Raw genomic sequence first — 115,343 nt, 5'->3', positions numbered from 1 at the left:
AAGAAGGTTAATCTCACCATAAACACTTTTTTTGAATCACTGGCAGAAGATATGAATGAAAAATCCATAGGAATCATACTATCAGGTACAGGAAGTGATGGTACACGGGGTTGCAGGGCAATAAAGGAGGCTGGAGGCATTGTAATAGCACAAGATGTGAAGACTGCAAAATTCAATGGAATGCCTAAAAGTGTGATTGCAACGAATATCTGCGACTTTATTTTATCTCCCTCCAGCATGCCTGAAAAATTATTGAAATATATAAATCAATCTTGGTTGATGAATGTAATAGAAGACGAAGAGCAAAAATCTGATGAAGCAACTGATATCTTGTCGCAAATTTATAATCTAATTAAAAATCTATACGCCACTGATTTCAGTCTTTATAAGCAGAGCACTGTCCTGCGATGTCTTAATAGAAGGATAAGAATATGTCAAATACAGACACTAGAGGAGTATCTTTCATACTTAAAGGAAACTCCAGAAGAGATAGAGTGTTTATACAATAGTTTATTGATAGGAGTAACAAGATTCTTTAGGGATTCCAATGCTTTTGACGTGATGAAAAATAAAGTTATTCCTGAAATTATTGATAGAAAGACAGACAATGCTGTCGTCAGGGTTTGGGTGGCTGGATGTTCGACTGGGGAGGAAGCATATTCAATAGCAATATTATTTAAAGAGCATATGGATTATACTCAAAGAAATATAACCGTAAAGGTTTTTGCTACAGATATTGACATTAAGTCAATAGAATATGCCAGCAAGGGAGTTTATCCCGATAGTATCGCCGAAGATGTATCCCTTGAACGTTTGAACCGTTATTTCATTAAAAAAAGGGATGGTTACCATGTTTCAAAATTTATTCGTGAAATGGTTATTTTTTCAAGTCACAACGTAATAAACAATCCGCCTTTTTATAAAATTGATCTTTTAACTTGTAGAAATCTATTGATTTATTTCCAACCTAGTCTTCAAAAAAGGATTATCTCAACTTTTCAGTTTGCTCTTGAAACAAATGGATTTATGTTTTTAGGGACCAGTGAAACTACCGGAGAAATGGACAAATATTTTTCTACATTTGATGCCAAGTGGAAGATCTATAAAAGAAATAATATAAAGAAGCGGCCACCTGTAGAGGATTTTTCCGGTATATCGACAGATATCAAGGTAATTCAGTCAAAACCTGAAGAAGATTATTTTACTGGAGTAGAAAGGAACAAGTGGGAAATGGAAGGTATCCAAACAATTTTGATAGAAGAATGTTTACCACCAAGTGTGCTGCTTGACGAGAATGGTGAACTTGTACAGATTTGTGGTGATGTGGATAAATACTTGAAGGTACCCAGGGGAAGGGTATGCTATGACATACAAAAGATGGTGCCGAAGGAGCTATCAACCGCCCTTGGAACTGCAATCAGCAAGGTTAGAAAAGAGAGGAAAACAGTTGCTTATTCAAATATTAAAGTCAAGTTAGCTCAAGAGGAAAACAACATTAATCTTGTTGTTAAACCACTGTTTACAAAGAAGAGTGGTTTGCTTATTTATGTAATATTTGAAGAAATCCAAAGTAGTGGCAGCCACGAAGATTATGTTGAAAATTTTGATACAGTAGGCGAATTGCATAGCCGTATAGCTGACTTAGAACAAGAGCTTCAGTATACCAAGGAGAGCCTTCAATCCACCATAGAAGAATTAGAGACGTCAAGCGAAGAGTTGCAATCAGCCAATGAGGAATTGTTGGTTTCTAATGAGGAAATGCATAGTACGAATGAAGAACTTCAGTCCGTCAATGAAGAATTGATGGTTGTAAACACACAATACGAGTATAAGATACAAGAATTGGCTGATTTAAATAATGATATGACAAATTTCTTAAACAGTACAGATATAGGTACTTTGTTTTTAGATTCCAACCTATGCGTGAGGAAGTTTACACCAGCGATTGCAAGGGAAATTAATCTTATAGAACAGGATATAGGGCGCCCAATAAGCCATATATCACATAACTTTAAAAATGAGGATTTAATTGAAGTGTGCCGTGATGTGATGGATAACCTAGTTCCAGTTGAAAAGGAAATCAAGAGCCTGAGCAATAAGTGGTATATATTAAAATATTCTCCATTCCGTACAAATGAAAATGCTATAAAGGGTATTGTTACCTCTCTTGTAGATATTACAGCCCGGAAGGAAGCAGAAGAAAATCAACGTAAAAGTAAAGAAGAGTTAAAAGAGGCAATTGCATTAGATGATTTGAAAAATGATTTCTTTAGCAACCTTTCCCATGAACTTCGGACGCCTTTGAATGTCATCATGAGTACCTTACAACTTCTAGAAAGCCAAAGGAAAAGTATAGGGACAAAGGATGGATCTGATAAACGGGAGAAGTATTTTAATATTATAAAACAAAACTGTTATCGGCAGTTAAGACTTGTAAACAACATGATTGATAGTACAAAAATTGATGCAGGTTTTTTTGAAATCCATCAGAAAAATTATAATATTGTAAACATAGTTGAAAATATTGCATTGTCAGTATCAGATTATATAAAAAATAAAGGTATAGGACTGATATTTGATACAGATGTAGAAGAAAAGATCACGGCATGTGATTTAGACAGCATTGAAAGAATTATACTAAACCTTTTATCAAATGCGGTAAAGTTTACTGACCAGGGTGGTAGTATAAATCTAAATATAAAAGATAAGGGAGCAACTATTCTAATTTCTGTAAAGGATTCAGGTATTGGTATATCGAAGGATAAACAAAAAATTATTTTCGAGCGCTTTAGGCAAGTGGATAAATCCCTTGCTAGAAGGCATGAAGGTAGTGGTATAGGACTATCGCTAGTTAAATCCCTAGTGGTTATGCATGCAGGAAAAATTTCTGTTCAAAGTGAATATGGTAAAGGGACAGAGTTTCTTATTGAAATACCGGTAAAAACAGTCCCAGAAGATAGTAATATAATAAAAGCAGAAGTCAAACAACAAAACAATGTAGAAAAAATAAATATAGAGTTTTCAGATATTTATAAACTACAAAAGCAATAAATCCAAATTTCACCACACACAATCCCCAATCGAGATCCCTTTAAGTAATCACAAAGTATTTTCGTAATAATATCAATTTGCTACCCCAAAAGATGTATGCAGAAAGGTTTATTATTAGGGTAGTAAATTCACTTTAAACTTATTGCTAAAAAACTAAAACTACGATACCTTCAACGTGTATCGTAGTTTTAGTTTTGGAAGCAAAGGGACGGAGTTGCTGCTTTCCTAAGCGGCTTTATCTTGAGGTGATAGTATGCCAAAAAGGGCAATAAAAAAATCAAAGTAGGAATATATCATAATAAAAGCAGGAGTTATGAGAAACATAGATCTAGCTATAGCGTTATTTATTAAATATAATAAAGAGAGTAGTAATGAAGTTATAACAAAGAAGCGACAACCCCGTCCCCTTATTTCCCTAGATATGTCCCTGTCTATGGACAAAAAAATTATTTACAAATTTAACAGAGACTGTTATACTAATTTTATTGAGTATTTGAATATATATTCAAATACTCAATAAAATTAGTATATATAAGTTGTAGTAAATATATTACATTCGCTGCGCTACAGGGATAGTTCCTCAGGCACATAAAAACATGTCTGCCAGATGAACCGTCCCCATGACTCCGCTATTGTACACTAAGTTGTAAAAGTTTTATTACAACTTGTATGGTTAGACACTAAGTAGTAAAGAAAAAAATCAGTGTAGAGGAGGATTATGTTATGAAAAAAGACTGTTCTTTTGAACAAAAGTGTTTAGATGGTCATATTTGCACCAGTGACCACAAATGCTCAAGTGAAGAGGCTCTTCAAAAAGTAAAAAGAGAAATGCCTGAAGATGTATTTTTTCTTCGGCTAGAAGAACTCTTTAAAGTCATGGGAAGTCAAACACGGTTAAGAATAATATTTGCATTAATGGAGGCTAATGAGTTGTGTGTTGAGCACTTAGCGGATACGGTAAACATTAGTGTTTCTGCTATCTCTCATCAATTGAAAGGACTACGTCAGTTACGACTGGTGAAGACACGCAAACAAGCACAAAGTGTCTACTACTCCCTAGATGATGAGCATATAGCGTTATTATTTAATACGGCTCGTACCCATTTATCAGAGGAGGATGATTTTTAATGAAGGAATTTTATAAAGAACACCAACAAGATTTTCATATTGCAGTGGTTACAGCTGTCCTTATATTACTTTCTATAACAAAAATATTGCCAAAAATTTTAACCATAGATACTGCTTTAATTGCAGCGATTATCGGAGGTTACCCCATATATATAGGAGCTATTCGTGCTCTTTTTTTGCAACGAAAAACGAAGATTGGTTTATTAGTTACTATCGCTATGGTAGCGGCAATTGCAATAGGTGAATATTTAGCAGCTGCTGAGGTTGCTTTGATTATGATTATAGGAGAACTACTAGAAACATACTCTGTTAGAAAATCAGCTAAAGCCTTAGAGAATTTACTACATATTGTACCGACGGAAGCAAGAAAGGTAGCTTCAATTCAAGATTCTACAGAAACGATTATACCTAGCAAGGAAATAAAAGTTGATGATTTATTGCTGGTGAAACCAGGAGAGCGGATTCCTGCTGATGGGAAAGTGATAGCGGGAACTACTTATGTAGATGAATCACCACTTACCGGTGAATCAAAGTCGATTGAGAAATATATAGGTGAGTCTGTATATGGGGGAAGTTTAAATCAAAGCCAAGCAATATACGTGGAAGTAGATAAGGTGGGGGAGGATTCACTGATAGGACGAGTCTTGCAGTTAGTTAAGAAAGCACAGGAAGAGAAGGCCCCCATTCAGAGGTTGATTGATCGAGTAGCCGGTTGGTTTGTCCCTATGAGTATTACGATAGCAGGGTTAGTATTTTTATTTACTCAAGATATCGTTCGAGCTGTTACGGTATTGATTGTCTTCTGTCCCTGTGGGATGTTATTAAGCACTCCAACTGCTGTTATGACAGGTGTTGGTAGAGGAGCACAATTAGGTGTCTTAATCAAGGGAGCACCGGCACTAGAAGCCATAAGTAAAATTGATACAATTATATTTGATAAAACCGGCACACTTACAAGTGGAAAGGCTGAAATTGTTGACATAGGGTTAATCCATCCAGATTGGGATCGACAAAGTCTATTGAAGTTAGCGGCAAGTCTAGAAGGTTTATCAGAACATCATATTGCAAAAGCAATCACTAGAGCTGCTACCAAGGAAGGTATAAGCTGGGAGTTAGCTAGCGAATGGAAAAGTATAGTAGGTATTGGAATTGAAGGAATGGTTAATGGAAACAAGGCCTATATAGGAAACAAAAGTGTGCTTAAATATTTAAATATGGAAGTAAATGACGTGATTTCTAATAAGCAAAATCACTGGAATGACCAAGGGCACACAACAATTTTTATTGTATATAATCAGACACTGGTTGGGATGATGGCAATTGATGATCCGATTCGACAAAAGGCTATAGCTACTATTAGAGAGCTAAAAAGTAAGCGCATAAAAGATATTAGAATGGCTACGGGGGATAATGAATATGTGGCAAAGAGAATTGCTAGTGAATTAGAGATCGATCATGTCTATGCTTCTTTACTGCCCCATGAAAAATTAGATATTGTAAAGGAACTTCAAAGCGTTGGAAAAAAAGTGCTAATGATTGGGGATGGTATTAATGATGCTCCTGCCCTGATGCAAGCGGATGTTGGCGTAGCAATGGGTAAAACAGGGACGGATGTGGCAATCGAAGCGGCAGATATAGCTCTTCTATCAGATGCTATTGAAAAAATTCCACTAGCTTTACAATTAAGCAAACGTACAGTTACCACTATTAAAACAAACCTATGGTTGGCTAATGGTATTAACGTATTTGCATTAATTGCAGCGGTTTATGGATGGATTGGACCTGTAATGGCAGCTATTATCCATAACTTAGGTGCTATTATCGTTGTATTGAACTCTTTGGGTCTCTATCGCTTTCATCGACAACAAGATTATGACTATAAGAGTGTAGAAAGAGAAATGGAAAAAGCACATAGTTAATAGCCTATAAACCATCGGGTAAATACTATTATATACAATAATAGAATCATTACTACAATAATAATAACGAAAAATAGTTAAGGCTTTTAGGGTATGAAAAATTAGCTACTTTAGGATTTAGATCATTTTCTATGGCTTATAGAAATATACCAAATTATTGTCCCTTTGTTTTATGGAGTGAAAGTAATGGCTGGAAGCCCTTATTAAACAGGAAATATAATAATAGAGAATAGTCTTAATATGTATAGCAACTTATAGTGCTATCTTAGATTAATGAAGGGGGATTCCTTATTTATTCCGCAAAATATTATCATCTGCCTATCAAAGCCCATGTGGAAACCATCGCTAAACTATCTGGGATTTAGAAGGGTCTTAGAGGTCAAACAACTTAAAATTTGTCACCATGCCACCCATTTTCCACTGCTTTTTCTAAATGGGTGGCAAATCATTTGGTGATGCTTTCAAAACGATTCACACTATCCTGTTTTAGTTTGCTGCTAATAAGGGAGTAAGTATCCATCATGGTGGCAAGTCTACTATGCCTTAGACATTTTTGGATCTCCTTAATATTTGCTCCAGCTTCCAGCAACATTGTAGCATGGGTATGTCTTTTATGTAGAACTATACATAATGTCTCAGAGTTTGCAAGTGAAGTAGTTTTCCTCTGTTATTTATAGAGCCTATCAATTAGTAATGCCTCTGGAGGTAGTTTTCTTGCTCCGAAGATTGGTCTAAGGGCAGGGAACTCTGCGGTAGAATATAAAATAATGGATGTCAGGCTCTAGAGAGGTAAGCATCAAAATGTCCACACCTTGATAGATATGGACTTTGACTAAGGCAGAAGATCATCAACTTGATTTGAGTTAGTAATATCTATATTTGGCACTCTTTCAAATAGATACTGGAGATAATGAAAAGGACTTAAGCTGTTTCAACAATACTGTAGATGATGGTATTGGCAGTGGTACTATTTACTTTATCAATGGAAATCAGTTTATAAAACACATGAATGTAAAAGATTATGATTGAGATATGTCTATTGAATCATAAATAGAAACATTTGCCTCATATCAAGTTTGACGGACACAGGATCGTGATTGTATAATCAAATCATGAAAGGATGTTGAAAGTGTCAAGTAATAACAATAGATATGATGAATCGGAAGACATAATAAATAAAATCTTGAATAGGTTAACTTAGAAAAACAGTGGCGTGTAGTAGTGTAGTAACTTGATTGGGGGAGATAACATGTCAAAAGCAACACTTGTGCTAACTAGTATTGCCGTACTTGTTGGTGTATTTATAGTTGGCTCAGTCATAGCAAATTTTCTATTTAAAGGAAATGTAGAACAAGAAGTTAAAACACTTTTTAGTAATGTAGAAAACAAAGGAGAAATTGTGACGGAGGAGGATATAGAGGGACTGCCCCAAAATGTTCAAATATGGCTGGAATATGCCGGAGTTGTTGGAATGGAAAAAATAGCAGCTGTTCGTTTAAAACAAAAAGCAAATATGAGATTGGGAGTGGATAAGCCATGGATGCCAGTAGAAGCAGAACAATATTTTACTTCAGAAGAGCCAAGCTTTATTTGGAAGGCAAAGATCAAAGTGGCTCCGTTAATTCACATTGCAGGAAGAGACAAATACCAGGATGGAAAAGGGAATATGCTTATTAAAGCTCTTTCATTACTTACTGTTGCTGACTCAGAAGGAAAAGAAATCGATCAAGGCACTTTGTTAAGGTATCTTGCTGAGACGATGTGGTTTCCATCTGCAGTTTTAAAGGAGTATATAACATGGGAAGAAATAGATGAAGATAATGCTAAAGCAACCATGACCTACGGAGATATAACGGCATCAGGAATATTCACTTTTAATGATAACGGAGAGGTTATTAAGTTCGAGGCTGAACGATATGGGGAATTTGATGGAGAGTTTAGTCTAGAGACTTGGTCCATTTCATTGAGGGATTATAAAGAATTTGAAGGAGTAAGAGTTCCTTCAAAGGGGGAGGTCACCTGGAAATTAGGTGATGGAGACTTTACCTGGTTTAATTTTGAAGTTACAGAAATCCAATATAATAAACCAATACCATATTAGTTGGAAGCGAAGGGACGGATAAAGTATGCTAAGAAGAGCAAGAAAAAAAGAGCAAAACAGGAATATACCATATAATATTAAGAGGAACGTTTTTGGTAGAATAGAAACCAAGCACAGAGGAAGTTGAAAATCCCTGCAAACTGGCAAGAGTTACTGGTGTACTTACAAGTACTATTTGCTATTTGGAAGTTATAACACAAGAAGCGACACCCCCGTCCCATTGATTCACCATTGATTCCTTATTAAATAAGTTAAGTTTTGCTGGTAATTCTCCATTGAATTGGATTTTAGCAGGGGAAATCTAGAGCTTAAATATAAAGGCAGCAAATATAGCTTTATGGTTGAGAAGGTTACACGAATTTTAAGATACTTGTGATGAGCAACTGGTAAGGAGACTAGTCCAGAGGGTTACAGTTTCTGATGATAAAGTGCTTATTGAGTTGGAGTCAGGAGTTGAGCTTGACGTTGAAATATAAGATATTGAGTTGACTGCCAATCGGGGAATTTATACTTTGGTTGGTGGTTTTGCTTATAGAAATGTATGAATAAATATAAGAAATATTTCTGCTTGACAAAGAAATTTGTTAACTATATAATGAACAAGGAATAAAAACAAAATAACTTGTTAGGAGAGGCTCCTAAATGAACACAGGCTATTGCCCAAAAACGTCCAGAGACGCCAATGGGTAGAACAGGCATGATCGGATTAAGGTCTGCTTAAGATAGCTGATTCAATTACTTGGATCTACGTCATTTAGTGCTAAAACCCACACGAGGAGTTTATAGTGGAAAACCTATGAAAGAAAATCATTTTTAATGATAAGTATTCTCAGAGTGCATCTGAGCAGAAACCTTTATGGTTACTTAGGTATGGAAAAAAATAGGTACCTTTGTTGATGTGTTTACTATACGACTTCTCTTTTGAGAGGTCGTTTTTTATTTTTAGATTAGGAGGTGAGTCCATGGAAAGTGATAGTGATGTCCCCAATTGGGGTAGGCAATGTATAAAGGTAGGTAAAAAGTTTAAAACTACAATCAAGTTGGAGGGATTATCATGGAAAAATTCAAAAGAACGATTTGGACTCATCTGGAAAATAGAGATATGGAGTCATTAAAAAAATTATTAAGTGAAGCAGAAACGATTGAATTATTTGATGTAATGAGGGAATTATCCTCTGAGGAGCAGGCTATTGTTTATCGACTGTTATCTAAAGATAAGGCATTACTAGTATTTGAACAGCTAGATACCCATCTTCAACAAAAACTACTAGCATCCTTTACAGAAGATAAAGTTATAGAAATGATTTCAGAGCTAGCACCAGATGATCGTGTTAGATTATTGGATGAACTACCTGCAAAGGTAACAAAAAAATTAATAGCATCTCTTTCTACTGAAGAGCGTAAAGAAACAGCCCTGCTTATGGGATACGAAGAAGAAACTGCTGGAAGAATCATGACAACAGAATATGTAAGACTTAAAAGAAGTTATACAGCTTCTGAAGCATTAGAAAAGGTAAGAGCTAATGCCCAAGATAAAGAAACCATCTATACTATCTACATTACCGATGAAAGTAGAAAACTAGAAGGGGTACTTTCCTTAAGGGAACTAGTGATGGCATCTCCTAAAATGAAGCTTGAAGATATTATGCATAAAAAGATTATAAAAGTCTCAACCGATACAGATCAAGAGGAGGTAGCTCGTACATTACAAGAACTAGATTTGCTAGCTTTACCTGTTGTAGATAAAGAAAATAGATTAGTAGGAATCATTACAATAGATGATGCAATGGATATTCTTGAAGAAGAAACAACTGAGGATATTTTTGATAAGGCGGGTTTAGCAGACTTAAATAGTAAAGAGTCTGATCGTAGTGAACGATTAGTAAACGGATCTGTTTTTCAGATTTGGAAGGTACGTCTACCTTTCCTAATTATAACTATGATTGGTGGTCTGATGGCTGGAGCGGTTATTGATGCATTTGAAGAAGCACTAGAGGCTATTGCAGCTGTAGCCATCTTTATCCCAGTGATCATGGATATGGGTGGTAATGCAGGAACACAATCCTCAACAATCTTTGCCAGGGGTTTAATCTTAGGACACATCAACACAAAGAAATTCTTTGGACATTTAGGAAAAGAAACACTTGTTGGACTAAGTATGGGTGCCTTGGTAGGTACTGTTACAGGAATCATTGCATCTGTATGGCAAGGGATTCCTGAGTTAGGAATTGCTGTAGGATTAGCTCTAGCAATTACAATGACACTGGCAACAGCATTAGGGTTCTTCATACCATATATACTGCTTAAACTAGATATTGACCAGGCAGCTGGAGCAGATCCAATAATTACAACCATCAAAGACATCTCGGGATTGCTGATATACTTTGTATTAGTAACACAGTTTTTAGGTTATCTTTTATAGAAGCTTTTAAAATTAAATAGAACTTGTTAGGTGAGGCTCCTAAATGAACACAGGCTATTGCCCAAAAATGTCGAGAGACGCCAATGGGTAGAACAGGCAGGATCGGATTAAGGTATGCTTAAGATAGCTGATTCAATAGAATCTACGTCATTTAGTGCTAAAGCTCAAAGGAGGAGTTGATATAGAATTACTTGATGAATAGTATCTTTAACAGCTATCGTATTGTTGCTGTGGATAATGATTCGGTTTATCAAAATTAAACGATTCCTTTGGGGTCGTTTTTCCATATAGAAAACTTTGAGGGGAGTGATGGGTATGCCAGACAGTAGTGATTCGGCCATGAAGCTTAGCAAAAGTTTTTCCAAAATAAAAGTGCTAGACCCTTTAAACAAAATAACTTATTTAGGAGGGATACCCATGACGATCTTCAGAGTAAATTTATTGAAATTTTTGAAGAAAGGTGATATAAAGGCCTTAAAGGAATTAATCAACGGAGTTGATATTATTAAGCTGACTCATGTCTTTAAACAGTTAAAGCCAGAAGAACAAGCAATTGTTTTTAAACACCTAAAAAAAGAAAGGGCTTTACAGGTATTTGAAGGCCTAGGAAGAGAAAGACAATCTATACTACTAAAACATCTTTCACGGGATAAAGTAAGGAGATCAACTGCAAAGGTGCATGCTATAAATAATTCAGAAATAATGCTACAGGATGCCTACGACAGAAGGTTTTATCCTAATGGTCAGTGACATTTTATTGAGTATATATCTACGGTTGTTCATAAACTCCTTAGGATATCTATGTAGAGGGGAGGAGGAAAGATGGTTACTACAAGTTTTATTATACGAATTACAATAGCCTTTGTTTTAGGGGGAGCTATTGGTGTTGAAAGACAGAAAAGGCAACGAATGGCTGGGATAAGAACAAATGCTTTGGTAGCATTAGGTGCTTTCCTATTTGTGACAGTATCTATGATGATTGAAGGGGAGGGAAGCCCTACCAGAATGGCTGCCCAAGTTGTTTCAGGAATTGGTTTTTTAGGAGCTGGAGTAATTATTAGAGATGGACTAAATATTAGAGGACTAAATACTGCTGCCACCCTATGGTGCTCTGCTGCCATAGGGGTATTAACCAGTACGGGATTCGTAGGGGAGGCAATTATTGGTACCATATTTATACTAATAGCAAATATTTATTTAAGACATGTTGTTCATGCCGTTGAAAAGCAACCTGCTTCTAGGGGAGGATTTGAAACAGTCTATAGCTTGAGGATAGTATGCTCAGATAAGGCAGAATTTCATATACGTGCCCTTTTGATTCATATGCTTCAGGGGGAGGATATTATGCTGACGAACCTTGAAAGTGAGGATATAGCAGGAACTGAAACTGTAGAAGTTGTTGCTAGAATAACGAGTTTAATGAAAAACCATGCAACTCTTGAAAAAATCGCCAGCAGGATTGGTTTAGAATCAGGAATCAGCTCGGTGGGTTGGGAAGTAGAAAATTAAGAAGTATTAATTATAATGCCTTTGTCATGTTTAAGCTATGACAAGGCTTTTTATTTTGCTAAAGAAGCACTCCACTAGATGACGCTCTTTATAAGCCCACTAAAGATAAAGTTCCACAATTTCAAAGAAAACTATAGATCTATATTAGCCCCTTGCCTCATGAGGTTAAGTACTAAGAGTACTGAAGTAAGTAAAAAACATAGCACGACATAATTCTACATAATTCTACATAATTCTACATAATTTTACAAAATCTATTGCTATTAGGTAGGTTTTATGCTAAGATTGTATTAACTATAATTCCAATAATTATTACCTGCATTTATAAGTTAAGTGTACAAATACCTATACTAAAGCAAACGTTCATCAGGTAAAAAAAGGGGGGATAAAAACCAAGCTAAAGGAATCAGCTATAAAATTTGTTTTAAAGCACAGGATATGAAAGTGCTACTATGAGAAAAATCGGTAATAAGGTTTATCAGCATATGCACACTATAAAAGCAAGGATAGAGTATTCCCAAATATGACAAAGATATTTAAAGGGTATTATTCTTTTTTTTTTTTTGCACATAACTTGAATTGCTATTTTGGCAAAAAATACGTTTTTGTCCCCCAGCAGGGTGAGGATACATAAGATATTGAGCTTCTTTTAAATGAAAGATCTATTTACGAAGTATGTTTAGAGCTTTTAAGCGTGAAATTGAAATTAGACAGCTTAAGGGTGACGATGTTGGTTTGCTGGTTATGTTATTTTCGTGTTTACTTAAGTGGGAGATTGACTCGTTAATCCTAGTCCACTTCAAACATGCTGAATTATAGTTGGAAAAATGTTTTGAAATATTTCCGCAACAGATAAGGTACAGATAGTATAAAAATATTAAAATAAAATCTAAAACTTTGAAGTAAAAAATATCGACAACTAAGGAGGAACCGTATGAAATACTTAAATACGCTTAAATTTAGAGTGATGATTATCTTACTATGTGTAGCACTTATTCCGCTTGTTAGCCTGGGTCTTTTTCAATATCATCAGTTTAATGTAACCGCCACTAATAATATTCGAATGCAGACGACAGAAATAGCTAATGTAAATGCATATAAGATTGAATCATGGCTCAATAGCAAAACTTCACAGCTTACAGAATCCCTTAAAGCAAACCCTGAGTTCAAAGATATGGATTTGGCATATATACGATCGATAATCAGATATATTGCTCAAAATGATGTGGAAGTCGCATCAACCACTGTTGCAGATAAAGATGGATATGCGGGAGTTATGGCGGCTGACAATAGACCTATTAACATTAGCGAAAGAGAATATTTCATTAAAGCAAGAGATACAAAAAGTATTGCGATTACTGATATAGTTGAAAATATTAATACAGGAAACAAACAAATTCCCATAAGTGTACCGATACTTGATGACAATAATAATTTTCAGGGAGCACTCACCAGTATGGTAAGTGTTGAATCGCTGGAACATTATATTGGGCAAATTAAGGTGGCCGAAACCGGATATGGCTTTTTATTATCCGACTATGGAAATATACTGTTCCATCCGGATCAAGAGAGGGTCGGAAAAAGCTATAAAGAATACTCTGTGAATCCAGATAAGGAAAAAGTTTTTAGTGAGGAAATTTTGTTAGAAAGTGATGGGTTTGTCACCTATCAAGACGATGACGGAGAACAGAAGACTGCGGCCTATGCAACTGTTCCCAGTACAGGATGGAAAGTGGTTGTGACAGTTCCTAACCAAGAAATCTATACAGAATTAGATAAGTCAAAGCTGGTAATAATGGTTTTAATATCTGTTGCTATACTGCTCATTATTCTGATATCTGTGTTTTTAGCAGGTTTTATAGCCTCCCCCATAAAATCGTTGGCTGAGCATATGAACATCCTGGCAAATGCGGATTTTACAAAGGAAGTGGATGAAAAGTTCCTAAAGAGAAAGGACGAGCTTGGATTGCTTGCAAAATCCGTAGATACTATGAGTAAATCAATTCGGTCCGTTCTTAAGGATATTGTCAGTGAAGCTGGTGGAATGAAAGATAAAGTTGAAGCTTCGTCACAAAATTTGTCTGAGTTAGTTTCACAAATAGAAGATGTTTCGGCAACTACAGAAGAGATGTCTGCTGGAATGGAGGAAACCGCTGCATCAACAGAACAAATGAACGCAACATCAACAGAAATAGAAAGTGCAGCGGATTCCATTGCGACAAAAGCTCAAAATAGTTCCATCATTGTTGAAGAAATCAGCGAGCGTGCACAGGAATTAAAAGAGAGTGCTGTCACTTCTCAGAGGATAGCATATGATATACGACAGACGATTGATGAAGATATGCGGACTTCCATCGAGCAATCAAAAGCAGTGGAGAAAATTAATGTGCTGACGGAATCCATCTTGCAAATTACCTCTCAAACAAACCTCCTTGCATTAAATGCCGCAATAGAAGCTGCAAGGGCTGGAGAAGCAGGCAAAGGTTTTGCAGTGGTAGCAGATGAAATACGTAAATTAGCGGAAGACTCGAAAAATACTGTTAATGAAATTCAAGATATTACAAAACTTGTAGTTAGTTCAGTAAAAAACTTGACACAAAGTTCTGAGAAAGCTTTGGATTTCATCGATACAAAAGTAATTAACGACTATAAATCAATGGTAAGTACAGGGGAGCAATACTATAAGGATGCAGAAGCCATTCAAGATATAGTAACAGATTTTAGTGCAACAGCCGAGGAATTGTTAGCCTCTATTCAAAATATGGCCCAAGCTATCAATGAAGTTACAGTTTCCAACAATGAAGGTGCACAAGGCACACAGCGTATAGCAGAAAGAACTTTGGATGTAATGCAGATGGCTACAAAATTTGCAGACTTTATGAAAGAGACTGAACATAATTCCGAAAGCCTAACCAAGTCAGTGGCACAATTTAAAATATAACATTAAATAAGATATAAATAATTCAAGGTTCTATATTCTTTAATATGGAATCTTTTTTTTCATTTGGACAGCGAAGGGACAGCGAAGGGACGGAGTTGCTGCTTTTCCAAGTAACTTTTGTTAAAGTGGTCTTGAGGTGATAAAGTAGGCCAAGAAGGGCAAGGAAAAAGAGCAAAACAGGAATATACCATATAATAGTAAGAGGAATAAATCGATAGAGTATATTTCAAAATGATGAAGATCGAGAAAAACTACTACAGACTTTGATAAGATATAAAGAAAAGTGTAAATATCGTATATATGCATATGGTTTACGGATAATCACATACATGTATTGTTAAGAAAAGGGAAGAGTATCTAGAACAAATAATGAGACGTATAAGTGGAAGTTGTGTATATTGGTATAATAAGAAATGTGAAGGGATTGGAAATTTATTTCAAGATTGCTTTAAAAGTGAATTTGCAGAAAGGGACACATATTTTTTAACAAGTATAAGGTATATTCATCAAAACCCTATAAAAGCAGGGATTGTGAGAAACATAAAAGAATATAAATGGAGTAGCTATAGAGAATACTTAGAAGCTGCCCAAATAATAGATAAGGAAGATGTATTAAAAATATTTGCTAAAGATAATGATCTAGCCATAGAGCTCTTTATTAAATATAATAAAGAGAGTAGTAATGATAAGTACTTAGAAATAGAGGACAAAAAGAAGAAGATATCAGATATTTATAGTAAATAACAGATCGGAAAGGAAAACTATGAGAATCATTATTTCACCTGCAAAAAAGATGAAAATAGATACAGATGCCCTAGGACATCATAATCTTCCGCAATTCATAGAAGATACGAAGATCCTCCTAGAATATTTAAAGAAGTTAAGCTATGAAGAAGTCAAAGCAGTATGGAACTGCAATGATAAAATAGCTACCCTTAATTACGAGAGAATTCAGAAAATGGATTTATATCGCAATTTGACACCTGCTATCCTTGCCTATGAGGGGATTCAATATCAGTATATGGCTCCTGACATATTTAGCACAGAGGAGTTCTTATATCTCGAGAAACACTTGCGTATTATGTCGGGTTTTTATGGCATATTGCGACCCTTTGATGGTGTCGTTCCATACAGATTGGAGATGCAGGCCAAGCTACATGGAAATGATGTTAGCTCACTTTATAGTTTTTGGAATAGCAAGCTGGCGACACATCTCCTTTCAGAAAGCAAGTGCATTGTAAATCTGGCTTCTAAAGAGTACAATAAATGTATCTCAAAATATTTAAATCCTGATATCCACTTTATTACCTGTATCTTTGGAGAGATGACAGAAAAAAGGGTGGTGGAAAAAGGCACTCAAGTAAAAATGGCTAGGGGAGAAATGGTACGCTTTATGACAGAAAAGCAAGTAGAGAGGGCAGAGGAAATAAAGGGATTCGACAGATTAAATTATACCTTTGCAGAGGAGCTGTCAGATGAGAATACCTATGTGTTTATTAAATAGGTTGCCTTTACTTTTTTAAAGCTAAAGTTAGACTCTCCTTTAGTTTCATTAATATAGAGTCATTAAAAACTTTAAAGATTTGAGGGTATGAATATAAAAAAAGAAGGGATAGATTGATATGATAGGTGTAGAAATTGATATGGTTGTATCGGATAGCTTGAAGGCATTGAAATTATACGAAAACATATTTGATATTGAGCCTATAGAGGTGACGTCTTTTCCAGAGGGTGAAAATGAGGTGATATTTTCCCTCTATGGAGTCCATTTTCATATGCTGGATGAAAATCCGGAATTTCAGATGAAGGCACCCACCATGGATGATCCCAAGTCAATTTGGTTCAATATTATGGTGCCTGATATTGAAGAAACATTTTCGAAAGCAATCAAGGCAGGCTGCAAAGTAATACAAGCAATAACGGAAATACCAGATTATGGGGTAGCCAATGCTATATTTTTAGATTCTTTTGGCTATATGTGGATGGTGCATCAAGTATATAAAAAACTGAGCTTTGAGGAGCGTACTCGTCTCTGGGAAGAGAAAAAGGGGAGCATTTAGTAATTTGGGGGGAAGCTATTTATTAGATAGTTCATATATCTATAAGAGCATATGATAGATAGCCAATATCTGCTATCTTTAATTTAAAGTGGAGAAGAGTAATAAGATTTTTTATACTTGATATTCATGATTTTATTTGCTATTTTCTATATAGATTTATTTAGTTAAAAAGCCAGCAGATACAACTATCAAAATTGTCTGCTATAAATACACCAGACATATGGAGGCTGTCGTAAGGATTGAAAGAGAACAATTAGTAAGGGGTGGTGAATCTGGAATAGATATCTACCACCCCGTTTTTTGTATTTCAATGGGTTTAACAAGTCTGTGTAACATTTCATTAGTTAGCTTAAGAAAAGAGATAAAAGACTATTATAGTGATCTAATGATTTCTGAAAGCCTTTTTAATCCAACTGCCAAGTCATCAAGTGAAGCATAGGAGTAGGAAATTCTTAAATACGGGTTCTTAGTAAAGCTGTAAAGATTACCGGGATTAATCAATATATTTTCGTTAATAGCCAATTCAAATAATTTTTCTGTAGATATAGATAAATTAAGTTTAAGCCAAATATAATAACCGCCTTTTGGAACATTCCACGAGGCTAAGTCAGCAAAGTATTGATCTAAAAAGCTTAGAACAAAGTTTCTTCGATTGATTAATTGAGTTCTGAAAGATTTTAGATGCTCCTCATATAAGCCACTTTCAATCCATTCAGTTAACGCCCATTGTGAAAGAGAACTAGCACCGTAATCAGTTTGCATTTTAATATCGCCAAGTCTTTCTACAACAGGTTCCGGCCCTGCAACCCATCCAATCCTTAGGCCAGGAGCAAGGGACTTTGACACACTTCCTAAGTAAAGAACATTTCCAGTGGAGTCATGAGCTTTAAGGGGTACAGGCGGTAACTCATCAAACCATAGTTCTCGGTAAGCATCATCTTCAATTATTGGGAGCTGATTTGATTTGCACCACCTAAGTACTTCTAATCTTCGGTTTAAACTCATAGTTAGTCCTGTAGGATTATGAAAAGTAGGAATCGTATACAGTATTGAAGTGTCATTCTTTATATTTGATTTATTAATCATCCACGGTATTAAACCATTTTCGTCCATGGGAACATCTTTCATTTGCATGCCGGTTGATTCAAACACATGCAATGATTTTACATAAGATGGTTCCTCTATAAAAACTGTGGAATTTGGTCTTAATATACTGATAGAAACCAGTTGTAAAGCTTGTAAAGAACCAGAAACTATGAGGATTTGCGAAGGAGTCACATCCAGTTCGAAACTTTTAAGATAATTGCTAAGGGCTTTTCTTAGTTCAAGAAGTCCAAGTGGTTCAATATAGTTAAGTGAAAAAGCTCTGGATGGAATTTTGCCTAGAACTTTTTTCATCATCTCATGGGGAAACAGGTCAGGTGACATTTCGCCTGTACTTAGTCTGATTATATTTTCTTCAAATTCTAATTTATTTATAGCTTGGATGGTTGGAAAGTTTGCTTTGTGAATGCCGGATTCTATATAACTTTTCCAATTCGGTGTAGCAGCAGAAAAAAGTAGAGACCATGTGTTGTTTGTTATTGTTGTACCCCCACCGAAGTTGCCTTCAATAATACCCAATGAGTTTAACTCTGATAAAGCTTCTATTATAGTGCTGCGATTAACATTTAACGTTTTTGCCAAATCACGCTGTGAAGGAAGCTTTTGGCCAATTAACCAATCGCCTCGAGAGATCCTTTCGGTAATATAATTAACAATTTGCTTTGAAAGTGGCAATTGGTTTTTTCGATCAGGCTTCCAGTCGAAATTGATAACTGTTGAAATTTTATTCCCCATATGTTCATCCTTTCCCTGTATGTTGTATGATTATATATTAAAGTTGGTTGGTTGAAAAGTCAATGAATGGATGGATAATTGCTATGAATTATAAGTTATAATTAAATAAAAAAAGAGAAAGGAATAGGTGAGTAAAATGAAATTGAATGATTTTAAATTGGAGGTATTTTTTGGTAAACATGAATTTACAGCTCCATATTTACTTACTCAGTCTGACTGTGAGTCAATGTCGGTTAGGGAACTATTAGCTTATGAACCGGGAGCTGAAGAATTACTGTTAAATGGTTGGTTGGGATATACAGAAGTTTCCGGCAACCCAGAGTTAAGGGAGATAATATCAAAGCTTTATCAGAGAATTGAAGCTGAAGACATTATCGTTCATGTAGGTGCCCAAGAGGCAATTTTCAATTTTTTAAATGTATGCTTGGATGAAGGCGATCATATGATCAGCCAATTCCCTATTTACCAGTCTCTTTATGAAGTAGCAAACTCTATTGGATGTGAAGTATCCAAATGGACGCTTAAACAAGCAGACAATGGTTGGGTTATGGATTATGATGAGCTTGAAAGATTAATAAAACCAAACACAAAACTAATCTGTATAAATAGTCCCAATAATCCAACAGGCTATACTTTCACCGCAGAGGAAATGGAAAGAATTGCAGATATTGCACACAAAAATGATATCTATGTATTCTGCGACGAGGTATATAAAGGTATTGAACTCGATGGTGTAAAGAGACCTTGGTTCGCAGATATTTATGAAAAAGGCATATCTTTAGGTGTTATGTCTAAAGCATACGGCCTAGCCGGTCTTAGAATTGGCTGGGTTGCTGCAAAAGACAAGGAAATTCTTGAAAAAATGGTTAAAATGAAACATTATACAAGTATTTGTAGCAGCAGTTCAGCCGAGGAATTGGCAATAGTTGCACTAAAACATAGTGATGAAATATTAGAGCGTAACCGCAAAATTATTGAAGCAAATCTTAAAATTGCAGATAAGTTTTTCCAAAGGTATCCGAGACTGTTCAAGTATAATAGACCTACAGCAGGCCCGATAGCATTTCATAAAATGAATATCGAGACCCCTATAGGCCAATTTTGCGACCAACTGGTAGAAGAAAAAGGCGTACTGTTATTGCCCGCAGATATGTATGCATATGACGGACAATATTTTAGGATGGGTTATGGACGGGCAAGCTTTGAGACTAGTCTGAAGGTCTTTGAGGAATATTTAATTGAGAAAGGTCTGGTTTAGGTGAGATTTATGAAAACGCTAATTCTTAATCAGCAGGAAGTTAAGGAACTTCTAAATATGCCTGATGCAATAAAAGCCGTAGAAGAAGCATACAGAGTATATAATTTACATAAAGTAAAGCAACCACTTAGGTTAAACTGAGAAAATTGAAATTTAATCCCGATTCTGCTTCTTTTAACCTAAAGCAACAAGAAGTCCCCTACCTAAAGAGGATGAGGGCCTTCTTGTTGTTTTAGTTTAAATTGTTAACTTATCTCTAAGCGTAAGTCCAAGTGGTGGAAGTATGTCACTAAGGAAATTAAAAAATACTCGCTTTTGGTCGAAATATAAAGAAAAATGCAATATGATTATAATAAAAAAGTTCTATGTTTTTGAAGGAAACTAGAGAAGATGTCTAGAAATAGAAACAAACAAAAAAGTTAAGCAATACTTAAAAAATTTCAAATTAAGGTCGGCACATTGCTATATTTCTAGGTGTAGAACGAATAACTTGAATTCATTGATAGTTACCTGAGATATTATTAAAAGAAATATTTAGAGATGAAGCGTTTACGGTAATTGGAAATTGACAAGTACATTATGAATTCATGACATAGAGCAAAAATAAAAAAATAGGGGGAAGAAAGATGAGGTATATGAAAAAAAGCTACAAAGCTCCATGGAGAGTAGGATTAACGATTTGTATAATTGTAGGGGTGCTGGTATCTAATATGATTTTTAGTTTTGCACAAAATGATAGTTTAAGCAAGAACTCTGTGCAGGTGTTAGTAGATGGAAGTGTGTTAGAAGGTGTGTTAAATGCCAGTGGTCAAACAATGGTTTCAGCTAAAGCCATAGGAAAGGTGCTAGGCAGGGATGTGACTTGGGACGCAGCCAGTAACACTGTAAAGATAGCATCACGACTTGATACTATTATAGAGCGTGGATATATTCGAGTTGGTACTGCTGGGGATTATAAACCTTTTACATATTTAAATCCAGAAACCAATGAATTTGAAGGATACGATATTGATGCAGCAAAAATGTTGGCAGAGGAGTTAGGGGTCAAAGTAGAGTTTATTAAGACTACATGGCCAACTTTAATGGAGGACTTATTGGCAGATAAATTTGATATAGCTATGGGAGGCATTAGCCGAAGAATGTCACGACAAATACAAGCAAATTTCTCGCAACCATATATTGAGTATGGCAAATCTCCTTTGATTAGAATAGAAGATAAGGAAAAGTATAAAAGCTTAGAAGATATCGATCAGTCTCATGTGCATATAGGAGTAAATCCAGGTGGAACCAATGAAGCTTTTGTTAAAGATAATATAAAAAATGCACAAGTTACTGTAGTACAAAACAATTTAGATATTCCTATAAAAGTAGCAGAAGGAGAAGTTGATGTAATGATTACAGATAGTATAGAAGCACTATTTTATGCTAAGTATGATGACCGCTTATATGCAGCTTTAAGTGATAATCCTTTTACAAAAAATCAAATGGGCTATTTATTCCATAGAGGAGATAGCATTTTTGCAGATGCTATTAATTTCTGGATGGATCAAATGAAGCTAACAGGGGAGTTTGAAAAGTTAAGCAAGAAATGGGTTCAGTAAACTCTTTGATATTTTAATAATAAAATAGTAATAAGATATTTGAAAAAGAAGCAGCATGACTATCGTGAGGTTTTAATCTGTAAGTGATAATCGTATTATGCCATCTGGATTGTAAGAGCTTCAAAACGTAGTGTATTTGTAACTGTCAAAGAATCTCCCCTGAGCTTACCAATAAGAAGTTTCACTAAAATAGCAGGTAGCAAAAGGCCTAATGTGGAAAGTTGCAGGAGACCGAAGCATCGCTTAAAAAGGTAGTCTTGGATACATAGAAGTTAATGGACGAGATTCTGGAGGATAATTACTATCGTCCTTTGATATACTTCTATCCTCGAATCTTTGTTTTAACCTATAGTGTTATAATAGATAGAGATATAAATGCTGCAATCAATATCCAAAATGAAGGATGTAGAATTCTTAGCGTATCTTAGTATATAAAAAAACGTTGGACAGACGAGGTTAGTTTGGTAAGTATATCAGTGTTGGCTGGTAAGTCCTTTGAAAAAGATTTAGTAAAACTAAAATTGAAAGATTGTTGCAAGAAGGGGGTTATGAATATGGACTTTATCCCAGCAAAAACAATTATATCTGGATATGCTGCAAATAATTCCTGGTTTGGTATCAACTATAATATGAATATCTACAAAGGATGCTGCCATGGTTGTATTTACTGTGATAGCCGTAGTGAATGTTATAGGATAGAAAAATTTGATAAGGTAAGGGCAAAGGAAAACGCCCTTGCCTTAATCGAGTGTGAGCTTAAATCTAAACGAAAAAAAGGTGTAATCGGTACTGGGGCTATGAGCGATCCATATAATCCCTTTGAAGAAGAACAGAAGCTGACCAGAGGTGCTTTGGAACTGATCAATCGTTATCGGTTTGGCGTATCTATCGCCACAAAAAGTGACTTGATTACTAGAGATATTGATATACTAAAAGAAATATCGGAGCACTCTCCTGTGTTAATAAAGATTACAATTACAGCTGCTGATGATACAATATGTAAAAAAATTGAACCTAATGTAGCTGTATCATCGGAGAGGTTTGCAGCTATTAAAAGGCTAACTGAGAAGGGTATTTTTGCAGGCATATTATTAATGCCAGTGCTACCCTTCATAGAAGATACAGCAGAAAACATCAGCAATATTATTACCCTTGCACATAAAAATGGAGCAAGATTTATATATCCTGCTTTTGGAGTAACCTTGAGACAAAACCAGAGACGATGGTATTATAACAAATTGGATGAGATGTTTCCTTCTCTTAAACAAAAGTACATACAGCAGTATGGAAGTACATATCAGTGCCGCTCCCCAAAGGCTCAAGAACTTTGGCAGTTATTTCAGAAAGAATGTGACAATCGTAGTATACTATATAAAATGGCACATATTATTAAAGGCTATAAACTTAGATATGAACAAAAACAGCTTTCAATATTTGATATAGAAGAATGATAAATAATCCAACGTTTACTGTTAATGTGGTATAATTCAAGTTGAAACATCTATATACCTTACTTTAAGGTATTTTGAGGAGGTACCAGATGAATAAACTTAAAAAGGTGATTATCAGAAAACACTTTTCTCTTGGAGAAGAGCTTGCTCATTCAATTTCCCATGGGATAGGGATATTATTAGGGATAACTGCTTTAGTTCTATTTGTATTAAAAAGTAAAAAAGTTGATAATATCTTATATATGGTTAGTATGATAATTTATTCAACTTCACTTATTATACTTTATACCAATTCTATGTTTTATCATGCATTTCCAGCGGGTAAAGTGAAGAATGTATTTGAACGTATGGATCATTCCTCCGTTTATTTATTAATTGCTGGTACATATACTCCCTTTTGTTTGATTGCGATTGGTGATGTGAAAGGAATTGTAATCTGTAGTATTCTTTGGAGTCTTGCTATACTTGGTGCTGTTTTTAAAATTGTATGGATTGAAAAATTTGTTAAAATACATGTACTCATATACTTAATAATGGGATGGACAATTATTTTTTTTACAGGTGCTATTTTTCAAGCATTAACAAAAACAGGATTTGTACTATTACTTGCAGGGGGCTTATGTTATAGTATTGGTGTTCTATTCTTTGTATTTAATTGGTTTAAATATCATCATTTTATATGGCATCTCTTTGTGCTAGCGGGAAGCATATTACTCTTTTTCTCAATATATATTTATATATAAAAAGCACGGGGACGGGGTTGCTGCTTTGTAGGAAAGCAACTTCTGTTAAAATGATCTTGAGGTGATAAGTATGCCAAGAACAGCAAGAAAAAAGAGTGAGACTGGAATATATCATATAATATTGAGGGGAATAAATAGGCAAAGTATATTTGAGGATAATGAAGATAGAGAGAAGCTATTGCAAACGATGATAAGGTATAAAGAAAAGTGTAGGTATAGCATATATGCATACTGTTTCATGGACAATCACTTTCATCTATTGTTAAAAGAAGGAGAAGAACCTTTAGAACAAATAATGAGACGTATAAGTGGAAGCTATGTGTATTGGTATAACAAAAAATATGAACGAATTGGAAACTTATTTCAGGATCGGTTTAAAAGTGAACCTGTAGAGACAGATTCATATTTTTTGACAGTTATAAGATATATTCATCAAAATCCTATAAAAGCAGGGATTACGAGAAAAATAAAAGACTATAAATGGAGTAGTTACAGTGAATATTTAGAAAGGAAAAAAATAATAGATAGAGAGTATGTACTAAAAAATTTTGCTGAAGATAAAGTTGTCGCCCTTGAATTATTTATGAAATTCAATAATGAGTGCAGCGATGATAAATGTCTAGAAATAGAAGAAAAAAAGAAGAAGATATCAGATGATGAATTAAGGCAGATGATAAAAAGTCAATTTAAGGTGGAAGCATGGACATTACAAAATGAACCCAAAGAAAAGAAGCAAATAATATTAAAAAAAGCGTTGGAGATAGAAGGAATATCAACAAGGCAGCTAGCAAGAGTTACTGGGATATCGGCAAATACTATTTGGAAGTTATGACACAGGAGAAAAGCAACAACCCCGTCCCCGCGCTTCCCCGCGCTTCTCAAAATGATTAGGTACCTAAATATGATATTGACATTTTTTTCAAGAATTATTATAATTGAAATAGTTAGGTACCTAATATAAAAGGAGGGTTTTATATGTGCAATACGATCTCAAATAATTTATACAATGCTCTACAACGCTTAAATAGACAGATGCATAGACATAAACATCGTATGATGCCACCAAGAGAAGGGCTTCATCGAGGGCAAATTCATCTGCTATTTCACATTTCAAAAAACGATGGGGTGATACAGCGAGATTTAGCAGAGTTAATGGATATGCGTCCATCATCTTTAACAGAAATGCTAACGCATTTGGAACAAAATTCGTTAATCGAACGAAGGCAGAATGAAAAAGATCGTAGAGTGATACACGTTTATCTAACCGATGCTGGTAAAACTGCTGTTAGTGGATTTGTTCAGGATAATGATAATTTGGCGGCTTCACTTTTTAATTGTTTGACAACGGAAGAAATGGAAAAAATGTTGGAGATAGTTACTAAGATTAACACTAATCTTGAAGGAATGGATAGTGGTGATATAAAGGAGAGATGTGGGGGTAGAAGGCACCATCATGGTCACAGGGAGCATAAAAAGTGCCACAGGTTTAGCAAATATATAAGTCTGGAATTTTGAAATAAGGAATGAACTCGCTTCAGAAAGCTAAAACACCGGGGCATCGGGTAGATGTCTTAACTCTAAAAGAAAAAATTCACATAAAGAAAGAGATTGATTTTTTACAAAGTATACAAAAGTATAGGTTTAGCGTTGAAAAACTGTGAAACATACGGGGAAGAATGTTGCATACCCAGGGGATTTGGAGGCCCAGGAGGTAATAAATATGAAACTATATAGCAAATACTTTAAAAAATATAAATTTCCATTTATAACAGCAGTCCTTTGTGTTGTATTGGAGACGATTTGTGACTTGCTTGGTCCTACACTTATGGCAAATATCATTAATATAGGGATTGAAGAAGGGTCTCTTTCCAATGTATATTACTGGGGAAGCCGTATGATTATGGTCACTGTCATGGGTGCTTGTTTTGCAGTGACCCGAAATATTTTGGCAAGCAAAGTATCACAACGTATGGGGGCAGATTTACGATATGATTTATTTAAAAAAACTATAAACTTTTCCGAAACAAGTGTTGATCAAATTGAAAGTGGTTCTCTTATTACCCGTATGACCAACGATACCTCACAAGTCATACAGTTTGTAAATGGTATTATGCGTATTTTCTTGAAAGCACCTATTATGTGTATAGGCAGTATTGTCCTTGCAAGTCTGCTAAACTTTCGGCTAAGTCTTATTATTTATGGCATTGTTGCAGTAGTGGCTGTTCTTATCATCCTCAGTATGAAGTTAAGCTACCCCCGTTTCTATCAATTGCAAAAATCGATGGATCAAATGAACTCAGTTGTGCAGGAGTATCTTATAGGTGTACGCTTAGTTAAAGCCTTTGGTACATATGATAAGGAAATTCATAAGTTTCAAGCCGCAAATACGAATTTAATGGATAAGGGCATATCTTCACAGATGGTCATTACTTTTATAGCGCCTTTGATGACTCTTGTTGTTGGAATCGGAACAGCAATCGTAATTTTTATAGGAAGTAGATTATTTTCTTTAAACCTTGCAACACCAGGGGAGATTACAGCATTTACAATTTATATGGCTCAAATTCTTAGCTCTTTAATTATGATCACAAACATATTTAATAGCTTTGTGAGAACGAAGGCTTCTACAGTACGTATCCAAGAAGTACTTGATTGTGAAGAAGATTTTACTCATGATGGTGAAATAAAAGAGTTAAATGGAGATATTAACTTTGAAAATGTTACATTTGCATACCCAGGTGGTAGTGGGATACCTGCCGTAAAAAATTTGACATTTTCTATCAAAGCTGGAGAAAGCTTGGCTATCATTGGTCCAACAGGCAGTGGGAAATCTACCATTGCTGAACTGCTGTTGCGATTCTATGATGTAAGTAAGGGAAAAATTTTCATTAATGGCTATGACATCAAAGAACTTAATATTGATTCACTCCGCAATAATATAGCCATTGTTCCACAAAAACCAATACTTTTTTCAGGCTCTGTAGCTGACAACCTTAGATGGGGAAACAAAGAGGCCACTGATGAAATGATGCAGGAAGCTGTAGCCACTGCACAAGCAGAATTTATTCTACAGATGCCAGGAGGTTATGAAGGTATTCTAGGGAGGGGTGGTGTTAATATTTCAGGGGGTCAAAAACAGCGTATTTCTATAGCCCGGGGAATACTGAGAAATTCCCCTATACTTATATTAGATGACGCAACCAGTGCTCTTGATGCAGTAACGGAAGCAAAGGTACGGGAAAATCTAAAGGCTAAAGCAAGAAACCAGATAGTCATTACCGTTACTCAGCGCTGTGGAACAGCTATGTTTGCAGATCGAATATTGGTAATGGACAATGGGGTGAAGGTGGGATATGGTACCCATGATGCACTTATGGAAAACTGCGAAATTTATCGAGACATTTACAAAACACAAATAGAGGGCAGTAGGGAGGTGTAATCTATGGCACAACAAGTATCTAATCAAGAAGTAAAGGTACCCTCTATTGGTGGCAAACCAGGGGGGCGTGGCGCCAATCGGTTTGCATCAACTGTGAAGGCTAAAAATACAAAAGATACCTTAATACGTGTTCTAAAGATATATATGCGTTGGGGGAAAACAATTTTTTTAGCCATGATACTTACAGTATTTTCATCAGCAATCTCTGTTGCCATTCCTTATTTTATAGGAAGGACCTTCAACACCTTTCAAATCCAGACTAGAACAGTGGGTACAGAAATACTGATAAATTTACTACTAATCATTGGTGCTTTGCATATAGCTAATTGGCTGATCTCATATATTAATGGCATGATTATGCTTCGAGTTTCACAAAAGCTTGTGTATGCGCTGCGCACAGAGTTTTTTCAAAAAATGCAGAGGCTTCCATTGAATTTCTACGATACACGCTCCCATGGTGATACCATGAGCAGAATAACAAATGACATAGACAGTATCAGTTCCACTATTGCACAAACAACTACACAATTAATATCCAGTGTGTTAACCTTAGGGGGCTCTTTGGTTGTTATGATCAAACTAAATATACCTCTGACCCTTGTTATCTTACTATGCGTTCCCCTTGTGGCACTTTTAAGTCGCACCATTGCATCTCAAAGCCGTGCTTATTTTTCGGCACAGCAGCGAAGTCTAGGTTCACTTAATGGTGTGATTGAGGAAAATATATTGGGTCTTAAAATGGTCAAAGCATTTGGAAAGCAAGAGGATGTTCTAAAGGAGTTTGAAAAAATTAATGAAATGCTATATGAAAGCAGTAAAAGGGCGCAGGTATGGTCTGGATATATGATGCCACTTTTAAATGTAATTAACAATTTCGTTTTTGCAGGAATAGCGATTGTTGGGGGAGTATTGACGATAGGATATGGTGTGACCGTTGGGACGGTTGTTAGCTTTATGAGTTATTCTAAACAATTTGCCTTTCCATTAAACGCTATTGCAGGTATGTTTAATACGATTCAGTCTGCCCTGGCAGGAGCAGAACGGGTTTTTGAAATATTGGACTTAAAAGAAGAGCCCACTGATATCGAGGATGCTATTGACATGAAATACCCTAAAGGAGATGTTACTTTTGAAAATGTATGTTTTTCATATGATAAGCACACCCCCGTTTTAAAAAATGTAAGCTTTAGGGCTAAGGCTGGAGAAATAGTTGCATTAGTGGGTGAAACCGGTGCGGGAAAAACAACGATTGTTAATCTACTTACTCGTTTTTATGATGTGGATAGCGGCAAGATTTTAATTGATGGTAAACCCATTACAACATTAAAGCGAAGTAGCCTAAGAAAATGCTTTTCAGTGGTATTGCAAGATACCTGCCTCTTTACGGGCACAATTATGGATAACATTCGATATTCTCAAAAGAATGCTACCGATGAAGAAGTGATAAAGGCTGCCCAGATAGCTCGTGCTCATGATTTTATTAATAAATTACCTAAGGGATACCATACGATGGTGTCTGGGGTTAGCGATAATTTGAGTCAAGGACAACGTCAGCTTATATCCATTGCTAGGGCAGTATTATGTGACAGTCCCATTCTAATTTTAGATGAAGCAACCAGTAGTGTGGACACAAAGACGGAAAAAGATATTCAGCATGCATTACTGGGTTTAATGAAGAATCGCACAAGTTTTTTGGTAGCCCATCGACTATCCACTATTCGAGATGCAGATCATATTATGGTGATTGGTGACGGGCAAATCATAGAAAGTGGAAATCATGAAAGTCTTATGAAAGAGGAGAGGCAGTATTATAGGATGGTGATGAGCCAAATAGGAATGTAGAATGCAAAGGAATGCAAAGGGACGTAAGGAATGCAAAGGGACGGAGTTACTGCTTTTTTAAGCAAACTTTGCTAAAATGATCCTGAGGTGATAAGTTTGCGGACTTTATGAAAGAAACTGAGCACAATTCTGAAAGCCTAATTACGGTAGTAGTACAATTTAAAATATACCATTAAGTAAGATATGAATAACTCAACAAGGTTCTATATTTTTAATATGGAATCTTGTTTTTTTATACTTTTATTGTCTTCATTAGTTCTGTAATCCTTTAAATCTAATTCTTTAACTCCACTTTTCATGAATCACACTTCAGTTTAACACTTTGAATTTTGCTAAAACCACAATATATCTTTTCTTTTAACACTTATGTCGTCTATGAAAAACATGATAAAAGATATGAAATTGTTTTGGAAGAATGAAAGCTATAGCAGTTCTTCATATATATTTTGTTGTTCCTGATAGCAGCAGTTTCAGTGATGGAGGCGCTAACCTAGATTATTACGATGTGTGCTCCATTTTTTTAAATTAATCTTCAATGATAAAAAGTGAGGTGCTTCATCGATAAGATAGGGAACTAATTTAGAGACTTCATCGTCTTAAATATTAAAAAAGCTTTTAATTATTTTATCAGAGGAGGATAAGCGATGAAAATAAGATTTGCAAAAGCTGTATCAGTATGTGGAATGGTAGTAATTGCAGGATTATCTACAGTAGGAGCAACTACGGTATATAATAACGTAAATGCTACTTTGAGGCCAGATATAACGCTGAAGTACAATAATGAAGCAATTGAATTAAAGGATTCCAATGGTGAGGTTATAACTCCGATTAAAATAAACGGAAGAACCTACTTGCCAATAAGGGCGATAGCCAATTTAACTGGATTAAATATTGACTGGGATCATGAAAACCAGACGATTCTTATTGGGAGTGGCGAAGAAGAAGTCGTAGAAAAGGATGAAATCGGTGTTAGGGGTGTAGTTAGTAATCTGGTTAAGGGCAAGGATGGTGTAACCTTTTTAGTAGAAGGAAAGCTGGAGAAGGACACTATGCTGTCTATAGCCTATGTAACAGTCAATATAGAAACCACGGTCATGAAGGATGGGGTGGATATAACAAAGGACTTTGGCTATTCAGAGATTAAGGAAGGAGATATTGTAGAGGCTGTTTTTAAGGGAGCTATCGCAAAATCCTATCCAGCTCAAGCCATGGCAAAGGAAATTAATATAATATCAGAGACCGCAAATGCACCTGTCATAAATAGACGGGTTAAGGAGTCAGACGTTGCAGGAGAAATATTGGAGATTGAAGAAGCAGGGAAACGCATACTGGTGGAGTCTAAAGACACTATCGTAAATGGTCTTATTTGGGTAACCATAAATGAAAAAACCAACTTCTTCGAAAATATTTCAGAAGATATAGCTATCGGATATAGAAATGTCAGCAGAGAGTTTGAGGTAGGGAATCATGTAGAAATAATAATAGCTGGAGGGGTCAAGGAGTCTTATCCAATGCAGGCAACCGCCGATGCAGTGGCAGTAAACGAAAAAAAATAAGTAAAAAGATGGACCGCTCTAGCGATAGTAAGTAGAGACGGTCCTTATTAATTCCACAGCAACGAGAGATTGTTGCTGTGTTTTAAAATTAAAAATGATTATATTGCATAAATTTTATTGCTAGGCAGTAAAGCTATATTCAGTCTAAAAAGCTGGACAGCTTTAATGCCCAGCAATTATAGTTAAATAAGCAAAGTATTATTTATTTTGCTGCTGACCTTGTTGTTGACCTTGCTGTTGCTGACTTTGTTGTTGACCTTGCTGCTGACCTTGCTGTTGTACGTTTTGACCCATACCCATCATTTGAGGCAGTTTATTCACTAGTTGGCTTACTGCTCCACTAGTGGGAGAATTTATTGATATAGTGGATACATTACCTTGATCTACAATCAATATAGCATCTGTTGATATTCTTGCACCTAATCCTAGTGCGTCCATACCTGTATTTGCCGCCCCTTTAGATGTAGATGCCGTATCTTGAGTGAGCTTACCTGAGGAGTTGCCACCGCCGTAACCTATAGAAACTGAAATAACTGGAACTAGCGTCTTGTTTTCCACTGATAGAGGTTTACCAAGGGTACCTTCCTCTTGAGTAAAGCTTTCAATATTTGAAAACAAAGCACTAATATTTTGTTCCATTGTATTATTTACATCCATGTTAATTCCTCCTTGAATTTTAATATATACTGTTTTTAGACCAGTTCCAATAAAAATCGCCCGAGATTTAGTTTTGCAGTAGCATTGATATTTATAAAATCATTGCTAGCTAAAAAGTTGGGTCTTTGGTATAAAGATTCTAATGCAAAAAACTTTGGGATCATGTTGAGTGCGGCAAAAGTTAAGCCTGTGAAACAAGGATCTTTAAATCCATATTGAGCACTTATACGAATATCAGTAGGATTAATCTTACTGAGAAGGTTCTTATTCCTTGTCTTTGTTTTATGACTTATCAGCTGCTTCTTAAAAATTCTTTTACTAAAAATATATATACTTAGAGTGAAAATGTCATTTTCTGTTGAAATCACTGATTTCAGAATAGGATAAAGCCACAACAATGTCACATTCAAATCTGAAGAAGTAGAATCAAAGTGAACTATAATTTTTGAAGCTACGATGAACAAAAGAACCATAAGAATCAAAGCTGAAATTATCACTATATATAGCAAAACCACGGATACTACCTCCATGCTTTATTAAAAATATGTTTCATAAATAGTTTAACCAAACTACGTACTTTTATAGTGGAAGATACTTCTGCATCTAGAATGATATGGAAAATTTTTAGGATGTTGACAACTAGTAGACAAATACACTATTTCATATTTTTTGAGCTTAAAACCACCCAGGAGAGAAAAACTATAACTTATCTAAAAAGAAAAAAGTTATAGTTTTAGCTGAAATAATGCAGCAACTTGAGGGTAGAAAATGCTATTCTCAAAAATAATTAAATCACATATCAAAAATAAGTCCTGATGTTGTTTATCTATAAAGAGAGATTAATTTATGAGTAGAAGAAAAGAACTTAAAGGATTATTGACTAGTTTAAACTCACAAATATCAGTAGAGGCTACAGTGCATGCTTTAGGGACAAAGTTAGTTAATAAATAAATATCTTTATTTATACGATTAAATGCTATAAAATATTCAACAAAAGGAGTTGATAAAATGAATGAAGCAAGTAAAGACATAAGTATTTTACAAAATTATGTAGTAACTCAAGAAAAGGAGGTGGATGAAGCCCTAAAAAAACAACTAAACAAACTAAACAGAAAAATTATAGTTTTAGACGACGATCCAACAGGAATCCAAACCGTAAATGAAGTATCAGTCTATACCGAATGGAGTAAAGAGTCTATTCTAAAGGGTTTTAAAGAAAAGAATAACATGTTTTTTATCCTAACAAACTCTAGGGCTTTAACAGAAGCAGAGACAGCTGCTGTACATAAAGAAATTGCTGAAAATATAGTATGGGTTTCAAGAGAAACAGGAAAGGAATTTATTTTAATCAGTCGTGGAGACTCAACCCTAAGAGGTCACTTTCCTTTAGAAACCAAAACCCTAAGAGAAGAGATTGAAAAGAATTTCGATATTAAGTATTCTGGAGAGATCATCATGCCTTTTTTCAAAGAAGGAGGAAGGTATACCCTGGATAATGTACATTATGTAAAGTATGATTCTAGTTTAGTACCTGCTGGTGAAACAGAATTTTCTAAGGACAAGACTTTTGGATTTTCTTCATCTCACTTGGGCGAGTGGTGTCAAGAAAAAAGCAATGGAAAAAACAAGGTACAGGATATGGTTTATATTACCTTGGAGGACCTTCGGAGTCATAATAAAGATGTTATTATTAAGAAACTCTTAGAAGTCGAGAACTTTGACAAAATAATAGTAAATGCTATAGACTATTATGACGTAAAGATATTTACTAACTGCTTAATTGATTGTATTTTAGAAGGAAAAGAGTTTATCTATAGGACCGCTGCTGCTTTTCCAAAGATAATCGGAGGAGTTAATCATAAGGATTTACTTACTAGAAAAGACATCATTTCCAAAGATAATTCAAACGGCGGAATAATCTTAGTTGGTTCCCATGTAAAGAAGACGACCCTGCAGTTAGAATATATGATGAACAATATCCAAGAAATTGAGTTTATTGAGTTCGATGTTAGTAAGGTGTCTGAAGAAGGAGGCCTAGAAAGTGAGGTAGAAAGAGTTCTAAAGTTACTGGAATCAACAGTTTTAGATGGTAGAACAGTTACTGTATATACTAGTAGAAAACTGTTGCAGGTTGAAACAGAGGATAAAAATAAAATACTCGAAGCATCTGTTAAAATATCAAATTCATTGGTAAATATCATTGGAAAATTAAGTGTAAGGCCCAGTTTTATTATAGCAAAGGGTGGAATTACCTCTAGTGATGTAGGTACTAAGGCCCTTCAGGTTAAAAAGGCAAAGGTAATGGGTCAAGTTAAGCCGGGAATACCAGTTTGGATGACCGGAGATGAAAGTAAATTTCCAGAAATGCCCTATGTAATTTTTCCAGGCAATGTGGGTGAAACCAGCACCTTAGGTGAAATAGCTGAAATGCTTATCGAAAAGGGAGAGGCTAATGATGATCATCAATAGTAAAGAATTGTTAACAGATGCAAGGAAAAATAGAAAATGCATTGCAGCATTTAATGTATACAATCTTGAAACAATACAGGCTGTATTTGATGCCTCGGAAGAAGTAAAATCATCTGTAATATTAGCCTTTGGTGAAAGCTATATTAAAAATACCAGCCTAAATGTAATAAGTGCTATTGTTAAGGAGATATCACAAAAACATTCAGTACCAGTAGTTTTACATCTTGACCATTGTAGAGATATAGACACTATCGTTGCAGCCATGAAGGTAGGATTCACATCTGTTATGTACGATGGCTCTCATCTTCCTTTTGAGGAGAATATAAAAAACACTAAAAGAGTAGTGGATCTTGCAAAAAGTTATGGAGCAAGTGTCGAGGGAGAACTAGGAAGTCTTAATGCAGAGGATGGAGGTAGTAAAGAAGACATAGTGTTTACTGATCCAAATAAAGCCAGAGAATACATAGAATCTACTGGAGTTGACACCTTAGCAGTATCAGTTGGTAATGTTCATGGACTTTACAAAGGAGTTCCAAATCTAGACTTCGATAGACTTAATAATATATATAGTGAAGGTAAGATTCCATTGGTGCTTCATGGTTCTTCTGGACTTTCAATAGATGATTTAAATAGGGCAATAGATATAGCTGTTGCAAAAATAAATATTAATACTGAAATAGCTCTAGCCGGCAGCAAAGCGGTTGAAATAGCTCTTAAAGAAGGCAAAAACGTTAGACTTGAGACCTTGATGGTTAAGGCACGGGAAAATATGAAAGCTACAATGATAAACTACTTAAAGATTTGCAGCAGAAACATTTAGTTAGCTTCATTAATTACACACCTAAATACTAAATTTACTTATTTTTATTAAATAATATATTGACTTTATTTTGTTATAGTGTAGACTAAGTGTATAGGCAAACATCCTACAAAGGATGTTGGACAGGAGGGGGAAGAGTGAAAGTTGGATTGATTTATACAAGTACAACACCTGAGCTAATATCTTACATCGAAGAAGAAATTAAAAAGCAGTTAGGTGAAGAAGTTGACGCCATAAGCTATCAAGATCCATCAATTTTGGCTGAAACAAGGGAAAATAATTATGTCACATCTAAAGCAGCAGCAAGATTGGTAAGTATGTATATGGAAGCAGCACAAAGTGATGTAGATGCAATTATTAATTTGTGTTCATCGGTGGGAGAAGTTGCAGACTCAATTCAAGATTTAGCCAAATACATAGGAATTCCCATAGTAAGAATTGATGAAGACATGTGCAGAGAGGCAGTAAGAAGAGGGAACAAAATAGCTGTGATGGCGACTTTGCCAACAACCTTAGAGCCTACTAAGAATACAATACTAAGGGTAGCTAGGGAATTAGGAAAAAGGGTTGAACTAACAGATGTTCTTGTGGAGGGTGCCTTTGGACTAAATCAAGAAACATTTAAAGAGCTCATGGAAAAAAGTGCATTAAATATCTCAGAGGATATTGAGGTAATCGTTTTTGCCCAAGGTTCTATGGCATATTGTGAAGATCATATTGCTAATAAACTTAAAAAAACAGTTTTATCAAGCCCTAGATTTGGTATTGCAGCTTTAAAAAATGCCCTAATGCTTAAGGGTGTGATTTAAGCCTAAAAGCAACACAGCATTAACAATGCTTTTAAATATTAATAAGGGGGAAAAAAAATGAAAAGAAAAATGATATTTTTATTAGTAATGGTTATTACGGTGACTTTGTTTGTCGCTGGTTGTGGATCAAGTACAAATCAGAGTACTGGAAACAACACAGATAATAACGCTGGCGGGGCTTCAGAAGAAGCAAGTATAACATTAAAACTAGGCTTTTCAACAAACGAGGAAGATCCTCGTGCTATTGCTGCTAAGCAGTTTAAAGAAGAGGTGGAAAGAAATACAAATGGTAGTGTTGAGGTTCAGATATATCCTTCTGGTCAGCTTGGAGGAGACGCTGCTTTGATCGAAGCAATGGCCTTAGATTCTGGAACTGTAGATATTATCATAACAGATGCTAGTAACTTTGCTACATACGAACCTAAAATGGGAATATCTGCCTTGCCTTTCCAGTTTGCTAGCTTCGAGGACGCTTGGAAATTCATGGACAGTGAAATACAGGCTGAAGTGGAAGAATTATTGCTAAACCATAATATGCGAGTTTTGGCCCACTATGACAACGGTTTCAGATGTGTTACAACCTCAAGGATAGCAATTGAATCACCAAGTGATATGAAGAATCTATTAATTAGAACTCCTGAGAATCCTGTGATCATGGAAACAATGAAATCTTTAGGGGCAAATCCTCAGCCTCTTGCCTTCTCAGAATTATATATAGCACTTCAGCAAGGCACCTATGATGCACAAGAAAATCCAATACCAGTTATCTACAATAATAAGCTTTATGAAGTGCAAAGCAATCTATCTATAACAAATCATATTTACTCTGGAATGTGTTTTACAATAAGTGATTCCACATGGAGCAAAATGAGCGATAGCCAAAAGGCAATAGTTCAAGAGGCTGCTACTAAATCTCAAGCCTATAATAGGGAATTGAATAAGCGTCAAACTGAAGAGTTATTAACTAAGCTAAGCGATGCTGGGATGACAATAATAGAGCCGGATTTAACACCATTCGTAGAAGAAACTAAAAGTGTTGGAGAAAACTTAAAATCACTATACGGTGACCTTATCGATAGAGTTGCCGAATGGCAATCAAATAACTAAATTTCATATTGACTCAAATGGAGGTATACCTCCATTTGAGTCAATCACATTAATCAGGTTTCTTATGCTCATAGGGGGGCCAGTTATGGAAAAATTAAAATTAAAAATTGATAAGGCAACTTTATTGATATCTTCTATTATGCTGGCGGTTATGATGATTATTTTGCTAGTAAATATTATACTACGATATCTACCTGGGTTTGGCGGCTTTAGATGGTATATGGAAAGCTCTCAGTATCTAAATGTATGGGCGATGCTCATTGCAGGAATATCTATATCACTGAATCGTAGTCATCTAAACATTAATGTACTTGAAGACAACATTGAGGGTCGGGGAAAAATAATCGTAAAAATAATAGTAGCGATATTTACAATTCTTTTCTATATAGGATTTGCATATGGTACCTATTTATTGGCAAGTAGATCAAAGCAAGTAATTTCTACAATGCCAAATTTTAAAATGGCCTATGTCTATTGGTTAATACCAATTATATCAATTTTGAGTGCAATTTCTACAGGGATAGGTTGTATATCTGATTTTAGAAATACGTATAGGCTTAAGGGGGGCATAGAATAATGATAGCATTTTTATTAATATCTTTTTTCTTTTTATTAATTATTGGCGTGCCTATTGCAATGTCCCTTGGTCTAGCATCTATGGGAGGAATACTCCTATTAAATGGAGGCAGTATGGTCTCAGTAGGTCAACGTATGTTTGAAGGAATGAACTCCTTCGCTTTATTAGCAATTCCATTGTATACTTTTGCTGGATTCACAATGAGTAAAGGTGGAATATCTAAAAGATTGATGGACTTTTCTTATGCTTTAGTAGGAAGATTTACAGGAGGATTAGCCCATGTTAATGTACTGTCCAGTATGATTTTTGCTGGTATTTCAGGCTCTGCTGTTGCTGATACAGCTGGTGTTAGTGGGATGGTAATGCCGGAAATGGTAAAAAAAGGGTATAGTAAAAAGTTTACTGTTGCGGTCACAGCAATTTCTTCTACCATAGGTATTGTAATACCGCCAAGTATTCCTATGGTGGTCATAGCTGGAATTCTTGGCTTATCAACGGGAAAATTATTTTTAGGGGGAATCATACCTGGAATCATGCTTGGAATAGGACAGATAATAGTCAGCTATCATCTTGCCAAAAGGGAGGGAATACAAAGGGAAAGAGAACCTTTTGATATAGGGTTTATCTTAAAATCAGCATATAAATCATTGCCAGCTTTATTGATGCCCTTTATTATTGTAGGAACAATTGTTTCTGGCATTGTGTCACCAACTGAGGCCGGCGTTATTGCTGTGGTTTATGGCTTAATTGTGGGGGGAATTGTTTATAAGGAGTTAAAATGGCGTGATATTTGTTATGCCTTTACCGAAACTGTTAAAACCAGTGGAAGAATTTTCATAGTTATTGGTGCAGCTAAGCTTTATACGATTATGTTAACTACAGCTGGATTTGATAGGTGGGTTTCTAGTACGATGTTAGGGTTGTCTACGAACCCGACTGTTATTTTAATCATGATATTATTAATCTTTTTTATAGTAACAATGTTTATGGAATCTATAGCAACCTTGACTTTGTTCATGCCTGTTATTTATCCTGTAGCTTTGTCAGTGGGAATTGATCCTATTCATTTATCTGTGCTTATTACTATTATGATAGGGGTTGGATTGGCGACGCCACCAGTTGGTATGTGTATATATGTTGCATGTGACCTAATGAATATGAGGGTAGGGCAAGTCATGAAAACTCTGATACCCTACCTGTTAGTAACCTTCATAATTATGGGCATACTTATTGTATTTCCTCAACTAATTCTTTGGCCTGCCAGCTTAATATAGTATAATAGAAAATATAGAAGTTTCATGCTGAAATCATTTTTTTTCAAGAATGAAATCAGAACGGTAAATTAATAAAAATCAGAGGATGAAGTAAATGAAAACAAAAGGAATATTGAACACATCACTTCACAGTAAATCAATAGTGGAAAGCATTGTAGATAACATTACAAATGCTATTATAATGGGTGAATTAAAGCCTGGGGATAAATTGCCAACAGAGATGGAACTAAGCAACTCAATGCAGGTTGGAAGAAACTCCGTAAGGGAAGCAATAAAGAAGCTTGAGGCCTATGGGGTTGTATATATTAAAAGAGCTGAAGGTACATTTGTAACCGACAGCTACAACCAAAAAATGCTGGACCCTATGTTATATGGTATTATTTTACAGGAAAATAAGTGGGATGACTTTGTAAAATTGAGAAGTGTAGTTGAAATAGGAACATTGCATGTTGTTAGTAGATCTCGTACTGAAGATCAAATTATCAACATTAAGGATTCTCTTACCAGCTTAATTAAAGCAATAAATTCACCATCTGCAAGTGTTGAAGATATTATGGAGGCCGATAGCAATTTCCATATGGCTATAACAAAGATTGCAGATAATCAATTAGTAGAGACAATAACCGACTATATAACAAGAATAACTATTCCGTCAAGGACACTAACAACAAAATCTATATTAGAACACAATTTGAGGGATGAGTTTATTGATCTTCATAGAAGATTTGTGGATGTAATTGAGGGATGTAAAATAAATGAAATTGAAGAGACTGTAATGCAGCATTATGTATATTGGAAGGGTTACAAAGATAACATGTTCCAAGATAAATAGAGAATTCTTTTAGATATATTATATACAAAGCTCAAATTATCTAGGAAAGGAAGTTATAAAATGAGAAAAGCCTTAATATCAGTAGCACCTGTATCTGCTTCTTCAACCAACATTGACCCTGCTGAAATAGCCAATGATGTTATTCAGTGTAGTAAAGCTGGGGCAGGTATGGTTCATCTTCATGTAAGAGATAAAAATGGAAAACTTACTTCAGATATGACCGTATTAAATGAGATAATTGGACTAATCCGTAAGGAATGTGACATAATAATACAAGCATCAACTGGTGGGATATCTGACCTTACGATAGAAGAAAGATGTGTACCAGTTATGTCAACCTTGGTTGAATCGAACTCATTAAATGTAGGCTCTGTAAACCTTGGCGATGCTGTATATCTTAATCCAATCAAAGATGTAAGATATTGTGTAGACAAAATAATAAAGAATAATAAGATTCCTGAGATTGAAGTGTTTGAAATTGGCATGATTAAAGCTACTAAGGATCTAACTCAGGAGTTCAACTTTGTAAAACCAATGTTATTTAGTATAGTTCTAGGGCATATTGGTGCATCTCCAGCAACCGTGAGGACCCTTCGATCTTTAATAGATTCTATAGATGAGTTTTTTCCAAACAAAGAGGAGGTATTATGGGGTATAACCCATGCCAATAGAAAATCTTTTGATATAATTGAAACAGCATTGGATTTAGGTGCATCTACTGTTAGAATTGGCTTTGAAGATAGTAATTTCTTGGATGAAGTCCAAACAGCAAAAAATAATTATCTTTTAGTGGAAGAGATAGCAAGAATTATTAAGAATAAGGGGATGCTGCCATATACACCGGATGAGGCTAGAAAACTATTGAGAATAAAGTAAAGCTAAGCAAACAAAACCATCTCTCTCCCCCCGCTTCTACTATTATTTCACTTAATGCTTTTCTAGATAAATACCTATAAAAAAGCTCCTTTCTGAGTTGGTATTAGTTAATATTACTATCAGAAAGGAGCTTTTGTTTTGATTTAAGCACAGATTATTTTGCACTATCTCAAAATACTAGATTTTATTGTCCGGCATTAGAAAAATGGTGTGTTATTAACATATAGTTGTATTGGTTTGCTTATATTAATCTACTTCTGAAAAGAATTTTACTTCTCCTGTTTCAAGGATATATTTAGCACCTAGAATTTTTAAATTGCCAGTGCCTATAAGTTCCTTTACAATAGGACTCTTCTCTATCTCTTCTATGGAATTTAAAATATTTTCATCCGTAGCTTTCTCATATAGCTCATCTCCAGCAACACCCATAGCCTTAACTTTCTCTACAGATGGCTGAATTATTCTTACAATGGAATCTATACTGCCAGGAACTTCTTCTCCCTTAGCTGTTGCGATTACAGCACCACACTTTTCATGGCCCATTACAACGATAAGCGGGCTTTCAAGAACAGCAGCAGCATATTCTATGCTTCCTAGTGCTACAGAATCAACAAGATTCCCTGCTAAACGAACGACAAACAGATCGCCTAGAGCTTGATCAAATACAATTTCGGGTGGAATGCGGGAGTCAGAACAGCTTACAACAATTGCAAATGGATGTTGTCCTTCGGTTAGAGTCTGACGTCTTTCAAGACTAATATCTTTAATACCAGCTTTATCATCTATAAATCTAGCATTTCCTTCTTTAAGAAGCTCAAATGAATTTGATGGAGATATTTCAATAACGGCTACCTCCTTAGATGCCTCCCGGGTCTCAGCATTAGAAACATTGCTATTATTTTGAGGTGCAGTGCAACCTATTAGTATGATTAGAGTAGCTAAAAGAATGATGCAAGTTATGTATTGTTTTGCTTTTTTTGTTCTTAGTATATACATAGTTAAAATCCCCTTTCTAGTAAGTTGGGATAGATATCTCTTAATGTGATTACCTAAATCCCTGATTACAACCAATCCCCTTTGAAATAATTTGTAATTAGGAAGAATCTAGAAAGAATATTTCATAGTAGGGTATATTCAATTTAATCACCACCTTCCCATGTGTTTGATAAAAATTGTACGGACTAGCAAATATACATACGCTTCTCAATATCATGAAAAAATCCAACAAAAAAATCCAATAACTATAAGCTTATAAAAAGCCGATAATTATTGGACTACGCTACGCCTGGTTTTCCAACCCTGCACTTGGTCTTCCTATTTACGTACTTGTATTGCATACGTTCATTAAATTTTGTACTAACACCAAAGTATATATTTATAATATTTATGAATTTCTTAATAAAGGTATCTATGAAGTTAATTACTTGGATAATATTTCCTTTACTTGTTAAAATTATATCATGTATAAATATAAAGTTCAATATTATTTCTAAGTAGTTTTATTAAATTAATTCAAGTACAACATTATATTGAAGAAAATTTTACCGATAAGATTGACTTTAAAAAAGTAGGGATGTGGTATAAAAAACTTCATTAATTTATCCGAAGTTACTGATGAAGTAAGTGATAGTCATAATAATACCAGTAATAGAAAAATGTGAAAATCTACGAAATAGGTTCTTTCTTGAGGAGTATGTATATATTTCTTTTGACGCAACCCCTTTTATCCTATGGGTCCCTACAGGGTTATGCATGATGCAAGTTGGAACTTGCCTCTTGTAATGAAAAATTGTATTATACAGGGAAGAAACCGAAGGAGCTTTATAAGCGAATACCAGGTCAACAACCCATACGAATAGATGATTCCACTGAAATATACGATATGTTTTTGAAAAATGGAAATCTAACCTATGGGAATAAAATGGGCGGAGGAGATAAAACTATTAATTCAAACGAACATGTTAAGAATACCTTCCATACAACCAATAGTAAGAGAATGGAAACTGCAACCTTGCTACATGAAAGGGAGTTGATTTTATGCGTCGAAAAAGAAGTCAAAAGAGAAAGACTAAATACTTTAAAATATTTATTTCAATTTTTATTGCTACATTTTTGTTGATTGGAGCCTATAAAAGCATCAGTCGACTTTTACCATTTATCTTAGACAGACCATCTGAAAAGATTAGGATTCCGTTATCGGATTCACAGCAAAAAAATACAGTGCCTCTAGATGAGCAGGAAGAAATGAATCTAAACCCATTAATGGAAGAACTATATAGCCCCTATTCAATACTGGTTCGCCTGAAGGACCAGAAGGTAGTTTCTGAAGTCAAGAGTGAGGAAAGAATTTATCCAGCTTCTCTTACAAAAATCATGACTGTCATAGTAGCAATTGAAAACATCTCTAATTTGAAAGAGCCTATTATTCTTCCAAAGGAGATCTTTTCCGATTTATATGAAGCTAATGCTTCAATGGCTGGGTTTTTACCAGGTGAGGAAGTGCCTGCAATTGATCTACTGTATGGAACGATGCTGCCTTCTGGTGCTGATGCTTCCATAGGACTAGCTGTTGGAATCTCTGGATCAGAAAAAGAATTTGTAAAACTCATGAACAAAAAGGCAAAGAAACTCAGGATGGATGGTACGCACTTTACAAATGCAACAGGTCTGCACAACGATAATCAATATACTACAGTAAAAGATATTGCTATGTTACTTCAGTATGCGCTAAAGAACGAAACTTTTCGCCAAATTTTCACCGCTGAAGGTCATTCCACCGCCAGCACTAATCTACACTCTAGTGGCATCACCTTTTACAGTACTTTGGCTACGAGAATAGATAGCTATGAATTTGATGGTGGGAGAATTCTCGGAGGTAAAACAGGTTATACCAATAAAGCTGGGCTTTGTTTGGCTAGCTTGGCTGTGAAGAATGGGACTGAATATATTTTGGTTACTGCAGGTGCAGAAGGTAATCCTCATACGGAACAATATCATATTATGGATGCACTTATGGTTTATAAAAATTATCTAATACAAATATGGCCTAGAGGTTTATAAAGATTCAAATAGTACTGAATATACTCGGTGTAGAGAATACTTAGTTATGAAAATAATGAAGAAAAGGCATATATTCTCCTTATGATTTGTGGGGGGATGCTCAGAAAGAAAAATAAAAAAATTGAGTAGAGCAACAGATGGAAAGTGAAATTGATATATAACCTATATATTGGTATAATATGTAATAACATTTTAAATTGTAAACCCAATGTAAAAGGGAAGGTGAATTACTTGGCCTTTATTCATAAGAAGATAAAAGGCAAGCTACATGAGATTATATTTGGAACAGATACCCTAGCGGGAAAAGCCTTTGATGTGATGTTGATTATTACCATTCTTAGTAATAGTATTTTGATTATTGCTGAAAGCGTAGATATTATTAGAAGTATTTATGGTATGTGGATAGCAGTCCTAGGTTGGTTTTTTGTTATTATCTTTACAGTAGAATATATATTAAGAATCTTAGTTGTTAGTAAGAAAAGTGCTTATATATTTAGTTTTTTTGGTATGATAGATTTACTGGCTATTTTACCAGTATTTTTAGGCTTTGGTTTACCCCAAATACGATTTTGGGCTATAATTCGAAGTCTTAGACTGCTAAGATTGTTTAGTATTCTAAAGATGGGGCGCTATATGGATGAATCTGGCCATTTATTACGTGCATTAAAGGCTAGTAGACCCAAAATCACTGTCTTTCTTTTTACAATTCTGTTTATTATTGTGATAGTAGGATCAATGATGTATGTTATTGAGGGACCTCAGCATGGATTTAACAGTATCCCTGAGTCCATGTACTGGGCAATTGTCACGGTTTCCACCGTTGGTTATGGGGATATCTCTCCCCAGACGCCTATAGGTAAGCTGGTCTCTAGTTTACTAATGATCATCGGTTATGGAATTATAGCTGTACCTACAGGAATCATCTCCCACGAGCTAGCACATACCTCCAAAGATCATGAAAAGGGAAAGACATGTCCAAACTGTCATGCAGGAGACTATGTTGAAGATGATCAGTTTTGTTCTAAATGCGGCACTGCACTTAGAGGATGATATAAAAGGAATATAGGTTATAGCTATTTTCCAGTGTATAATGAATGGAGGAGCCCATTGGTTAGGTCTTGAACTTATGAAGAGTGCTGCTGAGATTATCAAAGAATATATGGAGGAAAATATGATAAGAAATTTTGAAATGGATGATTTAACAGAGGTTATGAAAATATGGCTTGAATCAAATATTGAGGCTCATGATTTTATTGACAAAAGTTATTGGCAAGGGAATTATGAAGTAGTTAAGAAGATGTTGCCAAAGGCTACAATATTTATTTATGAAAATAATGAAAAAGTTCAAGGGTTTGTTGGTTTGATGGGCAATTATATTGCAGGAATTTTTGTTGATATAGAGAAACAGTCTAAAGGTATAGGGAAAATTTTACTTAATCATGTTAAAGAAAACTACTCCTCGATATCACTGCAAGTTTATAAAAATAATGATCGTGCAGTTAAATTCTATCTAAGAGAAAATTTTGTTATCACAAAAGAACAGATTGATGAAAATACCAACGAACTGGAGTATGTAATGGATTGGAAAGATCATCAATAGAGAGCCTTTAGACGAAAATTACAAGGATAGCGGTTTATCTGCGATTATCCGGTTACTAGAAGATATGTACTATATAAATATGAAGATATTCTTTAGAAGCATCTACTAAAAGTGATATGCTCCCTTTATTGTAGACAGTTAAAATAATAAAAACTGTTATCATGAGGGGAGTATATCAAAGGTAGGTGCTTTTCTATGCCTTTCATTTGTTACCATAGTAACCACGTACAAAGGATATTGAGCTATATAAATTACATTTATTTCCACAATGAATTTTAAATCTTTTTTTTAGTTATACTCGTTAATATAAGTGTAGGACAATTTACAAATAGAAAGGAGGCGTTCATTATTGAGGACTATCAACTAATATGGCGGATAAAAAAAGGTGATCAACAGGCATTTGATACTTTAGTAAGAAAACATTATCAAAATATTTATAGCTATTGTATCAGAAGAACAGGGAATCAAGTGATGGCCGCCGACTTAACACAGGATATTTTTTTAAAGCTGGTAAAAGCCATATATAATTATCACTTTACAGGAAAATTTACTAACTTCTTATTTACAATAGCTGTTAATACCTGCAACGACTATTGTAGAAAACCTCAGCAAAGGTATGAACATGTTGATAGTCTGCAAAAAAGTGATAACAGACCTGAACCTATAGATAGGGTCATCCAAAATGAGGAAGCAAAGGGGATTAAGCAAAAAATTGATGCACTTCCTGATATGCAAAAAGATGCCATTATTCTTTATTACTACCATGATATGAAGGCAAAGGATATTGCAAAGGTTACGGGGGTAAACTTAGCTACAGTAAAATCACGATTGAAGCAAGGAAAGGATAAGTTGAAAAAAATGTTTAGTGAGGAGGATTACTTTGAAAGATAGAGATGGTTTTAAAGCAATGCTTCATCAATATCACGTACCCCAAGGCAAAGAAGAGGATATTTCTAGAACTATATTGGCAGGACAAAAAGTTATGGAGGGAATAATACCTTCTAAAACAGCATTTCATGTACTACTGAGAGACCAAGTAAGATATATTTCACCTTATCTTTGGATGACGCAGCTTATTGGGCTCATCATGATGATGGTGCTTTCTATTAATCTAATTGATCCTCACTTTGAAATCCAAAGGATATTATTTATCATAACACCTATACTTGCTTTTTTTGCAGTACCAGAACTAATCAAAAGTATGGTTTACGGCATGTCTGAGTTGGAGAATACCTGCAAGAATAGTATCGCCAAGATTTTAGTAGCACGTTTATTTATTATTGGAAGTATCAATCTTGTGGCGTTAACTATAATGATTACTTTTTTATCAGTCCAATACCGCATACCATTTACTCAAGTCCTTATTTATGGCCTAGTACCCTTTAACATCGTAAATGGAATACATTTACTGGTGTTTCATTTTGTAAAGATCCGTTCCTCTGTTACATCTATAAGCATTTCCCTGTGTTTGTTTGCTTTGATGAGGATATTAACAGATCTTAGCTTTTTTGCAGCTATAACCGAAACCCTGTGGATGATGTTATTCATGGTAACAACAGCCTTTTTCCTAGCTGAACTATATTATTTTATGAAGCACATAACAAAAAAGGAGGCATTTATCCAATGGAACTAAAGATTAATAAATTAACAAAACAATATGGAAACAAATTGGCGGTGGATCGTTTTTCTGCCACATTTACCGAAGGAATTAATGGGTTGCTTGGGGCAAATGGTTCAGGTAAAACAACATTAATGCGTATGATGTGCGACATATTACGCCCTACATCAGGGGAAGTATTGTTAGATGGTGTTAATATAACAACATTAGATGAAGCTTATCGTGAATTATTAGGGTATTTACCACAAAACTTCGGATATTATCCTGACTTTTCTGCTTGGGACTTTATGATATATTTTTCATCCCTAAAGGGATTGCCACGGTTGGTGGCTGAGAACAGGTGTAAGGAGTTATTGGATATAGTGGGACTTTATGAAGTAAGGAAGAAAAAAATTAAAACTTATTCCGGTGGTATGCGCCAGAGATTAGGAATTGCTCAAGCTTTAATTAATGATCCTAAAATACTCATCTTAGATGAGCCTACAGTGGGACTTGATCCCAAGGAGCGAGCCAAATTTCGTAATATCATCAGTGACCACTCCACAGGAAAGATTATATTGCTCTCTACCCATATTGTATCTGATGTAGAATACATTGCAGATAGAATTATGATTATGAAGGATGGACAGCTTTCACAGCAGGCTACCACAGATCGCATATGTGATTCTATAAAGGATTTTGTGTGGAGTTTACAGGTTAATCCTAAGGATGTGGATAACTACAATAGTAAGTTTATTGTGAGTAATCTAAAGCATAGCGGTGAGATGGTGGAACTCCGTATTGTATCAGAGGAACGACCTTCAGAAAATGCAGTAAATGTTTTGCCAAGCCTTGAAGATTTGTATCTCTACCATTTCAAGGGAGAAGTATAGATGTTAACGATGATCCGGTTTGAACTCAAAAAAATGCTGATTCAGCCTTTATCTCTTATGCTAATCTTAATGATACTTGCTGTAAATGGCATTGTCCTACTATTAAATAGCGAGGGTAATATTGTAAATCTACAAGATATTGAAATGCAAAGGGTAGAACAATCTCAATATGCAGGTGAAATCAATGAAGGTTGGAGTAATCTAATACAAGAAAAACTGAAGGAAATTAGAGAGAATCCTGATAATCTGATGTCCGAAACAGAGAAGGCTGAGGTGCAGCAGGAGTATTTACAAAGGGGGTATACTCAGGAGTATGTGGATGGAATGAGCAATACGGCTTTCTTAAAACCAGAGATATTAAATGGCTTATCCTATAATATACTTTTAGATGCGGAATCTTCCAGCGAATTTTATGATCATGCCCAACAATTTGCTGACATACAAGGAAGGTTTTATTCCACAGTGATTGAGGGAAGGAAAGGTGAGGCATTAGCTTCTAAGGCTGAAGCAATGTACGGATACCTAGCCCAAGATTATATAGCCTATTATAATTATAACTTAGGTTGGCTTAAACTTAGCTTTATGCAAAGTCTGATGCCTTTTACTGTGGGTCTGTTTCTAATCGTGACAATATCCACTATATTTTCAAAGGAATATAGTCAAAAGACAGAGAGCCTTTTATTATCTACTAAGTACGGTAAAAGTAGATTGATTTATGCAAAGCTATTGGCTTCATTTATATTGGCTATAGGCTTTTGGTTAACGCTACAGGTTATGAATTTACTGGTGATAGCATGGCTCTTTAGTCTGCAGGGAGCAGAGACATTTGTGCAGGATTGGTTAGTTAACAGTAGTCCATTTGCCTTTACACAACTAACAAACTATATTGCAGTAAGTGTAGTGAGCTTAATTGGTGTAATATGCTTTACCAGTGTAATTATTTTAGTATCAGCCAAGACAAAAAGCTCATTTGCTTCAATTCTCATAAGTAGTATCGTTTTATTATTTCCCGTTATCATATCTATACCAAATACTGGTGGCGTGGTGGGTAGCTTTGTAGGAGAGTCAATGCTTTTTATGCCTGTTAGGGTATTAATAGCTACCAATTATTTTACCTTTTTCAGAGCTTATTATATTTTTGGAAACATTATATTAATGCAGTGGATAGTACCGATGGTGGCTATTTTATCATCTGCTCTCATGGTACCAATTGCATTTAGGAGATTTAAGAGACATCAGGTGGAAAATTAATGGAGGTGACCATTTTGAAGGATTTAATTGGATTTGAGATAAGAAAAAGTATGAAGAGACCTGTGGTTTTTGTTGTTTTAGCAATTATTTTTCTTTACAATATATTAATGATTTTTCAAGGAAGTTTTGATGAACCAGGCTATGGAACTAACCCCTATAGTAGAGAAAGAGTAAATCAATTGAGACAGGAACAATCAGAGTTTACAGGTTTCATTGATGATGAATGGATACAAAATGTAGAAGATATAAAAAATGATATATTGTATAATCCAGCTAATCAAATAAGTGAGGAAGAACGTAAGGAGAAAACGGAAGAATTACTTGCTAGAGGATTATCTAGGGAAATGATTGACTCAAACATCATTTTTTTTATTAGAGAAGAGGTCTTATATAGTCGAGAATTACAACGTTTGGAGGAACCTGGAGTAGCGGGGAACTTTTATAAGTCGGCAAATAGAATAGGACAAGAAAAAGCAACGCATTACCGTGAAGTTTATGATGGAGAAAAAGGAGAGGCTTTAGCTACTAAGGCAGAAGAAATGTATGGATATCTAAGTAAGGAATATAGGGCGTACTATGCTTATAGCTGGGGGTGGTCAAGGCTTCATGCTATGAAGACGGTACTACCTTATACAGTAGGGCTATTGCTAATTGTTATCCTGGCACCCCTGTTTTCTAAAGAGTACGCTAGGAAAACTGATTCCCTTATTTTAAGTACAAAGCATGGTAAAAATAAAGTAATTAAAGCAAAAATCATTACAGCATTTCTACTATCAATTTTATCATGGATGATGATACAGTTCATCAATATTGGTACGATATTTACCTTCTTTGGAACAGAAGGTGCTAGATCCTTTCTTCAAAACTGGGCGCTAAATCCAAGCCCCTATCCCTTCACCTATCTGACAAGTTATTTAGTGGTAACAGGTATGAGTTTCTTAGGACTAATATTTTTAACATCCACCATTTTGTTCATTTCCTCTAGATCTAAGGGATCTGCTAGCTCACTGGTGACAGCTGGAATTGTAACATTGCTTCCTATAATTCTTGCAGGAATATTTGGTGAAGGGATCGTAAAAAAAATTATTATGTTTATGCCTGCTAATGTTTTAGTAGCTGTAGATCATTTTAAAACCTTTGATGCCTTTTATATCTTGGACAAAGTGATCATGCTGCCTTTTGCTACAGCCTTTGTTGCTGTTACACTATCGATATTTATGGTCATTGGGGCATATTTTAGTTTTAAAAGACATCAAGTAGAAAATTAGAATCAGTAAATTATTTTTCCCATATCAAATTAACTTTGACAGTAAGGAAATACTAGAGTTATAATTTAAGGTGAGTGGAATGAGATAAAAAGTAATATCAATAAAAAAGAGGAGTTGTTTGTTTATGTTAATTAATAATATGGTAGAGATTGTGAAAAATAGGGAGGTAGATGCAAACTAATTTGGTGTATTAACCTCCCATAAGTTACTAATAAAACTTAGGAGGATAAAAAATTGAGTAAAATAGATATGAAAAACGTAGGGCTTAGCGAAAGGTTTATGACTGAGTCTACTTTATACAAAGGACTTTATATTGGAAGAGTGGTTTCTCAATATAAAAATCTATATAAGATTGTAACGGAAAGTGGAGAATTAACAGCAGAAGTATCTGGAAAGTTTCGTTTCAATACAAAAACTGTATCTAAATACCCTGCTGTGGGAGATTTCGTTATGATGGATCGTGTTAATGATGAAAGTGGGAATGCAATTATTCATCATGTTCTAACAAGAAAAAGTGCTTTTATTAGAAAAGCTGCTGGAACTGCAAATGATGAACAGATTGTGGCTTCAAATGTAGATACAGTTTTTATCTGTATGTCTCTCAATAATGATTTTAATCTTCGTAGAATAGAGCGTTACCTTGGCATTGCTTGGGATAGTGGAGCAAGTCCAGTGATCGTATTGACTAAATCTGATCTATGCGATAACATTTCTGAAAAGTTAGCAGAACTTGATATGGTTGCTTGTGGGGTAGATGTAATTGTTACTTCAAGTATAAGTGAGGATGGCTATTTGTCTGTTAGAGATTATATTCATAGTGGTAAAACCGTTGCGTTTATAGGGTCATCTGGTGTAGGGAAATCTACCTTGATCAATAGGCTTATTGGGGAAAGTGTTATTGCAACGAAAGAGACAAGAAATGATGATAAAGGTAGACATACTACTACTAGACGAGAGATGTTTATTCTTTCAAACGGGGGTGTTGTTATTGATACTCCGGGAATGCGAGAAATAGGATTAGAAAGTGCTGACTTATCTAAAACATTTGCTGATATCACTGCACTGTCAACTAGGTGCAAGTTTAAGGATTGTACTCACTCTAATGAGCCAAACTGCGGAGTGCAAGAAGCTATAAATCAAGGTTTGCTTTCAAAGGATAGGCTGGAAAGTTATTTAAAGCTAAAAAAAGAAACTAAATACGAAGGATTAAACTTTAAGCAAATTGAAAATGCAAAGATCGCTGAGATGTTTAAGGGCTTGGGCGGAATGAAGAATGCACGAAAATTTATAAAATCTAAGAATAAAAAAAGGTCTTAAAGAGGAGATACCATAACTTAACAAAATCCCCTAAATCATAGGTTTAGGGGATTTGTTTATTATTATAATTATTTTAGACAAGGATCTATATGCCAAAAGATTGACATATAGACATTAAATTTAGTTGGATATTTATATACCTACAAACTTGTGCAGGAAATGTCGGATAGGAGAAAATCATTTCTGCTATGCTATAGATAAGAGGGAGGTCATAGAAATGGATTCGCTAAAGAAAATGAATGAAGCACTAAACTATATTGAAGAAAATCTTACCGGTGAGATTGACTTAAAAAAAGTAGCGATGTTGGCTTGTTGCTCAGAGTATCACTTCCAAAGAATGTTTTCTTTTCTTGCAGGGGTGACACTATCGGAGTATATCCGTCGCAGAAGACTTACCTTAGCTGCATTTCAGTTGCAAAACAGCCCCATAAAGGTAATTGATGCTGCAATGCAATATGGATATAATTCTCCAGATGCTTTTACACGAGCATTTCAAACTATGCATGGAGTAACGCCTACAGTAGCTAGAAACAAAAGCATTTCTTTGAAGGCATATCCACCAATGACCTTTCATTTATCAATTAAGGGAGGTAGTGAAATGAATTATAGAATTGAAGAAAAAGACGCATTTCGTATAGTTGGTATAATGAAAAGAGTACCTTTAATTTTTCATGGAGTTAACCCAGAGATTGCTGCAATGTGGGAAAGTTTAAGTGAAGAGGCAATAGAGCAGCTTTATGAACTCTCCAATATAGAACCTATGGGAATGATTAGTGCATCTACCAATTTTTCTGAAGGTCGAATGGAGGAACAGGGGGAGCTTGATCATTATATAGGTGTGGCAACCATTAAGGAATGCCCAGAGAATTTAGCACAACTTGAAGTTCCTGCCTCAACATGGGCTGTATTTGAAGCAGTAGGGTCTTTTCCTGATGCCCTTCAGGACGTTTGGGGACGCATCTATTCTGAGTGGTTTCCATCTTCAAGCTATGAAATAGCAGAAGGTCCGGAGATTTTATGGAACGAAGAGAAAGACCTTACCGATCCAAATTTTAAAAGTGAGATATGGATACCAGTTGTAAAAAAATAAGCAACCAAAATATTTAAGTAAATCTTAATAGCACTATTGTTCAACAACAGAATCACTTCTTGAGGGGTGATTCTTTTTTTCTTTATTAAATCCATATCTCCAGGTGATTCATTTGACCACAGATCGTATTTGCAAATCAATAGGATTGAATGTTGCTTTCATATTATATTTTTTTCTCCCAAAAACCGTGTTGGCTGCAATAAGCATATAGCTTACCACGCTGCATTTTAGGAATATATAACTCTGCATTTTGTTCAGGATAAAGCTTGATCATTACTATCCGATCAAATCCCACAAACGCTACAAAAGATACATAATGAGTTTTGTCCATGGGGTGGTCTATTGTTACATAATACTCATTATCAATATCAGTTACAGTGATTTTGTGATCCTCATCCTGCGGTTGTATCACTAACGAGTTAAGCTTCTTACCGCAACAGGAGATTTCTGTCTCACTTGTACTGGTTATTATATTACCACAATTTTTACACACATAAAATTTTATTTGTTTCATGTTACCTCCATCCGTTTCCTTTTCTTCTAAACTACCAAGTAAGATTTTTTCAACATTGACACCTAATATATTAGACAGATCACCCAGTAATGTCACATCAGGACAACCCATCCCCCGTTCCCATTTTGATACAGTTTTATCGCTAATATTCAACCTGTCAGCAACTTCTTTCTGGGTCATGTTTTTTTCTTTTCTTAAATTTAAAATTAAAGCTCCAACTTTTCTACAGTCCACAGGTTTTTCCTCCTTCCTATATATCTAGCATAATCCTCAGAGGATTATTTTTCAATAAACGCTTCGTAGAGTTTTTATAAAAAGTAAACAGTAACTATAGATAAACAACATCAGGACTTAATTTTGATATACTAAGGGCTACATTTGCAGCCCACGGTTTTGGGGCGAAACCGTAGACCGTGTATATCAAAATTAAAGTTTCAACTTGCTTATCTATATGATAATTTCTATATAAATTTTATAAAAAACAATGCTAGTTAGTTAGACTACATTATTCGCACCCTCGTGGAAAATATGTAAAAAAGCAGGATATTGGAGATGAACATAGAAATGAGATTTATATAGATGAATTATTTTCAGAAATTCTTACAAATGAGGAGACGAGAAAAGGTAGAAGCTATCGCATATTGCTGCGACTTTAATACTACAGGAGGAAAAGTATGCATATAAGAAATAGGAAAATTAGAATTTCCCTTACTATAGTTATGATTGGTTTAATCATAACCTTATTCTGTATATGGCAGAATAACGATATAATTACAACACAAATTGATTATAGTAACTTTAAGATACCAAGTGAATTTAATGGATATACTATTGTTCAAGTTTCAGATTTACATAATAAAAAATTCGGCAAAAATCAGGAACCTTTATTAAAGAAGATTCAAGCAGTTTCTCCCGACATAATCGTTGTCACAGGAGACTTAATTGACAGAAGAAAGTATGACCTTGATACTGCGATGGTATTTATAAATGGTGCAATGAAGATTGCTCCTGTGTACTATGTTTCAGGGAATCACGAAGCATGGTCTGGTGATTATAAAAACATTAGCCAGAAGTTATTAAGTAGTGGTGTACAAATACTTGATGATAGTAAAGTTAGGTTGATAAAAGAGGAGGCAATGATAGAGATATTAGGTCTATCAGATCCAGATTTTTTGACATCTAGCTATATAAATGGAACCAATTCGTCTAAATTAGAAGAGCAGCTCATACATCTATCAGATGATTCAGTTTTTCAAATTTTGCTTTCCCATAGACCAGAGCTTTTTGATCTATATGCAAATGAAAATATAGACATCATTTTTTCTGGACATGCACATGGAGGGCAATTTAGAATACCTTTTATTGGAGGATTAGTAGCACCAGATCAAGGACTGTTTCCTAAGTATACAAGTGGTATATACACAAAGAATCAATCAACACTGATTGTAAGTAGAGGACTTGGTAATAGCATAATCCCTGTTAGAATATTTAACAGACCAGAGATTGTCGTAGTTACTATACACAATGAAAGATAGTTATAAAAAGTGCATAAGAGAAAACAGGCAAAACATCTAAAAAAATTTTAGTATGACTATTGGTAATAACAGAATTGCTCCTTTAGGGGTGATTCTTTTTTAATTATAGGTGTTGACATTGACGCTACGTAAAAGTATATAGTTATTAGTAGGAGGTGGGGAGATGGAATATACTATACAAAAGATAGCTAAGTTAGCAGGGATAAGTACACGGACATTAAGATATTATGATGAAATTGGTATTCTAAAACCAGCAAGAATTAATTCATCAGGATACCGTATTTATGGTGAAAAGGAAGTTGATAAATTACAGCAAATTCTTTTTTACAAAGAACTGGATTTAGATTTAATAGAAATAAGAAAAATAATTGCTTCACCAAAATTTGATGAAATAGAAGCCTTGAAAGAACACAAAGAAAAATTGATCGAAAGAAGTAAGCAGTTACAGACATTAATTACAAATGTTAGTAAAACAATTTCACATAAAGAAAGGAAAATTATGATGAGTGATAAAGAAAAATTTGAAGGATTTAAAAATAAGCTTGTTGACGACAATGAAAAAAAATATGGAAAAGAAACTCGTGAAAAGTATGGTGACGAAGCTGTAAATAGATCAAAAAACAAGTTAAAAAATATGACGCAAGAAGAATACAAAGAAATAGCCCAACTGGAAAATAAGCTTTATGAAACATTAAGCCAAGCTCTAAAAACAGGTGATCCAGCAGGAAAGTCTGCACAAGAAGCAGCTGAGTTGCATAGACAATGGATATCTTTTAACTGGGATACTTATTCTAAAGAAGCTCATGCAGGTCTTGTACAAATGTATGTAGATGATGAGAGGTTTAAAGAATTTTACGATAAAAAAGAGCCTGGAACTGCAGAGTTTTTAAGAGACGCAGTGTATATCTATACTGGAATCAAAAAAAAGTAAGCTACATGCTGAAAATTCAATTTAAATTGCCAGAAATTCTCCCACTTCTGTAGGTGGTGAGATAAATTGGCAATTTTTTGATTTTTTGATATACTTTTGATATACTGTGATTACAATTATTTTTGATAATTAGGTATATAGGGTTGTATGGAAAGCCGAAAAAACAAAAAAATTAGTTGAATATAAAAAATATGCGAGGAGATTGACTATGATGTTTTTAATAAAAAAAATATTTTTTGTTGTAATTTGTTTTTGTATATTAGTTTCATTTGTAGGGTGTACAGCTACAGATGTGACTAAGGGGGGGGTGGAAACAACAGATATTTATAATAAGTCCTTGGACGCTGTGAAAGCTGCTAATTCTTATGATTATGAGATTGTATCAAAAGAGTCTATACAAAGGGCGCTATCTTCAGATCCTTCAGATGACGTTATTTTGGATGAAGAATTAAACTCCACTGAAAAATGGGAAACAGAAGATAATATAAAAGGTAGATTAATACAGAAACCTTTATCCTTAGAAATGATTATGAAAACGAGTGTACTCCAACAGCAGGATGCAGTCGAGTCACCAGCCTTAGACTTAGATAGTGACAATATAGAATTAAAAATATATGTATTGGAAGGAAAACAATACTCATATTTCTCACACTGGGGTGTTTGGAATGTTGCGGATCTTAGAGATATAGATTGGGAGAATCTTGAGAGTATAAACAAGCAAATCAATCCAATGTATTTCCTAAACCTGCTAGGAAATGATTTAGCTAAAGAAGCTGTTTTAGAAACAGATGAGCAACATTACATACTATCTCTTGAGAATGATGAGGATGAATTTATAAGAAAAGTTAAGAAGATAGTTGGTGATAACAGCCAGGTTTCTGAAGCAAGGTATAAAATTTGGATTGATAAAGAGACTTATCTTCCTACAAAAGTCTATTTTAAATATGAGCTTACCACAGATATTGGTGAGTATGTTGATATAAGAGTACATAAATCAGAACTCTCTTATAGGAATTTTGGAGCTATTGATGAAATTGAGGTTCCAGATGAGGCAAAAGATGCAATAACCGTAGAGGAGTTTTTAGAAAATAATATTTAGGCTTAAAAAACGAGGATATTATGATATTATAAAGACTAAATAAAAAGTGGTTTTTGAGTATAACCAGTGTGATTTGCCAAGAGGGTAGCTATGTATATAGCTACCCTTTTAGCTGTGTTCCAGCAGACATTTCTTCGGCGATGGCTGTGATTTCTTCATCTGTCTTATGGTTATGAGGATTATAGTGCTGTTTTATGTAGTCTTCAATGAACTTTCTCTTGACTCCTTCTGTCATACCAACTATATGTTGTACGGTCTCATTAGCAAGTTCCTGCACTGTTTTAGAATGTGAGTAGGTGGGTATCATAGTCATGGATAATACCATCCCAAAGATCATTATAAATGATAGTACTTTTTCCCATTTTATTTTTTCATTAAACCTTCCTCCCTTTAAAGTCTAAAAAATTGTATAAAATTTACCAAATTATAAAAAAGCATATCATAAAAAGTTTTTTACAACAATGCTACTTACATAAATGAATAATAAATTCACGTTAAAGCACATTAGACACCACAAAATACATATGCAATCAGCAGTAAACCTATATAAAAGGCAAATCTAGTGTTGAGGTTTCAAGGTATGTAGAAGGTGTTCTAATTTTATAATTGTCAGCTTGTAGGGAAATATAATTATAAGATAAAGGAGATGCAGCGTCATGATAAATCTAAAACCAGCAGTCGCAAGGGTTCAATCTCAAGAAAGAGCAGATGAAATTTTAGGAATTTGCAAAGAAAATAACTGGAAGGTTATTATTGGGATAGACCCAGATAAAGAAGAAGATATTTCAGATGTATATAAGCTTTTGGAAGATAAAGCTAAAAATATAAAGAAGACTTGGAAATGACTCCAAGTCTTCTTTTCTTCTCTTCTGCCACTAACGCATCTTGGTTTCTTTCACCTTTCTTCGAAGCTCTAAGGCTTTGTTAGTGTAATAGTCGTAGTAGCTGTTAACTAAGGTCGAAACGATCCGCATTCATTACCTTGACCCAGGCAGCTATAAAGTCGTGCACAAACTTTTCTTTGTTATCGTCTTGAGCATAAACTTCTACAAGGCTACGTAAAACTGAGTTTGAACCGAAGACTAGGTCAACTCTAGTTGCTGTACGCACTACTTCACCTGTCTTGCGGTCACGTCCTTCATATAAGTCTCCGTCTACAGGTTTCCATTCTATTCCCATGTCCAGTAAGTTAACAAAGAAGTCGTTAGTGAGTGTGCCTACACGATCAGTGAATACGCCGTGTTGTGTGGCACCGTAGTTTGTGCCTAGAACACGCATGCCGCCAACAAGCACAGTCATTTCTGGTGCAGTGAGGTTTAGTAGGTGGGCTTTGTCTACTAGAAGCTCTTCTGTACTTATATTATACTGCTTCTTCTTATAGTTGCGGAAACCATCAACGATAGGCTCTAGCACTGCAAAGCTCTCTAAATCAGTTTGCTCTTGTGTTGCATCACCACGTCCAGGTGTAAAAGGAACAGTTACATCAAAGCCTGCATCTCCTGCAGCTTTTTCTACTGCGGCACTACCACCTAGGACAATCAAATCCGCAATGCTGACTTTCTTATCTAGCTGACTTTGAATGTCTTCTAGTACAGTAAGCACTTTTGTAAGTTGTTCTGGTTGATTCACTTCCCAACCCTTCTGTGGAGCAAGACGGATACGGGCACCATTAGCACCGCCACGCATATCTGAACCACGGAAGGTGCTAGCTGAAGCCCAAGCAGTTGTCACTAGCTGGCTGACTGTAAGTCCTGAATCTAAGATCTTTGTTTTAAGCTCTGCTACTTCTGCATCTGTTAATTTATAATCAACAGATGGTACAGGATCTTGCCAGATTAGTTCTTCTTCTGGAACCTCTGGGCCTAGATATCTTGCACGAGGACCCATGTCACGGTGTGTTAATTTAAACCATGCACGAGCAAATGCATCTGCAAACTCTTCTGGATGCTCATGGAAACGACGAGAAATCTTTTCGTATTCTGGATCATAACGCAATGCCAAATCAGCAGTGGTCATCATAGTGGGAACACGAATTGATGGATCTTCTGCATCTGGTGCAAGATCCTTCTCATCAGGATTTACAGCAAGCCATTGATATGCACCTGCAGGACTCTTTGTAAGCCACCATTGATATCCAAACAATAGATCAAAGTAGCCATTATCCCACTGTGTTGGATTAGCAGTCCAAGCTCCTTCAATACCGCTGGTGATTGTATCACGACCTTTACCGCTGCCGTGTGTGCTTAACCAACCTAAGCCTTGCGCTTCAATAGGAGCAGCTTCTGGCTCTGGACCAACATGTGCAGCATCTCCTGCACCATGTGCCTTACCAAAAGTATGGCCACCAGCTATTAGTGCTACGGTTTCTTCATCGTTCATTCCCATACGTGCAAAGGTTTCCCGGATATCCCTAGCACTTGCAAGTGGATCTGGACTGCCGTTTGGACCCTCTGGGTTAACATAGATAAGACCCATCTGAACGGCAGCAAGTGGATTCTCAAGTTCACGATCCCCTGTATAACGTTCATCACCTAGCCAATCAGTTTCAACACCCCAGTAGACATCTTCTTCTGGATGCCAAATGTCTGGGCGACCTCCTCCAAAACCAAATGTCTTACCTCCCATTGATTCAATAGCAGCATTACCCGCTAGAACCAACAAGTCTGCCCAGGAAATTTTGTTGCCATACTTTTGTTTAATCGGCCATAGCAGTCGACGGGCTTTATCAAGGTTGCCATTGTCAGGCCAGCTGTTAAGTGGAGCAAAACGCTGTGCACCAGTTCCAGCACCACCACGGCCATCACCTGTGCGATAAGTACCTGCGGCGTGCCAAGCCATACGAATAAATAATGGACCATAATGTCCATAGTCAGCAGGCCACCAATCTTGACTGTTTGTCATTAGATCGTAAAGATCTTGTTTAAGAGCTTGGTAGTCCAACTTTTTAAACTCTTTTGCATAATCAAATTTTTCTCCCATAGGATTAGATTTTTTGTCGTGCTGATGTAAAATACTCAAGTTCAACTGGTTTGGCCACCAGTCTCTATTTGACGTTGCACTAGATTTGTTACTAGTAGCACTGCCGTGCATTACTGGGCACTTTCCAGTACTAGCAATACTTTTAGTATCCATATATATTTCCCCCTTCTGTGTAAATTAAGTAGCAAATAATTATGCTTCTAGTCGTATAAAAGTTATAAAATCAATGATAATAATTATGCGTATGTTATAATTAGCCAAGCTATCACTTAGATTGAAAAAATATAGACTTTATTCACATCCTTTCTAAACTCAAAAAAATTTTAAGTACTTATTTTCTGCGTACAGACTTTTTTATCTGTTCTTTTGATGGTATAGGAGTTATTCTAGATTTACTTTTACGAGGAGATTTAGACTTTTTTTGTACTCTTAATGCTTCTTTACCCATTGTTTAATATTTTAATCCAAATTTTAATCATTAGATTAGCTAAAAAGGAAAATTTATGTATTTTTGTAGTTTTAAACTTAATAAAAAAAATAAACAGAGACCCTTGTATCTATGCGAAACAAGGATCTCTGTATTTCTAGAAGTAAATTGTTTTCTCTCACTAGTCAAACAATTCTAACGCTGGTGCTTATATTCTACACATTGGCAGTAGATAGGAGTATGCCTTAATATCCTATTAAGATGCTTTATCTTGAACTACTTTTGTATCTTTAGCCATCTTTGCTTTTTCCCATGTTTGATAGTCTTTAAGCAGGGTTAGTGATCTTTTAGTCAGTTTATCCTGCACCTTAGAACTATCTTTAAGAATATTTGACATCTGTAGTAATTGAAACTCTAAGTATTTAGGATTTTGAAGTTTGTTGCTAAAAGAAGCTGCATTAGATTTCTTTAGGGATGCAGAAAGAGATTCCTTGAACATCAGTAGCAGAAAACTGTTTTTCTTTTGTCTTGGAACCCTTTTAGCCTCTTGATAAATCTGATTAAAAAACTTCTCTAGATTGCGTTTTCTATAATAATAAAACGCAGCCCCTCCACTAATTAGCAAACCTAGTATTGCTCCTACAGTAAAAACGTTGATAATGTTCATGAATAAGTCCACTCCTTCTTAAGATATACTATTCATTTTACCATAAATCTTTTATAAATACACGCTATATAAAGGCTTAGACCTAAGGTAAAGTGTTTCCTTTTATTAGAAAATAGCAAAAATATTGTTGCCTTTTTCATAGAAGTTGCAGATGTATTTGCAATACATTTCCTGGTATAATAGGTTTGGATGATATAGCATAATATCTTAGGATATATGGTACATTAAAGAAAGAATAATTAAAAGAAAATGGAGGTTTTCAAATGATTACAGCTTATTTAGTAGGTATTTCAGGACATTATGAAGGTGAGGATATAGAGATTCGGTACTGTATTTATGATAATGAAGAACTGGTATCTAAAAAGTCCATACTAGAAGAATACAAAAAACCAGGGATTGTAAGCTTATTTGCACTGACAATGTTGTTGAAGGAGCTAGAAAAATACATAGATAGAGAGATTATTGTTAAGGTCAATGATGCAGCTTTAGTAGAACAAATGCAAGGTACATCAACAACGAAGAACAAAGAGGTTCTAAAAGCTGCAAGAATAGCTAGAGAGAAAGTAAACACGTTTGAACATCCTGTCATTGTTAAAGACATTAGTAACGACATAGTAGAGTTAGCTAAATGGAATGACTTATTGCAACGTTAATTAGGAGGAGCTTATTTTTATATTGTTACTATCTATTTATTTAGAGCCACAGACAGAGGGCCAGAAACTTGCCTATGGTAAGAAGGCTATGACTTTGAGAAGTTCTTTTACCTGTGGTATACTGGTAGAAAAAGTGATGTTCTGATGTTGCTAATATCTATAGACTTAGGATAAAATTCAACTATTCCTGTCATTGGAGTGATAGAATTGGAAAATAATTTTTTTCAAAGACTTAATGAGAATAAAGACAAGTTTACAAAAAAACAGCAACTTCTAGCAAAGTATATAGTGGAGAACTATAATGATGCAGTTTTTTTATCATGCACCGAGTTAGGCAAAAAAGTACACACAAGTGATGCAACTGTAATTAGATTTGCATATGTTTTAGGGTACAGCGGATACTCTGAGATGATGAGGTCGCTACAATCCTGTTTTGAAGGTGATTTACCAAGTGCCAGCAGGATAGATAAGCTGCACGGTAACAACGGTGAACACTTTACTCATGTAAACTTTGATAAAATACAAAGCTGCCTTATGATCATAGTTAACCATAATCACTTTAAAAGTCTAATCAAAGATATACTAAACTGCTCTAAATTAATATTAATTGGCTCAGAAAGCACATCCTCTATCGCAAACTATTTAAACTATCATTTGATAAGGTATGGTGTAGACTCTGAGGTTATCAATAATAATTCTGAAAGTATTTATAAAACCTACCATAGAGTAGATAAAAATTCATTAGTATTATCACTTGCTCTCAGAAGGTATACGAAATTTCAGTATAATTTAACCAATAGATTTATAGAAAGAAATGTTAAGACTTACTCTATAACGGATGATATTAGATCCCCTTATAACGCAATAAATAATAAGTGTATAGTATTAAACTCTGCAACCAAAGAAGGTTTTAATCATTTATCACATATAGTTCTTATGTTAACTTTACAAGAAATTATCAACAAGGTTATAGTTTATCAAAGTAAAAGTGTCATAAAGAGACAATTTGAATCATTGGAGGAATACAATAATAGGATGGATATCTTTATTAAAGATAAATTCTAAAGTCTAAGACTTATAAGGTCACTGCCGTTGAAAAATCGCAGTGGCTTTTTTATGTTCTTCAAAGTTAGAATACTGCTGCATAGAACAACACAGGTAGAATAAGGAAGGGTAAGTGTAATAATTAAGTTAAATAATTTGAATATTTAAAATTGACATGCAAGTTATAATGTGTTATTTTATAATGAAAGAATTACTACAAAACATAATAATAAATGTAAAAATTACTACATAACTCTAAGGAGGAAGACACATGAGTACAATAGTCTTAAAAAATTCATTTGTAGTTGATCCCAGTAATGGTGTTAAAGGATATAAAGACTTAGAAATAACTAACGGTGTTATATCTCAAATAGCAAATTCAATCAATACTAGACATGCTCAAAAAGTTTACGATATGAAAGGTAAAACCTGTATACCTGGTATTATAGATACACATGTCCACTTAACATTAGATGGTTCGAATGTTGGTTATACGATGCTTGCCAAAGCGGGAGTAACTTCTGCTTTGGACATGTATGGTCCAGTAGACAAAATATGTGACAACATAGATACTTACGGATCAGGAATAAACGTAGCATGTCTTACTGCTCCATTTAAAAACACCAATAGCTTAAGCTATCAAAAATTTGATGAATCCACCATTCGTCAATTTGTTAACGAACAACTATCTAAAGGTGCAATTGGTATAAAACTAATCGGGGGTCACTATCCTATGGATACAGATCTTACACGGGACTTTATAAGGATAGCAAATGAACAAAATGCTTATGTAGCATTTCATGTGGGCACCACATCTAACGGCAGCAATATAGATGGACTTCGAGAAGCTATAGAAATCAGTAAAGGTTATAACTTGCATATAGCTCATATTAATTCATATTGTCGTGAAGAGGTTTATGATAGCCTTACTGAAATAAAACTTGCTATCGATTTACTTAAAAATAATAGAAATATAATTAGCGAGTCTTATTTATCTCTTTATAATGGCACATCAGGACGATGCAAAGACGGGCGACCATTGAGTCAAGTAACAGCAAAATGCTTAAATCTTAACAATTACCAAAATAGTGAAGAGGGATTAAAAAAAGCAATACTTGAAGGGGTTGCTCTAGTTATAGCAAATGTTGGTGACGAAAAAGTCTACATTAAAAATTCAAAGGAAGCCCTTGCATATTACAAAGAGCAAAATGGAAATGTATATGTTAGTTTTTCAATTAATAAGTCTGAAGCAGCTTATATGTTAGCGACAGCAAAAGATGACCATGGTAACTTTGTGGTAAATGCCATATCAACGGACGGGGGCGAAATCCCTAGGAACGTTATTATAGAAAAAGGGCTTCAGTTAGTGAAGTTCGGCGCACTGACCTTAGAAGAATTTGTCATTAAAACTTCGTTGAATCCAGCAAAGATGCTCGGTTTAAATAGGAAAGGTTCTTTTAAAATCGGCAACGATGCTGACATTACTGTTATTGATTTAGAAAGGGAAGTCCCTGTTATGTCAATGGTGATGGGCGAGGTTATTATGTATGAAGGTCTAGTAGTAGGGAAAGGAGGGAGAATAATTACTACAAGTAAAGGAGTAGATTACATAAAATCTAAGAAACTTGAACCGTACACTGTTAATATAGCAGATGCTTTATTATATAAACAATAATTGAAAGGGGAATGAAGATGAGTTTGATTAGTGGAGATAATACAATAATGGTTTGGGCGATTGTACTATGTATAGCATTTATAGCGTTAGTAGTGGAGAAAAAAAGGCCCAGTATGCCTGCCTTTATTACAGCTATAATCTTAGCACTTGCTTTAGTATCGATTAGGTTAATGCCAACATCATCATCCGTGTATAGAACAATTAATTCTTTTATTATGCCTATGGCGCTGCCTATGTTTTTCTTTAGTGCTAATGTAAAAAAAATATTTAAAGAAACAGGCAGGCTATTTATAGTATTTCATATTGCGTGTATAGGTAGCGTCGTAGCAGTGCTTATTACTTTAGCAATTACCGGTAGATTTTTCGAACCTGAGCATATACCTGGGATAGTTGCAATGTATGTCGGCGCACACACAGGTGGAACGCTAAACTTAGCAGCTATGGCTGAAACATTTAACCTTCCTGATACGATTACAGCAACAAACAGTATCGTATCAAACCTATCTTTAGCAGTGTTAATTTTTGTAATAACACTAGTTTGGAAGTCAGAATACTTCAGAAATATGTTTAAAGGATCAAATGTAATTAGTACTGATAATGATATTGATAAAAAGCAAGAAGAAAGCCAAGTTGTGGATGAAAAAAAGGTCATGTCTGTTTTTACAGTAGCGCAAGCCCTTGCTTTATCAGCCTTAATATTAGCAATTTCAGGAGAAATTAGCAAATTTGTGGGAACCTTAGGATTACCTGAGAATATTGAATTGTTCGTAGGTAATACGTACCTAATAATAACATTGATTACCGTGTCGTTGGCTACTATATTTCCAAACTATTTCGAAAAAATACATGGAAGTACCAGCATCGGTGCCTACTTGCTTATTTTTTACTTTATATCAATTGGATCTAGCACAACTGTAACAGATGTTATAATTAATGCACCTATATTTATTCTCAATGTAGTTTTAATAGGCATAATATCTTTATTCTTTACTGTATTGGTCTCTCGTTTCTTCAAGGCAAAGCTACCTGAAGCGTTGTTGTCAACTGCGGCTGCTTTTGGTGGGCCAGGTACTACTGTTGCAGTTAATACAGCCAATGGTTGGAATGACTTGATTGCTCCTGGAATTCTTATATCCATATATGGATATGTAATTGGAAACTATTTAGGCGTCATTGTAGGTAATATAATGTCTTCGCTATAAAAGGATGGGTCGATATATTTTATTAAAATCAAGGCAATAACATAGCGATTTTCAATCATCCTAGGAGGGTTATCATGAAGACAATAGGCATTTTAGGGGGTATGGGTCCTGAAGCCACTATTTTGTTATACGAGAGGATTGTAAAGTATACTGAAGGCAAGTGTGATCAAGACAATATCCCAACTATAATATACTCAAATACGCAAATACCCGATAGAACAAAAGCAATTCTATACAAAGGAACGGATCCGATAATATCACTTATCTATTCTGCAAAAGTACTAGAGGATGCAGGTGCAAATTTGATAATTATGCCTTGTAATACTGCTCATTTCTATTATAAGCAAATAGAAGAAGAAATAAACATTGATTTTTTAAATATGGTTCATCTGACGCGTCTGTACATTATGAATAAATTTCTCAACAAAAAAATAGGAGTTTTTGCCACATCAGGAACACTCAAAACTGGTATATACGGGGAAAAATCTTTTGAGGGAAAAGTAAATTTAATACATCCAAATGAAATAGATCAAGGGATCATCATGGATATTATTTACAATGGTATAAAGTCTAACAAAAGTACTTTGGACACCACACCATACAAAAAAGTTATTAAGCAGTTTGAAGGTATTGGTGTGGACGCTATAATACTAGGTTGTACCGAATTATCTGTTTTGCATAATCATGTTAGTTTTGATACACATATTGAATTTATTGACCCGTTAGAGATACTTGCAAAATCGGCTGTAAAAGAAGCACTAGCAAAATAAAGGCTTTAAAATGCTAATACCATAGCAATAGGTACTATGATAATGTAGCATAGGAGCCATTCTTAAATTATATATTATATATAATGGATGAAAAACTTGTGCAATAGGATAAGCATATAAGAAAATACTATAAGATCAATTTTAAAAATAAAATTGATCAGAGGTAGGTAAAGTTTTCTATATTGTTTTATTAGAGGTTAGATGCGAAAGCTGTTTTGCATTTTTGACTAAAAACTGGGCTTTCACATCTAACCTATTTGACAAATAGCAAAAAAGGAGGAAATTGAAGTGAAAATTACAGACATTAGAACTGATGAGATAACAGTACCTTTAATAAAACCATTTAAGACAGCATTAAGAACAGCAAACAGTATAAAAAGTGTCTTAGTTATTGTCGAAACAGACAGTGGCGAAGTGGGCTATGGAGAAGCTCCACCCACAGGTGTCATCACTGGAGATACTATAGGTTCGATTAAAGGTGCAATAAATGAGCATATTAAAAAGACTCTAATAGGAAAAGAAATTGAAAATTTTGAAGATTTAATGATAAAACTTGATACCTCAGTCTTAAATAACAATAGTGCAAAGGCTGCTGTAGAAATCGCATTGTTTGATCTATATGGCAAGTTATATAAAGCACCAATTTATAAGCTTTTAGGAGGCTTTAGAACAGAGTTAACCACTGACATTACAATAAGTGTAAACGACCCTGAGGAGATGGCCAAGGATAGTATTGATGCCATTAAAAGTGGATATAAGATACTAAAGATAAAAGTAGGCAAAGATATTAAGCTGGATTTAAAAAGAATGAAGGCAATTAGAGAAGTAGTTGGAGATGAAGTTAAGTTAAGGCTTGATGCAAATCAAGGTTGGAATTATAAAGAAGCAATCCAAGCTATAAACAAGATGGAAAATGATGGTTTTAACATTGAGTTTATAGAACAGCCTGTTAAAGCAAAGGATTTTGAGGGCTTAAAACGAGTAACAGATAACGTTGGTGTACCTATTATGGCGGATGAAAGTGTTTTTTCTCCCGTCGATGCAATAGAAATTATTAAAAACAAAGCAGCTGATTTAGTAAATATTAAACTTATGAAAACTGCAGGTATTAGAAATGCACTAAAAATCTGTGCAATTGCAGAGATTTATGAGGTAGAGTGTATGATAGGAAGTATGTTAGAGACTAAACTAAGTGTTACTGCGGCTGCTCATCTAGCAGGGGCAAAAAGTATTATAACAAAATTTGATTTGGATACCCCCTTATTATGTAGTGAGGATCCAATTAATGGAGGAATTCATTATGAAGGTCCTAAAATAACTTTAAATAATAACTACGGGTTTGGAATCAGTGGGATTAAAAGCATATCCTCCATTTAATATATCAAGTGAGCATGAAATTATTAGAAAAACTATGATAGCATTTCAAAATTTAGGGATTGAAAGCTACATCACTTCAACAGGCGGAGGTTCAGATACTAATATTTTCAATGGTAATGGAATTATTTCTATTAACCTAGATATAGGTATGAAGAAATCCCACACTTTTGACGAACATATTTCAATTGAGAATTTAAATAAAATTCCTAAAATTGTTCTAGAAATCATGAAAACTTTTTAGGTTTCTGCACAGATGGAGGAACAGGGTTAAAGATATTAGTAACGACATAGTAGTGTGAGCTAAGTGGAATGATTTATTATAACGTTAACTATGAGGAGCTTAAATTGCAGTGCTGAAAAACCCTAGTGTGTATGGGGAAGGGGCACTGCTTTTATGTTATTATAGCATATTTGCATAAGGAAGGGGCAATAATACTTCCGAGGTGGTTAGGGTGAAAAGGAAAAATATTGATAGAGAAAAAAGATCATCTAATATTAGTTTAGCGTATATAAATGAAATGCTTAGAGAGTGTCCAGATGTTATACAGAAAAAAGTATATATAGACAATCAAAAAGAGGCATTCTTTTTTTTCGTGGATGGCCTTACGAATAAGGACCTCCTACAAAGAGATTTTATTAATCCTATTTTAGCCATGGACCAAAGTCAACTGTCAAGTGAAATACATATGCATAATTTATCATGTAATGAAACTAGCATGTTATATGAAAACGCTGACATAGTAGATAGTATTTTATCAGGAAATTCGGTTTTTATTTGTGAGGAGATATCCTTTGCTGTAGCATGTTCCCTTTTAGAGATTGAAAAAAGAAGTATTGAAGAACCAATTACAGAAAAGAATGTTCGTGGTTCTCATGAAGGATTTGTTGAACCCCTTGGAGTGAATCTTTCTATAATAAGAAGAAAAATAAAAAACAACAAACTAAAGTTTAAAACAGTTACTTTGGGTGTACAGACAAAACAAAAAGTTGTAGTTGCATATATAGAAGGCATCGCCAATCCTGAGCTAGTAGATGGCCTTTTTGATAAAATCAGCAATATAGAAATAGATGGATTAAATCAGATAGGATACATAGAGCAGAGCATAGCATCTCACCCAAACTCTTTGTTCCCTCAGTTTCTTGCAACTGAAAGGCCAGATAAGGCTATGGCTAGTCTTCTTGAGGGAAGAATTGTTGTATTTCAAGATGGAACACCAGTAGTTTTAATCGCCCCAGTAAATTTCTTTGCGTTTTTTCAAGCGATAGATGATTATAGTTCGCTTTGGATTCAGGGATCTTTATTACGCTTACTAAGATTTATTGCACTTGTAGTTGCTATTTTATTACCGTCCCTATATATTGCAATCACAACCTATCATTATCATGCAGTACCACTGGACCTACTTGTACCCTTAGCAGAATCTAGAGCAAAAGTACCTTTTCCACCAATTATTGAAGTGTTAATCTTAGAAGTAACAATAGAGATGCTCAGAGAGGCGGCAATACGCTTACCTACATATATAGGGACCGCCATAAGTGTTGTGGCAGGCTTGATTATAGGGGAAGCTGCCGTAAAGGCAGGCATTGTTAGTGATTTGCTTATTGTTATTGTTGCAGCTACTGCTGTTGCATCTTATGTAATACCCTCTTATGGCATGTCCTTGGCTGTACGGGTTTTACGTTTTTGCTTTATACTAGCAGCCTCTTTATTTGGTATTATTGGAATCGTAGTATGCACTGCCATGACTTTTGCCCACCTATTGACTTTAGAATCTTTGGGTCAACCTTATTTTGAGCCTTTTATACCATTAGCTCTTGGGGATATGAAAGACACTCTCTTAAGATTCCCTTTTAAAGCGATGAGAAGGCGAGAAAAAATGATTAGAACAAATAATGATATTAGAGGTAATGATCATGACAGGAAGAAATAATATAACCTCTAGACAAATGGCTCTTTTTACTTTTGTTACCCAAACTGGATTAGGATTTATTGGATTGCCCACAGTTCTAGCAAAGGAAGTTGGGCACGATGGATGGATTTCAGTTTTGATTACAGGAGTTATTTGTATAATCTTAAGCATGTTGTTTTTGTTACTGTTGAAAAGATATTCAGATAAAGGAATATTTGATATAAACAAACTTATTTTTGGGAAGTGGATAGGCGGTATTTTCAATGCAATACTAGTGGTATACCTTATATTGGCTGCTGCAAGGGGTGTTCGGGTTTTTACAGTTTTTATAAGGCTTACTGTACTGCCTTTTACTCCACCGCTGGTTATGTCTCCGTTTATACTGCTGCCATCTATTTATTTAGTGTGGCAAGGCCTTAAATATGTAAGCAGATTTAAATATGTTTCGGTCCTGTCTTATATAGTATTTCTGGTGTTTATGTCTTTACTGCTAGGTGACTTAAGGAGATCCTTTCTCTTACCTTTAGGTGAAGCTGGTTCAAAGCAGATATTATCTAGTATTACAACCAGCTTTAGAGCTTTTATTGGATTTGAATTAATTATGTTCCTGTTTCCAGAAATAACAGATAAGAGTAAAGCGTTTAAATGGCATTTATTTGCTATTGTATTAAGTACATTATTTTTTATAATCATTGTAACGGTTTGTACAAGCTTCTTTGGAGAAAACTTTTTAAAAATTCAAGTGGTTCCCTTATTTAATTTAGCTAGGTCCTATAATGCACCTGTGATCGAAAGGGTAGACTTATACCTTATTTCCTTATGGTTTGTTGTAATGGGTTGTGCTATGAGGGGTTATATGATTGCTGGGTATTATGGGCTAGGCAAAGTCTTTAACATAAAAAAAACAAAACTATCCTTTAGCTTATACTTTCTACTTTTATATGCTATAAGTAGAGTTCCCCAAGATATCAATAAAGCCTTTAGGTTTATGGATATTGTAGGTTATTTAACTATGGGGGTGTCTGTCTTCTTTGTTGTATGTCTTATTCTTTCTTTTGTACGGAAAAAAGGAGTGAAGACCCAGTGAAAAACACTAAAAAGGGTATTGTTGTAACTCTATTATGTATAAGTATGTTGATTCAAACCGGATGTTGGGACCAAAAAATATATGAGCGCATTGGTTTTATTCTTCAAATAGGATTGGAGTTAGATCAAGATGAAAATTTAATTTACACCATATCTATTCCTATTGTTTCCCCTGATGTAGAAGCTAAGGTTGATGTTTTTAGTACCCCCATAAATACTTTAAGAGAAGGTAGGGAGGAGGTTCTGCATGTATCAGGTAAGTCTGTAGAAGGAGGAAAAATTCAGCACTTATTTTTTTCGAAACAATTGGCTCAAAAAGAAACAATGAATTTTTTTGATGTGTTTTTACGTAGTTCTGAGAATTCCTTGCTTCCTAATGTAATCGTTGTAGATGGCAGTCCTCAAGAAATGATGGAACTAAGCTCAAAATTTCCAAGTAAACCGAGGCCCTCATATTATGTAAACACCTTGTTGGAAAATGCCCGTAGAAATTTCTATGTACCAGAAACAAGAATTTATAATTTCCTCTCAAGTGTCTACTCAAATACGATAGATCCTATAACACCACTGTTAAGATACAATGATCATGAGATTGAAGTGGCTGGTTCTGCCTTATTTAAAGGAGATAAAATGGTGGGAGAGATCACCACAACTGAAACAGGACTACTTCATGCATTAATGGGTACCGATGGAAGGATTAGATATAAATATTATCAGCAGGAAAAACAGAGGGGGATAGAGGTTGCTAAGGAAGGTACAATAGTGTTGATTAAAGATATAAAAAGAAAGCTAAATATAGATATACAAGATATTCCTAAAATAGACATCAAATTAGATTTGACAGCTTCTATAGACGAATACACTGATGGATACAATCTAAGTGACCCAGAGGAAAAGAAAAGACTAGAAGCGGCTATTGCAAAATCTATTGAAGAGGATTGCCTGATATTACTAAAGTATCTGCAAGAAGTTGGATCAGATCCTTTAGGTATAGGTGAGATGATAAGATCTAAACACAACTGGTACTGGAACTCAGTGGAATGGGAAGAGGTGTATAGAAAAGTAGATTTTGGTGTTGATGTGAAACTCAAGGTTGAGTTTTTTGGAGCTATCTATTAACTGTACTTAGTTTTTCTATAGAACTTCTTATTGAGATTCGCATTTTAAAATTTAGCACATAGTATATGCTGATATCATATAATAAATTTGAGCTAACTAAACTGAATTGGGGGATGATTATTATGATTCGGGAGGATTTTAGAGAATTCTTAAGGAAACAAGGGAACAGTATTGCTAAATATTATATACCTGGAAAAGCATTGGGACTAAATGCGATTAATGATATAATCAAATGGGCTAAAGGAGTAGAAAGAGTTTTTGGGGTGGATTTAAACAAGATTGTAGAGAATCCTGAGGAGACACAAAAGCTGCTTAGAAAAATTAATTTTAGTAATGAGCTTATAGATAAGAGGAAAAGAAACTTTTCAGGAGCAGTAGAAGCATATTTTGAATTTGTAAGTGGGCATGAGCTGCCTTCAGAGCAATAATTAGACGAAGTTCTAAAATAGTAACATTGCTTTCGTTGCTTGCCTTAAGGGCAATTTGCTAAGCAGCTAATGAGGACTGAGCCTAGTATTATGAGGGGCTCAGTCCTTTTAGTTGTGCTTTAACTTAAATGGTTAAGAAGCCTCTTGCTTCTAGAAACCACAGCTAAAAAATTATTGACCTCCCAAATGGGGTATGCTATTATTAAAATATGTACACTATTCAGAAAATAATTGCATAGTTTTACAATTGCATATATAAAATAGTATAAAAATGTTTCCTAAAGTAGTAGATGCTATACAACTCAAAAAATCTAATTTATCTTGATGTTTCATTTTACAGAGAGAAATAAGGTTTTATTTTTTAAATAAAGCTGTATATACAAGTATAAACCGGTAATAAACTAAGCTTTTTATATTTTATAACCATTAGGAAATTATAAACCTTATAAATTGTGGATAAGTTATAATTTCCGTATATTGGTTTCAACAAAGTCATCCTTTAAATCTTCCAAAGGAAGACTTTGTTCTAAAAAGTAGTGGCTTACTAAAGATAAATGCAATCGTACTCATATGATTTGTTACAGCACTTAACCTATGTATGGTTAAGAAAAAATATATCTTAATGCAAGTCAAAGGAGGAGATAAAAATGACAGATTTAACAATGGATTCAACTGCATTGATACAAGCAGCAGAAAAAAATCAACTTTTCCAAGATATTGATGAGGGAAAAACACCTAAAAGGGTGCCTGTATATACTTGGATGGATATAACATATATTATGCAATATGCTGGGGTGGACTTAAAAAAGGCGCAATGGGATGTTAGTGGATTTAGAGATATGATTGAAGTTGGTGCAAAATCCTTTGCATCTGATATTAATCCAGCTACATTTACAAGGTTATATCCAGTATATAATATATTAGGAGCAAAAAACTTTATAATGAGTTCTTCAGGGCAAATCCAACATCCAGAGATTACAGGTATGCAGCCGGAAGAGTATGATGAAATGATTGCAGATCCCTATAAATTTATGCATGATAAAATATTTCCACGATTATATACAAACCTAGATGTATCACCAGCAAAGCGATCTATGGTATTTGCCAAAGCACAGAAGGCCTTTTTTGATATCATGGGGCAAATAGCTGCCGCAGATGCTGAGATGAATGCAAAGTATGGCCTAGCTGATAGTCGTGTAGCTTGTCAATCTATTGCACCTTTTGATCAAATTGCTGATCAGTTTAGAAGTTTTAGCGGAATTAGTGCAGATATAAGAAGACATCCAGAAAAAGTACTTGCAGCATGTGAAGCAGTACTGCCCATGATGCTGAAGGCTGGTGTAAAGCCTCATTCATCTGCCAGCAAAAAAACATTTATTCCTCTTCATATGGCACCTTATATGAGAGAAAAGGACTTTGAAAAGTTCTATTGGCCAACCTTTAAGAAATTAGTAGAAGGTTTACGGGCTGCTGGAGCAGGTGTATTGCTATTTGTTGAACATGACTGGACTAGATTCCTGGATTATTTAAATGAATTACCTAAGGGCATACACATGATGTTTGAATATGGTGATCCAAAGATAATTAAAGAAAAAGTAGGAAAAAAGCATATTATCTCAGGACTTTATCCATTAACACTATTAGCTCAAGGAACAAAGCAAGAGTGTATTGATAAGGCCAAAGAATTGGTTGATATTCTTGCCCCAGGAGGTAATTATATATTTTCTTTTGATAAGGTAGCTTTAAATATAAAGGATGCAAAACCTGAAAATATTATTGCTGTGAATGAATTTGTGAGAGAATATGGCGTTTATTAAAGGAGGAATTTAAGATGGAATTTAAATCAGAATACTACACTTCATGGTCAGATTATGTAGAAGAAAACAATGTTTCTTCAGAAGAGGAAGAATTCATTGCCCCAAATGTTCAATCTCATGAAGACTTAGTCTTTGCTTTTTCTATGTACTTAACCATGTAAAGTGATTATTTGTAAAACTAAGGCTAACTTTGGGCATACGTCTTTAAACTTCAATTTTAGTACATAAGGTCCTATAGTAGGTTTTGAATAAAAACTGTAGCGAAGACTTGTCCATGTACCCCCCTAACATATTAAAGTTTATAGGCGTATGTCTTTATAAATACATACCAATAGATAAGAAAACTTCTAAAAGGAAGGTGGAGCAAATGGAAGATATGAAAAAAATATACGATGATCGAATAAAGAGGATTTTAACAACTGTTAATCATGAGGAACCAGATAGAGTACCAATATTATCAACCTATGGTACTTGGGCAGTTTCTTATGCAAATAGTTCAATAAAAGAAATTGAAGAAAATCCAGAAAAAGAAATAGAAGTATTTTGCAAACCTCATGAAGATATTTATTGCGATGCTACTTATACATGTGGCATAGCTTTCGATGCTAAAAGTGCCGAAATTATTGGAAGTAAAAGTCACTTTATCTCTAGAGATGGGGAGACGATACAACATCAAGAAATAACACCTATGGAACCGGAAGATTATCCTGATTTAATCAAAAACCCTATGGAATTTATATTTAATAAATTGGTACCAAGAAAGGCAGCCAATTTGAATGGATCGCCAGCTGAAAACTATGCCACCTTAAAACAGCTCTTAGATCATTGGAAGGTGAAGGGATATGTACAACAAAAATTAAAGGAGACATTGAAGGAAAAGTACGGAGTACCTGTCCTAGTCGGCAGTTTTGCATATCCGCCTATGGATATTATTTTTGATTACTTGAGGGGTTTTAAAGGAATTTCACTGGATCTAAGACGCCGTCCTGAAGAACTTCTTGGAGCCATCAATGCACTAGCAGAATTCTCTAATGATGTTATGGGGATACATCCTGGTACAGAAAAAATAGAGAGCTTTCCATTTTACGCTACAATGATGCACCTCCCTACATTTATTAATGCAAAGCAGTTCGAAAAATTCTTTTGGCCAACTTATGAAAAAATGTTTCTTAAAATACATGCGTTGGGGGGAAAACTGGTCATCTTCTTAGAAGGAAAATGGGAAGATAAATACCATCTTTTAAATAGCATGCCAAAGAACTTTGCTATAGGTATTATAGAGGGAGACGATGTTTTCGAAGCCAAGAAAAGAATTGGAGATACCATCACAATTGCTGGTGGTATGCCTTTAGAACTGTTAAAAATGGGCACAAAGGATAAATGTATAGATTATGCAAAAAAACTGCTTGATGAATGTGCACCTGGAGGCGGATACATATTTGCAACCAGCAGAGAACTTTTATCTAGAGGTGATTTAAACGTAGAAAACTTAAAGGCAGTTAACAAATTTGTACACGAACATGGTGTATACAAATAGGAGGAAGAATATATGGAGAAGGAAAAAACACTTTTAGAATTAATTGAAGGTTTAAAAGATGAATTTGACTTTTTGCCACCGGATGAAAATATTAAAAAAGATTTTTTAACTTTTATCAAGTTTATTATATTGGGTTCATAGAAGTTAGACATGAATGAAGGGACAAGTGAAAACTTGTCCCTTCATTCAATATAGCTTGATAAACAACAAAAAATTTTAGCATAAATACTAATTTACAGACATATGCCTAAGAACTTTCATCGTTTGATTTCAACAAACACAGGTTTTTTCTATAGGTTTGAGGAGTCATATCCATTTGTGAGCAAAATACCCTGTTAAAATAGGATGGGTCTGAGAAGCCACATTCAGACGAAATCCGATAAGCAGGATAATTCGTTGTCTCCAATAATCTACAGGCATGTTGGACTCTTAGTTGAATGATATATTCAGTAAATGAGACGCCCATCTCCTTTTTAAAAACATGGCTGAAATATTTGGGATTCATAAATACCTTAGATGCAACCATTTCTAGTGTCAGTTTTTCCCTAAAATGTTCTTTTATATATTTGATACCCTCTTCGATAAAGGATTGTCGTTGATCCTTTGCTTTTATGTGCTTTTCTTCAGGCTTTTCCTCTACTACCACAGGATTATTGGGTGCAAATTCCAGCATTTTTCGGAATACTTCCTTAAATACGGCGGGTTTGACAGGTTTTAAAAGATATTCGAAAACCCGAAAATTGATGGCTTTTTGAGCATACGAAAAATCTGAATAAGCGGATAGAATGGTAATACACGCGTTAGGTAGAAATCCTCTGATCTCCTGAGCAGCAGTCAGACCATCCATTTCTGCAATCATTATATCCATGATAATAATATTTGGTCGATACTGTTTTGCCAGTTGGATAGCTTGGAGGCCACTTCCGCAGGTTAGCACCTTATCCTCTGGAAGAACTTCATCAAGTATAACCGTTTTGAGGAATTCTTGTTCAACAATTTCATCTTCCACAATCAAGACGACGTTCATCGCTAGCACCTCCTAATGGTTGAGTAGGAATGGTGATGGTTACTGTACTTCCGGAATAATCAGACTTTACAATTTCCAATCCGTAACTTTCGCCATAATATTGTTTTAAACGTTTGTCTGTACTGCGAAACCCTAGACCAGATTGATTTTCACACTGTTGTATTTTATCTAAAACATCTTTTGGGAAGCCGTCCCCATTATCTGCAATAGAAATAACAATTGCTTCTTTGTATTTTTCCCCATAAATACTGATTTTACCTCCGTCACGCTTTGGTGTAATACCGTGAATAAGGGCGTTTTCAACAATAGGCTGTATGACCATGTTGGGGATTCTATAAGACTTAATTTTCTCAGGAACATCGATGCTATACTCTAGGCGACTTTTAAATCGTGCTTTTTGTATATACAAATACTTTTCGATATTATCTATTTCAGAAGCGATGGTATGAAGCTGATCATCCTGCTTTAAATTGTATCGCAGCAAATCAGAAAGACAGTAAATAAGCTCCTCCGTTGTATGGGAATGTTCAAAATATGCGATACGGGCGATACAGTTCAAGGTATTAAATAAAAAGTGTGGATTGATTACCAGAGACATGTTTTTCGCTTCTAGATCGATGATCTTTTTCTCAAGTATTTCTTTTTCTATCGATAACCTTGCCACATGTGGATTAACATCACTGACACTTTCTGATAAGTCAAGAGAGATATTTTTGGCAATGTGACGACATAACTGCTGGTGTATTTGAATTTTATTGAATTCTACGGTTTTCAGAGCGGCAATAGATTTGGCGATAAATTCTAATTCTACGTTTCTAGTACTTTTTAGGGACTGGACATCAATCATGTATTTTTTGTACTCAGTATCCTGAGAATATACCTGCATACCAGCTATATAACCCAAAGTCTCATCCTTCACCTTAATAGGTAAAAAGATGTTTTCTAGACCATGACGACATACAAAACTGCCCTCTTGATCAGGCTTAAAACGAGTTTTGTAGTCGGAGCATACTTCATCAGCCCTTTTCATACATACATGACTGCAAAAATCTGGGGAGGGTATAAGCTCAAGCAAAATATCACCACTTACATCTACCAAAAACAATGAAATATCTGATAAAGATAGAATACCACTATAGCGGTTATATAGATTGGAAGCTAATAATTTTTTAAGAGGATTATCGACGTTATTCATTCTTATGAGTACACCTTCCTAGCAAGCAATTGTCAATTAGAAAAAGAAAAATTGCTGCATTATACTAGTTGCAAAGACTTTTTCAAAGCAAAAAAGATTATGTTGTTATTTTAATATATAATAGCAACAAAGTAAATAACATGTATCACGTTTATAATGAATCATTAGCCTTAACTTAAACCATAATTTGTCATACTGAGGGGAGTCAAAGGATTTTAGCATTAGTAAAATGGCAATTCAAGAGAATTTTGGTAATAATTGTGTTAAGTTAATGCCTATATATAATAAATAACACACTAAAAAGGTTTATCCCTTAATCAAATGCTACATCTTGGAATTTTATAAGAAGGAATAAATAAACCTCCCCTTTGCTGGCAAAGAGGAGGTTATACTTAATAACATTTTCGATAAATTTGGATTAAATCTTCTTTAGAAGGTTGCTTAGGATTGGTAGGGGTGCATCGATCTAGCATTGCTGTTTCAGCCATTTGCTCTAGTAGGTTTTCAAACTCCCTCTCCTCAATGCCAAGGGTTCTCATATTATCTTCAATTCCTAGGGATTTTTTTAACTTTTCTACTGCCAACATGAAATTAACTGTCCCTTCACGGCTTGTTCTAGCTGGAAGCTGTAGAATTGTTGCCAGCTTTGCATATTTTTGTGCCGCATAACCGTTGGCACTGCCAGCTAGATCAGCGTTGAATTCCATTACGGCCTTGAGCAATAGTGCATTAGAGCGACCATGTGAAATATGAAAAGCTCCTCCAAAGGCGTGGGCGAGGCTGTGATTGATGCCAAGACCTGTATTTGTAAATGCCATTCCTGCCATACAGGAAGCGTTTTGAACATGATCCTTAGCATCATCATTATTTATGTCGATATAGAGGGTTTCAAGATTTTCGAATATAAGTTTGATGGCCTTTTCTGCCAGGGCGTCTGTAAAGTCCGTGGCTTTCGTGGAAACATAGGCCTCGATAGCATGAACTAAAACATCTATTCCCGTATCTACCACCACCCGTTGAGGAACATGCTGAATACAAGTAGAATCTAGTATGGCTATATCTGGGGCGATAAATTCATCTACGATGCATACCTTCTCTCCTTCGCAGGTAATGACGGAAAAGTCAGTTACTTCGGAACCAGTTCCACTGGTGGAGGGAATGGCAATGAAGAGAGGTTTTTTAATTTCCACCCCTTCGATACTTCCAAATTTCCAAGCAAAATAAAGAATTCCTTTGGCGGTATCGATGGCGGAACCTCCCCCTATGGCCACCAAGACATCCGCAGCACTTTCCTTATAAAGCTTCAGCCCCTCTGCAATTACCTTGACATCTGGATCAGGACGCACTCCTGAAAAAACTTCAGAGCTTATTCCTGCTTCACTTAGGTAATCTACTGTTTTTTCAAGGTACCCTAATGTCTCCATGATAGAATCAGCAACAATAAATGCTCGGGACCCAGTAATCTGTTTTAAAAGTTGCAGGGATTGGGTGTTAAAATAAACTTTTGATTTCAGTATAAACTTGTCTTCTATGATCATTACCTCCCATTGATGTAAAATTTTATGCAAATGATAATTTATGATATCATACAAAACAATTCTTTTATTGAAGATTCACCATATCGTTGTAGCATTATTGTACTTTATTGAAATTGGACATTGTACAAAATCTCTTTTCTTGAACAATTACTATATCCCAAGGATAAAAATTTAGGCTACATCCAATATTTATTTATAAAATATCAGTTTTGCAATGAGGAACCCTTGTAGAGAGGACTTCAAAAAGTGGACTATTTCTAGAAGAACAGGTAGACATAAAGCAACGTATTGATTCTATAGACTATTCTTGCTATAATAAGTTAAGTCTCAGGGAGCTATGAATTGGACTTTTGGTTTGTTAAGGTACTTGACACCTTTGCTGTCAGCCTCTTGTATGCTCCCATAGACAAAGAACAAATTTTATATATATGGTGGAATTACTGATGAATATGGAAGAGATCGTACAAAAAAAACTGCGTCTTGTTTTTAAGGATGATAGTATTATATTTGATAAATCCCGTTTTGCAGGTGGGCTTACTAATTACAACTACATTATGAAGATCAAGGGTGAGGAATATGTGATCCGTCAACCAGGGGGCATGACTAATCAGATGATTGACCGAAAAATTGAAAAGGTCAACAGTAGTATTGCTTCGGAGCTGGGACTAAACTCCCAATGTATTTATTTTGATGAGATCAGCGGGGTTAAAATCAGCAGGTATATTAAAAACAGCAAAAATATTGCTCTTGCTAATCCACACTCTCCTGTCAACTTGAGGGCTGTTTCTGCTTTAATGAAAAAAACCCATGCTAGTCCAAAATACTTTCCCAACTCCTTTGATTTTCAAACAGAGTTGAATAAGTATGAAGAGATTGTTAAAGAGATGCAGGGGGATTTTTTCTTTGATTATGCTCCACTGAAAAAGCAGTTAATGGAGTTTTTAGAAAAAAACATAAAAAATCCCATTTCTGTTCCTTGTCATAATGATACTGTGCCAGAAAACTTTATTCTCGATGACAAGGGCAGAACATACCTTATAGATTGGGAGTACTCTGGAATGAATGATCCTAGTTGGGATGTGGCTGCGTATATTCTGGAATCTAAGTTGACAGAAGAATCCATTGAATATCTTGTTTTAGATTACTATGGGCAACCACCAACGCCGGAAGAAGTGCTAAAAATAAAATGCTATATGCTGGCACAGGATTTGCTTTGGATGGTATGGGCATTGATTAGACACTACAACGGTGATGATTTTCTTGATTACTGCTATATGAGGTACGAACGTTTTCGAAGGAATATCAAGGCAATTACTGATTTATCAGATTATTCGATTGCTGATATAGTAAAGAATTAGACAGCTATGCTTGTTGATTCTTTCATGGGAAACAGTCCTATTTATAAGATGTTAAAAAGACACTTTGAGAAATCAAGGTGTTTTTTTGTTTTACCTTGATGGATATTGTGCAATAAAAAATGATCCTATTCACTATCTTTACTAAAATAAAATCGATACCATTAGTACAAAAAACTGACGATAGTACAATCACGTAAAAAAACCAAAGGATATTCTACAGTAAAGTTGTCGATTTTGTGCCATAAAAAAAACCATTGTTAAGTTATGATAAATATAATGATAAATACAGCACTTTTTAAAATCATTATTACAAGTAAAGCATTGTCGGAGAAAAACGCAAAAAATTAAGAAGGGAGTTTTATTTATGAAGGAAGCAACATCGGTAGCCAATGCATCTGCAATTGCTGCTAAGAAAAAATTGTCATCGCAGTTTTTCAAAAAGGGTATCATTATTGGTTTATTATCAGGTCTTACTTATGGAATGTTTTCAGCATTCTTGACATTGGGTATGTCCAAAGGGGTTTGGGCCGACTGGTATGGTGATAACACAGGAGGATTATCAACTTTTGTTATCATATTTATCGTAGGTGCCCTTGGAAGTGCGGTAAATGATATTTGCAGTGCTATTTGGGCATTGTTTAACGTAGGCTTGAAGGGAAAACTTGGAGACTTCTTTAGAACGATTAATACTACCCCTGGTCGGATGATCATGTTGGCAGCTCTTTTAGGAGGTCCTATTGCCAATGTATCCTATGTTGTTGGTATTCAGCTGGCAGGCTCAATGGCTATCCCAATAACTGCTCTTTGTCCAGCAATAGGTGCTATTTTAGGTAGAGTGTTATATAAGCAAGAGTTAAACAAACGTATGACACTAGGTATTATTATCTGTGTTTCCGCCAGCGTCATGATTGGAAGTGTAGGTATCGGTGGTGAAGCAGCAGATAGTGTAGTACTAGGACTTATTATTGCTTTTGTAGCTGCTTTAGGTTGGGGATTTGAAGGCGTTATAGCTGGTTATGGTTCAGCTATGATTGATACTGAAATTGGTATTACCATACGTCAGGTAACATCAGGTCTTGCCAACTTACTTATTTTACTTCCTATACTGGGTATGGTAGAAGGCGACATGATGCTTTCATTTAAACTTGCTGGAGAAGCTTTTACAAGTGGTCCTGCTATGATTTGGTTTGCTGTATCTGGGTTTGTAGCATTTATTTCTTTTATGTGGTGGTATAAGGCCAACAGTATGACGGGTGCCGCTCTAGGAATGGCTACTAACGGAACGTATTCTTTCTTTGGACCACTAAGCTGTTGGTTACTACTTGGTGTAATTGGCGGTATGGAAGGCTGGAGTTTAAGTGTGATAGAATGGGCTGCTGCAATCATGATGGCATTGGGTATCTTGGTAATTGCAATGAATCCAATGGACTTATTCGGTAAAAAGGAGGAGATAGCGAATGAAGCCGCTTAATTATGCTATTTTAAAATATTTTACAAGAATAAAAGAAGCTTGTACTGAAGATGTCATTGAAGCTTTAAAAGGAGAATACGGCAAATTCAAAGCTCTTAATAAAGATGATGTACTTAATTCCTTGATGACGGCTGAGGCCAATGGTCTTCTTGAAGAAGCAAGAGTTGAACTGGATCAAGCTGGTGCCTTAAAAATTTATTATCGAGCACATCAAGAAGGTAAAGATACAATTAATAAATACATTAAAGACTGATAGAGACTAATCAAACAGAGGCAAAAAGATTGAAATAAGTACTAAACAATAAAGAATTTGAAAGGATGGAAATACGATGAGGTATTACGGAGAAGAAGCATTGGGGCTTGTTGAGACAGTGGGAATGGTTCCTGCACTTGAGGCGGCAGACAAAATGTTAAAGGCTGCTAATGTTGAACTGGTATCTTATGAAAATGTAGGTTCCACACTTGTTACGATTATGGTAAAGGGAGATATTGCTGCCGTTAAGGCGGCTGTAGAAGCAGGAGCAGCGGCGGCAGCAGCAATAGGCAAATTAACAGCACAAAATGTTATGCCACGACCTATTCAAGCCATTGGAAATATTGTTTCGCTATATGACATTGATAAATAAATACAAATGAGGGGAGATGAACTGCATATGGGTAGATATAATGCTTTAGGTTTAATAGAGACATTTGGAATCGTATATGTTTTAGAGGCTGCGGATGCAATGTGCAAAGCTGCTGATGTTGAATTAATTGGTTTCGAAAACGTAGCTTCTGGTTATATTTCTGTGCTAGTTCGAGGAGATGTAGGAGCCTGCAAAGCAGCTGTAGAAACCGGGGTAAGAGCTGTAGAAAATATGGGTTCTGAAGTTTATAGCTCGGTTGTTATCGCAAGTCCACATCAAGACATCGAAAAAATTATTTCGCGCTATTCCCTAGAAAATTTGAATCTTTAATGAATCACCGGTGCAGATAGCTAAATTAAGAAATGATTGAAAAAGAATTGGAGGGAAGAATTTTGGATATTCGTGAATTTTCAAATAAGCTGGCAGAAGCCACTAAAAATATGTCTGTAGAAGAACGATCCTCTTTAATGAAGGTTTTTGAAGGCATTTCCAAAGAAATGACAAAGGATAGTACTCCAAGTTGCACACCGTCGGATGTGAAGGAGATTGGTATTCCAGATGGTATGACGGAACGTCTTAAGAGATTGAAGGAAACCTATTTAAAGTGGAAGCCTAGCATCACTACATACCGTGCTAAAGCCATCACCAAGATTGCTAAGGAAAACCCTGGTATGCCTAAAACTTTACTAAGAGCCAAGAGTTTCCGCTATTGTTGTGAAACTGCACCCTTAGTGATTCAAGAAGATGAACTGATAGTTGGAGCGCCTTGTGGTGCACCTCGTGCTGGGGCTTTTTCACCTGATATAGCATGGAGATGGATGGAAAATGAAATTGATACCATTGGTACTCGTCCTCAAGATCCATTTTATATATCAGAAGAAGATAAGAAGTACATGCGTGAAGAGCTTTTCCCCTTTTGGAAAGGTAAATCTGTTGATGAATATTGTGAAGATCAATACCGTGAGGCTGGTGTTTGGGAGATTTCAGGGGAATCCTTTGTTTCTGATTGTTCCTACCACGCACTAAACGGTGGAGGAGACTCCAACCCAGGTTATGATGTTATCCTAATGAAAAAAGGTATGTTGGATATTCAAAGAGAAGCACAGGAGCATTTAGATAAGTTAAGCTATGAGAATCCTGAGGATATTGAAAAAATCTATTATTACAAAGCTGTTATAGAAACCACCGAAGGGGTTATGATCTATGCCAAACGTTTATCTCAGTATGCCGCTGAGCTAGCAGCAAAAGAGACGAATCCTAAGCGTAAGGCGGAACTACAAAAGATTGCTGAAATAAACAGCAGGGTTCCAGCCCATAAACCTAACACCTTCTGGGAAGCTGTTCAAGCTGTTTGGACTGTGGAGTCTTTACTAGTGGTTGAAGAAAACCAAACGGGTATGTCAATTGGTCGTGTTGATCAATACATGTATCCATTCTACAAAGCGGATATAGAAAGTGGCAGAATGACGGAATATGAAGCATTTGAATTGGCTGGTTGTATGCTAATCAAAATGTCAGAGATGATGTGGGTTACTAGTGAAGGTGGTTCTAAATTCTTTGCAGGATACCAACCATTTGTAAATATGTGCGTTGGTGGTGTTACCCGTCAAGGTCTTGATGCCACAAACGATTTGACCTACTTATTAATGGATGCAGTTCGCCATGTTAGAATCTATCAACCATCTTTGGCAACACGTATTCACAGTCAGTCACCTAAGAAATATCTAAAGAAGATTGTTGAGGTTGTCCGCTCTGGTATGGGATTCCCAGCATGCCATTTTGACGATGTTCATATTAAGATGATGTTGGCAAAGGGTGTTTCTATAGAGGATGCCCGTGACTATTGCTTAATGGGTTGTGTTGAACCACAAAAGTCTGGTCGTTTATACCAGTGGACCTCTACAGCCTATACACAATGGCCTATTGCTATTGAACTAGCACTGAACAAAGGTATTCCATTATGGTATGGTAAGCAGGTTTGTCCTGATATGGGTGATTTGGATCAGTTCAAAACTTACGAAGACTTTGAAAATGCTGTTAAGGAACAGATTAAATATATTACTAAGTTGAGCAGTATAGCTACCGTTATATCACAGCGTGTTCATAGAGAATTGGCACCAAAACCGCTCATGTCCATTATGTATGAGGGATGCATGGAAAAAGGCAAAGATGTTTCAGCTGGTGGTGCTATGTACAACTTTGGTCCAGGGGTTGTTTGGAGTGGTTTAGCAACCTATGTAGATTCTATGGCGGCTATTAAAAGATTAGTCTATGACGAAAAGAAATATACCCTACACCAAATAAACGAAGCATTAAAAGCTGACTTTGTAAGCTATGAGCAACTAAGAAATGATTGCCTACAGGCACCTAAGTATGGTAATGACGATGACTATGTAGATTTAATTGCTGCTGATTTAATTAACTTTACTGAAATGGAACACCGTAAGTACAAAACTTTATATTCTGTTATGTGCCATGGTACCTTATCGATCTCTAACAACACGCCTTTTGGTCAATTAACTGGTGCATCTGCAAACGGACGTAAAGCTTGGACACCATTATCTGATGGTATCAGTCCTACACAAGGAGCAGACTTTAAAGGACCTACCGCCATTATTAAATCCGTTTCTAAGATGGCTTGCGATAGCATGAACTTAGGTATGGTGCATAACTTTAAGCTGATGGCAGGTCTACTGGATACACCGGAGGGTGAACAAGGGATTATAACATTACTACGTACTGCTTGTATGTTGGGTCTTGGTGAAATGCAGTTCAATTATTTAGATAACAATACCTTAATAGAAGCACAAAAGCATCCAGAGCAGTATCGTGACTTAATCGTCCGTGTGGCGGGTTATAGTGCATTCTTTGTTGAACTTTGCAAGGATGTTCAAGATGAGATCATAAGCAGAACAATGTTGACACATTTCTAATGAAGTAAATTCTATGACATTTCATATTACCTGATGTTGGGTGCTCCTATGCTATAAGGCATATGGAGAACCAACTCAGGTAAATGATCTATTCTATAGATAGCTAAAGGAATCAAACGGGAGATGATAGGATATGAGCAATAATAAGGCGGCTATAACTGAAGGAAAAGGATTTATATTTAATATACAAAAATACAATATGTATGATGGCCCAGGAATAAGAACCATGGTGTTCTTTAAAGGATGCCCATTACGCTGTAAGTGGTGTTCTAACCCTGAAGGGTTGGAAGGAAAATATCAAGTGATGTTTAAAAGCAGTTCATGTACTGATTGTGGTGCTTGTGTCTCGGTTTGTCCTGTTGGAATTCATAGCATGACCGAGGGAGGAAAACATGTAATCAATCGAAGCATTGATTGTCTAGGATGTCATAGGTGCCAGAAAGCTTGCACACAAGCTGCATTATCGATTGTGGGAGAAACAAAAACCGTTGATGAACTTTTAGAAATTATAGAAGAAGACGAAGCCTTTTATGATATATCAGGTGGTGGTGTTACTCTAGGTGGTGGTGAAGTAATGATGCAGTCAAAATTTGCTGCAAGTCTGCTGAAGGCTTGTAAGGGGGAAGGCATCAATACAGCTATTGAAACCTGTGGTTATGCAAAGCTTGAATCCATGCTTCAGGTTGCTGAGTTTACTGATTTATTCCTCTATGATTTAAAGCACATTGACTCCCTAAGACATCACCAGCTAACAGGAGTAAGCAATGAACAAATCCTAGAAAATCTAAAGGAACTGTTAGATCGTGGCTATAATGTGCAAATAAGAATGCCTCTTCTAAAAGGTGTAAATGACTGTCAAGATGAGATGAAAAAAGTCCTTGATTTTTTAATGCCCTATCGTGATTATAAAAACTTTAAGGGGATAGATCTACTTCCTTATCATAAGTTGGGGGTAAATAAATACAAGCAGTTGGGGATGGTCTATGAAGCAGAAGGAGAATTTCAATTAAGCAATGATGAACTAGCCATCATTGAGGGTTGGATAAAGGAATATGATTTTCCAGTTTCAGTGATAAGACATTGATAAGTCACGTTTTTAAGACAAGAAAAGTAAAGGGGAATGAATATGAAGTTTATTACCGAAGAAGATTTGCGGGACTTATTTAGAAAAGAACCTTTTACTACTTATGCAATAAAAACTGGAGAAAGGCTTACACCAGGAGGACGTCAGTTTTTATTAGATCGTGGGATAAATATGGTTGAGGATGCTCCTGTTATTGAAAAAGACACAGAAGATATAGAGGAACCATCCAAGGAAATAAAAACAAAAGACCATTGGAAAAAGAAAATGTTCTACTGGAAGATGAAATCAATGGAAGCATTATTTCTTATTACTGCAGAGGAACTTTTAAGTAGGGATGTTCTTTTAGCCCAAAATATTATTGATTTAGGCAAAGAGTTTTCAAGTATTAGAGATGATTTCAAGAAGAATACCACTGAAACATTTGGTTGTAAAGAATGTATGGGGATAAAAGCAGAGGATTATTCTGATGATTTGGATGACTGCTTTGAAATCACGGAATTCCATATACAATTGGAAAAGGGCAGAGAGATCATTCTTTTACACAGGTTGCGTTGTGCTCTTAGAGAGATAGAACCCTTTCTTCTAGGGGTACTTGAGAAGAATGATAGTGAAAATGAATTCTATAAAGAGGTGATCGGGAAGGTTCATCAGAGTATTAATGCCTTGTCCCAAGTGATCTGTTCTATTTTTGGAGGTAAAAGATGTCAAAGAGAGAGTTAAGTTATGAATATTGTGATCAGCTTGTCCGAGACTTTGAAGATGTAGTGGAACAACCAATGATAAGGAAGTCTTCCGTCTACTATACCGGCGTAGATTTAGGTACCGCATGTGTTGTTTTAGCAGTTTTGGATGAAAACCACAAGCCAGTTGCAGGTGCTTACCGATACGCTGACGTAGTGCGTGATGGCATGGTAGTAGACTATATTGGTGCAGTGAAAGTTGTTAGAGAGCTAAAGCAGCAGATTGAAGAAAAACTAAATACAGAGCTGATTTATGGTGCGGCTGCAATACCACCGGGAACAGATACTTTGGACGCAGGAGCAGTGAAAAATGTGGTTCAAGCTGCTGGTTTTGAATTAACCAATGTGCTTGACGAACCTACCGCAGCCAATAAAGTTCTTAAGATTCAAAACGGTGCAGTTGTGGATATTGGCGGTGGAACAACAGGAATTTCAATATTGAAAAATGGTGAAGTTGTTTATATTGCTGATGAAGCAACAGGCGGCACCCACTTCTCACTCGTTGTTTCTGGTGCATATAATATGTCATTTCAAGAGGCAGAACTATATAAGCGAGAGGCTAAAAATCATAAAGAGCTGTTACCTGTATTAAAACCAGTGGTTGAGAAAATAGCTTCTATCATCAATCAACATATTAAGAATCATAACGTAGAGGAGATAGTGTTGGTGGGAGGAACCTGCTGCTTGACAGGTATTGAAGATATTATCACAAAAAAGACAGGGATTTATACCCATAAGCCCCAAAATCCTATGTTTGTCACACCTTTAGGCATAGCACTTAGCTGCACGCAAGAAGGTATCGATTAGGGGAGGTTGAAGTATGGAATTTAGAATCATCAAGTCTCCATCGAAAGGCACTATGGATATTCTTATGAAGCGGCTAGGAACAGGTATTAGCAACGACTTATGTTATGTGGATGCAATTGGTTTAGTGCAGGGTAGAATGATCGATATGATTTGTGCCGCAGATATTGCTGAGAAGGCTGTTGGTGTAACAGTAGCAGATATTAAAGGAAGTTGCCCGCAAAATATGATCATGATCGCCATATTCGGGGATACAGCTTCTGTTGAGGCAGCTATTTTAGAGATTAAATGTAATCTGGAAAAGGGGAAGGGTATATGTTAGCTGCAAGGTTAATTGATAATATATGGGCAACTAGAAAAGCAGATTCGCTGAATGGATTAAAATTTATGCTGGCAGAAATTATTGGCGGTAGTGCCAGTGGTCAGCAGCTCATTGTTATAGACAACATTGGTGCTGGCATAGGAGATCGTGTGATCATCTCCACCGGCTCAGCAGCCCGAAAAATGTTGGACAATGATAGTATTCCCGTTGATGCAGCTGTTGTAGGCATTATTGATGAAGATTGCAACTTTGGATAAGTGCAGGAGGTACAAGAATGAGTCTTCTTGATATGGTAAAAGAAGCCGGTATTGTTGGTGCAGGAGGGGCAGGGTTTCCTACCCATGTAAAACTTGGATCAAAGGCAGAATATATCCTTCTTAATGGAGCCGAATGTGAGCCGTTATTGAGGGTGGATCAACAGCTGATGGCGTTGTTCCCAGATGAAATTATAAAGGGGTTTGAGGCAGCAGGGAAGTTTGTTGGTGCAAGTAAAGCTCTTATAGGTATAAAAGCAAAACATAAAAAAGTAGTTACTATACTGAAGGAACGGATTCAGGCACTTCAGGTAGGAGACTTTGTGGAAGTGAAAGAATTGCCGGATATCTATCCTGCAGGGGATGAACAGGTACTGGTTTATGAACTAACCGGCAGGGTTGTTCCAGAAACCGGTATTCCAATTGAAGTTGGATGTGTTGTAGTAAACTCCGAAACGGCATTAAATATATACTATGCATCTATGCAAGTACCAGTTACACAAACCTATATCACGGTTGCAGGAGATATTCCCAACCCCTTAACTGTAAAGGTCCCTGTAGGTACACCTATTATAGATGTCTTAAAGTTAAGTGGCATTGAAAACTTTGATGACTATGCAGTGATTGATGGAGGGCCTATGATGGGTCCCATGATGAATAACTTAGATGGTTATGTTACGAAAAAAAGTAAGGGATTTGTCCTTTTGAAAAAAGATCATCACTTAGTAAGAAAAAAATCTGTTGATGTAGATCAAGCTAGAAGAGTGAATAGATCTGCTTGTGAGCAGTGTCGTATGTGTACAGATATGTGTCCACGTTATCTTCTTGGGCATGAAATGCAGCCCCATAAAATGATGCGTGCTTTAAACTATGCACTAACAGATGTTGAAGGACAAAAGATTGCACAGCTTTGTTGTCAGTGCAATTTATGTGAACTCTTTTCATGTCCAGCAGGACTTTATCCCAAGTTTGCAAACACCTACTTTAAAGGTAAATTAGCAGAGGGAAATATAAGATATATACGAAAAAAATCAGAATTTATAGCCCGTAAAAGTCGAGAATACCGGTTGCTGCCAAGTAAACGTCTTATAGCTAGACTAGGTTTGCATCCTTTTGATAAGCCAGCTCCTATGACAGAAGTTGAAGTAAAACCTGAAGTAGTATATATCTCAACAAGACAGCATGTAGGTGCTCCTGCGGTCCCAGTGGTTTCTGTTGGTGAACATGTTGAGGTAGGTCAACAAATAGGCAAGATTCCCGAAGATAGTTTAGGTGCGGCGATACATGCAAGCGTCTCAGGAAATATCGTTGCAATTGAAAAAGATTTTATTGTGATAAAGAGGGACGAATATGCCGAAGGCAATAGGAATGGTTGAGTTTACAAGTGTTGCCCGGGGAATATATGCAGCAGATCAAATGGTGAAGACTGCTGACGTGGAAATCGTGACTGCTGCATCTACCTGTCCTGGTAAATATATTGCAATTGTTCATGGTGATGTAGCATCGGTCTATGATTCAGTGAGTACTGGAGAAAGGGTGGCGGAGGAATACTTGGTTGATTCAATCGTGATACCCAATGTACACCCTCAGGTATTTCCAGCAATTACTGGTGCAACAATGCCAGATCATATTCAGGCTTTAGGTATTATTGAGTCCTTCGCCCAAGCAACAATGATTGTTGCCGCTGATGCGGTACTTAAAGCAGCGGAATTAGAGGCATTAGAGTTACGCTTGGGAAATGGCTTGGGAGGTAAATCCTTCTTTATCTTCACTGGTGATGTAGCAGCAGTTCAAGCTGGTGTTGAAGCAGGGAAGGCTGCTGCAAAGGACAATGGTCTTTTAGTAAATGTAGAGGTGATACCTTCCCCCTCGGATGTATTGGTGGCATCCTTACTTTAAAATATATAAGAATTTTTGTATATAGAAAAGACTATAGGTAACCAGTTTAAAGGTTTAATAAAGATACATTTTACTACGGTTGGTGTCATTCTGAGCATAGCGAAGAATCTTGATGAATACTAAGGAAAGATGATTCACTTTGCAAGATCCTTCGCTATCACTCAGGATGATAAATTCAAAAGTTTTATCCTTTATTTTTATTAAGCCCAATACGAGTTATCCATATACGAAAGGATGTGAAAGAGTGAAAAAGTTGATTTGTGCAAAGGACGTTGAAACAGCTGAAAAACAGGGACAAAAGATTATTTATATTGACAGTAATACAATTATCACACCCTCAGCAAAAGATGTGGCACAGGCTTGCGGTATAGTATTTTCTACAGAAGCACCTGTTTGTGAGACAAAGCCTGCTTGTGAAGAAAAAGCACCTGAGATGATAAAAGTATCTGAATCAGTAAAGGCCTGCGGAGATGGGTTAGACAGTGAAATGATTTATAAGTTATTGAAGGCTATGATGGATAAAGGACTTTTAAGTGGAATACTTGATTCAATTGTTAACCCTAAGTATGTAGCTGAAAGCGCTTCTAATGGTTTAAAGGTAGTACGGGGCAATTCAGTAAAGTTCGATGCTTTGGATACTGGAGATCCTGATGCAAAGGTATCCTATCAAGAACTTATCAGTAAAGATGAGTCCTCCATGAGGGCTGGATTCTTAATGATCGATGATTCTAAATTTGACAGAGAACTAACCTGCCAAGAAATTAATTATGTAATTGAAGGTGCTCTAACGGTGACCATCGATGGTAAGCCATTAACAGCATATCCTGGCGATGTTGTCTATATTCCATCAGATTCAAAAGTTACTAGGGCTTCTTCCGGTAAAGCGAAGGTATTCTATGTTACCCATCCAGCCAAAGAGGATAATCTTTTATAAGCTAGAGTAGGGAGGGCTAAGCAATGCAGGCACTTGGGTTTATTGAAACAAAAGGACTTATCGCAGCTACAGAGGGTGCAGATGCTATGCTAAAGGCAGCAGATGTAAATCTCTTAGAAAAGACCTATGTTGGAGGCGGTCTTGTTTCCATCGCTGTGACAGGGGATGTTGGAGCGGTGAAGGCAGCTATAGAAGCTGGAGCAGCCGCTGTTAAAAAGATAGACGAAAGACTGCTGATTTCACAACATATTATTCCCCGTCCCCATGAGGAATTAAACAGGATCATCCCAACCACAAAGACTGAACCAAAGGAAGAACCAGCAATTCAAGAAGTTGCAACAGTAAAAGTTGAGTCAGAAGTAATAGGTGTTGAAGAAGCAGTAGAGGAAGATTCAAAGGTGAATATAGCTCAAGAAGAAATAGCCCAAGAAGAAACAAGTGCTTTAACACAGGTGAACTTCAATGAGCTGCACCATAAGGAAGCAGTAGATAAGATGGTACTTGAATATGGCTTAGAAGAAATGATAGAAGCTCTTAAAAAATTCAAGGTGATAAAACTCCGCAATCTAGCCCGTGAATATAAAGACTTCGGTATAATAGGAAGAAAAATTTCTAGGGCAGATAAGAATTTATTGATAACAGAATTTAGAAAGTATTACGAGAATCATTCATTGTGTGAAAAGCCCTGTTAAATATTTTGGCTAGATAATTACAGTAACAGCTGATGGAGGCTTTGTCATCCTGAAGGAACTGAAGGATCTTGACTTATACATTGATTATAGATCCTTTGCTATCTCTAAGATGACGCTGATTGCAACCCTGAGAAATTTTTTCAGTAGCAATAGCTACCTTTAACAGAGCTTTAAGAAAAGGAGGGTTATGATTGGAGAACATTGATCGTGATTTACGTTCAGTACAAGAAGTAAGAGACCTTGCAAGATTAGGAAAAATCGCTGCAAATCAGCTTGCTGACTATACTGAAGAACAAATCAATAAGATTTTATACAACATGGTTAGCGTAGCCAAGGAAAACGCAGTTTCTCTAGCTAAAATGGCGGTAGAAGAAACTGGTTTTGGTAAAGTTGAAGATAAAACCTATAAAAATCATATGGCTTCTGTGATGCTCTATGATGCAATTAAAGATATGAAGACAATTGGTGTTATTAGAGAAGATGTACACCAGCAGGTAATTGATATAGCTGAACCTATGGGGTTATTAATGGGTATCGTGCCATCAACCAATCCAACATCTACAGCTATCTTCAAAGCAATTATAGCCATTAAGTCACGGAATGGAATTGTTTTTTCACCACATCCTGCAGCGTTAAAATGTACACTTAAGGCTGTAAATCTAATGCAGGATGCAGCAGCAGCAGCAGGAGCACCTGCAAATATCATAAGCAGTATTTCCACGCCAACAATGGAAGCTACAAATGAACTAATGAAGCATAAGGATATTGCTATGATTATTGCAACTGGAGGACCAGGGATGGTAAAGGCATCCTATAGTGCAGGTAAGCCTGCATTAGGTGTAGGTGCTGGCAACTCACCAGCTTATATTGAAAGAACTGCTAATATTCAAAAAGCAGTTAGCAATATTATTGCAAGTAAGACCTTTGATCATGGTACAATTTGTGCCTCGGAGCAGTCCATCATTGTGGAAGAATGTAACCGTGAAGCGGTGATCGCTGAGCTTAAAAAGCAGGGTGGATACTTTATGACAGCAGAAGAAACGAAAAAAGTTTGTAAGCTGTTATTTAAAAATGGACACACCATGAATGCTAAGTTTGTAGGCAGGTCTCCACAGGTGATTGCTGAGGCAGCAGGAATTTCTATTCCAGAAGGAACAAAGATTTTAATAGGGGAGCAGCAAGGGGTTGGTGAGGAATATCCATTATCCTATGAAAAACTAACCACAGTTATTGCCTTCTATACGGTGAAGGATTGGCATGAGGCATGTGAACTTAGTATACAACTACTTCAAAACGGCATAGGACATACCATGAGTCTTCATACGGAAGATAGAGATATGGTAATGAAGTTTGCCAAAAAGCCAGCCGCTCGTATTTTAGTAAATACAGGCAGTGCTCAAGGGGGAACTGGTGCCAGCACTGGTCTCATACCTTCCTTTACATTAGGTTGTGGTACATGGGGAGGAAGCTCAGTTTCTGAAAATGTTACACCAATGCATTTGGTCAATATTAAAAGAGTTGCCTATGGTCTGAAGGATTGTAGTACTTTAGCTTCCGCTGATGCGTCTTTTAGCTATCCTGAACTAAATCCCCCTGGAAATTCCCCTTCCTTCAAAGGACTGAAAATAGATTGTACTGATCATGAAAAGCTTTTGAGCCTAGTAAATGAAATCGTAAAAGCTATGAAGGGAGCCAACTAAGGATGGAGAATCAAGAAGCTATCTTAAAGCTTTTACTAGAGGCCCTTGAAGTAAATACATCTTCAGCAGTAAAAACAGAGGAAACCTATGAAATTCCAGTAGGGGTTTCCAACCGCCATATTCACCTGTCACAGGCAGATATGAATTGCTTATTTGGAGAAGGTTATCAGATGGCTAAAATGAAAGATTTGTCACAGCCTGGGCAGTATGCTTGTAAGGAAACAGTAACAATCTGTGGACCAAAGGGAGCAATTGAAAAGGTCAGAGTTCTTGGTCCAGTCCGGAGTTACACGCAGGTAGAAGTTTTAGTAGGAGATTGTTTTAAGTTGGGGGTAGCCCCAGAGATCAGATTATCAGGGGATTTGCATGGAACGCCTGGGATTACATTAGTTGGTCCAAAGGGTTCTGTTCAAATCACAGAAGGTGTGGTTGTAGCACAGCGACACATCCATATGAACTGCCAAGATGCTAAGCGTTTAGGCGTGGAGGATGGAGAAGTGGTCACAGTTGAAATAAGTGGATTAAGAGGCGGTACCTATAGTAATGTTGCTATTAGAGCAAATGATGCTTCTGCTTTAGAGTTTCATGTGGATACAGAAGAAGCAAATGCTATGCATATTCATTCATCATCAAAAATCAAAATACTAAAATAAAAAATCTAGGAGGAATAAAAAATGAAATATGATGCATTAGGAATGATAGAAACAAAGGGTTTAGTAGGAGCTGTTGAAGCTGCAGACGCAATGGTGAAGGCAGCAAATGTTTATCTAGTTGGTAAAGAGCACATTGGTGGCGGTTTAGTGACAGTAATGGTAAGAGGTGACGTTGGTGCTGTAAAAGCGGCGACAGATGCTGGAGCTGCAGCTGCACAAAGAGTTGGAGAATTGATCTCAGTGCATGTTATTCCACGTCCACATGTTGAGGTTGAAGGTATCCTTCCAGCAGGAAAAATAGTAAAGGAAGATGTAAAATAAGAAGCATTATTATGACTTAAACTATGACTTAAACAGAAGGGCAGAAATAAAATTCTGCCCTTCTGTTGTTTAATATTTAAATTTTCCAATACTTTCCTGCATTTCTCCGGCCAATTGTGCTAAGGATTCACTACTACTGGCGATCTCCGCCATAGCAGCAGTCTGTTCCTCTACAGAAGCAGAGGCCTCTTCTGTACCAGCTGCATTTTCTTCAGCTATTGCTGCTAGTCTTTGCATAATATCCGCTAATTCATTTTTATTTTGATCCATCGTTTCTACAGAAATCATTGATTTGTTGATAACGGTTTTGACGGTCTCTACCTGCTCAGCAATACCAGTAAACTTACTTTCCGTCATCTCCACACTTTCGACTTGTTCTTTAATGGTGGATAGAACCTCCTGCATAATTTCAACAGCTTTTTGAGAATCCCCTTGTAAAGTTTTTAACATCCCATCTATTTCTTTTACTGAATAGGTAGATTGTTCCGCTAGTTTTCGAACCTCTTCAGCGACTACAGCGAAGCCCTTTCCAGCTTCTCCTGCCCTTGCAGCTTCAATAGCTGCATTGAGTGCTAGTAAATTTGTCTGTTCTGCAATGCCTTCAATAATTTTACTGGCTTCACTAATTTTTATTGCACTTTGATTGGTATCAGTAGTACTTTTGTAGATGACTTGTATTGCATTGTTGCTATTGGTTGTTTTATCTGTAAGTGCTTTTATGATGGTCATACCTTCATCTTTTAAATGTGTTAATTGCTGCATTACTTGATTAATGCTGCTTATATCTTTTGAATTTTCTTCTATAGTTTCGCTTAACTCACTTGTTTTTAATACCCCGTCCTCTGTATCTTTTGCTTGATCATTGGCACTTTTAGCAATTTCTTCAATAGTTTTAGCTACTTCATCCCCTGCCATAGCTGACTGCTGACTGGTGGCGGTTAATTGTTGGGAAGATGAAGCTAGTTTGTGAGATAGGTCTGCGGTGCTTTTTATTAAGCTTACAAGATTATCTCGCATCCTCATCAGTTCATTGGTAATGCTTCCTATTTCATCTTTTCTATCTAAATATTTTACTGCTTCATTCTTTTCATCAAAGGTCAAGTCATAGTTTGATAGTTGATTGATCACTTTCGATAAACCAATAATGGGGTTGACTACTTTTGTAGAAACCATTAGAGAAATAACTGTAATAAGTATTGTACCTATCAATATCATTAGAAGATATTTTTGAAGCAAACTATTTAAGGGTGCATAGGCTAGTGCCTTATCAAAAACAATACCAAAGGTCCAATTGGTAGTAGGAATCTTGTTGTACATCATAAGTTTTTCTATACCATTGTCCTCATACTCTTCAACGCTATTTTGTTGCTCCTGCATAATATAAAAAATCTCTCGATAGTTTTCATGCTCTTGCAGCTTGGTATTTACCATTTCATCCTGAGGATGTGCCAGTACTGTGCCATCTTCACCTAACAAAAAGGCATAGCCTAATCCCTCGAAGGTCATGGTTTTAATCAATTCTGTTAAGGCTTCTAGGTAGATATCTGTTGCTACAACCCCTATTGCTTCTCCCTCGGTATTTTTCAAAGGAGCAGTAGCCCCCACAGAGATATTACCAGTATTTGCGTCTACGTAGGTTTCTGTAAAGGTTGCCTGTTGTGCTTTTATTCCTACGCGGTACCAATCTCTTTCTTTAGCAATATAATCTGCCGTAGGTACAAAGCCACTTCCAGTTGTAAATCGGCTATCCTCCAATGCTAGATAAAAATGATTCATGTTTTGATCAAACCCTGTAGGTCTTAAAAAAGGATTATAGTTTTGAAAGGAAAATAAAGTCTCCCACATCTCTTCTTTTTCAACAATTTTTGCTACTGTTTCTACTGATAAGAGTTTTTTTTCCAACCACTCATCAATGTATAAAGAAGTCGTTTTTACTTCAGCATTTAGATAAGTAAATATATGCTCCTCTACATTTTCCTTGGCATCATAATAGCCAATAAAGGAGTTAGCTATAAGAATGATTAAAAATACTGCAATAAAAGTGATAGACAATTTAGCTTTAAGTTTCATGTGGTCTGCCCCCTATGGTAGATTTAAATAAATTTTTTTGAGGTGTTAAAAGATATATTTTTTGAATTTTGCATTATACAGACACCTTTCTGTCTTTTTAGACAATATTCTGTATATATTTACAAATTTTTACAAATTACTGTCTTATTGTATAATAAATCCCATGCTTTATCAAGAAATTTTTGCTTTTTATTTTAATGATTTCCATTGAAATCTTTACATGCTATCAGTAACTTAATAGTATTCTTTATTAATTACACAGCATTTACGACTATTTAAAGGATTTTGCTTTATAAGTAAAGAAGTTAATTTGTATACTAAAAATAAGTACTATACTAGATAGAAGTAATTTCTTTGCTTTTACAAGGTTTTTTATTTGTTTCCAACTCCTTCATTTGACGTAGAGGAGTTCATTAAAAAGAGGATTAGCAGTAAGGCTAATATTGGGAAGGTAGAAGATATATTTTATGATAAATGCAAAGACAAAGCAAATGGAGTTGCTAAAAGATGTCTTAATAAAGTGATTTTAGGAGATATATAATAGTGAGGACACAGATCAGGGAAGCGCAGTGGGATTTTTCTGTGTCTTGAAAGGAGTTTTTATTTGGAAAAGATTAGGAACATTTATAAAAAAAGAGTTGCTTATTATTCTAAAACAATATCTAAGTTAGCAAAATCCATAAATACTCTTGGAAACCTGAGATTATTGGCAGGGATCATAGGGGTTATTAATGGAATATTTTTTGTGGCTTCAAGAAACAGTCTCATTGCTTTGATTATATTCTTTATATCTATTGCTGTATTCATCTATCTAGTAAGTATCTACAACAATCTTCAAAGGAGCGAAGATTATATTACTTTATTAAAGACCATCAATGAGGATTCCATCAAAAGATTAGATGGAGATTGGACGGATTTTAAAGATGATGGAGCTGAATTTAAAAATAGACAGCATAGGTTTAGTGAAGACTTAGATATATTTGGAGAAGGTTCTCTTTTTCAATGGGTAAGCAGATCTACCACACCTATGGGAAAAATTGCTCTTGCTAAGATGTTATCGGAGCCAGAGAATAAAAAAGATGTAATCAATAAACGACAGAAGGCTGTTGAAGAACTATCAAAAAAACGCTGGTGGAGGCAAAGACTTCAAGTAGAGGGTTTGTTAATTGATAACAGATATATGAATAAGGAGAGGTTCCTCCAATGGGCAACCAATGCCAATGGAAGTTTCTCCAATGCATGGGTAGTAGTAGGGATAAGGTCACTACCTATTATTACTATGAGCCTTCTTGTCATGGCATATTTAATAAATATCGTGCCTAAATCCGTAGCCATACTGGCAGTAACGCTGCAAGGTCTTTTGCTTCTAATAGATATGAAAAGACGAAGCAAGACATTGGACTTAGTATACACCTATAAAAACATGATTAGAGTATATAGTAGGATGCTGGATTATATTGAAAAAGGAAATTTTCATGCTGAACATTTAAAAGAACTACAGCAAAGTTTAGTGAATAATAAAGGGCTGACTGCTGGTCAACAGCTGAAAAGTCTGGAAAAGCTTACAGATAGAATTCTAAATAGAAATAATCTAGCGTTTTTTCCTATAAATATTTTAACCCTTTGGGATTATCAATGTATGATTGGTTTGGAGGCTTGGAAAAACCAATCAGGAAGATTTGTGGAGAAGTGGTTAGATACAATAGGAACAATGGAGGCATTGTCAAGCCTAGCAAATATAGGTCATGATTATCCTCAATGGACTGTTCCAGAGATTTTAGATAGTCCTTCAGTTTTCCTGGGAAAAGTAGTAGGACATCCATTGATTGCCAAGGGTCAGGTATGCAATGATATTGCTATCCAAGAACCCTCGAGGATATTATTAATCACTGGCTCCAATATGTCAGGAAAGAGCACTTTATTAAGAACAGTAGGCATAAACTTAGTCCTGGCCTATGCAGGGGCTCCTGTGTGTGCTTCTTCTATGAAATGTTCTATAGTGAATTTATATACCTGCATGAGAATCAGCGATAACCTTGAGAGGAAAATCTCTTCCTTTTATGGAGAGCTGTTAAGGATCAAAGAGATCGTAGCGGCAGCCCGAAATAGTGGACAAGTGTTTTTTCTGATAGATGAGGTGTTTAAAGGAACCAATTCTCATGATCGTCATCTAGGTGCTAAGTTCCTTATAAAGCAGTTGGATCAAGATAGAGCTATGGGGCTAATATCTACCCATGATCTTGAACTGGCAGATATTGAACAAGAAAGTAAGGGAAGTGTGAAAAATTATCATTTTCAAGAGTACTATAAAGATAATGAGATAAGATTTGACTATAAGCTAAGAAGTGGAGTTTCTACTACAAGAAATGCGCTACATCTTATCAAAATGGCGGGAATAAAAATAAAAGATGAGTCGTAGGTTATAGATAACCAATTTTATACCTTAACAAAATACGACCTCCTGCGGTTTCAGAAATGAACAATGTTAACAATTCATTCCAGTGAAAAATCCTAAAATTTGCAAACTCGCTAACGCTCAAACATGCAAATTTCTTTACGGATTTTCCACTTCCATGAATTGAACATTGTAGTCATTTCCTGCAAATGCATCCAGTCTGCATTTTATTAAGCTTTGTAGTTGGTTATCTATAGGCAATATGGATGATAAAACATTACCTCCTCAATAAAAATATGAATTAAGCTTACACTAAGTCACAGAATAAGCTATACTGAGTATAGGATCATGGAGGTGATGTGATGAAAAAATTAAAATTATTGGAGATACCCGTACAAAAGCAAAACATCAAATTGTTGAAGGCAGGATTGTTGCTAAGTTTATTAACAGTCTTGTTAATTAATAGCTTTTTTATTCCCATGCCAGAGGGTACTTCTTACGAAGGATCCTTCAGTGATGTATCAAACATAGAATTTATATATGATCTATCCTATAAGAAAAATGGGGAAGTGGTACGAGAGCATAGAATTTTCCAAGAATTAATAGATCTAATTGAAGGGGCGGAGGAATTCATTATTATAGATATGTTCTTGTTTAATGATGATTACAGCAGAAAAAATGAATTTCCTAAACTATCGGAGAAACTGACAGATACATTGATACAACAAAAGGAAAAACGCCCTAATTTAAAAATAATGTTTATAACAGATGAGATCAATAATTTTTATGGTGCCTATGAATCCAATCACTTAAAGCAATTAAAGAGTAATGACATCGATGTAGTGGTTACTGATTCTACGAAAATGAGAAATCCCAATCCTTTGTATTCAGGTTTTTGGAAGACATTTTTACAGTGGTTTGGAACAGAAGGAAAAGGATGGATTAGAAATCCTTTTAGTGAAGATTCTCCAAAAGTGACATTGCGATCTTACTTAAAGCTGTTAAAATTTAAGGCGAATCATAGAAAAGTATTGATTACAGATAAGGCAGCAATTGTGACCTCTGCAAATCCTCATGATGCAAGTGCTTATCACTCCAATATTGCTTTTAAGGTAGAAGGGGAAGTCATTAATGATTTAATAAAAACAGAACAAGCTGTAGCAAAATTCTCAGGTAATGATTTTGAGGATATTGAGTATATTAGCAGTGAAAGTACTATAGAAGATATCAAAGTCATGGTAATTACTGAAGGAAAAATAAGACAACATATTGTCGATGGAATAAAAGCCACCAAAGCTGATGATAGAATTACCATAGGTATGTTTTATTTAGCTGAGAGAAGGATTATAAAAGAACTAATCAAAGCATCTGATCGAGGGGTAGATATTCGATTGATACTTGATGCAAATAAGGATGCTTTTGGCATAGAAAAAAATGGCATACCCAATAGGCAAGTTGCAACAGAATTAGTGAAAAAATCGAAGGGTAAAATACAAGTGAAATGGTATAATACCTATGGAGAACAATATCATGCAAAGTTGATGGTGATTGAAAATGATCATGCAGCCACCATCATAGGCGGTTCCGCAAACTTTACTGTTAGAAATATCGGAGATTATAACTTAGAAACAAACTTAAAAATAGTAGCACCGAAGGAGAGCAGGATAACAGGAGATGTACTAGAGTACTTTGATAGAATATGGGAAAATCAAGAAGGGAATTATACTGTTGATTTTTCAAAATACCAAGAAGAGAATTTCTTCAAAACCATGATGTATCGTTTTCAAGAGTGGAGCGGATTATCAACTTTTTAAACCATAGGTAATTGTAACATTAGAACTTGAAAAATCCCACAGCTAAAGCAGTGGGATTTTTATTTTGCAATTAGTCATCATAGCTTATTGGCTATCCAAATAAGTTCATCAGCTACTAAAGAGCCTACAACAGCTAAGTCTTCTACATGTAACTGTTGTACAGCTGAAGGATCGTAAAGAACCGCAGCAGTGGCGTCAAATTCTTCATCTCCCAACCATAAAATTAAAACTATTGGTAGATTGGGCAATACATTAATTTCAAAGCCTATATCTCCAGAAGGATATTTTTTGCCTCCAATTTTAGAAACAGCCTTTGAAAAAAGCTCTCCTTTGTTTCCAAAAAAACCTACTAATTTACTGATACCTTGGCGAGCAAAATGATCGTAGGTATGACCAACGCCTTTAAGTTCTCTAAAAGGCACCCATTTCTTTACAAGTGGCGTCTTAGTACACCGGTGAAGATAGCTAATAAGTAAAATTTTTAAACCACACTTTTCATCATCTAGGAGAGGACTTTCCTCATGTGGTTCTTTTAGCTGAATGCTTCCTGCTGGATAAGAGATGAGATATTCTCTATTTAAGTAAGTTAAGGTAAATTGTTTTTTATCAGCATCATATAAGGCACCGCTTTGTATTGCCATTTCTGTGGGATCATGCTTGGCAAATTCTAAACACAAATTTTCATAACAAAGCTTGTAATTATTTTTCTTATCTTCACTCATAAGTAAGAACCTCCTTTATTTTTAATCTTATAGCATAAACTATTTAAGGTTTGCAGATAATTGAAAAAATTTCTTGGAGAAGAAAAAATATCCATCTCATTTCTTATAGTTTATCACGCTTCTATACTTGATGTCTAACACTCTTATATATTGTTTTAATCAATAGATTTTATAGATGTCCAACCTAATGGTTAAAATTATGCATAAATTATCCATGTAGCTTGACTTGTGCAATATTTTTAGTTATATTTAATTTTTATCACTACATCAAGTAATTGCACAACTCAAATAATTAGTTGTTTATAAGTGTTTCCAACTTGGATATCTATAATAAGACATCACTTTTGGGGATACAATAAATGATGCAGCCCAACAAGAATCAAATAAATCTGCATAGCAAAGCAGGAGGAATAAAACATGTCTATAAGATTGAAAGCACTCTTTGAGTACGATAAAAAAGAAGAATTTTTACATAAATTAACTGAATGGATTGGTGATGTTTTTTATGATATCCTACCAGAACATGGCTATGAAGTTCGGGAGGAACAAATATTTACTGCCTTTCAACTTGCGGATGCAGTTTGCAATAAAAAAGTACACTTAGCTGAAGCGGGACTTGGTACAGGTAAGACATTTGCCTATTTACTTACAGCAATCGCCTATGCTCGTTTCAGTGGGAAACCTGTAGTGATTGCATGTGCCTCGGCAGCACTTCAAGAACAGCTTGTAGGACCGAAAGGAGATATTCAGACGCTTTCTCGTATACTTGGATTAGAGATAGATGCACGGATGGCAAAGGATCCACGGCAGTATATCTGCGATGTTCGGGTAAATGAATCAAGAAGCTTTTTTACTGACACATCAGACACAATGTCTAATGAGATTCGTCAATGGCTAGAGAAAACCAAGCATGGCGAACGTTCAGAAATGCCACTGATACCAGATCGTACGTGGAGGCAGATAGGTTGGGATGAGTCTATGTCTTGTGATACGTGTTCTAGTCGTGGATTTTGCAAACTTGTTAAAGCAAGAGAGCATTATCGACCTACGAAGGATTTAATTATTGCTGACCATGAAATCTTCTTTCATGATTTATGGACACGAGAAGAAAGGATTGCTGATGGTAAAAGACCTATTCTTCCCAGCTATTCCGCAGTCATTTTTGATGAGGGGCATAAGGTTATGCTTCCAGCAGCCATGCAGGCAGGACAACAAATTATTAAGGAGGATATAGATGACATTATCCTCATATTAGAACAAATCCAAGGAGCTAGGGAATCTCTAATTTCAGTAGTGATTGCCTTAGAAGAAGCTTCTTCTGATTTTTTTTCAAGACTTAATCACTGTGTGATGGCAGGTGAACATTCGCATCGCTTAGCACTTCGAGTAGATAGTATGCTACTTAAAGCAGCAGCTGCTTTTTATAGGGCCTTAGACAGATTACTTCTTGAGATACAAATTGAACAAGAACTATACATAGAATCTCTCCCTGCAAGTTTGCTGCAAACCTTTGAAGTTCAAATAGAAAAGGTAATGGTGGCATTAAACAGATTTTGCAAAAATAGAAGTAAGGATGTGATCATTTGGGTAGATCGGTGGGATAACAGTTTTTGGGTGGTTCCAAGGAATTTAAGTGAGATGCTAAATACACATTTGTTGGACAAGGGATTACCTGTAGTGTTTACCTCTGCGACTTTAAGCAATGAAGGTGATTTTAGTTATTTTTCTCGAACACTTGGGTTACAAAACCCATCTAGTTCTACTGTTGGAAGTTCCTTTGATATTGAAGAACAAGTTGTTGTTTATTTACCTCAATCTCAGCTAAATGGCTATGAGGGCACTAGGTTTTCCCATAGCATTAAAGAATTAGTAGCTTTATTAAAGTTAAATAAAGGGCGTGCCCTAGTTCTTACCAATTCCTTAGATGAAGTAAAGAAAATTAGAAAAGGACTAGATGAGCATCAGCTGCCTTTCGAGATTTTATGGGAGGATAGAGGAGAGCGAGGATATCTGGTACGAAAGTTTCGAGAGGAAGTATCATCTGTATTGATTGGTGCTAGTTTTTGGGAGGGAATCGATGTACCTGGTGAGTCACTATCCCTTCTTATCATTTGGCAGCTTCCTTTTCCACCTTTAGATCCTTTAATTGAAGTACAACGTAAAGAAGCAAAGGAAGAAGGACTAGATCCAGTGACGAAAATAGATTATCCTGAAATGGGTCTGAAACTAAAACAAGGATGCGGTAGATTGATCAGAAAAAAGGATGATCGAGGATCGATAGTCATCATGGAGTCTGTGATAGGAGCCCCTTGGGAAAAAATAGTCACAGGAGCACTACCTTCTGGAGCAAGAATTAAAGCAGTAGAAGAGCTATTAGACTATACAAAGTAGTAGCCACACACCTATAGAGAACTCTTCTTTAAAATACTAACATTCAGATACATTGTAAAATAGCAGATCAATACAAAAACCACCTATTTTAGGTGGTTTAGTTATTGTAAAGCTCAAAAATACTCTTAAAGGCTATCAAATTTTACTAGATAAGTAATAAAATTCAAGGTTAGAGAGGATAATTCTATTTAGGAACTACCCATTTTTCTACGCTGATTACTTGTCTTTTTTGATAGCTGACTCTGTTTACTTGTGTTGGTATTCAAAGAATTACCTTGAAATGTTCCATTTGCTTTCCCTTGTTTTTTTGCTTCAAGCATCTGCTTCATAGCTTCTTGCAAGCTCATCTTTTTCTTTTCAGTAGTTTTTGTATCTGGTTCTTTGTTTTCTACATTAGACATATTTGCAATTCTCCTTCTTAACTTAAAGTAATGATACATATTTCATAGTCAATCAATATTATAATACACAAAAAGCAAGTAAACAATGGGATAATTGAATCTTATGCAACAAGATTTTTTATAGATAAGAGCATTGAAAAAAATATTAATAGTTTCTATACTTTAGGGTATAAGTTTAGCATACCTTAGCTTTTAGCTTACAGAAAGTGTATATCCTATGCCTTTAGCGTTCCTTCGACGTATGTTTGATGGCAGTATAGATAATGTTGGCAAATGTTTTATTAGTTCGGTCAATATCTATTTCCTCGCAAAGAAAATTGGAAAAGCAGATGTTTTTCATAAACCTGCTGCTTTGTACGAAAAAGGTATAAGTAAGTTATCAGCAGTAGACACTAAAAAGGATTGTATTGTACTGATATAGTAAGATAGATAAATGAAAATTTTACAGAGTATTCAAGATTTCGTTTTATGTAAAAAAATTTACAATATAGAAAGATAAAGGAAGAACAGAAGGAAAGGAGAGAGGTATATAACATGACAGAAAAGAGAGTACCAATAGAAACAGGTTGGAATTTAGATAACAGCTATGCTGATTTACCGAAATTATTCTTTTCCAAATTTAAGCCAACTCCTGTAGCCTCGCCGAAGCTAGTTATTTTTAATGCTCCATTGGCAACATCTCTTGGTTTAAATGCTTCAGCCTTACAAACCCATGAAGAAGTAGAGATACTTGCTGGAAACCAAATTCCTCAAGGGGCTTTGCCACTTGCTCAAGCCTATGCAGGACATCAATTCGGACATTTTACAATGTTGGGGGATGGTCGAGCGGTACTCATTGGTGAGCAAGTCACGCCTTTGGGGGAACGATTTGATATTCAGTTCAAGGGCTCAGGCAGAACACCCTATTCCCGCGGGGGAGATGGTCGAGCAACACTTGGACCGATGCTAAGAGAATACATTATCAGTGAAGCGATGTATGCCCTTGGTATTGCTACTACCCGTAGCTTAGCTGTGGTAGCAACTGGTGAATCAGTCTTTCGAGAAACTGAATTGCCTGGTGCCATTCTCACACGTGTGGCTGCCAGTCATCTACGCATTGGCACCTTTGAATACGCTGCAGAATGGGGTACTGTTGAGGAACTTCAGGCTCTAGCTGATTATACAATAAAGCGTCACTTCCCAGATGTTGAAACAAATGACAATCCATACCTTTCATTACTTAAGGAAGTGATCAAGAAACAGGCTGCTTTAATTGCCAAATGGCAATTAGTTGGTTTCATCCATGGTGTCATGAATACTGATAATATGACTATTAGCGGAGAAACTATTGACTATGGTCCTTGTGCCTTTATGGATGCCTATGATCCAGCAACAGTATTTAGTTCCATTGATGCTCAAGGTCGGTATGCTTATGGCAATCAACCGAATATTGCTGCATGGAATCTCGCACGATTTGCCGAAACCCTACTGCCTCTATTAGATGCTAACCAGGATCAGGCTGTCAAATTGGCTCAGGGTGCGATTTCAGATTTTCCTGATTTGTATCATAGTAATTGGTTGGCGGGAATGAGGGGAAAGCTGGGAATATTTAATGAAGAAGTGCAGGATGAGTTCCTTATTCAGAGCCTTCTCAATATAATGCACAAGTACCGTGCAGACTATACCAATACCTTCCGAGCGCTGACGCTTGGCAGGTTAGAGGATATGGCTCTGTTTGAAACCGAAGAATTTGCCAAGTGGAATGAACAATGGCAAGAGAGATTAAGTAGGCAGCAAGAGTCTAAGGAATCCTGTCAGCTACTGATGCGGAAGAACAACCCCGCTATAATTCCCCGAAATCATCGGGTAGAAGAGGCGTTAGAAGCAGCAGTAAAACAAGGAGACTACAGGGTAATGCATCGACTTCTTGATGTTCTTTCAAGGCCCTACGATTACTCTTCAGGACAGGATGAATACGCAACGTTGCCTCCAACGTCAAGCTGTTCTTATCGAACTTTTTGTGGTACTTGATGTAGAAGAGCTTAAAAAGCAAAAACCCCTTCTTAAATCTACTAGGTTTAAGAAGGGGTTAGTTTTTTATCAGTGCTATACTATAGATAACCAATTTTATACCTTAACAAAATACGCCTTCCTGCGATTTCAGAAATGAACAATGTTAGCAATTCACTCCAGTGAAAAATCCTAAAATTTGCAAACTCGCTACCGCTCAAACATGCAAATTTCTTTACGGATTTTCCACTTACATGAATTGAACATTGTGGTCATTTCTTGCAAATGCATCCAGTCTGCATTTTGTTAAGCCTTGTAGTTGGTTATCTATATATGTATGTGTCTGACAAAAGCAGTATATAATGGAACGGGGCAAAACTAAGACAGGCTATTATTCTGAAAATGTTCTTTGGTATGTTATCTTTGACCATCCTATGGAGGTCTGAGGGTTCTTGAATTTTGTGAATTTCTAGGAATTAAATATGTCTGCCGCTTCAAGAAAAGCTTCTATTCTAAAGGAATCCACAAGAGAATAAACGGTATTGATATCATTAAGGTTAAGACCTGTTACTTCGATAATTCGATTGATTCTATAGGTTACGGAATTTCTGTGTAAAAATAGAGATTCTCCTGTAGTGCCTAGATTTCTATTTGAATTTAGAAAAGTTTTTAAAGTTATATAAAGTTGCGTTTTATTACATAGGTCATACTCCTTTAGTATCTGTAGAGCAGGATGACAATAATTTTGCAGAGATATTTTATCAGTACAATGGTGTAAAAGATCATAAAAGGAGTAATTTGTATAGTCCACAACTTCATTTGTTTCTTCAAAACTTTGAGCCTGTTTAATTGATACCACAGCCTGAGCAAAGTATCTTCTGAAATCTAGAATATTTTTAAATGGCCAACTAATCCCTATATAGATTTCTTCATCAGAAGCAAGTTCAGACAATGCATTACGTTGTTTCGAAGAAATGGATGGTACCAATATACCAATATAGTTCTTAAATTGAACAAGGTATCCTTTTGGGAAAATCTTCTCCAGCTTTAAACCTACAGTTCGATTTAGGTACCGATTTTCAATACGGGTAATAAACCTTGCAACGACTACAGTCATTTCTTGAGGAAAGTCTAATTTAGACATAGTCATAGGATCAAAGGTATCTGAAAGCTCATCTCCGCTAAGAATATGAAACAAAATACTACTGTAGAAAGATTGGTATGTACCATCCCTGAATCCACTGTTAAATGTCTCAAATAGAATCTTTCCAATCTGAGGGAGCTGTTTACTATGAGAAGGTTTAATGGGCGTGTGATGCACAATCATTACAAGGGCTCCAATTAAGTGACCATTCTGGGTTATACGGGTTACTAGTTTGGGCTGGATGTCTCCTTCCAAAGTTATAATTCTTGATTCTTCTCCATTTTTGCTCCATTCCTGCATATCCTTATTTGATCTGACCTTTTGCATAAACTCTAAGGAACAATGATTACGCTTTATACTATCAAGCCAAAAAAAATCCTTAATATCAAAGGTGGTGGAATATGCAAGTATCTTCATAGTTGGATCTACAAGTATCAGTGCATTTCCAATTAGTGAAGCTGCGGTGTTGATAAGAGAAATAATGTTCTTACCATGGAGGGCTGCTTGTGTAACTTTAAATAAAATTGCCTCAGACTTCAGGTCTTCGTATAGAATATCTTTTGCTAATTGATACACCTTCCGAGTATCTTCTGATTTGATTATTCCACAAAAACTTTCCTTTGGTAATATATTTTCAAGCGAACTTCTATTTGCGGTAAGGAGCATTATAGGACGATCAGGAGGAGATTCTAGCTGAGATAAATTTCCGATATATAAGGTATGATCACTCCATGAAACAGGATCATCAATCAAAAAAACAACATCCAGTATTATTAAATCTCCCATATTATTGATGTTATCATAAACTGAAATTATATGCTCTTCCTGCAGTAGCCTTATCATTTCTAAACATTGCATAGAACTCCCCCTTTTGAAATCGTTTGTGGTTCTTATCATTACTATATTACCACTGATATATATAAAACTCAAAAATAAATATTAAAATCAAAAAATTTGGAATAGTGGAATTTATACAAAAACTGCTGTGTTATTTTGGTTACTGTATATATTTTCCTGTAGACATAAATAGGATATGATAGTTATATCAGTGTTGAAGTTTATAACTATAAAAGAGGGGAGTGGAGTAATATGATAACATCTTTTAATGTATTTGTTCCAGCAATTATGGGGAGTGGAGCCTCATTACGAACAGGTATCAAAGTAAGAGAGATGGGATGTAAAAAAGTTTTAATGGTTTATGACAAAGGACTCAAGGATGTAGGAATTGCTGATGTAATAGTACAAAATATTCAGAGTGCAGGGGTAGAGACAGTCATCTTTGATAAAGTTGTTCCAGACCCACCAGATACAATGATTGAAGAGGCAGCTGAAATTGCAAAGTCTGAGGGAGTAGATGGCATTGTTGCAGTTGGTGGTGGTAGTTCTATGGATACTGCAAAAGGAATTAATGTACTGATAAACAATCCTCCTCCAATTATGAAGTACTTTGGAGTACAGAAAAACCTTAAGCCAGGACTTCCACTAATATTTATTCCCACTACAAGTGGAACTGGGAGTGAAGCAACCAATATGTGTGTTATATCCTGTACCTCTAGAGGTAACAAGGACAGTATTGTTAGCCCAGTTTGCGTGGGAAGTCTGTCAATCGTTGACCCTGATTTAACGTTAGGGCTTCCTCCTAAAATAACAGCGGCAACTGGAATTGATGCTTTGGCACATGCTGTTGAGTCTATGACTGGTGGAAACGCAAATCCAATGTCAGATGCACTAGCAAGGGAAGCAATACGAGGAATCGTGAAATGGCTTCCAATTGCATACAAGGATGGTTCAAATCTTGAAGCAAGGGAGCATATGATTCTTGCATCTATGTATGCAGGTATGGCATTTACTAATGCTCTTGTGCATTTAGGACATTGTATAGGACATACTTTAGGAGCTAAATTCCATGTATCTCATGGACTAGCTTGTGCTGCAGCATTGCCGGAAGTTATAGAGTATACTTCTAAGACTGAATGGAAGAAGGTTGCAATGATATGTGAATGCTTTGGCGCTGAAGTACTAGAGAATGCCACACCTGAAGAAATTGGTTTAATAGGAAAAAATGCTATAAGAAGTTTTCTAAAATCGTTGGATATACCAAACATGAAAGAACTTGGTTTAAAACTGGAAGATGTTGTAAAGATAGCTCCGCTGGTGACAGCAGATACAGGATTCGCTTTGGTTCCATATAGGATTACAGCTGCAAAGATTGCAGAAATACTAAAGTCTGCTTATGACGCGTAAATGAATATAAAATTAACAAGAATATGGAGGGTTAGGTTATGTGGTCAAAATTAACTGTTGATATGAAGAGTCAAACGGTAATAAAGGAAAAAATGGACCTAGAATTTAAAGATCTTGGTGGTCGCGCGTTAATCGCTCAATACATGATGAAAAATGTTCCTCCTCAGTGTGATCCGTTGGGGAGCGAGAATAGACTTATATTTTGTACAACAGTGTTTGCTGGAACAAAATTCACAACAGCTCATCGGATGTCAGTTGGGGGAAAAAGTCCACTAACCGGCGGAATCAAGGAAAGTAACGTTGGTGGTTATGCAGCTTATCAATTGGCGGACCATGGGCTTAAAATGATAGAGGTCCTTAATGTTCCTGAAAAGAAAGGTTTATGGATATTACATATAGATGCAAAGGGTGTAGCGACACTTAAAGATGCATGTCAATACAAAGGGGTAAATAACTACGAATTTGTTGAAAAAATAATGGCTGAGTATGGAGACAAAGTAGCTACGATTTCTATAGGTAGTGCAGGAGAAAGATTATATAAAACTGCATCTATACAAGTTTCTGAGTTTAAGTCAGGACATCCTAGTAGAGCTGCAGCCAGAGGTGGAATTGGAGCTTTAATGGGGAGCAAAGGTCTAAAGGCAATTGTAATAGAAAGTCCTGAAGAAAAGTTTCAAGTTCAGTACGCTGATGAAGAAAAATTCCTTGAAGTATGTTTGAAACTTAATAAATTGGTAGGAGAAGGAGCAAAAACGGATCCATTTAGAAACATCGGTACTGTCGCAACTGTGGATATAACTGGGGCAAATGGAATTCTTCCAGTGGATAACTTCTCAGGAAAACTTTTCCCTGAATACAAGAAAGTTGGATCAAATAAGTTTATGGAGAATCTAGCTACTAGAGGTGGAAAGAATAAAATTGGATGTCAGCCAGGGTGTATCGTGCAGTGTTCCAATTCCTATAATGATGAAAATGGAGAGTACTTAACTTCGGGATTTGAATATGAAACAATTGCTCTATTTGGACCAAACTTGCATATAGCAGATTTAGATGCAATTGCAAAAATGGATAGGCTATGCGACGACATAGGTGTAGATACAATTGAAGTAGCAAATACTATTGCAATGTGCATGGAAACAGAGAAAATTCAGTGGGGAGATGCTGAAGCGGTTATTGGATTATTAAACGAGCTAAAGGAAGGTACTGAATTTGGAAGTCTCCTTGGAAAAGGCTGTGAGGCTGTAGGTAAAAAACTTGGATGCAAAAGAATTCCTGTTGTTAAGCATCAGTCCTTGGCAGGATATGAACCTCGAAACACAAAGGGTACAGGTATAACCTATGCTACAAGCCCTATGGGAGCAGACCACACTGCAGGTATTACAATGGGCAGAGCCTTTGATGATACTGGAAGAACCGCACAAGCTTATGTTTCTAACAAATTACAGGTTGCTATGTGTTTTGCAGATAGTATGATGTGTATATTTGCGTTTGCACATGTGGTACCAGCATTGCCACTTCTAGGAGAATTAATGGGTGCTCTTTATGGTGGAGACACCAACTTTACCCGAGTTAGTACAATGGGAGTGAAAACAATACTAACAGAAAGAGCATTTAATAAAATGGCAGGATTTACAGCTGCAGATGATAGACTTCCCGAGTTTTTTTATAAAGAGCGTTCAATTGCCACAGGCTCAAAATTTGATATCAATGATGTAGAATTAGATGCTCTGTTTGATTTCTAATGATAAAAGTAAACGATAAGGAAATTGAATTTCGGGAAGGTATGACCGTAGTAGATATATTGAATTTAGCTGGAGAGAGTGTAGATCAAATGGTAATAGTAGTGGTTGACGGACAAGTCATACCACATATAGATCTAAAAATGATAACTGCTAAAGATCATATGAAAATTTCTCTTCTCCGTGTGATTTCAGGAGGGTAGTTCCTATTAAAAGCTTATCTTATAAACAAACAAAAGGAACGGTTGGTTGTATATTTTGTTTTACAATGTATTACATAATTGGTGAAATTATTATATACAATAAATTTATAAATGGTGGGTGGGAGAAGCTAACCCACCAATATAAAGCAAAATAAATCATATATGGGGTGGGTTAAATGAAAAACAGGAAAATATCAAAACGCAGAATGATCATTGGTTTGATTGTAGCAACATGGTTGTGTATAACATTGTTTTTGCTAGAAACAATTGGAATACATAGTGGGTGGCCAGCATTCTTGTCGCTAATGTTCTTTACTATGTCTGGTGCAAAAACTGAGAAACTTAAGTCAATCTTTATAGGTGCTACCACAGGCTTGCTTATGGCAAAGATATTGATTGTTGGTGTAGGAATCTTAACATCTAGGGGAATTACAGCACAACCTGCGGTTTTCATTATGGTGTTTGTTACCGTATTCTTATTGGTGGTGCTGGAAGATTTGTCTCACACCCTATTTAACAGCTATTCCTTTGGATATTTCACAGTTGCCCTTGTTCCAGCAAAACAAGCTACATTTGAATGGCTAATAGCTTTGTACTTAGGAGGAGCATTTTTTATAGGTGGTGTGATTATGTTATCCCGGTATGTAAGTAAAAAACAAGCAAGTAAAGCAATGAATACAGAGAAGGTAAAAGCATAACAGAAGAGCAGCTTCTATTTACCTAATGAAGTGGAGTGTGCAAAATTAATTTGGTTGTCTTATGATTTTAGCTGTGGTATAATTTTATTAATAATTCGAACTATTTCTATTTAATCAAATATTAGACCAGATGATGGCAACGGGAGATATCAAGTGAATTCATGTATGAATCATTCATTTTGATAGCCGAAGGAGCAATATGAAGATTGCCGAAGCTTCATAGAAACTCTCAGGCAAAAGTATCGTTGTTGGATGGACCTCTGAAAAGACCTAATAAATAGGCGCCGAAGGAGAAAGTTGTATTCAATATAGCGATACTCTCAGGTAAACAAACAGAGAATGTAAGGCTTTTATTAGCTTTGCATTCTTTTTTATTGTCAAACAAACGAAAAACAGGAAGAAAACCGATACTTATATGGCAGAATAAGAGAAAAAATCAAAAAATACAAGGAGGAAATTATGGAGACTTTAAAAAGAACCGTACTTTTTCATGAACATTTAAGATTAAAGGCGAATATGGTAGACTTTGGTGGATGGGAAATGCCTGTTAATTATCCAGCGGGTATTAGTGAGGAGCATCTTTATACACGACAAAAAGCAGGAATTTTTGATATTTCCCACATGGCAAGATTTGTGATCACTGGAAAAGAAGCAGTGAAGTTTTTACAGTATGTATTAACCAGTAATGTTCTAGCTCTAGATTTGAATCAGGCTCAATATACGATAATCCCTAATGAAAACGGCGGTGCTCTGGACGATGCTTACCTGTATCGTTTTTATGAGGAAGAATATTTGTTGGTGGTGAATGCAGCCAATGCTGAGAAGGATTGGGCACATTTAACAGAAGTGATCAAAGACTTTGATGCTCAAATCACCAATCAATCCGATGTACTTGCAATGATTGCTATACAAGGACCTGATTCAAAAAATATTTTGGCGAAACTTTCAGGTGACGCTTATTTAACGGAACCTGTTAAAAATGCCCTTAATATTGTTGCGTTAGATGGCAAAGAAGTACGGGTTGCTAAAACAGGCTATACAGGAGAACCTATAGGTTTTGAACTGTTTGTCAAATCTGAGGAGGCTGTTGCTATTTGGAACCTTTTAATAGAAAAGGGTGCAGCACCTGCGGGACTTGGAGCAAGGGATACCTTAAGGATGGAAGCTGGTTATCCGCTTTATGGTCATGAACTAGGTTTAGATATCGATGGCAAGGAAATTCCTATTTATTCTGTACCATTAGCTAAATTTGCTGTCAGCTTTTCTGAAGCAAAAGGAGAGTACATTGGTAAAAAAGCATTACTAAAACAGTTTGAGGCGCTACAGAGAATAATAAAAAGAGACTTCTCAGACAATTCTCATTTACCAAGGATGATCAAGTCTATTGCCTTGCTGGGAAAGGGAATTGCCAGAAACGGATGTAAAGTATATAAAGATGGGGTAGAGGTAGGCTTTGTAACTAGTGGTACGATGGCACCTTACTTTAAAACAGAGGGGCAGGGGTTAGACACTGTCATAAAAGAGGAAAAAGGTATGAGGTCTATCGGTCTTGCTCTTGTCAACAGCGATGTTTTAGTAAACGATGAGGTGGAGGTTGAGATTCGTGGAAAGAAGGCAAAGGCAGCGATAGCTCCTTATCATTTGAGAGGGGATGCACCACCTTTTGCTAGACCTATTCTTTATGGTTTTGAAGAAATATATAAAGTTGATACGGCATCAGACTATAAAACAAAAGCGTTGAACTTGATTGAGAAAAGTTTGGAAAATCACATGTGGCGCCAAGAGGAATGTATCAACTTGATACCTTCTGAGCAATCCCACTCTAGTGCTGTAAGAATGCTGTCTATTATGGATCCTTCCTTTAGATATGCTGAACATAAAAAAATAAAGTCCTTCTATGATTATGATGTTTTCTATTATCAAGGTACAAAATTCATAGATGAAGTAGAGCATCTATTAGTAGAGGAATTAAAAAGATACTTTAATTGTTCAGAAGTTGAGACAAGGGTGATTAGTGGTCAAATGGCCAATACTGCCGTTTTCAGTGCTTTAATGGATTATAAAAATAGAGTGAATCGCAAGAGGGAAGCAAGTCGATTGGGTTATGTTTTAAATAACCATATTATTAAAGGTGGTCATCTAAGTGCACAGCCTATGGGTGCTTTACATGATTATATCGCTATTGACCCTGTTACCGAAAAATCTGCTGTAGTGAATTTCCCTGTATTAAAGGATAATAATTTTAAAATAGATGTTGAAGAAACAAAGAAAGTTATTGATAAGTATAAACCAGAGCTTATCATCTTTGGAAAAAGTATGGTACTGCACAAAGAACCAGTAAAGGAAATTAGGGAATTTGTTGATGAACAAAAAATTAATACGACGATTATGTATGACATGGCCCATGTTCTTGGATTAGCGGGGGACTACTTCCAGAATCCATTTGCTGAGGGAGCTGAAATTGTCACTGGTTCTACGCACAAGACGTTCTTTGGTACACAAAGAGGAATTATTGCTGGAAACTATCAAAAGGAAGATTTTAAATACGAGTTTTGGGAAACCATTGAAAGAAGAGCTTTCCCTGGAAGTGTCAGCAATCACCATTTGGGAACCATGCTGGGACTTTTGATGGCAGCTTACGAGATGAATTACTTTAAGGATGATTACCAAAAAAATATCATTGAAAATGCAAAACATTTTGCAAAAGCCTTAAAGGAAGCTGGTTTAGATGTGGTAGGAGATCCTGCGATATCTTATACTGAAACCCACCAGGTTATGGTCAACGTAGGTTACGGTATAGGTCCTGGGATAGCCAACAGATTAGAAGACAACAACATTATTGTAAACTATCAAGC

The 115,343-nt window shown here is 35.7% G+C and carries 105 protein-coding genes, 3 pseudogenes and 4 riboswitches (2 of these 112 only partly in view); of the genes and pseudogenes, 91 read left to right on the top strand and 17 right to left on the bottom strand.

Features of this window, described 5'->3' with window-relative positions; genetic code table 11:
- From CACET_RS15075 to CACET_RS21375, 4 genes and pseudogenes are all read left to right on the top strand, one after another.
- Positions 1-3,051, top strand: the 3' portion of a protein-coding gene (locus CACET_RS15075; RefSeq protein ID WP_052661337.1) for a chemotaxis protein CheB. 375 nt of this gene lie to the left of the window's left edge; only the last 3,051 of its 3,426 coding nucleotides appear in the window; its start codon lies off the left edge, out of view; its stop codon occupies positions 3,049-3,051.
- A 723-nt stretch (positions 3,052-3,774) separates the two neighbouring features.
- Entirely contained in the window at positions 3,775-4,179 is a 405-nt protein-coding gene (locus CACET_RS15070) for an ArsR/SmtB family transcription factor (protein ID WP_082058165.1), read from the top strand.
- Positions 4,179-6,098, top strand: a complete 1,920-nt coding sequence (locus tag CACET_RS15065) for a heavy metal translocating P-type ATPase (RefSeq protein ID WP_052661339.1) — start codon at positions 4,179-4,181, stop codon at positions 6,096-6,098. The genes CACET_RS15070 and CACET_RS15065 overlap by 1 nt, the downstream gene beginning before the upstream one ends.
- A gap of 92 nt (positions 6,099-6,190) precedes the next feature.
- Positions 6,191-6,331 (top strand): annotated as a pseudogene (locus CACET_RS21375) (phosphoribosyltransferase-like protein); the annotation flags it as partial.
- 212 nt (positions 6,332-6,543) lie between these two features.
- On the opposite strand, the gene CACET_RS19950 reads toward CACET_RS21375, so the two are convergent.
- Positions 6,544-6,723 (bottom strand): tyrosine-type recombinase/integrase, encoded by a 180-nt coding sequence (locus tag CACET_RS19950; RefSeq protein WP_341412633.1) that lies wholly within the window; start codon positions 6,721-6,723, stop codon positions 6,544-6,546.
- Between the two features lie 207 nt (positions 6,724-6,930).
- A pseudogene (locus tag CACET_RS21250) lies at positions 6,931-6,987 on the bottom strand (hypothetical protein); the annotation flags it as partial.
- Between CACET_RS21250 and CACET_RS20570 the strand changes: the two are divergent.
- From CACET_RS20570 to CACET_RS15025, 10 genes are all read left to right on the top strand, one after another.
- On the top strand, positions 6,978-7,127 hold the full coding sequence (locus tag CACET_RS20570) for a hypothetical protein (RefSeq protein ID WP_158386093.1): 150 nt from the start codon (positions 6,978-6,980) through the stop codon (positions 7,125-7,127). The pseudogene CACET_RS21250 and the gene CACET_RS20570 overlap by 10 nt on opposite strands.
- A gap of 220 nt (positions 7,128-7,347) precedes the next feature.
- Positions 7,348-8,199 (top strand): DUF6544 family protein, encoded by an 852-nt coding sequence (locus tag CACET_RS15060; RefSeq protein WP_044824439.1) that lies wholly within the window; start codon positions 7,348-7,350, stop codon positions 8,197-8,199.
- A 614-nt stretch (positions 8,200-8,813) separates the two neighbouring features.
- Positions 8,814-8,986: riboswitch (M-box (ykoK) riboswitch) on the top strand.
- A 175-nt stretch (positions 8,987-9,161) separates the two neighbouring features.
- A complete protein-coding gene (locus CACET_RS20565) occupies positions 9,162-9,314 on the top strand; it encodes a hypothetical protein (RefSeq protein ID WP_158386091.1) in 153 nt (50 codons plus the stop codon).
- Positions 9,254-10,621: a magnesium transporter gene (gene mgtE, locus CACET_RS15055; RefSeq protein ID WP_044824440.1), complete on the top strand. Its 1,368-nt coding sequence runs from the start codon at positions 9,254-9,256 to the stop codon at positions 10,619-10,621. The genes CACET_RS20565 and mgtE overlap by 61 nt, the downstream gene beginning before the upstream one ends.
- Positions 10,622-10,636: 15 nt before the next feature.
- Positions 10,637-10,804: riboswitch (M-box (ykoK) riboswitch) on the top strand.
- Positions 10,805-11,038: 234 nt separating this feature from the next.
- A complete protein-coding gene (locus CACET_RS15050; protein ID WP_158386089.1) occupies positions 11,039-11,371 on the top strand; it encodes a magnesium transporter MgtE N-terminal domain-containing protein in 333 nt (110 codons plus the stop codon).
- Between the two features lie 72 nt (positions 11,372-11,443).
- Positions 11,444-12,130, top strand: coding sequence for an MgtC/SapB family protein (locus tag CACET_RS15045; RefSeq protein WP_044824442.1), 687 nt, complete (start codon positions 11,444-11,446; stop codon positions 12,128-12,130).
- Positions 12,131-13,064: 934 nt separating this feature from the next.
- The gene (locus tag CACET_RS15040; RefSeq protein ID WP_052661340.1) at positions 13,065-15,071 is read left to right on the top strand and encodes a methyl-accepting chemotaxis protein; all 2,007 of its coding nucleotides are present in this window, start codon (positions 13,065-13,067) and stop codon (positions 15,069-15,071) included.
- 369 nt (positions 15,072-15,440) lie between these two features.
- Complete coding sequence (locus CACET_RS15035; protein ID WP_052661342.1) at positions 15,441-15,815, top strand: hypothetical protein; 375 nt, start codon at positions 15,441-15,443, stop codon at positions 15,813-15,815.
- Positions 15,816-15,834: 19 nt separating this feature from the next.
- Positions 15,835-16,575, top strand: a complete 741-nt coding sequence (gene yaaA, locus CACET_RS15030; protein ID WP_044824443.1) for a peroxide stress protein YaaA — start codon at positions 15,835-15,837, stop codon at positions 16,573-16,575.
- 118 nt (positions 16,576-16,693) lie between these two features.
- A complete protein-coding gene (locus CACET_RS15025) occupies positions 16,694-17,131 on the top strand; it encodes a VOC family protein (protein WP_044824444.1) in 438 nt (145 codons plus the stop codon).
- Between the two features lie 372 nt (positions 17,132-17,503).
- Here CACET_RS15025 and CACET_RS15020 read toward each other — a convergent pair whose 3' ends face one another.
- Positions 17,504-18,970 (bottom strand): aminotransferase-like domain-containing protein, encoded by a 1,467-nt coding sequence (locus tag CACET_RS15020; RefSeq protein WP_044824445.1) that lies wholly within the window; start codon positions 18,968-18,970, stop codon positions 17,504-17,506.
- 136 nt (positions 18,971-19,106) lie between these two features.
- Between CACET_RS15020 and CACET_RS15015 the strand changes: the two genes are divergently transcribed.
- The 11 genes from CACET_RS15015 to CACET_RS14975 all read left to right on the top strand — a co-directional run bounded on the left by CACET_RS15015 (position 19,107) and on the right by CACET_RS14975 (position 30,860).
- On the top strand, positions 19,107-20,228 hold the full coding sequence (locus CACET_RS15015) for an aminotransferase class I/II-fold pyridoxal phosphate-dependent enzyme (RefSeq protein ID WP_044824446.1): 1,122 nt from the start codon (positions 19,107-19,109) through the stop codon (positions 20,226-20,228).
- Positions 20,229-20,237: 9 nt separating this feature from the next.
- Positions 20,238-20,369 carry a hypothetical protein gene (locus CACET_RS21175; RefSeq protein WP_278287084.1) on the top strand — a complete coding sequence of 44 codons (132 nt, stop codon included), beginning with the start codon at positions 20,238-20,240 and terminating at the stop codon, positions 20,367-20,369.
- Between the two features lie 485 nt (positions 20,370-20,854).
- On the top strand, positions 20,855-21,829 hold the full coding sequence (locus CACET_RS15010; protein WP_201774931.1) for a transporter substrate-binding domain-containing protein: 975 nt from the start codon (positions 20,855-20,857) through the stop codon (positions 21,827-21,829).
- Between the two features lie 275 nt (positions 21,830-22,104).
- Complete coding sequence (locus CACET_RS20560; RefSeq protein ID WP_158386087.1) at positions 22,105-22,257, top strand: hypothetical protein; 153 nt, start codon at positions 22,105-22,107, stop codon at positions 22,255-22,257.
- Positions 22,258-22,383: 126 nt separating this feature from the next.
- A complete protein-coding gene (locus CACET_RS15005) occupies positions 22,384-23,280 on the top strand; it encodes an SPL family radical SAM protein (protein ID WP_044824447.1) in 897 nt (298 codons plus the stop codon).
- Between the two features lie 89 nt (positions 23,281-23,369).
- A complete protein-coding gene (gene trhA, locus CACET_RS15000) occupies positions 23,370-24,023 on the top strand; it encodes a PAQR family membrane homeostasis protein TrhA (RefSeq protein ID WP_044824448.1) in 654 nt (217 codons plus the stop codon).
- 70 nt (positions 24,024-24,093) lie between these two features.
- Positions 24,094-24,855: an REP-associated tyrosine transposase gene (locus CACET_RS14995; protein WP_044824449.1), complete on the top strand. Its 762-nt coding sequence runs from the start codon at positions 24,094-24,096 to the stop codon at positions 24,853-24,855.
- Between the two features lie 143 nt (positions 24,856-24,998).
- On the top strand, positions 24,999-25,538 hold the full coding sequence (locus CACET_RS14990; RefSeq protein WP_044824450.1) for a MarR family winged helix-turn-helix transcriptional regulator: 540 nt from the start codon (positions 24,999-25,001) through the stop codon (positions 25,536-25,538).
- A gap of 205 nt (positions 25,539-25,743) precedes the next feature.
- Positions 25,744-27,462 (top strand): ABC transporter ATP-binding protein, encoded by a 1,719-nt coding sequence (locus tag CACET_RS14985; protein ID WP_044824451.1) that lies wholly within the window; start codon positions 25,744-25,746, stop codon positions 27,460-27,462.
- Positions 27,463-27,465: 3 nt separating this feature from the next.
- Positions 27,466-29,304, top strand: a complete 1,839-nt coding sequence (locus CACET_RS14980; protein WP_044824452.1) for an ABC transporter ATP-binding protein — start codon at positions 27,466-27,468, stop codon at positions 29,302-29,304.
- Positions 29,305-29,948: 644 nt separating this feature from the next.
- The gene (locus CACET_RS14975; protein ID WP_044824453.1) at positions 29,949-30,860 is read left to right on the top strand and encodes a DUF3221 domain-containing protein; all 912 of its coding nucleotides are present in this window, start codon (positions 29,949-29,951) and stop codon (positions 30,858-30,860) included.
- 198 nt (positions 30,861-31,058) lie between these two features.
- Here CACET_RS14975 and CACET_RS14970 read toward each other — a convergent pair whose 3' ends face one another.
- Positions 31,059-31,517 (bottom strand): GerW family sporulation protein, encoded by a 459-nt coding sequence (locus CACET_RS14970; protein WP_044824454.1) that lies wholly within the window; start codon positions 31,515-31,517, stop codon positions 31,059-31,061.
- A 35-nt stretch (positions 31,518-31,552) separates the two neighbouring features.
- Positions 31,553-32,032 carry a hypothetical protein gene (locus CACET_RS14965; RefSeq protein WP_044824455.1) on the bottom strand — a complete coding sequence of 160 codons (480 nt, stop codon included), beginning with the start codon at positions 32,030-32,032 and terminating at the stop codon, positions 31,553-31,555.
- 493 nt (positions 32,033-32,525) lie between these two features.
- Between CACET_RS14965 and CACET_RS14960 the strand changes: the two genes are divergently transcribed.
- The 8 genes from CACET_RS14960 to CACET_RS14925 all read left to right on the top strand — a co-directional run bounded on the left by CACET_RS14960 (position 32,526) and on the right by CACET_RS14925 (position 40,281).
- On the top strand, positions 32,526-33,986 hold the full coding sequence (locus CACET_RS14960) for a four-carbon acid sugar kinase family protein (protein ID WP_044824456.1): 1,461 nt from the start codon (positions 32,526-32,528) through the stop codon (positions 33,984-33,986).
- Positions 33,973-34,806, top strand: a complete 834-nt coding sequence (locus tag CACET_RS14955; protein ID WP_044824556.1) for a class II fructose-bisphosphate aldolase — start codon at positions 33,973-33,975, stop codon at positions 34,804-34,806. The genes CACET_RS14960 and CACET_RS14955 overlap by 14 nt, the downstream gene beginning before the upstream one ends.
- A 137-nt stretch (positions 34,807-34,943) precedes the next feature.
- A complete protein-coding gene (locus CACET_RS14950) occupies positions 34,944-35,615 on the top strand; it encodes an aspartate/glutamate racemase family protein (RefSeq protein WP_044824457.1) in 672 nt (223 codons plus the stop codon).
- Between the two features lie 57 nt (positions 35,616-35,672).
- Entirely contained in the window at positions 35,673-36,722 is a 1,050-nt protein-coding gene (locus CACET_RS14945) for a TRAP transporter substrate-binding protein (RefSeq protein WP_044824458.1), read from the top strand.
- Positions 36,723-36,807: 85 nt separating this feature from the next.
- A complete protein-coding gene (locus CACET_RS14940) occupies positions 36,808-37,299 on the top strand; it encodes a TRAP transporter small permease (protein ID WP_044824459.1) in 492 nt (163 codons plus the stop codon).
- Positions 37,299-38,573 (top strand): TRAP transporter large permease, encoded by a 1,275-nt coding sequence (locus CACET_RS14935; RefSeq protein ID WP_052661346.1) that lies wholly within the window; start codon positions 37,299-37,301, stop codon positions 38,571-38,573. Before CACET_RS14940 ends, CACET_RS14935 begins: the two co-directional genes overlap by 1 nt.
- A 94-nt stretch (positions 38,574-38,667) precedes the next feature.
- Complete coding sequence (locus CACET_RS14930; protein WP_044824461.1) at positions 38,668-39,405, top strand: FadR/GntR family transcriptional regulator; 738 nt, start codon at positions 38,668-38,670, stop codon at positions 39,403-39,405.
- A gap of 60 nt (positions 39,406-39,465) precedes the next feature.
- Positions 39,466-40,281, top strand: a complete 816-nt coding sequence (locus CACET_RS14925) for a beta-keto acid cleavage family enzyme (protein WP_044824462.1) — start codon at positions 39,466-39,468, stop codon at positions 40,279-40,281.
- 246 nt (positions 40,282-40,527) lie between these two features.
- Here the strand turns inward: CACET_RS14925 and CACET_RS14920 are convergent, their stop codons facing one another.
- Positions 40,528-41,277, bottom strand: a complete 750-nt coding sequence (locus tag CACET_RS14920; protein WP_044824463.1) for a carbonic anhydrase — start codon at positions 41,275-41,277, stop codon at positions 40,528-40,530.
- Positions 41,278-42,318: 1,041 nt separating this feature from the next.
- On the opposite strand from CACET_RS14920, the gene CACET_RS14915 reads away from it, so the two are divergent.
- The 10 genes from CACET_RS14915 to CACET_RS14870 all read left to right on the top strand — a co-directional run bounded on the left by CACET_RS14915 (position 42,319) and on the right by CACET_RS14870 (position 52,357).
- Positions 42,319-43,341, top strand: a complete 1,023-nt coding sequence (locus tag CACET_RS14915; protein WP_052661349.1) for a D-alanyl-D-alanine carboxypeptidase family protein — start codon at positions 42,319-42,321, stop codon at positions 43,339-43,341.
- 231 nt (positions 43,342-43,572) lie between these two features.
- Complete coding sequence (locus tag CACET_RS14910; protein WP_201774932.1) at positions 43,573-44,391, top strand: ion transporter; 819 nt, start codon at positions 43,573-43,575, stop codon at positions 44,389-44,391.
- Between the two features lie 40 nt (positions 44,392-44,431).
- The gene (locus CACET_RS14905) at positions 44,432-44,941 is read left to right on the top strand and encodes an N-acetyltransferase (protein WP_341410552.1); all 510 of its coding nucleotides are present in this window, start codon (positions 44,432-44,434) and stop codon (positions 44,939-44,941) included.
- Between the two features lie 279 nt (positions 44,942-45,220).
- Entirely contained in the window at positions 45,221-45,832 is a 612-nt protein-coding gene (locus CACET_RS14900) for a sigma-70 family RNA polymerase sigma factor (protein ID WP_082058168.1), read from the top strand.
- On the top strand, positions 45,822-46,574 hold the full coding sequence (locus tag CACET_RS14895) for a hypothetical protein (protein ID WP_044824465.1): 753 nt from the start codon (positions 45,822-45,824) through the stop codon (positions 46,572-46,574). Before CACET_RS14900 ends, CACET_RS14895 begins: the two co-directional genes overlap by 11 nt.
- The gene (locus CACET_RS14890; RefSeq protein WP_044824466.1) at positions 46,565-47,431 is read left to right on the top strand and encodes an ABC transporter ATP-binding protein; all 867 of its coding nucleotides are present in this window, start codon (positions 46,565-46,567) and stop codon (positions 47,429-47,431) included. The genes CACET_RS14895 and CACET_RS14890 overlap by 10 nt, the downstream gene beginning before the upstream one ends.
- The gene (locus CACET_RS14885; protein ID WP_044824467.1) at positions 47,432-48,682 is read left to right on the top strand and encodes an ABC transporter permease; all 1,251 of its coding nucleotides are present in this window, start codon (positions 47,432-47,434) and stop codon (positions 48,680-48,682) included.
- Positions 48,682-49,950, top strand: coding sequence for an ABC transporter permease subunit (locus CACET_RS14880; RefSeq protein WP_044824468.1), 1,269 nt, complete (start codon positions 48,682-48,684; stop codon positions 49,948-49,950). The genes CACET_RS14885 and CACET_RS14880 overlap by 1 nt, the downstream gene beginning before the upstream one ends.
- A 234-nt stretch (positions 49,951-50,184) precedes the next feature.
- Positions 50,185-51,267 (top strand): ribosome small subunit-dependent GTPase A, encoded by a 1,083-nt coding sequence (gene rsgA / locus CACET_RS14875; RefSeq protein WP_044824469.1) that lies wholly within the window; start codon positions 50,185-50,187, stop codon positions 51,265-51,267.
- A 217-nt stretch (positions 51,268-51,484) separates the two neighbouring features.
- Complete coding sequence (locus tag CACET_RS14870; RefSeq protein ID WP_044824470.1) at positions 51,485-52,357, top strand: AraC family transcriptional regulator; 873 nt, start codon at positions 51,485-51,487, stop codon at positions 52,355-52,357.
- Between the two features lie 163 nt (positions 52,358-52,520).
- Here the strand turns inward: CACET_RS14870 and CACET_RS14865 are convergent, their stop codons facing one another.
- Entirely contained in the window at positions 52,521-53,105 is a 585-nt protein-coding gene (locus tag CACET_RS14865) for a helix-turn-helix domain-containing protein (protein ID WP_044824471.1), read from the bottom strand.
- A gap of 440 nt (positions 53,106-53,545) precedes the next feature.
- On the opposite strand from CACET_RS14865, the gene CACET_RS14860 reads away from it, so the two are divergent.
- From CACET_RS14860 to CACET_RS14850, 3 genes are all read left to right on the top strand, one after another.
- The gene (locus CACET_RS14860) at positions 53,546-54,406 is read left to right on the top strand and encodes a metallophosphoesterase (protein ID WP_044824472.1); all 861 of its coding nucleotides are present in this window, start codon (positions 53,546-53,548) and stop codon (positions 54,404-54,406) included.
- 163 nt (positions 54,407-54,569) lie between these two features.
- Positions 54,570-55,337 carry a MerR family transcriptional regulator gene (locus CACET_RS14855; protein WP_044824473.1) on the top strand — a complete coding sequence of 256 codons (768 nt, stop codon included), beginning with the start codon at positions 54,570-54,572 and terminating at the stop codon, positions 55,335-55,337.
- 211 nt (positions 55,338-55,548) lie between these two features.
- Positions 55,549-56,436 (top strand): DUF6612 family protein, encoded by an 888-nt coding sequence (locus tag CACET_RS14850; RefSeq protein WP_144414791.1) that lies wholly within the window; start codon positions 55,549-55,551, stop codon positions 56,434-56,436.
- 100 nt (positions 56,437-56,536) lie between these two features.
- On the opposite strand, the gene CACET_RS14845 is transcribed toward CACET_RS14850, so the two are convergent.
- Positions 56,537-56,749, bottom strand: a complete 213-nt coding sequence (locus CACET_RS14845; RefSeq protein ID WP_044824475.1) for a hypothetical protein — start codon at positions 56,747-56,749, stop codon at positions 56,537-56,539.
- A 343-nt stretch (positions 56,750-57,092) separates the two neighbouring features.
- On the opposite strand from CACET_RS14845, the gene CACET_RS14840 reads away from it, so the two are divergent.
- Positions 57,093-57,281 (top strand): hypothetical protein, encoded by a 189-nt coding sequence (locus CACET_RS14840; RefSeq protein WP_044824476.1) that lies wholly within the window; start codon positions 57,093-57,095, stop codon positions 57,279-57,281.
- A 103-nt stretch (positions 57,282-57,384) separates the two neighbouring features.
- Here the strand turns inward: CACET_RS14840 and katG are convergent, their stop codons facing one another.
- Entirely contained in the window at positions 57,385-59,526 is a 2,142-nt protein-coding gene (gene katG / locus CACET_RS14835) for a catalase/peroxidase HPI (RefSeq protein ID WP_242846914.1), read from the bottom strand.
- Positions 59,527-60,098: 572 nt separating this feature from the next.
- Positions 60,099-60,509, bottom strand: a complete 411-nt coding sequence (locus CACET_RS14830) for a hypothetical protein (protein ID WP_044824478.1) — start codon at positions 60,507-60,509, stop codon at positions 60,099-60,101.
- Positions 60,510-60,772: 263 nt separating this feature from the next.
- On the opposite strand from CACET_RS14830, the gene CACET_RS14825 reads away from it, so the two are divergent.
- From CACET_RS14825 to CACET_RS21165, 16 genes are all read left to right on the top strand, one after another.
- Positions 60,773-61,162, top strand: coding sequence for a hypothetical protein (locus tag CACET_RS14825; RefSeq protein WP_044824479.1), 390 nt, complete (start codon positions 60,773-60,775; stop codon positions 61,160-61,162).
- Positions 61,163-61,184: 22 nt separating this feature from the next.
- The gene (locus tag CACET_RS21170) at positions 61,185-61,307 is read left to right on the top strand and encodes a hypothetical protein (protein WP_278287083.1); all 123 of its coding nucleotides are present in this window, start codon (positions 61,185-61,187) and stop codon (positions 61,305-61,307) included.
- A gap of 62 nt (positions 61,308-61,369) precedes the next feature.
- On the top strand, positions 61,370-62,227 hold the full coding sequence (locus CACET_RS14820) for a MurR/RpiR family transcriptional regulator (protein WP_044824480.1): 858 nt from the start codon (positions 61,370-61,372) through the stop codon (positions 62,225-62,227).
- Between the two features lie 250 nt (positions 62,228-62,477).
- Positions 62,478-63,881 (top strand): amidohydrolase family protein, encoded by a 1,404-nt coding sequence (locus tag CACET_RS14815; RefSeq protein WP_044824481.1) that lies wholly within the window; start codon positions 62,478-62,480, stop codon positions 63,879-63,881.
- A 17-nt stretch (positions 63,882-63,898) separates the two neighbouring features.
- Complete coding sequence (locus tag CACET_RS14810; RefSeq protein ID WP_044824482.1) at positions 63,899-65,083, top strand: DUF819 family protein; 1,185 nt, start codon at positions 63,899-63,901, stop codon at positions 65,081-65,083.
- Between the two features lie 74 nt (positions 65,084-65,157).
- A complete protein-coding gene (gene cuyB / locus CACET_RS14805) occupies positions 65,158-65,853 on the top strand; it encodes a cysteate racemase (RefSeq protein WP_044824483.1) in 696 nt (231 codons plus the stop codon).
- Between the two features lie 288 nt (positions 65,854-66,141).
- A complete protein-coding gene (locus CACET_RS14800) occupies positions 66,142-67,230 on the top strand; it encodes a dipeptide epimerase (protein WP_044824484.1) in 1,089 nt (362 codons plus the stop codon).
- Positions 67,202-67,471: a zinc-binding metallopeptidase family protein gene (locus tag CACET_RS14795; protein ID WP_044824485.1), complete on the top strand. Its 270-nt coding sequence runs from the start codon at positions 67,202-67,204 to the stop codon at positions 67,469-67,471. Before CACET_RS14800 ends, CACET_RS14795 begins: the two co-directional genes overlap by 29 nt.
- Before the next feature lie 211 nt (positions 67,472-67,682).
- Positions 67,683-69,161, top strand: coding sequence for a spore germination protein (locus CACET_RS14790; RefSeq protein WP_144414789.1), 1,479 nt, complete (start codon positions 67,683-67,685; stop codon positions 69,159-69,161).
- A complete protein-coding gene (locus CACET_RS14785) occupies positions 69,145-70,227 on the top strand; it encodes a GerAB/ArcD/ProY family transporter (RefSeq protein ID WP_044824487.1) in 1,083 nt (360 codons plus the stop codon). Before CACET_RS14790 ends, CACET_RS14785 begins: the two co-directional genes overlap by 17 nt.
- Complete coding sequence (locus CACET_RS14780) at positions 70,224-71,345, top strand: Ger(x)C family spore germination protein (RefSeq protein ID WP_044824488.1); 1,122 nt, start codon at positions 70,224-70,226, stop codon at positions 71,343-71,345. The genes CACET_RS14785 and CACET_RS14780 overlap by 4 nt, the downstream gene beginning before the upstream one ends.
- A 113-nt stretch (positions 71,346-71,458) precedes the next feature.
- Positions 71,459-71,773: a hypothetical protein gene (locus CACET_RS14775; protein WP_144414788.1), complete on the top strand. Its 315-nt coding sequence runs from the start codon at positions 71,459-71,461 to the stop codon at positions 71,771-71,773.
- Between the two features lie 647 nt (positions 71,774-72,420).
- The gene (locus CACET_RS14770) at positions 72,421-73,590 is read left to right on the top strand and encodes a uroporphyrinogen decarboxylase family protein (protein WP_044824490.1); all 1,170 of its coding nucleotides are present in this window, start codon (positions 72,421-72,423) and stop codon (positions 73,588-73,590) included.
- 14 nt (positions 73,591-73,604) lie between these two features.
- Entirely contained in the window at positions 73,605-73,751 is a 147-nt protein-coding gene (locus CACET_RS20555; RefSeq protein WP_158386085.1) for a hypothetical protein, read from the top strand.
- Positions 73,752-73,957: 206 nt separating this feature from the next.
- Positions 73,958-75,127, top strand: a complete 1,170-nt coding sequence (locus CACET_RS14765; protein ID WP_044824491.1) for a uroporphyrinogen decarboxylase family protein — start codon at positions 73,958-73,960, stop codon at positions 75,125-75,127.
- A 12-nt stretch (positions 75,128-75,139) separates the two neighbouring features.
- On the top strand, positions 75,140-75,268 hold the full coding sequence (locus CACET_RS21165) for a hypothetical protein (RefSeq protein ID WP_278287082.1): 129 nt from the start codon (positions 75,140-75,142) through the stop codon (positions 75,266-75,268).
- Positions 75,269-75,374: 106 nt separating this feature from the next.
- Here the strand turns inward: CACET_RS21165 and CACET_RS14760 are convergent, their stop codons facing one another.
- From CACET_RS14760 to CACET_RS14750, 3 genes are all read right to left on the bottom strand, one after another.
- Positions 75,375-76,154 carry a response regulator transcription factor gene (locus tag CACET_RS14760; RefSeq protein ID WP_044824492.1) on the bottom strand — a complete coding sequence of 260 codons (780 nt, stop codon included), beginning with the start codon at positions 76,152-76,154 and terminating at the stop codon, positions 75,375-75,377.
- Positions 76,126-77,349: a sensor histidine kinase gene (locus tag CACET_RS14755; protein WP_044824493.1), complete on the bottom strand. Its 1,224-nt coding sequence runs from the start codon at positions 77,347-77,349 to the stop codon at positions 76,126-76,128. Before CACET_RS14755 ends, CACET_RS14760 begins: the two co-directional genes overlap by 29 nt.
- A gap of 392 nt (positions 77,350-77,741) precedes the next feature.
- Complete coding sequence (locus CACET_RS14750) at positions 77,742-78,887, bottom strand: 1-propanol dehydrogenase PduQ (RefSeq protein WP_201774933.1); 1,146 nt, start codon at positions 78,885-78,887, stop codon at positions 77,742-77,744.
- A 443-nt stretch (positions 78,888-79,330) separates the two neighbouring features.
- Between CACET_RS14750 and CACET_RS14745 the strand changes: the two genes are divergently transcribed.
- The 18 genes and pseudogenes from CACET_RS14745 (at position 79,331) to eutM (ending at position 94,678) form a co-directional block, all read left to right on the top strand.
- The gene (locus CACET_RS14745) at positions 79,331-80,245 is read left to right on the top strand and encodes a choline kinase family protein (RefSeq protein WP_044824494.1); all 915 of its coding nucleotides are present in this window, start codon (positions 79,331-79,333) and stop codon (positions 80,243-80,245) included.
- Between the two features lie 364 nt (positions 80,246-80,609).
- Entirely contained in the window at positions 80,610-81,716 is a 1,107-nt protein-coding gene (locus tag CACET_RS14740) for a membrane protein (RefSeq protein WP_044824495.1), read from the top strand.
- Positions 81,703-81,969 carry a hypothetical protein gene (locus CACET_RS14735; protein ID WP_044824496.1) on the top strand — a complete coding sequence of 89 codons (267 nt, stop codon included), beginning with the start codon at positions 81,703-81,705 and terminating at the stop codon, positions 81,967-81,969. Before CACET_RS14740 ends, CACET_RS14735 begins: the two co-directional genes overlap by 14 nt.
- Positions 81,970-82,045: 76 nt before the next feature.
- The gene (locus tag CACET_RS14730; protein ID WP_044824497.1) at positions 82,046-82,342 is read left to right on the top strand and encodes a BMC domain-containing protein; all 297 of its coding nucleotides are present in this window, start codon (positions 82,046-82,048) and stop codon (positions 82,340-82,342) included.
- A 27-nt stretch (positions 82,343-82,369) separates the two neighbouring features.
- A complete protein-coding gene (locus CACET_RS14725; protein WP_044824498.1) occupies positions 82,370-82,672 on the top strand; it encodes a BMC domain-containing protein in 303 nt (100 codons plus the stop codon).
- 32 nt (positions 82,673-82,704) lie between these two features.
- On the top strand, positions 82,705-85,275 hold the full coding sequence (gene cutC / locus CACET_RS14720; protein WP_479722634.1) for a choline trimethylamine-lyase: 2,571 nt from the start codon (positions 82,705-82,707) through the stop codon (positions 85,273-85,275).
- Between the two features lie 133 nt (positions 85,276-85,408).
- Positions 85,409-86,359 (top strand): choline TMA-lyase-activating enzyme, encoded by a 951-nt coding sequence (gene cutD, locus CACET_RS14715; protein ID WP_044824500.1) that lies wholly within the window; start codon positions 85,409-85,411, stop codon positions 86,357-86,359.
- A 42-nt stretch (positions 86,360-86,401) separates the two neighbouring features.
- Positions 86,402-87,079, top strand: coding sequence for a hypothetical protein (locus tag CACET_RS14710; protein ID WP_044824501.1), 678 nt, complete (start codon positions 86,402-86,404; stop codon positions 87,077-87,079).
- Positions 87,061-87,906 (top strand): ethanolamine utilization protein EutJ, encoded by an 846-nt coding sequence (gene eutJ / locus CACET_RS14705; protein WP_044824502.1) that lies wholly within the window; start codon positions 87,061-87,063, stop codon positions 87,904-87,906. The genes CACET_RS14710 and eutJ overlap by 19 nt, the downstream gene beginning before the upstream one ends.
- A gap of 13 nt (positions 87,907-87,919) precedes the next feature.
- Entirely contained in the window at positions 87,920-88,225 is a 306-nt protein-coding gene (locus tag CACET_RS14700; protein WP_044824503.1) for a BMC domain-containing protein, read from the top strand.
- Entirely contained in the window at positions 88,219-88,482 is a 264-nt protein-coding gene (locus CACET_RS14695) for a EutN/CcmL family microcompartment protein (RefSeq protein WP_044824504.1), read from the top strand. The genes CACET_RS14700 and CACET_RS14695 overlap by 7 nt, the downstream gene beginning before the upstream one ends.
- Before the next feature lie 17 nt (positions 88,483-88,499).
- The gene (locus tag CACET_RS14690; RefSeq protein ID WP_048407546.1) at positions 88,500-89,855 is read left to right on the top strand and encodes a 4Fe-4S dicluster domain-containing protein; all 1,356 of its coding nucleotides are present in this window, start codon (positions 88,500-88,502) and stop codon (positions 89,853-89,855) included.
- The gene (locus CACET_RS14685) at positions 89,830-90,378 is read left to right on the top strand and encodes a BMC domain-containing protein (RefSeq protein WP_044824506.1); all 549 of its coding nucleotides are present in this window, start codon (positions 89,830-89,832) and stop codon (positions 90,376-90,378) included. The genes CACET_RS14690 and CACET_RS14685 overlap by 26 nt, the downstream gene beginning before the upstream one ends.
- A gap of 244 nt (positions 90,379-90,622) precedes the next feature.
- Entirely contained in the window at positions 90,623-91,312 is a 690-nt protein-coding gene (locus CACET_RS14680; RefSeq protein WP_044824507.1) for a cupin domain-containing protein, read from the top strand.
- A 23-nt stretch (positions 91,313-91,335) separates the two neighbouring features.
- A pseudogene (locus tag CACET_RS21440) lies at positions 91,336-91,602 on the top strand (BMC domain-containing protein); the annotation flags it as partial.
- 593 nt (positions 91,603-92,195) lie between these two features.
- Positions 92,196-93,704 (top strand): acetaldehyde dehydrogenase (acetylating), encoded by a 1,509-nt coding sequence (locus tag CACET_RS14670; RefSeq protein WP_044824509.1) that lies wholly within the window; start codon positions 92,196-92,198, stop codon positions 93,702-93,704.
- A 2-nt stretch (positions 93,705-93,706) separates the two neighbouring features.
- Positions 93,707-94,357, top strand: coding sequence for a phosphate propanoyltransferase (locus tag CACET_RS14665; protein ID WP_044824510.1), 651 nt, complete (start codon positions 93,707-93,709; stop codon positions 94,355-94,357).
- A 21-nt stretch (positions 94,358-94,378) separates the two neighbouring features.
- A complete protein-coding gene (eutM, locus tag CACET_RS14660; protein ID WP_044824511.1) occupies positions 94,379-94,678 on the top strand; it encodes an ethanolamine utilization microcompartment protein EutM in 300 nt (99 codons plus the stop codon).
- A gap of 69 nt (positions 94,679-94,747) precedes the next feature.
- Here the strand turns inward: eutM and CACET_RS14655 are convergent, their stop codons facing one another.
- Positions 94,748-96,748: a methyl-accepting chemotaxis protein gene (locus CACET_RS14655; RefSeq protein WP_044824512.1), complete on the bottom strand. Its 2,001-nt coding sequence runs from the start codon at positions 96,746-96,748 to the stop codon at positions 94,748-94,750.
- Positions 96,749-97,352: 604 nt separating this feature from the next.
- Here CACET_RS14655 and CACET_RS14650 point away from each other — a divergent pair.
- Both CACET_RS14650 and CACET_RS14645 read left to right on the top strand, forming a co-directional pair.
- A complete protein-coding gene (locus CACET_RS14650; RefSeq protein WP_052661353.1) occupies positions 97,353-99,167 on the top strand; it encodes a MutS-related protein in 1,815 nt (604 codons plus the stop codon).
- A 338-nt stretch (positions 99,168-99,505) separates the two neighbouring features.
- Entirely contained in the window at positions 99,506-100,957 is a 1,452-nt protein-coding gene (locus CACET_RS14645; protein ID WP_044824514.1) for a phospholipase D family protein, read from the top strand.
- Between the two features lie 77 nt (positions 100,958-101,034).
- Here the strand turns inward: CACET_RS14645 and CACET_RS14640 are convergent, their stop codons facing one another.
- Positions 101,035-101,679 carry a DUF3786 domain-containing protein gene (locus CACET_RS14640; RefSeq protein WP_044824515.1) on the bottom strand — a complete coding sequence of 215 codons (645 nt, stop codon included), beginning with the start codon at positions 101,677-101,679 and terminating at the stop codon, positions 101,035-101,037.
- Between the two features lie 417 nt (positions 101,680-102,096).
- Here CACET_RS14640 and CACET_RS14635 point away from each other — a divergent pair, with 417 nt between their 5' ends.
- Complete coding sequence (locus CACET_RS14635) at positions 102,097-104,070, top strand: ATP-dependent DNA helicase (RefSeq protein ID WP_044824516.1); 1,974 nt, start codon at positions 102,097-102,099, stop codon at positions 104,068-104,070.
- Positions 104,071-104,258: 188 nt separating this feature from the next.
- On the opposite strand, the gene CACET_RS14630 is transcribed toward CACET_RS14635, so the two are convergent.
- Positions 104,259-104,471 (bottom strand): hypothetical protein, encoded by a 213-nt coding sequence (locus CACET_RS14630; RefSeq protein ID WP_044824517.1) that lies wholly within the window; start codon positions 104,469-104,471, stop codon positions 104,259-104,261.
- A gap of 217 nt (positions 104,472-104,688) precedes the next feature.
- On the opposite strand from CACET_RS14630, the gene CACET_RS14625 reads away from it, so the two are divergent.
- Positions 104,689-104,892, top strand: coding sequence for a hypothetical protein (locus tag CACET_RS14625; protein WP_044824518.1), 204 nt, complete (start codon positions 104,689-104,691; stop codon positions 104,890-104,892).
- A gap of 113 nt (positions 104,893-105,005) precedes the next feature.
- Entirely contained in the window at positions 105,006-106,481 is a 1,476-nt protein-coding gene (locus CACET_RS14620; protein WP_044824519.1) for a protein adenylyltransferase SelO, read from the top strand.
- A 448-nt stretch (positions 106,482-106,929) separates the two neighbouring features.
- Here the strand turns inward: CACET_RS14620 and CACET_RS14615 are convergent, their stop codons facing one another.
- On the bottom strand, positions 106,930-108,462 hold the full coding sequence (locus CACET_RS14615) for a PucR family transcriptional regulator (RefSeq protein WP_044824520.1): 1,533 nt from the start codon (positions 108,460-108,462) through the stop codon (positions 106,930-106,932).
- 231 nt (positions 108,463-108,693) lie between these two features.
- On the opposite strand from CACET_RS14615, the gene CACET_RS14610 reads away from it, so the two are divergent.
- The 5 genes from CACET_RS14610 to gcvT all read left to right on the top strand — a co-directional run.
- Positions 108,694-109,848, top strand: a complete 1,155-nt coding sequence (locus tag CACET_RS14610) for an iron-containing alcohol dehydrogenase (protein ID WP_044824521.1) — start codon at positions 108,694-108,696, stop codon at positions 109,846-109,848.
- A 38-nt stretch (positions 109,849-109,886) separates the two neighbouring features.
- Positions 109,887-111,590 (top strand): aldehyde ferredoxin oxidoreductase C-terminal domain-containing protein, encoded by a 1,704-nt coding sequence (locus CACET_RS14605; protein WP_044824522.1) that lies wholly within the window; start codon positions 109,887-109,889, stop codon positions 111,588-111,590.
- Positions 111,590-111,790 (top strand): sulfur carrier protein ThiS, encoded by a 201-nt coding sequence (gene thiS / locus CACET_RS14600; protein WP_044824523.1) that lies wholly within the window; start codon positions 111,590-111,592, stop codon positions 111,788-111,790. Before CACET_RS14605 ends, thiS begins: the two co-directional genes overlap by 1 nt.
- 176 nt (positions 111,791-111,966) lie before the next feature.
- Entirely contained in the window at positions 111,967-112,488 is a 522-nt protein-coding gene (locus tag CACET_RS14595) for a DUF1097 family protein (protein WP_044824524.1), read from the top strand.
- A 130-nt stretch (positions 112,489-112,618) separates the two neighbouring features.
- Positions 112,619-112,743, top strand: a riboswitch (glycine riboswitch).
- 3 nt (positions 112,744-112,746) lie between these two features.
- Positions 112,747-112,826, top strand: a riboswitch (glycine riboswitch).
- A gap of 121 nt (positions 112,827-112,947) precedes the next feature.
- Positions 112,948-115,343, top strand: the 5' portion of a protein-coding gene (gcvT, locus tag CACET_RS14590; RefSeq protein ID WP_044824525.1) for a glycine cleavage system aminomethyltransferase GcvT. It continues 253 nt past the right edge of the window; 2,396 of the gene's 2,649 nt are visible here — the first part of the coding sequence; the start codon lies at positions 112,948-112,950; the stop codon falls past the right edge of the window.

Origin of the sequence: Clostridium aceticum, from assembly GCF_001042715.1 — a bacterium.
In the GTDB taxonomy this organism is placed as follows: domain Bacteria; phylum Bacillota; class Clostridia; order Peptostreptococcales; family Natronincolaceae; genus Andreesenella; species Andreesenella acetica.
Note: the sequence above shows the minus strand (reverse complement) of the source record. Positions and strands in the feature narration are given on the sequence as shown.

Coding starts and splice junctions, on each gene's coding strand:
- CACET_RS14985 (WP_044824451.1), top strand. CDS start 25,744: ATGAAACTATATAGCAAATACTTTAAAAAATATAAATTTCCATTTATA.
- CACET_RS15020 (WP_044824445.1), bottom strand. CDS start 18,970: ATGGGGAATAAAATTTCAACAGTTATCAATTTCGACTGGAAGCCTGAT.
- CACET_RS20565 (WP_158386091.1), top strand. CDS start 9,162: ATGGAAAGTGATAGTGATGTCCCCAATTGGGGTAGGCAATGTATAAAG.
- CACET_RS14615 (WP_044824520.1), bottom strand. CDS start 108,462: ATGCAATGTTTAGAAATGATAAGGCTACTGCAGGAAGAGCATATAATT.
- CACET_RS14735 (WP_044824496.1), top strand. CDS start 81,703: ATGAAGCCGCTTAATTATGCTATTTTAAAATATTTTACAAGAATAAAA.
- CACET_RS14990 (WP_044824450.1), top strand. CDS start 24,999: ATGTGCAATACGATCTCAAATAATTTATACAATGCTCTACAACGCTTA.
- CACET_RS14825 (WP_044824479.1), top strand. CDS start 60,773: ATGATTACAGCTTATTTAGTAGGTATTTCAGGACATTATGAAGGTGAG.
- CACET_RS14890 (WP_044824466.1), top strand. CDS start 46,565: ATGGAACTAAAGATTAATAAATTAACAAAACAATATGGAAACAAATTG.
- CACET_RS15040 (WP_052661340.1), top strand. CDS start 13,065: ATGAAATACTTAAATACGCTTAAATTTAGAGTGATGATTATCTTACTA.
- CACET_RS14610 (WP_044824521.1), top strand. CDS start 108,694: ATGATAACATCTTTTAATGTATTTGTTCCAGCAATTATGGGGAGTGGA.
- CACET_RS14915 (WP_052661349.1), top strand. CDS start 42,319: ATGCGTCGAAAAAGAAGTCAAAAGAGAAAGACTAAATACTTTAAAATA.
- CACET_RS14740 (WP_044824495.1), top strand. CDS start 80,610: ATGAAGGAAGCAACATCGGTAGCCAATGCATCTGCAATTGCTGCTAAG.
- CACET_RS14760 (WP_044824492.1), bottom strand. CDS start 76,154: ATGAACGTCGTCTTGATTGTGGAAGATGAAATTGTTGAACAAGAATTC.
- CACET_RS14625 (WP_044824518.1), top strand. CDS start 104,689: ATGCCTTTAGCGTTCCTTCGACGTATGTTTGATGGCAGTATAGATAAT.
- CACET_RS14690 (WP_048407546.1), top strand. CDS start 88,500: ATGAGTCTTCTTGATATGGTAAAAGAAGCCGGTATTGTTGGTGCAGGA.
- CACET_RS15025 (WP_044824444.1), top strand. CDS start 16,694: ATGATAGGTGTAGAAATTGATATGGTTGTATCGGATAGCTTGAAGGCA.
- CACET_RS15050 (WP_158386089.1), top strand. CDS start 11,039: ATGACGATCTTCAGAGTAAATTTATTGAAATTTTTGAAGAAAGGTGAT.
- yaaA (WP_044824443.1), top strand. CDS start 15,835: ATGAGAATCATTATTTCACCTGCAAAAAAGATGAAAATAGATACAGAT.
- eutM (WP_044824511.1), top strand. CDS start 94,379: ATGAAATATGATGCATTAGGAATGATAGAAACAAAGGGTTTAGTAGGA.
- CACET_RS15060 (WP_044824439.1), top strand. CDS start 7,348: ATGTCAAAAGCAACACTTGTGCTAACTAGTATTGCCGTACTTGTTGGT.
- CACET_RS14810 (WP_044824482.1), top strand. CDS start 63,899: ATGAGTTTGATTAGTGGAGATAATACAATAATGGTTTGGGCGATTGTA.
- CACET_RS21175 (WP_278287084.1), top strand. CDS start 20,238: ATGAAAACGCTAATTCTTAATCAGCAGGAAGTTAAGGAACTTCTAAAT.
- CACET_RS14620 (WP_044824519.1), top strand. CDS start 105,006: ATGACAGAAAAGAGAGTACCAATAGAAACAGGTTGGAATTTAGATAAC.
- CACET_RS14980 (WP_044824452.1), top strand. CDS start 27,466: ATGGCACAACAAGTATCTAATCAAGAAGTAAAGGTACCCTCTATTGGT.
- CACET_RS14755 (WP_044824493.1), bottom strand. CDS start 77,349: ATGAATAACGTCGATAATCCTCTTAAAAAATTATTAGCTTCCAATCTA.
- CACET_RS14925 (WP_044824462.1), top strand. CDS start 39,466: ATGAGAAAAGCCTTAATATCAGTAGCACCTGTATCTGCTTCTTCAACC.
- thiS (WP_044824523.1), top strand. CDS start 111,590: ATGATAAAAGTAAACGATAAGGAAATTGAATTTCGGGAAGGTATGACC.
- katG (WP_242846914.1), bottom strand. CDS start 59,526: ATGCACGGCAGTGCTACTAGTAACAAATCTAGTGCAACGTCAAATAGA.
- CACET_RS14665 (WP_044824510.1), top strand. CDS start 93,707: ATGGAGAATCAAGAAGCTATCTTAAAGCTTTTACTAGAGGCCCTTGAA.
- CACET_RS15015 (WP_044824446.1), top strand. CDS start 19,107: ATGAAATTGAATGATTTTAAATTGGAGGTATTTTTTGGTAAACATGAA.
- CACET_RS15010 (WP_201774931.1), top strand. CDS start 20,855: ATGAGGTATATGAAAAAAAGCTACAAAGCTCCATGGAGAGTAGGATTA.
- CACET_RS14885 (WP_044824467.1), top strand. CDS start 47,432: ATGTTAACGATGATCCGGTTTGAACTCAAAAAAATGCTGATTCAGCCT.
- CACET_RS14940 (WP_044824459.1), top strand. CDS start 36,808: ATGGAAAAATTAAAATTAAAAATTGATAAGGCAACTTTATTGATATCT.
- CACET_RS14995 (WP_044824449.1), top strand. CDS start 24,094: ATGCCAAGAACAGCAAGAAAAAAGAGTGAGACTGGAATATATCATATA.
- CACET_RS14605 (WP_044824522.1), top strand. CDS start 109,887: ATGTGGTCAAAATTAACTGTTGATATGAAGAGTCAAACGGTAATAAAG.
- CACET_RS14770 (WP_044824490.1), top strand. CDS start 72,421: ATGACAGATTTAACAATGGATTCAACTGCATTGATACAAGCAGCAGAA.
- CACET_RS20555 (WP_158386085.1), top strand. CDS start 73,605: ATGGAATTTAAATCAGAATACTACACTTCATGGTCAGATTATGTAGAA.
- CACET_RS14855 (WP_044824473.1), top strand. CDS start 54,570: ATGGAATATACTATACAAAAGATAGCTAAGTTAGCAGGGATAAGTACA.
- CACET_RS14765 (WP_044824491.1), top strand. CDS start 73,958: ATGGAAGATATGAAAAAAATATACGATGATCGAATAAAGAGGATTTTA.
- CACET_RS14870 (WP_044824470.1), top strand. CDS start 51,485: ATGGATTCGCTAAAGAAAATGAATGAAGCACTAAACTATATTGAAGAA.
- CACET_RS14700 (WP_044824503.1), top strand. CDS start 87,920: ATGGAATTTAGAATCATCAAGTCTCCATCGAAAGGCACTATGGATATT.
- CACET_RS15035 (WP_052661342.1), top strand. CDS start 15,441: ATGAGACGTATAAGTGGAAGTTGTGTATATTGGTATAATAAGAAATGT.
- trhA (WP_044824448.1), top strand. CDS start 23,370: ATGAATAAACTTAAAAAGGTGATTATCAGAAAACACTTTTCTCTTGGA.
- CACET_RS14970 (WP_044824454.1), bottom strand. CDS start 31,517: ATGGATGTAAATAATACAATGGAACAAAATATTAGTGCTTTGTTTTCA.
- CACET_RS14945 (WP_044824458.1), top strand. CDS start 35,673: ATGAAAAGAAAAATGATATTTTTATTAGTAATGGTTATTACGGTGACT.
- CACET_RS14630 (WP_044824517.1), bottom strand. CDS start 104,471: ATGTCTAATGTAGAAAACAAAGAACCAGATACAAAAACTACTGAAAAG.
- cutD (WP_044824500.1), top strand. CDS start 85,409: ATGAGCAATAATAAGGCGGCTATAACTGAAGGAAAAGGATTTATATTT.
- CACET_RS14815 (WP_044824481.1), top strand. CDS start 62,478: ATGAGTACAATAGTCTTAAAAAATTCATTTGTAGTTGATCCCAGTAAT.
- CACET_RS14845 (WP_044824475.1), bottom strand. CDS start 56,749: ATGACTATGATACCCACCTACTCACATTCTAAAACAGTGCAGGAACTT.
- CACET_RS14730 (WP_044824497.1), top strand. CDS start 82,046: ATGAGGTATTACGGAGAAGAAGCATTGGGGCTTGTTGAGACAGTGGGA.
- CACET_RS14775 (WP_144414788.1), top strand. CDS start 71,459: ATGATTATTATGATTCGGGAGGATTTTAGAGAATTCTTAAGGAAACAA.
- cuyB (WP_044824483.1), top strand. CDS start 65,158: ATGAAGACAATAGGCATTTTAGGGGGTATGGGTCCTGAAGCCACTATT.
- CACET_RS14695 (WP_044824504.1), top strand. CDS start 88,219: ATGTTAGCTGCAAGGTTAATTGATAATATATGGGCAACTAGAAAAGCA.
- CACET_RS14655 (WP_044824512.1), bottom strand. CDS start 96,748: ATGAAACTTAAAGCTAAATTGTCTATCACTTTTATTGCAGTATTTTTA.
- CACET_RS14880 (WP_044824468.1), top strand. CDS start 48,682: ATGGAGGTGACCATTTTGAAGGATTTAATTGGATTTGAGATAAGAAAA.
- CACET_RS14640 (WP_044824515.1), bottom strand. CDS start 101,679: ATGAGTGAAGATAAGAAAAATAATTACAAGCTTTGTTATGAAAATTTG.
- CACET_RS14685 (WP_044824506.1), top strand. CDS start 89,830: ATGCCGAAGGCAATAGGAATGGTTGAGTTTACAAGTGTTGCCCGGGGA.
- eutJ (WP_044824502.1), top strand. CDS start 87,061: ATGTCAAAGAGAGAGTTAAGTTATGAATATTGTGATCAGCTTGTCCGA.
- CACET_RS14935 (WP_052661346.1), top strand. CDS start 37,299: ATGATAGCATTTTTATTAATATCTTTTTTCTTTTTATTAATTATTGGC.
- CACET_RS14860 (WP_044824472.1), top strand. CDS start 53,546: ATGCATATAAGAAATAGGAAAATTAGAATTTCCCTTACTATAGTTATG.
- CACET_RS14645 (WP_044824514.1), top strand. CDS start 99,506: ATGAAAAAATTAAAATTATTGGAGATACCCGTACAAAAGCAAAACATC.
- CACET_RS20560 (WP_158386087.1), top strand. CDS start 22,105: ATGGACGAGATTCTGGAGGATAATTACTATCGTCCTTTGATATACTTC.
- CACET_RS14710 (WP_044824501.1), top strand. CDS start 86,402: ATGAAGTTTATTACCGAAGAAGATTTGCGGGACTTATTTAGAAAAGAA.
- CACET_RS15005 (WP_044824447.1), top strand. CDS start 22,384: ATGGACTTTATCCCAGCAAAAACAATTATATCTGGATATGCTGCAAAT.
- CACET_RS15070 (WP_082058165.1), top strand. CDS start 3,775: ATGAAAAAAGACTGTTCTTTTGAACAAAAGTGTTTAGATGGTCATATT.
- CACET_RS21165 (WP_278287082.1), top strand. CDS start 75,140: ATGGAGAAGGAAAAAACACTTTTAGAATTAATTGAAGGTTTAAAAGAT.
- CACET_RS14745 (WP_044824494.1), top strand. CDS start 79,331: ATGAATATGGAAGAGATCGTACAAAAAAAACTGCGTCTTGTTTTTAAG.
- CACET_RS14830 (WP_044824478.1), bottom strand. CDS start 60,509: ATGAACATTATCAACGTTTTTACTGTAGGAGCAATACTAGGTTTGCTA.
- CACET_RS14960 (WP_044824456.1), top strand. CDS start 32,526: ATGAATGAAGCAAGTAAAGACATAAGTATTTTACAAAATTATGTAGTA.
- CACET_RS14840 (WP_044824476.1), top strand. CDS start 57,093: ATGATAAATCTAAAACCAGCAGTCGCAAGGGTTCAATCTCAAGAAAGA.
- CACET_RS14975 (WP_044824453.1), top strand. CDS start 29,949: ATGAAAATAAGATTTGCAAAAGCTGTATCAGTATGTGGAATGGTAGTA.
- CACET_RS15065 (WP_052661339.1), top strand. CDS start 4,179: ATGAAGGAATTTTATAAAGAACACCAACAAGATTTTCATATTGCAGTG.
- mgtE (WP_044824440.1), top strand. CDS start 9,254: ATGGAAAAATTCAAAAGAACGATTTGGACTCATCTGGAAAATAGAGAT.
- CACET_RS14920 (WP_044824463.1), bottom strand. CDS start 41,277: ATGTATATACTAAGAACAAAAAAAGCAAAACAATACATAACTTGCATC.
- CACET_RS14750 (WP_201774933.1), bottom strand. CDS start 78,887: ATGATCATAGAAGACAAGTTTATACTGAAATCAAAAGTTTATTTTAAC.
- CACET_RS14905 (WP_341410552.1), top strand. CDS start 44,432: ATGAATGGAGGAGCCCATTGGTTAGGTCTTGAACTTATGAAGAGTGCT.
- CACET_RS14930 (WP_044824461.1), top strand. CDS start 38,668: ATGAAAACAAAAGGAATATTGAACACATCACTTCACAGTAAATCAATA.
- CACET_RS14850 (WP_144414791.1), top strand. CDS start 55,549: ATGTTTTTAATAAAAAAAATATTTTTTGTTGTAATTTGTTTTTGTATA.
- cutC (WP_479722634.1), top strand. CDS start 82,705: ATGATTGAAAAAGAATTGGAGGGAAGAATTTTGGATATTCGTGAATTT.
- CACET_RS14595 (WP_044824524.1), top strand. CDS start 111,967: ATGAAAAACAGGAAAATATCAAAACGCAGAATGATCATTGGTTTGATT.
- CACET_RS14785 (WP_044824487.1), top strand. CDS start 69,145: ATGACAGGAAGAAATAATATAACCTCTAGACAAATGGCTCTTTTTACT.
- CACET_RS15045 (WP_044824442.1), top strand. CDS start 11,444: ATGGTTACTACAAGTTTTATTATACGAATTACAATAGCCTTTGTTTTA.
- CACET_RS14725 (WP_044824498.1), top strand. CDS start 82,370: ATGGGTAGATATAATGCTTTAGGTTTAATAGAGACATTTGGAATCGTA.
- CACET_RS14955 (WP_044824556.1), top strand. CDS start 33,973: ATGATCATCAATAGTAAAGAATTGTTAACAGATGCAAGGAAAAATAGA.
- CACET_RS14635 (WP_044824516.1), top strand. CDS start 102,097: ATGTCTATAAGATTGAAAGCACTCTTTGAGTACGATAAAAAAGAAGAA.